This window comes from Rhodococcus erythropolis R138, from assembly GCF_000696675.2.
GTDB classification, from domain to species: domain Bacteria; phylum Actinomycetota; class Actinomycetes; order Mycobacteriales; family Mycobacteriaceae; genus Rhodococcus_F; species Rhodococcus_F erythropolis.
On sequence record NZ_CP007255.1, the window covers coordinates 1,035,244 to 1,150,586 of the forward strand.

101 protein-coding genes (2 of these 101 only partly in view) are annotated in these 115,343 nt (G+C 62.1%); 40 read left to right on the forward strand and 61 right to left on the reverse strand.

The window, feature by feature from the left end; translation table 11 throughout:
- Positions 1-369 carry the start of an ABC transporter substrate-binding protein gene (locus tag H351_RS04745; RefSeq protein ID WP_029256598.1) on the reverse strand. It extends 609 nt beyond the left edge of the window, so only the first 369 of its 978 coding nucleotides appear in the window; it begins with the start codon at positions 367-369; its stop codon lies beyond the left edge, outside the window.
- Between the two features lie 244 nt (positions 370-613).
- Here H351_RS04745 and H351_RS04750 point away from each other — a divergent pair, with 244 nt between their 5' ends.
- The 3 genes from H351_RS04750 to H351_RS04760 are packed head-to-tail and all read left to right on the forward strand — an operon-like array spanning position 614 to position 4,513.
- Positions 614-2,167, forward strand: a complete 1,554-nt coding sequence (locus H351_RS04750; protein WP_003942885.1) for an MBL fold metallo-hydrolase — start codon at positions 614-616, stop codon at positions 2,165-2,167.
- A 14-nt stretch (positions 2,168-2,181) separates the two neighbouring features.
- On the forward strand, positions 2,182-2,847 hold the full coding sequence (locus H351_RS04755; protein ID WP_019745905.1) for a YoaK family protein: 666 nt from the start codon (positions 2,182-2,184) through the stop codon (positions 2,845-2,847).
- A gap of 37 nt (positions 2,848-2,884) precedes the next feature.
- The gene (locus tag H351_RS04760) at positions 2,885-4,513 is read left to right on the forward strand and encodes a cation:proton antiporter (protein ID WP_029256597.1); all 1,629 of its coding nucleotides are present in this window, start codon (positions 2,885-2,887) and stop codon (positions 4,511-4,513) included.
- On the opposite strand, the gene H351_RS04765 is transcribed toward H351_RS04760, so the two are convergent.
- On the reverse strand, positions 4,514-4,951 hold the full coding sequence (locus tag H351_RS04765) for a DUF2867 domain-containing protein (protein ID WP_029256596.1): 438 nt from the start codon (positions 4,949-4,951) through the stop codon (positions 4,514-4,516).
- Positions 4,952-5,004: 53 nt separating this feature from the next.
- Between H351_RS04765 and H351_RS04770 the strand changes: the two genes are divergently transcribed.
- Positions 5,005-5,577, forward strand: coding sequence for a TetR/AcrR family transcriptional regulator (locus H351_RS04770; RefSeq protein ID WP_020971236.1), 573 nt, complete (start codon positions 5,005-5,007; stop codon positions 5,575-5,577).
- A 179-nt stretch (positions 5,578-5,756) separates the two neighbouring features.
- The gene (locus H351_RS32755; protein ID WP_003943237.1) at positions 5,757-5,885 is read left to right on the forward strand and encodes a hypothetical protein; all 129 of its coding nucleotides are present in this window, start codon (positions 5,757-5,759) and stop codon (positions 5,883-5,885) included.
- A 60-nt stretch (positions 5,886-5,945) separates the two neighbouring features.
- Here H351_RS32755 and H351_RS04775 read toward each other — a convergent pair whose 3' ends face one another.
- On the reverse strand, positions 5,946-6,830 hold the full coding sequence (locus H351_RS04775) for an SDR family oxidoreductase (protein ID WP_029256595.1): 885 nt from the start codon (positions 6,828-6,830) through the stop codon (positions 5,946-5,948).
- Positions 6,831-6,886: 56 nt separating this feature from the next.
- Here H351_RS04775 and H351_RS04780 point away from each other — a divergent pair, with 56 nt between their 5' ends.
- The gene (locus H351_RS04780; RefSeq protein ID WP_019745900.1) at positions 6,887-7,213 is read left to right on the forward strand and encodes a winged helix-turn-helix transcriptional regulator; all 327 of its coding nucleotides are present in this window, start codon (positions 6,887-6,889) and stop codon (positions 7,211-7,213) included.
- A 7-nt stretch (positions 7,214-7,220) separates the two neighbouring features.
- Here the strand turns inward: H351_RS04780 and H351_RS04785 are convergent, their stop codons facing one another.
- The 6 genes from H351_RS04785 to H351_RS04810 all read right to left on the reverse strand — a co-directional run bounded on the left by H351_RS04785 (position 7,221) and on the right by H351_RS04810 (position 17,269).
- Entirely contained in the window at positions 7,221-8,282 is a 1,062-nt protein-coding gene (locus H351_RS04785; protein WP_021333328.1) for an alpha/beta hydrolase, read from the reverse strand.
- A gap of 83 nt (positions 8,283-8,365) precedes the next feature.
- Positions 8,366-9,835 (reverse strand): cellulase family glycosylhydrolase, encoded by a 1,470-nt coding sequence (locus H351_RS04790; RefSeq protein WP_029256594.1) that lies wholly within the window; start codon positions 9,833-9,835, stop codon positions 8,366-8,368.
- A gap of 80 nt (positions 9,836-9,915) precedes the next feature.
- Entirely contained in the window at positions 9,916-12,039 is a 2,124-nt protein-coding gene (locus tag H351_RS04795; RefSeq protein WP_029256593.1) for a phosphocholine-specific phospholipase C, read from the reverse strand.
- Positions 12,040-12,143: 104 nt separating this feature from the next.
- Positions 12,144-13,889 carry an Ig-like domain-containing protein gene (locus tag H351_RS04800; protein ID WP_244891441.1) on the reverse strand — a complete coding sequence of 582 codons (1,746 nt, stop codon included), beginning with the start codon at positions 13,887-13,889 and terminating at the stop codon, positions 12,144-12,146.
- Between the two features lie 29 nt (positions 13,890-13,918).
- Positions 13,919-15,061, reverse strand: coding sequence for an Ig-like domain-containing protein (locus tag H351_RS04805; RefSeq protein ID WP_020909591.1), 1,143 nt, complete (start codon positions 15,059-15,061; stop codon positions 13,919-13,921).
- Between the two features lie 270 nt (positions 15,062-15,331).
- Positions 15,332-17,269 (reverse strand): O-acetyl-ADP-ribose deacetylase, encoded by a 1,938-nt coding sequence (locus H351_RS04810; RefSeq protein ID WP_029256591.1) that lies wholly within the window; start codon positions 17,267-17,269, stop codon positions 15,332-15,334.
- 78 nt (positions 17,270-17,347) lie between these two features.
- Between H351_RS04810 and H351_RS04815 the strand changes: the two genes are divergently transcribed.
- From H351_RS04815 to H351_RS04825, 3 genes are all read left to right on the forward strand, one after another.
- On the forward strand, positions 17,348-18,028 hold the full coding sequence (locus H351_RS04815; protein WP_021333334.1) for an NUDIX hydrolase: 681 nt from the start codon (positions 17,348-17,350) through the stop codon (positions 18,026-18,028).
- 61 nt (positions 18,029-18,089) lie between these two features.
- Positions 18,090-19,214: an NAD(P)H-dependent amine dehydrogenase family protein gene (locus tag H351_RS04820; RefSeq protein ID WP_029256590.1), complete on the forward strand. Its 1,125-nt coding sequence runs from the start codon at positions 18,090-18,092 to the stop codon at positions 19,212-19,214.
- On the forward strand, positions 19,211-19,690 hold the full coding sequence (locus tag H351_RS04825; RefSeq protein WP_003943220.1) for a carboxymuconolactone decarboxylase family protein: 480 nt from the start codon (positions 19,211-19,213) through the stop codon (positions 19,688-19,690). Before H351_RS04820 ends, H351_RS04825 begins: the two co-directional genes overlap by 4 nt.
- A 2-nt stretch (positions 19,691-19,692) precedes the next feature.
- On the opposite strand, the gene H351_RS04830 is transcribed toward H351_RS04825, so the two are convergent.
- Genes H351_RS04830 through H351_RS04855 form a run of 6 tightly spaced genes read right to left on the reverse strand, consistent with a single transcriptional unit; the run spans position 19,693 to position 27,470 of the window.
- Positions 19,693-20,481 carry an SDR family NAD(P)-dependent oxidoreductase gene (locus H351_RS04830; RefSeq protein ID WP_029256589.1) on the reverse strand — a complete coding sequence of 263 codons (789 nt, stop codon included), beginning with the start codon at positions 20,479-20,481 and terminating at the stop codon, positions 19,693-19,695.
- The gene (locus H351_RS04835; RefSeq protein ID WP_029256588.1) at positions 20,471-22,216 is read right to left on the reverse strand and encodes an N-acyl-D-amino-acid deacylase family protein; all 1,746 of its coding nucleotides are present in this window, start codon (positions 22,214-22,216) and stop codon (positions 20,471-20,473) included. The genes H351_RS04830 and H351_RS04835 overlap by 11 nt, the downstream gene beginning before the upstream one ends.
- Positions 22,213-23,874, reverse strand: a complete 1,662-nt coding sequence (gene casG / locus H351_RS04840; RefSeq protein WP_029256587.1) for a steroid-24-oyl-CoA synthetase — start codon at positions 23,872-23,874, stop codon at positions 22,213-22,215. Before casG ends, H351_RS04835 begins: the two co-directional genes overlap by 4 nt.
- A gap of 19 nt (positions 23,875-23,893) precedes the next feature.
- A complete protein-coding gene (locus H351_RS04845; RefSeq protein ID WP_020909584.1) occupies positions 23,894-24,934 on the reverse strand; it encodes an NAD(P)-dependent alcohol dehydrogenase in 1,041 nt (346 codons plus the stop codon).
- The gene (locus tag H351_RS04850) at positions 24,931-26,085 is read right to left on the reverse strand and encodes an EstA family serine hydrolase (protein ID WP_029256586.1); all 1,155 of its coding nucleotides are present in this window, start codon (positions 26,083-26,085) and stop codon (positions 24,931-24,933) included. The genes H351_RS04845 and H351_RS04850 overlap by 4 nt, the downstream gene beginning before the upstream one ends.
- Entirely contained in the window at positions 26,082-27,470 is a 1,389-nt protein-coding gene (locus H351_RS04855; protein ID WP_020971222.1) for a flavin-containing monooxygenase, read from the reverse strand. Before H351_RS04855 ends, H351_RS04850 begins: the two co-directional genes overlap by 4 nt.
- A 167-nt stretch (positions 27,471-27,637) precedes the next feature.
- Between H351_RS04855 and H351_RS04860 the strand changes: the two genes are divergently transcribed.
- Positions 27,638-28,294, forward strand: coding sequence for a TetR/AcrR family transcriptional regulator (locus tag H351_RS04860; RefSeq protein WP_019745884.1), 657 nt, complete (start codon positions 27,638-27,640; stop codon positions 28,292-28,294).
- A 19-nt stretch (positions 28,295-28,313) separates the two neighbouring features.
- Here H351_RS04860 and H351_RS04865 read toward each other — a convergent pair whose 3' ends face one another.
- Positions 28,314-29,900: a helix-turn-helix domain-containing protein gene (locus H351_RS04865; RefSeq protein ID WP_029256585.1), complete on the reverse strand. Its 1,587-nt coding sequence runs from the start codon at positions 29,898-29,900 to the stop codon at positions 28,314-28,316.
- A 171-nt stretch (positions 29,901-30,071) separates the two neighbouring features.
- Here H351_RS04865 and H351_RS04870 point away from each other — a divergent pair, with 171 nt between their 5' ends.
- The 3 genes from H351_RS04870 (at position 30,072) to H351_RS04880 (ending at position 32,908) form a co-directional block, all read left to right on the forward strand.
- Entirely contained in the window at positions 30,072-30,902 is an 831-nt protein-coding gene (locus H351_RS04870; RefSeq protein ID WP_029256584.1) for a siderophore-interacting protein, read from the forward strand.
- A gap of 74 nt (positions 30,903-30,976) precedes the next feature.
- Complete coding sequence (locus H351_RS04875; RefSeq protein WP_029256583.1) at positions 30,977-32,062, forward strand: ABC transporter substrate-binding protein; 1,086 nt, start codon at positions 30,977-30,979, stop codon at positions 32,060-32,062.
- Between the two features lie 258 nt (positions 32,063-32,320).
- Positions 32,321-32,908: a sugar O-acetyltransferase gene (locus H351_RS04880; protein WP_037120624.1), complete on the forward strand. Its 588-nt coding sequence runs from the start codon at positions 32,321-32,323 to the stop codon at positions 32,906-32,908.
- A gap of 11 nt (positions 32,909-32,919) precedes the next feature.
- Here H351_RS04880 and H351_RS04885 read toward each other — a convergent pair whose 3' ends face one another.
- The 10 genes from H351_RS04885 to H351_RS04930 form a co-directional block, all read right to left on the reverse strand.
- A complete protein-coding gene (locus tag H351_RS04885) occupies positions 32,920-34,467 on the reverse strand; it encodes an ATP-binding cassette domain-containing protein (RefSeq protein ID WP_029256581.1) in 1,548 nt (515 codons plus the stop codon).
- The gene (locus H351_RS04890; RefSeq protein ID WP_029256580.1) at positions 34,467-36,098 is read right to left on the reverse strand and encodes an ATP-binding cassette domain-containing protein; all 1,632 of its coding nucleotides are present in this window, start codon (positions 36,096-36,098) and stop codon (positions 34,467-34,469) included. The genes H351_RS04885 and H351_RS04890 overlap by 1 nt, the downstream gene beginning before the upstream one ends.
- A gap of 132 nt (positions 36,099-36,230) precedes the next feature.
- Positions 36,231-37,124, reverse strand: a complete 894-nt coding sequence (locus tag H351_RS04895) for a ChuX/HutX family heme-like substrate-binding protein (RefSeq protein WP_029256579.1) — start codon at positions 37,122-37,124, stop codon at positions 36,231-36,233.
- Between the two features lie 46 nt (positions 37,125-37,170).
- On the reverse strand, positions 37,171-38,943 hold the full coding sequence (locus H351_RS04900; protein WP_029256578.1) for a sulfite reductase subunit alpha: 1,773 nt from the start codon (positions 38,941-38,943) through the stop codon (positions 37,171-37,173).
- A gap of 31 nt (positions 38,944-38,974) precedes the next feature.
- Positions 38,975-44,443 (reverse strand): glutamate synthase-related protein, encoded by a 5,469-nt coding sequence (locus tag H351_RS04905; RefSeq protein ID WP_029256577.1) that lies wholly within the window; start codon positions 44,441-44,443, stop codon positions 38,975-38,977.
- 182 nt (positions 44,444-44,625) lie between these two features.
- Entirely contained in the window at positions 44,626-45,669 is a 1,044-nt protein-coding gene (locus H351_RS04910) for a ParB/Srx family N-terminal domain-containing protein (protein ID WP_021345944.1), read from the reverse strand.
- 201 nt (positions 45,670-45,870) lie between these two features.
- Complete coding sequence (locus H351_RS04915; RefSeq protein WP_029256576.1) at positions 45,871-46,731, reverse strand: 3-hydroxyacyl-CoA dehydrogenase; 861 nt, start codon at positions 46,729-46,731, stop codon at positions 45,871-45,873.
- Between the two features lie 9 nt (positions 46,732-46,740).
- Positions 46,741-47,361: a TetR/AcrR family transcriptional regulator gene (locus tag H351_RS04920; RefSeq protein ID WP_029256575.1), complete on the reverse strand. Its 621-nt coding sequence runs from the start codon at positions 47,359-47,361 to the stop codon at positions 46,741-46,743.
- 84 nt (positions 47,362-47,445) lie between these two features.
- The gene (locus H351_RS04925; protein ID WP_020909569.1) at positions 47,446-48,042 is read right to left on the reverse strand and encodes a hypothetical protein; all 597 of its coding nucleotides are present in this window, start codon (positions 48,040-48,042) and stop codon (positions 47,446-47,448) included.
- Positions 48,043-48,046: 4 nt separating this feature from the next.
- Positions 48,047-48,505 (reverse strand): hypothetical protein, encoded by a 459-nt coding sequence (locus tag H351_RS04930; RefSeq protein WP_029256574.1) that lies wholly within the window; start codon positions 48,503-48,505, stop codon positions 48,047-48,049.
- A 100-nt stretch (positions 48,506-48,605) separates the two neighbouring features.
- On the opposite strand from H351_RS04930, the gene pip reads away from it, so the two are divergent.
- Complete coding sequence (pip, locus tag H351_RS04935) at positions 48,606-49,565, forward strand: prolyl aminopeptidase (RefSeq protein ID WP_029256573.1); 960 nt, start codon at positions 48,606-48,608, stop codon at positions 49,563-49,565.
- On the opposite strand, the gene H351_RS04940 is transcribed toward pip, so the two are convergent.
- The gene (locus H351_RS04940; RefSeq protein ID WP_020971207.1) at positions 49,553-50,155 is read right to left on the reverse strand and encodes a TetR/AcrR family transcriptional regulator; all 603 of its coding nucleotides are present in this window, start codon (positions 50,153-50,155) and stop codon (positions 49,553-49,555) included. The two genes, pip and H351_RS04940, sit on opposite strands and share 13 nt — an antisense overlap.
- A gap of 105 nt (positions 50,156-50,260) precedes the next feature.
- On the opposite strand from H351_RS04940, the gene H351_RS04945 reads away from it, so the two are divergent.
- Positions 50,261-51,340 (forward strand): alpha/beta fold hydrolase, encoded by a 1,080-nt coding sequence (locus H351_RS04945; protein ID WP_029256572.1) that lies wholly within the window; start codon positions 50,261-50,263, stop codon positions 51,338-51,340.
- Here H351_RS04945 and H351_RS04950 read toward each other — a convergent pair.
- Positions 51,311-52,432, reverse strand: a complete 1,122-nt coding sequence (locus H351_RS04950; RefSeq protein ID WP_029256571.1) for an endonuclease/exonuclease/phosphatase family protein — start codon at positions 52,430-52,432, stop codon at positions 51,311-51,313. The two genes, H351_RS04945 and H351_RS04950, sit on opposite strands and share 30 nt — an antisense overlap.
- 132 nt (positions 52,433-52,564) lie before the next feature.
- Here H351_RS04950 and H351_RS04955 point away from each other — a divergent pair, with 132 nt between their 5' ends.
- Positions 52,565-53,857, forward strand: a complete 1,293-nt coding sequence (locus H351_RS04955; RefSeq protein ID WP_020971204.1) for an MFS transporter — start codon at positions 52,565-52,567, stop codon at positions 53,855-53,857.
- On the opposite strand, the gene H351_RS04960 is transcribed toward H351_RS04955, so the two are convergent.
- Positions 53,832-54,845 carry an ABC transporter substrate-binding protein gene (locus H351_RS04960; RefSeq protein ID WP_244891442.1) on the reverse strand — a complete coding sequence of 338 codons (1,014 nt, stop codon included), beginning with the start codon at positions 54,843-54,845 and terminating at the stop codon, positions 53,832-53,834. The two genes, H351_RS04955 and H351_RS04960, sit on opposite strands and share 26 nt — an antisense overlap.
- Positions 54,846-54,933: 88 nt before the next feature.
- Here H351_RS04960 and H351_RS04965 point away from each other — a divergent pair, with 88 nt between their 5' ends.
- Both H351_RS04965 and H351_RS04970 read left to right on the forward strand, forming a co-directional pair.
- Positions 54,934-55,761 (forward strand): transglutaminase domain-containing protein, encoded by an 828-nt coding sequence (locus H351_RS04965; RefSeq protein ID WP_029256569.1) that lies wholly within the window; start codon positions 54,934-54,936, stop codon positions 55,759-55,761.
- A gap of 12 nt (positions 55,762-55,773) precedes the next feature.
- A complete protein-coding gene (locus tag H351_RS04970) occupies positions 55,774-56,568 on the forward strand; it encodes a 2-phosphosulfolactate phosphatase (protein WP_020909562.1) in 795 nt (264 codons plus the stop codon).
- Here the strand turns inward: H351_RS04970 and H351_RS04975 are convergent.
- The 4 genes from H351_RS04975 to H351_RS04990 all read right to left on the reverse strand — a co-directional run bounded on the left by H351_RS04975 (position 56,523) and on the right by H351_RS04990 (position 59,723).
- On the reverse strand, positions 56,523-57,314 hold the full coding sequence (locus H351_RS04975; protein ID WP_029256568.1) for an ABC transporter permease: 792 nt from the start codon (positions 57,312-57,314) through the stop codon (positions 56,523-56,525). The genes H351_RS04970 and H351_RS04975 overlap by 46 nt on opposite strands.
- The gene (locus H351_RS04980; RefSeq protein WP_021333361.1) at positions 57,311-58,252 is read right to left on the reverse strand and encodes a daunorubicin resistance protein DrrA family ABC transporter ATP-binding protein; all 942 of its coding nucleotides are present in this window, start codon (positions 58,250-58,252) and stop codon (positions 57,311-57,313) included. Before H351_RS04980 ends, H351_RS04975 begins: the two co-directional genes overlap by 4 nt.
- 14 nt (positions 58,253-58,266) lie before the next feature.
- The gene (locus H351_RS04985; RefSeq protein ID WP_029256567.1) at positions 58,267-59,142 is read right to left on the reverse strand and encodes a DUF4097 family beta strand repeat-containing protein; all 876 of its coding nucleotides are present in this window, start codon (positions 59,140-59,142) and stop codon (positions 58,267-58,269) included.
- Positions 59,143-59,207: 65 nt separating this feature from the next.
- Complete coding sequence (locus tag H351_RS04990) at positions 59,208-59,723, reverse strand: toxin-antitoxin system HicB family antitoxin (protein WP_029256566.1); 516 nt, start codon at positions 59,721-59,723, stop codon at positions 59,208-59,210.
- Between the two features lie 131 nt (positions 59,724-59,854).
- On the opposite strand from H351_RS04990, the gene H351_RS04995 reads away from it, so the two are divergent.
- Complete coding sequence (locus tag H351_RS04995) at positions 59,855-60,451, forward strand: CHAP domain-containing protein (RefSeq protein WP_021345932.1); 597 nt, start codon at positions 59,855-59,857, stop codon at positions 60,449-60,451.
- Here the strand turns inward: H351_RS04995 and H351_RS05000 are convergent.
- Positions 60,442-61,206, reverse strand: coding sequence for an acyl-[acyl-carrier-protein] thioesterase (locus H351_RS05000; RefSeq protein ID WP_029256565.1), 765 nt, complete (start codon positions 61,204-61,206; stop codon positions 60,442-60,444). The two genes, H351_RS04995 and H351_RS05000, sit on opposite strands and share 10 nt — an antisense overlap.
- A 128-nt stretch (positions 61,207-61,334) precedes the next feature.
- On the opposite strand from H351_RS05000, the gene H351_RS05005 reads away from it, so the two are divergent.
- From H351_RS05005 to H351_RS05015, 3 genes are all read left to right on the forward strand, one after another.
- Positions 61,335-61,679, forward strand: a complete 345-nt coding sequence (locus H351_RS05005; RefSeq protein ID WP_029256564.1) for an ArsR/SmtB family transcription factor — start codon at positions 61,335-61,337, stop codon at positions 61,677-61,679.
- Positions 61,670-62,350, forward strand: a complete 681-nt coding sequence (locus tag H351_RS05010) for a cation efflux transmembrane domain-containing protein (RefSeq protein WP_021333365.1) — start codon at positions 61,670-61,672, stop codon at positions 62,348-62,350. The genes H351_RS05005 and H351_RS05010 overlap by 10 nt, the downstream gene beginning before the upstream one ends.
- A gap of 206 nt (positions 62,351-62,556) precedes the next feature.
- A complete protein-coding gene (locus H351_RS05015) occupies positions 62,557-62,973 on the forward strand; it encodes a DUF7144 family membrane protein (protein WP_020909554.1) in 417 nt (138 codons plus the stop codon).
- 112 nt (positions 62,974-63,085) lie between these two features.
- Here H351_RS05015 and H351_RS05020 read toward each other — a convergent pair whose 3' ends face one another.
- Positions 63,086-63,298 carry a hypothetical protein gene (locus H351_RS05020; protein ID WP_078377385.1) on the reverse strand — a complete coding sequence of 71 codons (213 nt, stop codon included), beginning with the start codon at positions 63,296-63,298 and terminating at the stop codon, positions 63,086-63,088.
- Positions 63,299-63,555: 257 nt separating this feature from the next.
- On the opposite strand from H351_RS05020, the gene H351_RS05025 reads away from it, so the two are divergent.
- From H351_RS05025 to H351_RS05035, 3 genes are read left to right on the forward strand one after another with little or no spacing between them, the layout of a single operon-like run.
- Positions 63,556-64,215 (forward strand): GAP family protein, encoded by a 660-nt coding sequence (locus H351_RS05025; protein WP_019745852.1) that lies wholly within the window; start codon positions 63,556-63,558, stop codon positions 64,213-64,215.
- A gap of 15 nt (positions 64,216-64,230) precedes the next feature.
- The gene (locus tag H351_RS05030; protein WP_019745851.1) at positions 64,231-64,944 is read left to right on the forward strand and encodes a GAP family protein; all 714 of its coding nucleotides are present in this window, start codon (positions 64,231-64,233) and stop codon (positions 64,942-64,944) included.
- Entirely contained in the window at positions 64,941-66,641 is a 1,701-nt protein-coding gene (locus H351_RS05035; protein ID WP_019745850.1) for a SulP family inorganic anion transporter, read from the forward strand. The genes H351_RS05030 and H351_RS05035 overlap by 4 nt, the downstream gene beginning before the upstream one ends.
- On the opposite strand, the gene H351_RS05040 is transcribed toward H351_RS05035, so the two are convergent.
- The 5 genes from H351_RS05040 to H351_RS05060 all read right to left on the reverse strand — a co-directional run bounded on the left by H351_RS05040 (position 66,633) and on the right by H351_RS05060 (position 74,223).
- A complete protein-coding gene (locus H351_RS05040) occupies positions 66,633-67,454 on the reverse strand; it encodes a hypothetical protein (RefSeq protein WP_020909552.1) in 822 nt (273 codons plus the stop codon). The two genes, H351_RS05035 and H351_RS05040, sit on opposite strands and share 9 nt — an antisense overlap.
- Positions 67,455-67,468: 14 nt before the next feature.
- Positions 67,469-70,183, reverse strand: a complete 2,715-nt coding sequence (locus H351_RS05045) for a winged helix-turn-helix domain-containing protein (RefSeq protein ID WP_029256563.1) — start codon at positions 70,181-70,183, stop codon at positions 67,469-67,471.
- Between the two features lie 177 nt (positions 70,184-70,360).
- Positions 70,361-71,323, reverse strand: a complete 963-nt coding sequence (locus H351_RS05050) for an asparaginase (RefSeq protein ID WP_029256562.1) — start codon at positions 71,321-71,323, stop codon at positions 70,361-70,363.
- Positions 71,324-71,338: 15 nt separating this feature from the next.
- Positions 71,339-72,784 carry an amino acid permease gene (locus tag H351_RS05055; protein ID WP_029256561.1) on the reverse strand — a complete coding sequence of 482 codons (1,446 nt, stop codon included), beginning with the start codon at positions 72,782-72,784 and terminating at the stop codon, positions 71,339-71,341.
- Positions 72,784-74,223, reverse strand: a complete 1,440-nt coding sequence (locus tag H351_RS05060; RefSeq protein ID WP_020971190.1) for an aspartate ammonia-lyase — start codon at positions 74,221-74,223, stop codon at positions 72,784-72,786. The genes H351_RS05055 and H351_RS05060 overlap by 1 nt, the downstream gene beginning before the upstream one ends.
- Before the next feature lie 216 nt (positions 74,224-74,439).
- Here H351_RS05060 and H351_RS05065 point away from each other — a divergent pair, with 216 nt between their 5' ends.
- Positions 74,440-75,150 (forward strand): FadR/GntR family transcriptional regulator, encoded by a 711-nt coding sequence (locus H351_RS05065; RefSeq protein ID WP_019745844.1) that lies wholly within the window; start codon positions 74,440-74,442, stop codon positions 75,148-75,150.
- Positions 75,147-75,908 (forward strand): ankyrin repeat domain-containing protein, encoded by a 762-nt coding sequence (locus H351_RS05070; RefSeq protein ID WP_029256560.1) that lies wholly within the window; start codon positions 75,147-75,149, stop codon positions 75,906-75,908. Before H351_RS05065 ends, H351_RS05070 begins: the two co-directional genes overlap by 4 nt.
- On the opposite strand, the gene H351_RS05075 is transcribed toward H351_RS05070, so the two are convergent.
- A complete protein-coding gene (locus H351_RS05075) occupies positions 75,869-76,840 on the reverse strand; it encodes a helix-turn-helix domain-containing protein (protein ID WP_037119924.1) in 972 nt (323 codons plus the stop codon). The genes H351_RS05070 and H351_RS05075 overlap by 40 nt on opposite strands.
- Before the next feature lie 168 nt (positions 76,841-77,008).
- Between H351_RS05075 and H351_RS05080 the strand changes: the two genes are divergently transcribed.
- Positions 77,009-77,815, forward strand: a complete 807-nt coding sequence (locus tag H351_RS05080) for an alpha/beta fold hydrolase (protein WP_029256558.1) — start codon at positions 77,009-77,011, stop codon at positions 77,813-77,815.
- A 30-nt stretch (positions 77,816-77,845) separates the two neighbouring features.
- Here H351_RS05080 and H351_RS05085 read toward each other — a convergent pair whose 3' ends face one another.
- From H351_RS05085 to H351_RS05100, 4 genes are all read right to left on the reverse strand, one after another.
- Positions 77,846-79,036 (reverse strand): lipid-transfer protein, encoded by a 1,191-nt coding sequence (locus H351_RS05085; RefSeq protein ID WP_020909545.1) that lies wholly within the window; start codon positions 79,034-79,036, stop codon positions 77,846-77,848.
- The gene (locus H351_RS05090) at positions 79,033-79,509 is read right to left on the reverse strand and encodes a Zn-ribbon domain-containing OB-fold protein (RefSeq protein ID WP_019745839.1); all 477 of its coding nucleotides are present in this window, start codon (positions 79,507-79,509) and stop codon (positions 79,033-79,035) included. Before H351_RS05090 ends, H351_RS05085 begins: the two co-directional genes overlap by 4 nt.
- A gap of 212 nt (positions 79,510-79,721) precedes the next feature.
- Positions 79,722-81,449: an FAD-dependent oxidoreductase gene (locus H351_RS05095; protein WP_029256557.1), complete on the reverse strand. Its 1,728-nt coding sequence runs from the start codon at positions 81,447-81,449 to the stop codon at positions 79,722-79,724.
- Between the two features lie 33 nt (positions 81,450-81,482).
- Complete coding sequence (locus H351_RS05100; RefSeq protein ID WP_003943163.1) at positions 81,483-82,490, reverse strand: AurF N-oxygenase family protein; 1,008 nt, start codon at positions 82,488-82,490, stop codon at positions 81,483-81,485.
- Between the two features lie 232 nt (positions 82,491-82,722).
- Between H351_RS05100 and H351_RS05105 the strand changes: the two genes are divergently transcribed.
- Positions 82,723-83,610: an SDR family oxidoreductase gene (locus tag H351_RS05105; protein ID WP_081051137.1), complete on the forward strand. Its 888-nt coding sequence runs from the start codon at positions 82,723-82,725 to the stop codon at positions 83,608-83,610.
- Between the two features lie 81 nt (positions 83,611-83,691).
- Here H351_RS05105 and H351_RS05110 read toward each other — a convergent pair whose 3' ends face one another.
- Positions 83,692-84,930, reverse strand: coding sequence for an HNH endonuclease signature motif containing protein (locus H351_RS05110; RefSeq protein WP_029256555.1), 1,239 nt, complete (start codon positions 84,928-84,930; stop codon positions 83,692-83,694).
- A gap of 1,102 nt (positions 84,931-86,032) precedes the next feature.
- Here H351_RS05110 and H351_RS05115 point away from each other — a divergent pair.
- Positions 86,033-86,656 carry a hypothetical protein gene (locus tag H351_RS05115; RefSeq protein ID WP_029256554.1) on the forward strand — a complete coding sequence of 208 codons (624 nt, stop codon included), beginning with the start codon at positions 86,033-86,035 and terminating at the stop codon, positions 86,654-86,656.
- A 628-nt stretch (positions 86,657-87,284) separates the two neighbouring features.
- On the opposite strand, the gene lanKC is transcribed toward H351_RS05115, so the two are convergent.
- Positions 87,285-89,867 carry a class III lanthionine synthetase LanKC gene (lanKC, locus tag H351_RS05125; RefSeq protein ID WP_029256553.1) on the reverse strand — a complete coding sequence of 861 codons (2,583 nt, stop codon included), beginning with the start codon at positions 89,865-89,867 and terminating at the stop codon, positions 87,285-87,287.
- A 366-nt stretch (positions 89,868-90,233) separates the two neighbouring features.
- Between lanKC and H351_RS05130 the strand changes: the two genes are divergently transcribed.
- Genes H351_RS05130 through H351_RS05140 form a run of 3 tightly spaced genes read left to right on the forward strand, consistent with a single transcriptional unit; the run spans position 90,234 to position 92,856 of the window.
- Entirely contained in the window at positions 90,234-91,427 is a 1,194-nt protein-coding gene (locus H351_RS05130; protein WP_029256552.1) for a thiolase family protein, read from the forward strand.
- Positions 91,428-91,455: 28 nt separating this feature from the next.
- Positions 91,456-92,217, forward strand: coding sequence for a 3-hydroxyacyl-CoA dehydrogenase (locus tag H351_RS05135; RefSeq protein WP_003942978.1), 762 nt, complete (start codon positions 91,456-91,458; stop codon positions 92,215-92,217).
- A gap of 12 nt (positions 92,218-92,229) precedes the next feature.
- Positions 92,230-92,856 carry a TetR/AcrR family transcriptional regulator gene (locus H351_RS05140; protein WP_029256551.1) on the forward strand — a complete coding sequence of 209 codons (627 nt, stop codon included), beginning with the start codon at positions 92,230-92,232 and terminating at the stop codon, positions 92,854-92,856.
- 87 nt (positions 92,857-92,943) lie between these two features.
- Here H351_RS05140 and H351_RS05145 read toward each other — a convergent pair whose 3' ends face one another.
- Positions 92,944-94,566 carry a long-chain fatty acid--CoA ligase gene (locus H351_RS05145; RefSeq protein ID WP_019745828.1) on the reverse strand — a complete coding sequence of 541 codons (1,623 nt, stop codon included), beginning with the start codon at positions 94,564-94,566 and terminating at the stop codon, positions 92,944-92,946.
- Positions 94,567-94,667: 101 nt separating this feature from the next.
- Positions 94,668-96,353 carry a dihydroxyacetone kinase family protein gene (locus H351_RS05150; RefSeq protein WP_021345909.1) on the reverse strand — a complete coding sequence of 562 codons (1,686 nt, stop codon included), beginning with the start codon at positions 96,351-96,353 and terminating at the stop codon, positions 94,668-94,670.
- 54 nt (positions 96,354-96,407) lie between these two features.
- On the opposite strand from H351_RS05150, the gene H351_RS05155 reads away from it, so the two are divergent.
- Both H351_RS05155 and H351_RS05160 read left to right on the forward strand, forming a co-directional pair.
- Positions 96,408-97,271: a patatin-like phospholipase family protein gene (locus H351_RS05155; protein WP_021345908.1), complete on the forward strand. Its 864-nt coding sequence runs from the start codon at positions 96,408-96,410 to the stop codon at positions 97,269-97,271.
- On the forward strand, positions 97,268-98,122 hold the full coding sequence (locus H351_RS05160; protein WP_020971177.1) for an LLM class flavin-dependent oxidoreductase: 855 nt from the start codon (positions 97,268-97,270) through the stop codon (positions 98,120-98,122). The genes H351_RS05155 and H351_RS05160 overlap by 4 nt, the downstream gene beginning before the upstream one ends.
- A gap of 1 nt (position 98,123) precedes the next feature.
- On the opposite strand, the gene H351_RS05165 is transcribed toward H351_RS05160, so the two are convergent.
- A complete protein-coding gene (locus H351_RS05165) occupies positions 98,124-99,134 on the reverse strand; it encodes a threonine aldolase family protein (protein WP_019745824.1) in 1,011 nt (336 codons plus the stop codon).
- 334 nt (positions 99,135-99,468) lie between these two features.
- Between H351_RS05165 and H351_RS05170 the strand changes: the two genes are divergently transcribed.
- Positions 99,469-100,008 (forward strand): HNH endonuclease, encoded by a 540-nt coding sequence (locus H351_RS05170; RefSeq protein WP_029256550.1) that lies wholly within the window; start codon positions 99,469-99,471, stop codon positions 100,006-100,008.
- Positions 100,009-100,027: 19 nt separating this feature from the next.
- Positions 100,028-100,285, forward strand: a complete 258-nt coding sequence (locus H351_RS05175) for a WhiB family transcriptional regulator (protein ID WP_029256549.1) — start codon at positions 100,028-100,030, stop codon at positions 100,283-100,285.
- A 4-nt stretch (positions 100,286-100,289) separates the two neighbouring features.
- On the opposite strand, the gene H351_RS05180 is transcribed toward H351_RS05175, so the two are convergent.
- The 7 genes from H351_RS05180 to H351_RS05210 form a co-directional block, all read right to left on the reverse strand.
- Complete coding sequence (locus tag H351_RS05180; RefSeq protein WP_029256548.1) at positions 100,290-101,711, reverse strand: DUF2252 domain-containing protein; 1,422 nt, start codon at positions 101,709-101,711, stop codon at positions 100,290-100,292.
- 80 nt (positions 101,712-101,791) lie between these two features.
- Positions 101,792-102,115, reverse strand: coding sequence for a DUF6292 family protein (locus H351_RS05185; RefSeq protein ID WP_019745820.1), 324 nt, complete (start codon positions 102,113-102,115; stop codon positions 101,792-101,794).
- Positions 102,116-102,184: 69 nt separating this feature from the next.
- The gene (locus H351_RS05190; protein ID WP_029256547.1) at positions 102,185-103,465 is read right to left on the reverse strand and encodes an NAD(P)/FAD-dependent oxidoreductase; all 1,281 of its coding nucleotides are present in this window, start codon (positions 103,463-103,465) and stop codon (positions 102,185-102,187) included.
- Positions 103,466-103,510: 45 nt separating this feature from the next.
- Positions 103,511-104,062, reverse strand: coding sequence for an acyl-CoA thioesterase (locus H351_RS05195; protein ID WP_020909529.1), 552 nt, complete (start codon positions 104,060-104,062; stop codon positions 103,511-103,513).
- Positions 104,063-104,118: 56 nt separating this feature from the next.
- Complete coding sequence (locus H351_RS05200; protein ID WP_029256545.1) at positions 104,119-104,922, reverse strand: class I SAM-dependent methyltransferase; 804 nt, start codon at positions 104,920-104,922, stop codon at positions 104,119-104,121.
- Positions 104,919-105,575, reverse strand: a complete 657-nt coding sequence (locus H351_RS05205; protein WP_029256544.1) for a FadR/GntR family transcriptional regulator — start codon at positions 105,573-105,575, stop codon at positions 104,919-104,921. Before H351_RS05205 ends, H351_RS05200 begins: the two co-directional genes overlap by 4 nt.
- A gap of 79 nt (positions 105,576-105,654) precedes the next feature.
- A complete protein-coding gene (locus H351_RS05210; protein ID WP_029256543.1) occupies positions 105,655-106,557 on the reverse strand; it encodes an Lrp/AsnC family transcriptional regulator in 903 nt (300 codons plus the stop codon).
- A 224-nt stretch (positions 106,558-106,781) separates the two neighbouring features.
- Here H351_RS05210 and H351_RS05215 point away from each other — a divergent pair, with 224 nt between their 5' ends.
- Positions 106,782-108,497, forward strand: coding sequence for an amidohydrolase (locus tag H351_RS05215; RefSeq protein ID WP_029256542.1), 1,716 nt, complete (start codon positions 106,782-106,784; stop codon positions 108,495-108,497).
- Positions 108,497-109,831: an MFS transporter gene (locus H351_RS05220; protein ID WP_020971169.1), complete on the forward strand. Its 1,335-nt coding sequence runs from the start codon at positions 108,497-108,499 to the stop codon at positions 109,829-109,831. The genes H351_RS05215 and H351_RS05220 overlap by 1 nt, the downstream gene beginning before the upstream one ends.
- 136 nt (positions 109,832-109,967) lie before the next feature.
- Here H351_RS05220 and H351_RS05225 read toward each other — a convergent pair whose 3' ends face one another.
- The 3 genes from H351_RS05225 to H351_RS05235 all read right to left on the reverse strand — a co-directional run bounded on the left by H351_RS05225 (position 109,968) and on the right by H351_RS05235 (position 112,673).
- Positions 109,968-110,333: an ANTAR domain-containing protein gene (locus H351_RS05225; protein ID WP_024487573.1), complete on the reverse strand. Its 366-nt coding sequence runs from the start codon at positions 110,331-110,333 to the stop codon at positions 109,968-109,970.
- A gap of 336 nt (positions 110,334-110,669) precedes the next feature.
- Positions 110,670-111,536: an alpha/beta hydrolase family protein gene (locus tag H351_RS05230; RefSeq protein WP_020971167.1), complete on the reverse strand. Its 867-nt coding sequence runs from the start codon at positions 111,534-111,536 to the stop codon at positions 110,670-110,672.
- Positions 111,537-111,626: 90 nt separating this feature from the next.
- A complete protein-coding gene (locus tag H351_RS05235; RefSeq protein WP_029256541.1) occupies positions 111,627-112,673 on the reverse strand; it encodes a LacI family DNA-binding transcriptional regulator in 1,047 nt (348 codons plus the stop codon).
- Between the two features lie 254 nt (positions 112,674-112,927).
- Here H351_RS05235 and H351_RS05240 point away from each other — a divergent pair, with 254 nt between their 5' ends.
- The gene (locus H351_RS05240) at positions 112,928-114,562 is read left to right on the forward strand and encodes a N,N-dimethylformamidase beta subunit family domain-containing protein (protein WP_051636518.1); all 1,635 of its coding nucleotides are present in this window, start codon (positions 112,928-112,930) and stop codon (positions 114,560-114,562) included.
- Between the two features lie 177 nt (positions 114,563-114,739).
- On the opposite strand, the gene H351_RS05245 is transcribed toward H351_RS05240, so the two are convergent.
- A protein-coding gene (locus H351_RS05245) for a nucleoside/nucleotide kinase family protein (RefSeq protein WP_021345896.1) crosses the window boundary here: on the reverse strand, positions 114,740-115,343 show its 3' portion. The gene runs 38 nt beyond the window's last position; 604 of the gene's 642 nt are visible here — the last part of the coding sequence; its start codon lies beyond the right edge, outside the window — the gene reads right to left on this strand; it ends in the stop codon at positions 114,740-114,742.

Genomic DNA, 115,343 nt, shown 5'->3' on the forward strand with positions numbered 1-115,343 from the left:
ATCCGAAGCACCTTCGGCGAAGATCTCGACACCGGTGGCATCCGGGACCTCGCGGCGCAGGTGTTCGGCGGCGCCGGTCGGGTAGGCGGTCACCGGGTACCCCGCAAGGATCGACAATTCGAGGCCGTCCCGCGGATCGAGCGCAACGACGTTCTGGGGGTCCGTCGGAATGATCAGCTTCTCGTCGCCGCGTGTGAACTCGAAGGTCTCCGCGTTATCGGGCGTCGAACTTTCCGTGCTGCTGCAGGCGGCGAGAAACGCGGCCGCAGCGACGCCCGCGCCGACGCCGAAGAAACCGCGCCGCGTCAGGTTGTCCACGATCGCCCAGTAGTCGCGATCGGTCGTGGAGGGAGAAAGAAGTCGAGTCATGCTTGTTAGGTTAGCCTTAGAGGTTTCCTCGAGGAATGGCGAAACAGCTCCCACGAGCGCCAAGAAATACGGCGAACACGCCAGCGTGCCGAGTGTTGTCGGCGTCACCGGCCCACCTGAATCACAACCCACTTTCGACCTTTGACGTGCATGACGTCACAACCGGCCGCCTCCTCGATCGCGATTTGGCCCTGATGGCGCCGACTATGCTGGGTGCACCAGCAGTACGATTTCGGAGGTTGCAATGCAGATCACCAGCGTCGGCCACGCAGGATTTCACATCCAGACCGAGGCCGGATCCATCCTGTGTGATCCATGGGTGACCCCGACGTATTTCGCGTCCTGGGTGCCGTTCCCCGACAACACCGAGCTGGACTGGGACGCGCTGGGCAACTGCGACTACCTCTACGTTTCGCACCTGCACAAGGATCACTTCGATCCGAAGAACCTGATCGCGCACGTCAACAAGGACGCCACCGTCCTGCTCCCCGATTACCCGGTGCCGGACCTCAAGCGTGAGCTCGAGAAGCTCGGCTTCCACAAGTTCTTCGAGACGGAAGACTCCGTCAAGCACACCGTCAGCGGTCCCAAGGGCGATCTCGACATCATGATCATCGCTTTGCGCGCTCCGGCGGACGGTCCGATCGGTGACTCAGGCCTGGTCGTCTCAGACGGGGAGACCACCTGTTTCAACATGAACGACGCCAGGCCCGTCGACCTCGACCCGCTGACCGACGCCTTCGGGAAGGTCGACATCCATCTGCTGCAGTACTCGGGCGCGATCTGGTACCCGATGGTCTACGACATCCCGAAGGGCACCAAGCGCAACTTCGGCAAGCAGAAGCGTCAGCGCGGCATGGACCGCTGCCGCAACTACATCTCCCAGGTCGACGCTGCCTGGGTTGTACCGTCGGCCGGCCCGCCGGTCTTCCTCGACGACGACCTGCGTTACCTCAACGACGATCACGGCGACGAGGGAAACATCTTCCCCGACCAGATCACGTTCCTCGAGCAGATGCGCATCAACGGCAACGATCGTGGTCTGCTGATGATCCCCGGCTCGGCCGTCGAACTTCGGGGAAGCGAGAAGGTCGCCCTGACGCATCCCATCCCGGACGCGGACGTCGACAAGATCTTCTCGAACAAGGCCGAGTACATCGAGAAGATGGCGCAGAAGATGGCACCGGTCATCGCCGCGCAGAAGGCTACGTGGGCTCCGGCCGAAGGCGAGCCGCTGCTCGACGGTCTGAAGGCCAAGTTCGAGCCGATCATGGCGCAGTCCGATCTGATCTGCGACGGTATCGGCTACCCCGTCGGACTCGTGATGGGAGAGGAGACGGTCGTCCTCGACTTCCCGAAGCGGATCGTTCGCGAGCCCATCGACGGAGAAGGTAAGTACCGCTACGGCTTCCGCATTGCTCCCGAACTGGTTCGCACCGTTCTGCGTGACGACGAGCCAGACTGGGTCAACACCATTTTCCTGTCGACACGCTTCACGGCGTGGCGCATCGGTGGGTACAACGAGTTCCTCTACACGTTCTTCAAGTGCCTCACCGACGAACGCATCGCATACGCCGACGGCTGGTTCGCCGAGGCGCACGACGACAGCGCGTCTATCGAGTTGGGTGGCTACGAGATTCAGCGTCGTTGCCCCCACCTCAAGGCTGACCTGTCGAAGTTCGGTGTCGTCGACGGCACCAACCTCACCTGCGATCTGCACGGCTGGCAGTGGGATCTCGAGACCGGCCGCTGCAAGACGTCCAAGGGCCACGAGCTGCGCACCAGCAAGCTGAGCTGAACCGAGCTCGTCGGGTGACGGGATACAGCAGGTCGCTGATCGGCCTGGCGACAGCGCTCGCCGGGTTGGCCGGTTACGTCGACGCGCTCGGATTCATCACGCTCGGTGGGCCTTTCGTTTCGTTCATGAGCGGCAACATGACGCAGGCGAGCGTCGCATTTGCCGACGGGGTGTGGTCGACCGCGCGGGTGGCAGGCGGCATCATCGTGCTCTTCCTCCTGGGAATCGCGCTGGGAACCGTCGTCACCCACTTCACGGAGCGGTACTCCGTCCGGACGCGCAAGGTCACAGTGCTTGCGGTTGTGGCTGGACTGCTGGCCATCGGTTCGGTGATGAGCAGCCTCGACGTCACCCCAGGCGCGATCTCGGCGATGGCCCTGGCGATGGGAGCCGTCAACTCGGTGTTCCAACGCGACGGTGAGGTGACGATCGGTGTCACGTACATGACCGGTGCGCTGGTCAAGATGGGCCAGCGTCTCACCGGAGCCTTTCTGGGCGGCCCGAAGTGGGCGTGGCTGCAGCACTTCGGGATGTGCGCGGGGTTGATCGCGGGCGCGGTAGTCGGTGCGCTCGTTCATCGGTGGATCGGCCTTCACGCTCTGTGGCCTGCTTCGGCATTCACGGTTCTTCTGATCGCCGTCGCGTGGCGGGTCTCGCCCCCGGCGCCGGCACAGGTGTAAAAAGAGCGGGGTACACAAGCCGGAGTGCGGGGGAACTGTGGATGCTCTGATCATCGTTGTGCTGGGACTACTCGGAATCGTCGCCGCCTCGACGCTGGGGGCGCGGATCGGAGTCGCGGCGCCGCTGATTCTGGTGATGGCCGGGATCGTTGTCAGCCTCCTCCCCTTTGTCCCAGCAGTGGACATCGATCCGGAATGGATTCTCGCGGGTGTGCTTCCGCCGCTGCTGTACTCAGCTTCGGTCTCGATGCCGTCGATGGAGTTTCGGCGTGAATTCGGTGCTATCGGTGGGCTCTCAGTTCTCCTCGTCGTGGTGAGTGCGCTTGTTCTGGGTGTGTTCTTCTCCTGGGTGATACCAGGACTCGGCATCTGGTGGGGCATTGCACTCGGCGCGATTGTGAGCCCGACGGATGCCGTCGCGACGTCCATCGTCAAGAAACTCCCGGTCTCGCCGCGGGTGGTGTCGATCCTCGAAGGCGAAAGCCTGCTCAACGACGCTACCGCTCTGGTCCTGTTGCGTACTGCCATCGCCGGAGCGGCCGCGTCGGTATCGCTGTGGAGTGTGTTGGGCAAGTTCGCTTTTGCCGTCGTCGTGGCCGCGGTCATCGGTGTTGTCGTCGGCAAGGTCAACCTGATGGTTCGTGCCCGTGTCACCGACTCGACGGTCAACACGGTCATCTCGTTCACGGTGCCGTTTCTGGCCGCGATCCCCGCCGAAGAGTTGGGTGCATCGGGGTTGGTTGCTGCCGTCGTGGCCGGGCTCGTCACCGGCTACGACGCTCCTCGGAAGCTTTCGCCGCGTCATCGGCTGTCGGACTCCCAGAACTGGCGCACAGTCGAACTGGTCCTCGAAGGTGCGATCTTCCTGGTGATGGGCCTCGAACTCTCGTCGATAGTCGACGATGTCCGGGTCGACCACGAGGGAATAACCACCGCAGTCTTCGTCGCTGCGGGTGCACTGTTCCTCACGATCTTGGTTCGGGCTCTGTACGTCGCGCCGCTACTGCGAGCACTCCAAGCGCGGGCAAACTTTCGCGAACGCATGAAACCCAGACTCTCCGACATCGCGAATCGTCTCGACAATCCGGAGGATTACCCACCGGACGAAGGGCGGCGTAGCAGGCGCCGGGCGCCTTCGGCGAATCAGATGGAACGGTTCAAGATTCGGGTGCGGCGGACGGTTGCCGATATCGATTACTACCTTGCCGCGCCGTTGGGATGGCGTGAAGGGACGATCGTCATCTGGGCCGGTATGCGCGGAGCGGTCACTCTGGCTGCCGCGCAGACTCTTCCGGAAGACACTCCGAGTCGATCGCTTCTGATCTTGGTGGCGTTCCTGGTCGCAGCCGGCTCGTTGATCCTTCAGGGTGGGACGTTGAAGCGCGTCGTAGTGGCGGTCGGTCCGGCAGCGCAGGACCTCACCGATTCCGAACTCGACGAACATCGACGTTTGCTCGCTCTACTCGAGGATGCTTCTGCGAGTTTCGTTCCACCCGAGGGGCAGTCGAAGAAGAAGACCCGGCTCGACGTGATCGACGCGCAGCGTCGAGCGCTACTCGACGCGCGGGACGACGGCCTGTTCGACGCACGGATGCTCGGATCGGCACTGGCCGCGCTGGATGCCGATCAGATCAGCCTCGAACTCAAGGGCGGTCCGGACGGTTGATCACGTGCACAGTCTCTTTCGAGCAGACGTCATCATTGCCCGCGTGATCACGCCGTGCAGTACCTGAACGGGTGCGAAGTAGATTCGGCCCGCGCGGTTCTTCAGCTCCACGGCAGTGAGGACGTGCAGGAGACCGGCGTCGTTGTCGGCCCGAACCGAGGCGACGAATCGTAGGTGTTTCTCGTCCGCCTCGATGAGAGCCTCGCCGTCGGCGATCTTGTCGACGGCAAAGGTGTCCGGGCGTCCCTTGGCGATGCCGAGCAGTCCGACTACCCGCTCCCTGAGCCAGAACATCGCGAGGACTGGTGCGGGGACATTCCTGACGTCGAAGACGGCCTGCGCCCACTCCTCGGAAGTATGGGTCGGAACAGACGGGATGGTGATCGTGGTGGCTTCAGCCCAGTCCGGTGCAGGCATTGCCTTGAATGCGAGTGTCATTTCATCCTCCGTACGGTGCCGTATGGAACTTACCCATACGGTACCGTACGGAGGTGACGAATGCCCGCGCCCGACTCTCCCGTGATCAGTGGATCGATGCTGCTTTCGAGGCTCTGACCAGCCACGGGCCAGGTTCCGTCGCTGTGGAGAAGGTGGCACGCACGCTGGGATCGACCAAGGGTTCCTTCTATTGGCATTTTGCGAACCGTGACGAATTGCTGCAGGCTGCGCTCGATCGATGGGAAGTTCTGGCAACCGAGCGACTGATCTCTTCCGTCGAGGCCTCCGGCGAACCGGCAGAGGTGAGGTTGCGTCGCCTGGTCGACGCGGTCACAACCGGACTGGCCGGTCGCCGTGCGGAGTTGGAACTGCTTGCCGGGATCGACCATCCTGTGGTTTCGGCGGCGGTTCGACGTGTCACCGAGCGTCGAGTCGCCTACATCGTGACGTTGTTGGTCGATCTGGGGATGGACAGGCAGAAAGCGGAACATCGTGGCGTACTTGCCTATTCGATGTACCTGGGGCAGATGCAATTGGTGCACAGTGCGCCAGATGTGGTTCCTGGCAGCGGTGCGGACGCTCACGCGCTCGCCGACGAGTTCGTGAGCATGGTTCTGGCCGGGTAAGTCCGCCATCGAATGCAGCGTGATCTGCGCATCACCCTGCGCTTTCAGGTGAGGGACCACACATTGCGCGTAACCCATAGTTACAGATACTTTGAGGTCAGCTGAAGTGGGGTGCCGGATATGTCGGCATTTCCCGGAGGCGCAAAACCGTTTCACGACAGGAAGAAAGGTGACTCACCATGAGCGTTGTGCTTATTTCGTTGCTGGTCGCCGCTGGACTCACCGTGCTGGCCACCAGTGACGGTGCCGGTCTGGACTTCGGGAGTCGGCAGCTGAACCGCCAGTTGAAGACCCGCACGCACCGGTAACCCCGGAAATCGGCCGGCTCCACGCGATACTTCGCGGAGCCGGCCTTTTGCGTTGTCCGGTCAGTTCACCCCGAGATCTGCCAGCCAGGCCCGCGTGCTGCGGGCAGTGATACCCAAGGCAGCAGTAGAACCCGTCGCGGAGTCGAACGCGACGCTGTCGGCAGATTCGAGTCCCGTGTAGAGCTGGGAAACCCCGGCTGCTGCACCCGCTCCGATGATCGGCGCAATCGATGCACCGAAGGCATCGGGTGTCACGGCTTCGAAAGTTACCGCGCGCGAGAAGTGTTCGGCGAATGCCTCGGCCAATTCGATACCGGTGATCGCCGGAATCTGTCCGATGTCGACCGCGTCCGGTGCTACGTCGAGAGTCAGGGCCGCGACGGCTGCATCAGCGACGTCGAGATGTGAACTCCATGCGACCGCGAGATCGGCACGCAGTGGGTAACGCAGGACGCCTTCGTCTTTCACTCCCGACAGCACAGTGGGCAGAAGAAGATTCTCGAGGAACAAACGTGGGGTCAGAACGGTCACCGCGATGCCTTCGGCGCGAAGTCCGTCGACGAGCTCGGAGAGAACGGGTGTGTTGGGACCGGCAAGCGGCGAAGCAGCGTCGCCGATCACCGTGCCGCTGGTAGAGATCACGAACCGCGAAGGGCGCGCCGCTCTCGCTGCAGCCAGAACATTGTGGGCATAACCAGCTAGCGTCTCGGTGTCTCCGGCGAGTGGCAGGTGAAAGAACACCCCGTCCGCCCCGCGATAAGCGTCGGCGAGAGAGTCGACTGACGCATTGTCCGCGACGACGGTGTTCGCACCCTCGAACGTCTGGTCAGGGTTACGGGTAATTGCTCGGACTTCGGCCCCTGCCGATCCGGCGAGAGCCGCGACCAATCCTGCGAGAACGGGAGAGCCCTGTGCGCCGGTGGCGCCATGCACTGTGTAAGTCATGACGCCTATAGTTCACATCGGGAACCAGTTACTTCAAGTGAACTAATGGGGAATCGATGAGTGAATCAGGTCACGTGCTTCCGGAGTGCGGCGTCGCGCGCTTCCTGCTGGTCCTGGACGGGCCGTGGGCAACGCTGATCGTTCGTGAGCTCACGCACGGCCCCATGCGCTTCACGGAACTACGACGCGCTTTGCCCGGCATCAGTCCAAGGACACTGTCGGCCAGGCTCAAACGTTTCGAGGAGTTCGATCTGGTGACCCGGACTGCTTACGCCGAGGTGCCGCCGCGAGTGGAGTACGAACTCACCGCGACGGGGATGGAACTGCGCTCCGTGCTCGAAGCGATGGTCGAGTGGGCGGATCTGGCACTCCCCGTTTCCTGACGCGCCCTCAGCGCGGGCCCGAAAGTCCAACTCGCAGAGCGCCACAGGCCTCGAACATCGCGTCTTGTCCGGTGTGGCCGACGCCGGTGGTGTTGACGAAGGCATGGATCAGACCGCTGTGGCGCCTCAGTGCGACCGGGACTCCGGCCTCTCGCAGCCGGTTCGCATACGCCTCGCCCTCGTCGCGTAGTGGGTCGAAACCGGCGACCGCAACGTACGCGGGCGGTAGGCCGGCCAGGTCAGGAGTGAGCAGCGGTGAGACTCGCGGGTCGAGAGCCGAAGTGCCGCCCGACAGGTAATGGGCTGCATACCAGTCGAGTTGGGCGTCGGTGAGAAAGAAGTCGGTGCCGAACATCTTGTGCGACGGGCGCTTCGACGAAAGGTCCACCCAGGGAAAGAAGAGCAGTTGGAATGCGGGTTTGACGTCGTCTTCGGTCGTGGACTGCGCGACGACGGCAGCCAGGTTCCCGCCGGCGCTGTCTCCGCCCACTGCAATGGATTTCGGATCGGCGCCCAGTTCTGCGGCATGTTCGACGCAGTACCGGAATGCGGCGACGGCGTCGTCGATCCCGGCGGGAAAGGGGAACTCCGGTGCCAGTCGGTAGTCCACCGACAGCACACTGACTTCGCCGTGGCGGGCCAGGAAGCGGCACACACTGTCGCCGCTCTCGAGGCTGCCGAGGACGAACCCGCCGCCGTGGAAGTACACCAAAAGTGGAGCGGGCGTGGAGACCCCGGCCGGGCGATACAGCCGAGCGGAAATCGCGTGGTCTCCGGCCGGGATCTCGAGGTCGCGAACCGTTTCGATGTCGATGGGCGTACCGCCGAACAGTCGCGATTCGGCGTCGATCTGAGCTCGTCCCTCTTCGACCGGAAGATGCTCGAAGCTCGTACCTTCCACTGCCGAGAGCAATCGCAGTGCAAGCTGGATCTCGGGGTGCAGAGTCTGTCCGTCGATCTCCTTCGGCTTGCCACCGAGAATGCGCTGCGCGCCGGTCGGTAAGGCGCCAACGACATCGAGCACCACCCGCGCAACACGATCTTGGACAGACATCTTCTCCGTGGACATACTCGCCTTCCGTCGGCTGATCACCCGTCGCTTGTACGTTACGAAAGAACTGGACAAATATCCAGGAACTGCGACGCTCGCGATCAGCTTGCCGGCGTCACCGTGACTGTGACGGGGCCCGCGTCGTCCGCGGTTTCCACTGTGAGAAGCCGACTTTGGGGATTCCAGTTCACGATGTCGGCGCCTGCGACGTCGACGCCGCCGGGAAAGCCGCTCTCGGGTAGGTAGATCTCGGTCGGTGCCGTCACCGCGGGGTTCGGGGTGAACGTCAACTGAAGGCGGTCAACGCTCGAGGACCATTCGGTGGGTGTGCCAGCGACGGCACGCGGATACGGCTTGTTCAGGGTGTCGACGAGGAGTGTCTGTGTTCCGTCCGGCAGGTACGGGCCCCAAGGCCCGGGATCACTGGACCAGTACGAGACGCCCGCGCCGAGTTCTCGGGCGGTCGTGTAGACGCGGTCGACGTAGTCGGTTGCGCCGGGCAGTGTTGTGTCGAGCCCGAATTCGCCGAGAATGACCGGGACGCCGCCGAGTACGTTTCCGGCGATGTGTTCGACGCTGTCGCGCCAGGTGTCGATGGTCGCGTCGGTGAGTGTGCGTGAGAGGCCGGAGTATCCGTCACCGAGGTCGAGGGGCAGTGGGTACAGGTGTGGGCAGTAGGCGATTCGCTGTTCGCCGGCTCGCGGGTCGTTGATCTTCGTGAGTCCGCTGGGGACACCTTGGTTGACGCCGACGGCCTGCGGGGCCACACACACCCAGCTGTCCTGATCAACTTCCCTGATGGCGTTGGTGGTTCGCTGATACAGGGCAGCGAGGGGCCCACCTTCGAACGCGGGGCCTTGGAGGGAACCGCCCCACGGCTCGTTCATCAGGTCGTATGCCACGACGGTGTCATTGCCTGCAAAACGTTCGGCCACCGCCTGCCATGCGTTCGCGTAGTGCTCGACCAGTTCGGGGTGTTGGCCGGTGGTGTTCCAGAAGTTGTCGAATGCGCGCATCACGCCGGGTTGGATGTAGTACAGCTCCCAGCGGTCTTGAGGGCTGACCGGAAGGCCGTCCATGTATGTCGCCCAGGCCGGTGCGCCGTTGCCGATGTTGCCTGCGCCGTTGCCGCTGTTGCCCTCTGGTGTGATCGCGCCGGAGTAGACGTCTTGATGCATGTCGAGCATGACCTTGTAGCCGCGCTCGGCGTACCAGCTGACCCGGTCCTCGACGCGGTCGAGATACGCCTGGTCGTACTGTCCTGGTTCCGGTTCGACCGAACGCCAGGAGATCAGGAACCGCACGAAATTTGTTCCCATGTCGGCATGTTCGCGTTCGAGGTCGGCTTCGGTGAACTTCGGCATGCCGTCGGGTGCGCTTTTTGCGCTCGACGCCGTGTTGAACCCTCGCAGGATCAAGGAGCGGCCGGCGTCGTCGGTCAGGTACGACGGCGGCACGTCCGTGCCGCCGGCGCTCCCTGACGTGGGCAGGCTGCCCTGAGCCGCGGCAATACCGCCGCCCAGTATCAGTGAGCCCGCGACTATCAGTGCTGAGAGCGGGATACGGCGCACGGAAACTCCTCCTGGATGTGTGGATGGATTGACTTGTCCGACTGGGGATTCAGACCTGGTCTTGATCACTCGATGTCGATTCACGTCGGTTGGCTTACGCTGGTACGCCCGTTTTCGATGTGTCCGACGAGCACCCGCTTGAATTCAGGATCTTCGTCGACCGTCACGGTGGCCTGATACCAGCTGTCCACCGACGCCACCGCCCACCGGCCGCGTGCGCCGGCAGCGAGCTTCCGTCGGTCTCCGTCGACGTCGACGGAGAGTGCACGACTTCCGGAATTGTTCGCGGTCAGTACAAGCGCGCGCGACCCTGCGTCGATGGTTGTCGAGACGTCGAGCGAAGCTGCCGCACTGTCTGTCGCTCCACTGAACTCGCGCCTGAAACCATTGGGACCCAACAGGGTCAGGCTGTAGACGCGATCACTGAGCGCAACGATGTCATCGACCTCGCCCAGGAGGTCGTAATGCCGTGGCTCGTCGAACTCACCTGCGTACGGGTACAAGGCCAGGTGAGTTGATGCGGCACCGGCATTGACCAGATGGACCGTCAACGAGCCGGTTTCCGGGTTCACCGTCGTGTAGGCGTCGGGCTGATAGGGAAGGGCCCGTGCTGGTCGAGTGCCGCTTTCCTGCAGGGGCATTCTCTGTTCGGTGGGTGGGGTCGGTGTCCACCGCGGTTCCAGAGGCGGAGTGGGCTGCGGGCGCGCCAAAGTCGGTCGGCTACGCGGGTTGGCGAAGTCGAACGCCGACGTCAGGTCGCCACTCACCGTGCGTCGCCACCGGTCGATTTCCGGCTGCGTGATTCCGAACCGCTTCTCCAGGAATTGCGTGACGGACGTGTGGTCGAACACTTGTGAACAAACGAAACCGCCGACAGTCCACGGCGAGATGATCGTCATCGGCACCCTCGGGCCGAGGCCGAGCGGCTGATTGCCGACCCATTCGGTTTCGACCGAGCGCGGCGGTCGAGGTGGCGGTACATGGTCGAAGTACCCGTCGTTCTCGTCGAAGTTGACGATCACGGCCGTCTTCGCCCACAGATCGGGATCGGAGGCGACGGCGTCGAGCACTTGATAGAGCAGTGTTGCGCTCGCCGCAGGTGACGATCCCGATGGGTGCTCCGAATCCACCTCGGACGGAACGAGATAACTGACTTGCGGCAGTCGGCCCGACTCGACGTCTTTCCTGAACTCGGCGGCCAGTGTGCCGGGCCGGGATCGGTACAGTGCGCGATCGTAGAGTTGGCGATCAGCAGGCGACAGTTGGTCTGCAGCATTCTCGAGGGCCAGTACCGCTGCGTCCTGGACCGGCGCCGGCATCGACGGCAGGGCGAGATAAAACCCGGCCAAGGTCTGCAGTTCGTAAGGGAGCAGGCTTGGCCGGCCAAGCAGCCCTGCCGCCACTTTCTTGAAGGCAGTGAAGTATTCGAGGTTGTTGTCTCCGAAGTTGTCCCACTCTTGGTAGGTCTTCCAGGAAATGCCGGCGGACTGCAACCGCTCGGGAACCGTCGTCCATCCGTAGCCGGCGTGCCAGGGGTTGTAGGCCGCATTGGTTACAGCTCTTCCCTCGGGGCCGGGCGGATCCGAAGGCAGGACCGATTCGGTCGGATTAGGCGAAAGTGGCTCGTATCCGGTGTATCCAGAGACCCAATAGTTCCGGTTGGGGCTCGTCGACGTCGGAACGGAGCAGTGGTAGGCGTCGCAGATTGTGAACGAGTCCGCCAGTTCGTAATGAAAGGGAATGTCTTGCCGGTCGTAGTACGCCATCGTCGTACCGGTCTTTGCCGCAATCCAACCGTCGTGCCAGCCGTCGGCGAGTGCGGCATGTCCGCCCGCCCAGCTGTGATCCAGCCCGGTGACGTTCTGGGTGTCCATGCGTTGTGCTGCAGCGGAATCGCGGATGGGAAAGGGGAGCACAGGACCGGTAGGTCCGGGTTGTTCGAAGACGCTTTGGCCGCTGCGTAGACGCAACGCATTCGGATCCCCGAAGCCGCGAACACCCCTCAGAGCGCCGTAGTAGTGGTCGAAAGATCTGTTCTCCTGCATGACGAGGACAACATGCTCGATCGAATCGAGCCCGCCGGAGTTTGCGGGTGTCGCCAGTGCACGTTGAAGCGACGGCGGCAGAAGGGAAGCGGCGGCGACTGCAGTCGCGCCGACCCCGGCGGCGAGAAACGACCGTCGAGAAAAGGAATTCCTGGACACTTGTGCTCCATCGATCAATCAATCAGTGCTATGACTACGGCCGCGACATGCTGTTGCCGCTGCTCCGAATCGGTGCAGCGGCAACAGTGTCGAGAGAAATGCGATCAGGAACCGAAGAGACCGCCCAGCGAACCGAGGCTGCCCGAGCCGCCGTTTCCGCCATCATCAGGCGCAGCAGAAACCTTTACGACGGATTCGTCCGACGCAGACTGCGTGAATCCGCTTCGCCCGGCGTATGCCGCCTTGATCGGATGATCGCCCGTCGATGCGAAAGTGTGCGTCAGTCGCGCCACACCATCGACTCCGACGACAACGGGTTGTCCGATGGGTTGGTCACCGTCGAAGAACTGAACCGAACCCCCGCCCGGATTAGGACTGACCGTTGCGGAAAGTTCTGCCGCGACATTCTGCTTGGCCGTCGCGGGAGCTGCCAGTGAGGTCGAGGTGGTGACATCGGACGGCGCGGGATCAGACACGGTGACCGTTTGGGCCGATGCCATCGACGGCATGAATCCTGTTGCGCCGGAGTAGTAGGCCGACACTGCGTGAGATCCAGCCGAGGTGAATGCGTGTTCCAGAGTGGCTTTTCCGTCAGCGCCCACCGGGATCGGGGCACCGATATTTGCAGCGCCATCCTTGAACTGGAGAGTGCCACCAGTGGGGGTCGGCGTGACCTGCGCCCTCAGCGACACCGATACGCCCGTCTTTGCATCGGTAGGAACGTTCACGGCAGTGTCGGTCTGCTTGACGACAGGTGCGGCAGTCACCGTGACCATCGTCTCTGTCGAGTTGGAACTCTGGAATCCGTTGACTCCCTGGAACGTTGCGGAGACCCGCGCGGTTCCGGCGGTGAAGAAGGTATGCGGTAGCCGGGCAGTGCCGTCGGCACCGGGCGTGACAGGTGTACCGACGTCAGCGCCGTCCACCCTGAACTGCACGTTTCCGTTGACCGGAGCCGGATCCACCTTTGCGACAAGCTCTGTCGGTGTGCTGGCTTGGATCGAGTCGGGGATCTGGATTGTGGTGGTTGTCGGTTGGCTGACGTAGATGGTGGTCAGGGCCTGCCCACCGGCGTTGAGGCCGGAGTTCCTGTTGTCCCGCGGGGAGCAGTTGTAGCGCTCCCAGTAGTTGACTGTGAAGACATCCTTCTCGCGCTGGACGAATGTGAGCGCATTTCGGTCGTCGTCGTAGTTGGCGGAGCCGGGATCGGAAACTCGCAGCGAAGGCTTGATCTCGCTACCAGCCGCACCGGCTTTGACTGTGACGTCGACTGCGGGGAGTCGGAACTTGGTGTTGGCACCGACGATGATGCCGTCACTCGATCGAACCGCGGAGGACGGACCGTTTCCGATGGTCCGATTCGATCCGGAGATACGCAGGTGCGTACCGGATGCCGATGGATTACCGCCGTCGTCGATCTGTGTGACTGTTGGAGTGGCACTGTCGGATCCGAGGCCGTACGCACTGTCCGCCACAAGCTGGGAACTCACGAATTCGACGCCCGACGGGATGTCGAAGTCGTACTTGATCCGGGCCCAATGCACGACTCCACGGCTGGCATGGCCGCCGCCGTTTGCCTTCATCTCGTTCGGCTGCACCCGGTAGGTGATGGTCTCACCTGGTGCCGCGGTGGTCGGCGCGGTGATGGTGACCCCCGAGCCGAGCGTCTCGTTGAACGTGATCGGGCTTGCCGCACCGTCCATCTCGCGCACATGGCATGCAGTTGTGAAGGCCACGCTCTTGGTCTCGGGGGCAGCAGAGGCGGTCCCGCCGCCGGCGATCGCGAACAATCCGCCGGCCAGTACCGAGACGGTTGCAATCGCAGAGCCGCGTAACAGTTTCGAGTTCATCGACGAATCCTGGTTTCTGTTCACAGTTTTCACGACCCGAATCCGGGGGTTCCAAGGCTGCCGAGGCTACCGGTGCCAGGCTCGGGCTCGGACGGTTCGACCACGTTGATCGTCACGGCGCCCGACATCGATTCCATGAAACCGGCAGATCCCGTGTAGTACGCCGTGATGTTGTGGTCGCCCGCTGTTGTCATCGTGCGGTTGGCCTTTGCGACACCGTTGACGACGGCCACCGGAGCGCCGAGGTCGACCCCTCCGTCACGGAACTGCACTGTTCCTCCCGACGGCCAAGGAGTGACCGTTGCCGTCAGCTCCACGGAGTCACCGACGACAGCTTTACCGGGTGCGTCGATTCGCGTCTGTGTCTGAGCGAGGCTGGAGTCGACATTGATCACGGCGAGCGGCTGGCCGCCTGCGTTCAATCCGGCCGAACGATTGTCGCGTGGTGAGCAATTGGTGGTCAGCCAGTATTTGACGCCACCGAGCAGTGTCTCCTGTTGCAGGAAGGTCAGGTAGTTGGCGGCACTGTCGTAGGAACCGGAGTTGGTGTCGGAAACGCGGAGCATGGGCTTGATCTGGGTTCCCACAGCCCCTGACGTGACGGTGACGTCGACTGCCGGGAGCTGGAACGTCTTTCCTCCACCGACCTCGATTCCGCCGCCGCCGTTGTCGTCGGTGTTGGGTCCGTTGCCCGCCGTGATGTTGTTGCCGGAGATACGAAGATGCGTCCCATTCGGATCGGGTGAACCGGCATCGTTCACCCGCGTGATCGTCGGGGCGACCCCACCCAGATTCGAGCTGGTGCCGGCCACGATCTGCGCCCCCACGTAGGAGGTGCCTGCAGGGATGTCGAAATCGAACTTGAGACGCGTCCAGTTCACGACGGACCTGAGGTCGTAGCCGTCATTGGGGACCGTCATCGGCTTGGGGGCGAGTCGGTAGGTGAATGTCGAGTTCGGCGGAACCACGGTCGGGGCACTGATCGTGACGCCGGAATCACGCGTCTCGTTGTGTGTGATCGGACCGGGGAACTGCCACCCGTGACACGATGCCGTGAACGGAAGGTTCACATCAGCGGCGGATGAAACTCCCGCTCCGCCGACGACCAGGGCAACGCATCCGGTCAAGGATGCGGCCACCCCTACTCCTCGGCGCATCAACGTCGACACCATTCACATTCTCCTTGAGTAGCGCTCGAAACGATCGAGCTCTCGGCTTGAAGCCGGGTCCGGGAACCGGCCTCGAGCTGACAGAGAAGCGAATACGTCTTCGTCGTTTGCTCACCACCAGCTCAAACCCTGGAGAGGAGTAGAACACAGAGCGAGCCGCGAGATATGCGATTCGGACAAATTGTTGGACAAACGTCCAACCGGCGAAATTTCTCCACTTCACTGACCGCTCTGCACTGCTTTGACGTGGCGTGAAGTGGGCCCGGTAAACGGTCAGGCGATCGCGCGGCGCATCAGTTCTGCCGTCTCCTTGTTGAATGCGACCAGTGTGACCGTCTCGACCTCGGTCTTCGCCGCGCGAATCGCTGAAACGGCCTGTCGGACCGCATCTTCCTTCGGCCAGCCGTAGACCCCTGCCGACATCAACGGAAAGGCGACGGTTCGTGCGCCGATCGAGTCGGCAACGGCGAGACTGCGGGTGTACGCCGACCGAAGCAATCCGGATCGGTCCTCGGAGCGCGAATACCTCGGGCCGACGGTGTGAATCACGGCCTTGGCGTGGAGCTTTCCCGCGGTGGTGGCCACGGCCGCACCCACCGGGAGGCCGTCGGGAAGGCTGGTGTTGCGCAATACCTCGCAGGCCTTCAGGATCTCCGGTCCTCCGGCTCGGTGGATCGCGCCGTCGACACCGCCACCGCCGAGGAGCCTGGAGTTGGCCGCGTTGACGATGGCGTCGACGGTCAGCGTCGTGATGTCACCTTCGACGACTGTAATAGCGGGCATGGATCCTCCTGGGTACCCGACGGCTGTGTGTCCGACGGCTGTGTGTCCGACTGCTGTGTTCCAGAGTTCACGCTTCGGGCGAGCCCACGGCATAGCCGAGCGTACGTCGTAGGGATCACGTCCGATCAACATCGAGTATCGCGCCGCAACCGACGGTGTGCGACTGTGCGCCTGAACGCAATGAAGGAGTACGCGCTTTCCCTCGGCCCGCAACGCCTGGACGGTACGCGCTGCGTCGTCGAGAACGAACTCGAGGTTGGCGTTGGAATCGTGACCGTCATCGACCAACCAGAACTCGACGTGATCAGGGGCGACCTGTCGTGTTCCCATGCGGCACAGGCTGACCACGGCGTCGTAGTCCGCAGTGGACACCGCATCGACGCCGCCGAGCGTGACGCCGTCGTCATGCGGATGTGTGGTCAGGTGGTGGGTTCCGCGGAATTTCGAGTAATCGAGTTCTGCGGTCGACGGCCATCCGTTCTTGTCGTCGGTACCGCCGCGAGCAGTCTTGATCGCCAGGCGAACCAGATCGGAGGAACGGTATCCCGGCCAGCCGTGCATGATTCGGCGCCAGCGGGCGGGAACCGCCGACGCTCCCCAACGGGCGCCGAGGAGGCCACCCGCGATGGCCGCAGTCGTGTCGGTGTCCCCGCCGGCTCGTACGGCTGCTTCCAATGCGTACTGGAGGTGGCGAGCGTCGGCATTGTCCGTCGAAGTGATGGCCCACCAAGCAGTCTGAAGTGCATGCACCACCCAACCGTTCTTGGAGAAGTCCTGCGGGTTCCCGGTTTCGGCCTGATCGAGCAGCGGGCCCCAGTATTCGGCTACCTCCTGATCGGCAACGGAGAGGAAGCCTCGAACGCCGTCGAAGTTGCCGGCGACAACGGCATGGCGGATGGCATGGGTCCACAACTCACACGCCTGTCCGGCACGCGGGTCGTCGTGCGTGAGTGAACTGATCCGGTGCGCGGCCGACATGGCACCTTCTGCATCGTCCAAGTAGGAGAGGGCGACGGGAGCAGTCCGCATGAGCGAGCCGTTGCCGGCCTTGCGGCCGCTGATCGCCCGCGCACGATCCGCCATCGCCGCTGCGCTTTCGGAGCGGGCAGACAACACTGCTCGCGTCTGGTTGCCGATGTCCGCGGGCTTCGAGTCGTACCACCGGATGAACTGTGCTGCAATGGCATCAAGACCGCCAGAGCTTCCGATGTCGATTCCGGTAGCGGCCACCTCGGCGATCGCAACTGCCATCGAGGTGTCGTCGGTCCATTCTCCCGGCGCCCAGTTGAACGGGCCGCCACCGATCATGTCGATCGTGACCTCGGCCTTCGGGTAGGTGAATTCGTAGCCGGCGCCGAGTGCGTCTCCTGCTGCGGTGCCGAGCAGAACGCCGGCCGCTCGATCGGACTGCTGTGCGGTGAGTTTCATAGCCACCTCTTCGGTTCGCGATGATCGTTTGATCAACTTTGCGCTAACCATAGATCATATTTGAGATAACATGCAAGGGTGAATAAATGGACAGACACGAGCGGCAAGGGATTGACGGACTATCCGCGTCCGTCTGTGGCAGTGGACGTCGCGGTGCTGACGTACAGCGGTGGATCTCTGAAAGTTCTGGTGGTTCGGCACCGTCTCGGTGCGCTGGCGCTACCGGGAACTTTTCTGCACGAACGCGAATTGCTCACGGCCGCAGCCGATCGCGCCCTGTCGGTCAAGGCAGAGTTGGCCCAGACGAGCTTTCACCAGTTGGCGATCTTCGACCGATCGGACCGCGACGACCGTGGATGGGTTTTGTCGGTCGCGCATACGGCGGGCCTACCGGAATCGGCACTGCCCGATTCGGCGCTTCTCGTCGATGTGTACGACGACGAGGCAGTGAGCGGACTCGCGTTCGACCACGCCGACATGGTGCGACTCGCGGTCACGGACCTACGCACGAGGTATGCGTCGTACGTGGATCCGGACGGATTGTCGGGCGGGACGTTCACCGTCGCCGAACTTCGGGGACTGTACGAGGTGATCTTCGATCGTCCGTTCCAGAAGGACAGCTTCCGCCGGCAGGTGTTCGACGCGCTCGAAAGTACCGGCGAGATGAGCAGACCAGGTAACGGCCGGCCCGCCGAGACGTACCGGAGGCGGGGTGACGGCGCACTGACTGCGCAGGCAATGGCATTTTTGACCGGATGAAGTGAAACGAATTCTTGCAGTTCTGCTGACCTGACGCGCTGAGCTGGGTAATGTCCGATTGATGGGTGCAGTTTCGAATGAAGCCGAGTCCAAGATTCCGACTGTCGTGTGGGGTACCGGCAACGTCGGGCGTGCATCGATTCGCGCTGTGACAGCCAATCCGGCCCTCGAACTTGTCGGCGTCATCGTTGCCAACCCTGCAAAGGTCGGGCGAGACGCCGGTGACCTCGCGGATCTGGGAGTGCACCTGGGTGTCGCGGCTACCGACGACGCCGATGCCGTGCTCGCAGCGTCTCCCGGCGCGGTGGTCTACGCGGCGTCCGGCGACATTCGGCCCGATGACGCGGTTGCCGACATCACGCGGGCGCTGGCCGCCGGAGCTGTAGTGGTCACGCCGTCGGTGTATGCGCTGTACGACCCGAAATCTGCGCCTCCCGAACTTCGTGATCCCGTCGAAGCTGCAGCCAAGGCGGGCGGCGGCGCTCTGTTCGTCTCCGGTATCGACCCAGGCTGGGGCAACGACGTCCTGCCGATTCTCGTCAGCGGGCTCGCGGGGACAATCGACCAGATCCGGTGTCAGGAAATCTTCGACTACACGACCTACGAACAGCCGGATTCTGTCCGCTACCTGATCGGGATGGGTCAGCCGATGGACTACGAACCTCCGATGGTCGCGCCCAGTGTTCCCACCATGGTCTGGGGCGGGCAGATTCGGCTCATCGCCCGAGCGCTCGGGGTGGAACTCGACGAGATCCGCGAGACCTTGCTGCGCCGCCCGCTCGAGGAAACCGTGTCGACCGAACATATGGGGGAGTTCGCGGCTGGCACCCAAGGCGCACTGCGATTCGAGGTTCAGGGAATCGTCGGCGGGGAACCCCTGATCGTGATCGAACACGTCACGCGTATTCATCCGTCCTGTGCCCGCGACTGGCCGCTCCCGCCCGACGGAGGTGACGGCGCGCACAAGGTGATCGTCGAAGGACGACCACGAATCGAGATCAACGTCGAAGCCACCGATGAAGGTGGAAACCGCGCGGCCGGTGGAAATGCCACGGCCGTAGGACGTCTCGTCAACGCAATTCCGTGGCTACGTCAGGCTGAACCCGGCCTCTACGACGCGCTGGACGTTCCGCTCACACCCGGCGTCGGCAAGCTCGGTGCCCGAAACTCGGAGGTACTCACATGAATATCGACATACCCGAAGGTAAGAACCCGATCGGCTACGTGTGGGGCGAGATGGTTCCCGGCATCGGGCCCGCGGCCGCCGGTTTCTCCCAAAAGGTCTACACGGACGGCACTCTCGGACTCCGTGAGTTCGAGGCGGCCAGGCTTCGGATCGCTCAGATCAACGGGTGCATCTTCTGTCAGGACTGGCGCACCGAGCGTGACGGCGAGACTGTGGAGTCGACGTTCGATCAGTCTGTCACCGACTGGCGCACCACAGATGCCTTCGACGACAGGACACGCCTCGCTGCCGAATACGCCGAGAGATACGCCCTCGACCACCACGGGCTCGACGACGAGTTCTGGGAACGCATGACAGCTCACTACTCCCAGCGAGAAATCGTCGAGTTGAGCATGTGCCTCGGATCGTGGTTGGCTTTCGGCCGGCTCAACCACGTCCTCGGCCTCGACACTCAATGTGTGTTGCCCGGCAACTGAACCTAGTTGCCCAGCGTCGTCAGATCCGGGTAGTTCGAGACCTCCCAGCCGCCGTCGACGACCAGACTGGTTCCGGTGATGTACGAGGCGTCGTCGCTGGCGAGATAGAGGCAGGGGCCCGCGATCTCGTCGGGAGTTGCCGCTCGGGACATGGGGATTCGGCTGAGAAACATGTCGCGGGCGGGTTCGTAGTTCATGACCGGCGCGACCAGTGGCGTGTCGACCAGGCCGGGTAGAACGGCATTGACCCGGATCCCCGACGCAGCGAGTTCGATCGCGGCATTCTTGCTGAACATCTCGACCCCGGCTTTGCCTGTCGCGTACGCGCTCCCGTAGGGGCTCGGCACGTGCGCGTTCAATGAGGACACGTTGACTATCGCACCACCGCGACCATGCTCTCGGATATGCCGCGCTTCATGTTTGGTGCAGAGGAAGACGCCCTTCTGCACCAGGTCGATGGTGAAGTCCCAGTCGGCCTCGTCGAGGTCGACGATCTGCCCCACCCTCGACGCCCCGGCAACGTTGAAAGCCAGATCGATACCGCCGAATTCCGCAGCCGCAGCGGCAATAGCCTCGGCAACATCGGATTCCTTGGTGACGTCAGCGGGAACGGCGAGGAAAGACGCGCCGTGCTGGGAGGCTATCTCCTTCAAACCCTCTGCATCGATGTCTATTCCGGCTACCTGTGCGCCTTCGCCGATAAGTCGTAGTGCGATGGCTGCACCGATACCTGATGCTGCGCCGGTGACAACCGCGGTTTTGCCGGCAAATCTGGACGTGTTAATGGGCACCTGCTTTCAAGAACTTTCCGGTTCGGCGGTTGCCGAGAACGGGTGCTGCTTCTCCGTCGCCGAAGACGTACTCGCCGCCGACGAACACTGCGGTGACGGTCTGATCGTTGCGATTGACCATGCGGGAGAGGTTGTCGTACTCCGCGACCGGATTTTCGGCGTACGCCTCGAGTGAATCGTCGAGATGGGCGGGATCGATCACAACCAGGTCGGCGCGGTCACCTAATCGAAGGTGCCCGGCATCGACGTCGTACCACTCGGCCAGTTCGCCGGTGAGGCGATGCACCGCTGCCTCGACGGTCATGAAGGGACGGCCGACCTTTTGGGCATCGTAGACACGTCGTAGCAGTCGTAAGCCGAAGTTGTAGAACGCCATGTTGCGCAAATGCGCTCCGGCGTCGGAGAACCCGAGTTGGACGCCGTTGTCCTGGGCGAACTTGTCCAGAATCTCCGGTCGGTGGTTCGAGATGGTTGTGCGCCAACGCACTTTCGTGCCGTGTTCGAGGACCAGATCCAGGAATGCATCGACAGGGTGGAGGCCGCCTCGTTCGACGCCGACCTGCCCGAAGCTCTTGCCGACAAGGGATTCGTCGGGGCAGGAGACGATTTCGGCGTCGAAGAAGTCGCGGTGCCAGACTTTGACGCCGAATTTTTGATCGTAGTCCTTGCGGAATTGCCGACGGTACTTCTCGCTCTGCATCAGAACGTTGCGTTCCATCTCGTCGGTCAGATGCAGTGCTGCAGCGCCGGATCCGAACTCCTCGAAGACAACCAGGTCGATGCCGTCGGCATATACCTCGAAGGGAACTGGCAGGTGCTGCCAGCGCAGGTCGCCGCCGAGTCGATTGACCAAGTGTGCCAGTGGGCCGAGGATCACCACGGCCAACTTGTTGGACTTGATGTCGGCCGCCGAAAGCATGCTCGTCTTGAGTCGCTTACGCCAGATACCCGCGCTGGAGAACGCCATCGCTCCGGTACTCATCGGGTTGGAGAGGTCAGGTCCGGCCTGAAATACCCGTCCTCGGCGGCGCAGGATCGCATTGAGTCGGCGTCGTTCTTTCGTGGTTGCATACGTCGACGGCAGCGTGCGTGAGCGGCAGGTCTCACCGTCGAGTTTGTCGAACAACAATTGCTGACTGGACATCCCGACGAATCCTGCGTCGAGAGCTTCGGTCAACTGTGCTTCCATCGACGCGAGTTCGGTGTCGGTGGGGTGCACGTCCTTCCTGGTAGCACGATCCAGTCCCATCTCGGCGGCTCGCATGTCGGAGTGTCCGATGAAGGCTGCAATGTTGGGACCTAGCGGAAGCGCCTCGAGCGCAGCAACATACTCTCTCGCGGAGTTCCAGGTCTTGGCCCGCGTGAGTGCTTCGACGACGTGCTTGCGTGGGATAGCTTCGACGCGGCCGAAAAGGTCGCCGGCGTCCGACGGGCTGGCGTGAATGGTGGACAGGGAACACGATCCGACAAAGATCGACGTGACCCCGTGTCTGAGAGATTCGCTCAGCGCCGGGCCTTCGAGGATCTCGACGTCGTAGTGAGTGTGGATGTCCACAATGCCCGGGATCACCCACTTGCGCCGCGCGTCGATGACACGGGGACAGTCGGTTTCGTCGAGTGGATCGAGGGAGATGGCAGTGACCAGCCCGCCGCTGATACCCAGATTGCGGACAGCTGGTTTCGCCCCGGTGCCGTCGAACCACAGACCGTTGTTGATCACGGCGTCGTAGGTCATGAGATAGCCACCTTTGCGCGTATCGTCTTCCCGGTTGCATTGCGAGGCAGAGGAGTTGTGCTCAGTTTCCACTTCACCGGCACCTTGAAGTAGGCCAGTCGTTCGGCGACATAGTCGCGTAGTTCTTCTTCGGTCGCCGCTCGCTCGCTGCGAAGAACGACAACGGCCGCCACTTCTTGACCGAGGTCTGCCGAATCAATGCCGATCACAGCGCATTCGAGTACCGCGGGATGCTCGTCGATGCACTGCTCGATTTCGAGAGGGTAGACGTTCTCGCCGCCGCGCAGGATCAGATCGGACCGGCGGCCCGTCAGGCGGAGTCGGCCGTCTTCGAGAACTCCGAAGTCGCCGGTTCGGAGCCATCGGTCGGGACCGATGGCGGCAGCAGTCGCAGTCTCGTCGTTCCAGTATCCCGACATCACATATGGACTGCGAGCGCAGATTTCGCCCTCCTCGCCGTCGGGAACCGCAACACCGAATGGATCACGGACCTCCACACTCACACCGATGATGGGTCGTCCGAGAGTTCCGGGGAACGCGGCGAGTTCTGGTGGCGTGGCAACCGAAATGCCGGTGGAGGATTCGGTGAGCCCGTAGCTGTCGACCAAGGTGTGCTGCGCAAAAGGCAGTCGTGCGCGCAGGCGGTCCTGCAAGGCCGGAGATGACGGCGCAGACGCGAGTGCAAAGGCGCTCAGTGAGGTCAGGTCGTACTTCTCGAGACTGCCATGTTCGAGGAGACGGGTTGCCATGGTGGGGACCACCGCCCAGTTGGTGACCTTCTCGCGTTCGACAAGGGAAAGGACTTCGTCGACGTCGAAGGCGCCCTGGTGGATGACCACCGCTCCGCCCGTTGCGAGTCGTGGGATCGCCAGGTTATGCAGGCTTGCAATGTGAAACAGCGGCGCGGTCAGCAGATACCGCAAGTCACTGGGTCGGCCGTCACTGGGTCGGCCGGTGAACGCCGCAGCGAGGCGATCGCTGTAGCGGTGGTAGTCGATGACGGCCAACACGTTTCGATGAGTGTGAACAGCTCCCTTGGGGCGGCCGCTGGTTCCGCTCGTGTAAAGAATGACGGCCGGATCGTCCTCGTCGACGGACGTGCGGGGCAGTGCCGAACCCGAATACTTCTCCATCAAGGCCGGTAGATCTTCTTCCATCGTGAGCACGGGAACATCGGTGTTCACTTCGGAAAGAACTTGTGCGCGTTTGGCGTCGGCGATCACCACGGTGGGAGTGGTGTGATCGATGCCGTACTGCACTTCACGGGCCACCCACCACGAGTTGAACCCGACGGCGATGGCGCCAAGCGACTGAGCCGCCCAGAAGGTCATCACCCATTCCGGCGTATTGGCGGCGAGGATGCCCACCCGATCGCCCTTGCGAACGCCGTAACGCTCGCGCAGCGCAGTGGCCAATGCTGCTACGGCCTCGCCGTGCTCGAGGTAGCTGTAGCGTCGGTCCTTGGTCACCAGGTAGTCGCGTGATCCGTAATCGAAGGATGCAGCGAGCACGTCGCCGAGTGCCTTGTCACGGTTCTTCATGACGGGCATCGAGCTGCCGAGTACATCCTCGACTTGCATCTCGAAAGGACCACCAGGGCCGGTCAGCCCAGCCATGACGGACGCGATGAATGCTTGTGTATCAGCGGAAGTAGTCACGTGAAGTGCCTTTCGAAGATTAGGGTACGAGCACTGCGCGTCCGGTGACCTTGCCGTGTTCGAGACGGTCGAGTGCGTCGCGGGCATCAGCGAGGTCGAAGCGGGCTACTTCTACCGTTACCAGACCGGCCTGTGCCAGGGCGATGGAATCGACGAGGTCGTTTCTGGTGCCGCCATAGGACTTCCGGATCGATGCGCCCCACGGCCAGCCCGGTCCGCCGGCAGCTTCGGCTGTGATTCCCGGGTTTCCGCCTCCGAGACCCACCATGCGATACGCGCCGTTCGGCGCAACCGCTTGAACGGACATCTGTGCAGTTGCGTCGATACCGACGAAGTCGAAGATGACTTCTGCGCCTCTGGCCGACGTGAGGTCGAGGATGTGCTGCGCGGTGTCCGGTCCCGATTCGAGCGTGATGTCGGCGCCGCAACGTTTGGCGAGATCGAGTTGATCCTGTCCGACATCGACGGCGATGATGCGCACGGCACTGATTGCGCGAAGTATCTGTACTGCAACGTGACCGAGTCCGCCGACGCCGATCACGACGGCGGTGGCACCGGGCTGGAGATGTTCGCGTGCGCCGCGAATGGCGTGGTAGCTCGTCAGTGCTGCATCGGCGAGCGGTGCGGCCTGCAGGAAGTCGAGGTCTCCGATGGGTACGAATGAGCGAGCCGGGATCTTCACGTACTCGGCCATTCCGCCTTCGGGACCGAGCCCGGGGCAGGGCGGCATCGCGGTGCGTCCAGCGGCGAGGCACATGTTCTCGTTGCCGCTCATGCATTCTCGGCACTGTCCACAGGACCAGCACAGGTAGACGACGCCACGCTCTCCGACGGAACGGCCGTCGACGCCACTCCCGACGGCTTCGATCGTTCCGGCAATTTCGTGGCCGATGGTCAGCGGTTCTTCGCGCATCTTGTACGGAAAGTGCAGGAGATGCAGATCGGAGTGGCAGATTCCCGCTGCGCCCACCCGAATCAGCAGTTCCGATGGACTGATCTCGGGGATCGGCACGTCGTTGATCTCGAGGAGACCAGGCCCCATGAGCTGAGCTGCCTTCATGAACTGACCTCGCTGATCTCGGAGTTGTACGCAGCGCTCAGATAGGCGTTGCTGCGGTCGGACCCGATCAGACCGGGTGCCATCTTGTTCATGACGTAGGCGAAAGTCATCCGACGGTCCAAATCGTTGACCAGCATCGAGCCGCCGATACCGGCCCACCAGCAGGCGCGTCCGTCGGGAACCAGGGGTGCGGTATCCGGGTGCGGCAGTCCGTATCCGATGCCGAACTTGAGCGGAGTCATGATCCCGAGGTCGATACCGTCGGCTTGGATCTCGAAGATCAGGTCGATGGTGCTCTGCGAGAGCAGCTTCTGGCCGTCGAGCACACCACCGTTCGAGATCACGGATTGGATCCGAGCGATAGAACGTGCGTTGCCGTGGCCGTTGACTGCGCCGATCTCGGCCTCCCGCCAGGGCGCGGTGTTGACCTCGGGGTAGTCGAGCAGTGGGCAGGTCAGGGTCTTGATGAAGATGCTGTCCTGGTCGAGCGTGGACAGGTCGAACTCCAACGCGGGCGGCGGAACCATGGTGGCTATTCGACCGAAATGCTCTCCGGACGTGCCGATGTGGAAGTCGGCTCCCAGTGGACCGGCAAGCTCTTCGGCAAAGAACCTGCCGAGGGTCCGACCGTCGATGCGACGAATGACCTCACTGACGAGATGGCCGTAGTTGATCGCGTGATAGCCCGACGCCGTACCCGGGGTCCACCAAGGCTTCTGGGTAGCGAGGCGAGCGGTGGACGTCTCGAGGTCGTAGATGTCCTTCAGCTCGATCGGGCGCTCCCAACCGGAGACGCCAGACGTATGCGACAGAAGGTGGCGAACTTCGATGTCTTCCTTGCCGTTTACCGCAAAGTCGGGCCAGTAGTGAGCAACCTTCTGGTACACGTCCAATTGGCCGCGTTCGACCAGCAGGAGCGCACACAGAGCCGTCATGGTCTTGGTGATGGAGAAGGTGTTGACGATGGTGTCCGGGCCCCAAGGAGTGGTACGGGATTCGTCGGCGTATCCGCCCCAGATGTCTACTACGGCTTCTCCGTCGACGGTGATGGCGATGGAGCCACCCAACTCCTCACCGGATTCGAGTTGCGCCTCGAAGGCGGTGCGGACGGCTTCGAACTCGTTGTTGCAGTGACCGTTCACCGTGCTCATGCGCGATCCGCCTTCTCGAGTTCGTGTGCTGCTGCACGCGCCGCAACAGGTAGTTTGTTCCCCGAGGCCGCGGCACGCTTGGTGCCCTTGGCAATTTCCTTGTTCATGTTGCGGACGTACGGGTCGAACTCGAGCTGAATGGTGTGGCGCGGTGACTTGTAATAGGGGGCGAGGAAGTATGCCTCGTCGGCCTTGGTGATCTCCTGCATCTCGTTCGCGGACGGCAGTTGGTATTTACCGGTGAGGTAGGCCGCGACGAGCTTGCTCTGCTGCTCGGCGAAGTTTACGAGCGTCGGCATGGGCTGAGCGAGTCCCATGAAGAAGAGGTTGTCGATTCCGGGCTTCATCATGCGTTTGAAGAGCGGGAATCGGTTGTCTTTGTCCGGCAGCAGGTTCGGGTCGTCGAAGAAGGGGAAGCTGATGTTGTAGCCGGTGGCGCAGACGACCACGTCGACGTCCTCGGCGGTGCCGTCAGCGAAATGAACCTGCTTTCCGTCGAGTTTGGTGATCGCCGGCTTGAAGGTGATGTCGCCGGACCCGGCGCGTCCCAAGAACTCGCCACTGGCTGACGGATGTGCCTCGAAGGGGCGGTGGTCTGGCTTGGGTAGTCCGTAGCCCTCCATGGTTCCCAGGTTCTTGCCGAGGAATCGACGACTCAGGAACAGGCGCAGCCCCCGAGGCATCCAGGGCGGGGTGATCAGTTTGTCTCCCGGCACGCCGCCCAGGTATTTCGGCAACACCCACACGCCGCGGCGCGCCGAGACGATGAGCTTGTCGGCGAGGTATCTCTGCCCCAGTTCGGAAGCAATGTCCAAGCCTGAGTTCCCCATTCCGACCACGACAACTTTCTTGCCGCGCATGTCGATCGGATCGAACGGGTCGTTGTAGCTGTGGCTGTGCATGAGGACGCCGTCGAACTCACCCGGGTAATCCGGGATATTGGGATCCCAGTGGTGACCATTGCAGACCATCAGGACGTCGTAGGTACGGACTTCGCCGTCCGAGCGCGTGACGGTCCACAGTCCGTTTGCATCACGCTCTGCAGCAACAACACTGGTGTTGAAGATGATCGACTCACGCAGGCCGAAATGCTCGACGTAGTCCTTGAAGTACTGGAAGAGTTCGGAATGGTGGGGGAAATCGGGAAGGTCGGCAGAGACCGGGAAGTCCTCGAATGCCAAGCGCCACTTCGACGTGTCGATATGCAGGCTCTGGTAGCAGGCCGACATTCCGTTGGGGTTCTTGTAGTACCAGTTTCCGCCGACCTCGTCGGACGCTTCGTAGCAGTCGAAGGGTATTCCGAATTCCTTCATTCGCTTGGCCGTGGTGATTCCGGTAGGCCCGGCGCCGATGATGCAGACGCTCGGCAAGGGGGAGGGGCTCATTCGCCATCGCTTTCTGTTCTGTCTCGGGCGTGCGCGAAGAAGAATCGAAGCCCGAGAAGTGACTTGAGTCATAGTGCGCCATTCGCTGACGATGTGTCAATGAATGACGCAATGTTTTTTGATGACGGTGAGTCGGTGATTTGCCAGGAAGTCGAAATGCGAGCAAGGTGGGCGACGTGAGCACGACTACCGATGGCCCGAAGAACAGGCGGGGAACCCTTCGCGACGAGCAGAAACGCGCGACGCGGGCCAAACTCGTGGACGCCGCACGCACTCTGTTCGAGGAACGGGGATACGCGGCTGTCACGGTCGACGACATCTCCTCGGTCGTCGGATGCAGTAGAGCCACGTTCTACGTGCATTTCGCCAGCAAGGTGGAGATGCTCAAGACGATCGGCGCGGCCGGGATGGCGGCGAGTGCGTTCGCTTTCTACATCGATCTCGATCGGGTCCTCGACACGAACTCTCGCGTGGAGTTCACTGCGTGGCTGGAGCGTGCCTTCGACTGGTTCGACGAGAACAAGCGCCTGCTGCCGGCGTGGGACGAGGCCGTGGCACTCGAACCGGAGTTCCGCGAGACAGCGCGAGACGGTATGACCGAACTACCGAATGCCATGCCCAAGTATCTGGGTCGGTGGCCGGTGGAACAGCATGACGAGGCGAGGTTGCGCGTCGAATTGCTCGTGAGCCAGCTGGAGCGATTCTTCACACGCTGGGCCGTGCAGGGGACGATCGACGTGACTCGGGTGCAGGCGGCCGAGGTTCTGACCGACATCTGGTTCCCGGCCCTGTCGCCGGAATCCAAGGGCGGCGACGAGCGGTAGATGTGAATCCGACGGAGGTTCACGGGTCGATGAGTCCTTCGGAAGCGCCCCGCCAACCGCGGCGTTGGTAATCCCGCGGCGACATGCCGTGAGCCGCGATGAAGACCTTGGTGAATCCGGACGCGTGCGCGTAGCCGAGTCGACGGGCAGCCTCCCCGGCCGCGAGGCCCTCCTCGAGATAAGCGCGGGCGAGGGTCATCCGCAACTGACCGCGCCAGCGCGGGAAGCTCTGGCCGGTGGCCGCTACGAAGTCTTTGAGGAGCATGTCCTCGTCGACGCCGAGCCGAGCGCTCCAATCCGGCAGCGTGCGCGAATCGGCGGGGTTCTTCCGGAGTGCGGCAAGGATCGTTTCGACTGGATCGGCCTGATCGCCGCTGGGTAGGGGCGCTGCCGCGGCACTTCGAATCAGCCTCGCGATCCGGGCGGGGTCGTGGATCTCGGGGCGCAGGTGGGTGTAATTCGCGACCACCGTGTGCAGCAGATACGCCTGCGCTTCGCGCGCGAAGTGCAGCACACGTGGGGGCGGTGCGGTGACGGGAGAGGCGCCCGGCTGGGATCCGAGGGGAAGTAACAAAGAGCCTTCGGCGATCTCGACGCTGTTGCGCACTCCAGCGGGAAGCCACATCGCGTCACCCCGTCGCAGATTCCAGGTTCGGTCGCCGAAAGTGACCCGGGCGGAGCCTCGGTAGATCCAGACAACGACGTGAAAGTCGTTGACCCGTGCCCACGTTCCACTTGCGGGGATCATCGGGGGTGCTGGTGCCGATCCTGACCGGGCGCCTTCTTCGGACAACAATGCAACGCCCTGTGCCAGGGTCTCGTCTTCACGGGGCGGCGTCGGGCGCCGGTTGGCGCGTGCGTAGTCGGTGGGTGTCATGCCGGTGTGTTCTCGGAAGGCGCGGGTGAAGCCCGCGGGTGTCGCGAATCCGACCTGGCTACCCGTCCAGCCGATTTCGCGGCCGGCGGCCAGATATGAGGTCGCTGCCGCGATCCGGGCCGAAGTACGCCAGCGCACGAATGACAATCCCGTTTCCTCGGTGAATCGGCGCTGCAGGGTGCGGACACCGATCTTGAGTTGCTGGGCGAACCGGGAAAGTTCGGTGTCGTCGGATGGCGTCCGCAGCAGCGTGCGTGCGATCTCGAGGGTTTCGGCCGAGCGTGGCAAGCGCGGTGGCGAGTATGACGGGGAGTTGTCGTCCCCGTCGGAGTGAACACCCGCGACAAGCTCGATCAGTCCGGCTCCCGCTGCCGTCTCACCCCGAAGAAATCCCAAGTTGTGCGCGAATTGGTGGACGAGCCAGTCCTGCCAGTCTGCTGGGATCTCGAAGTCGATGACCCGGTTCAACGCGGGCGGCAGGTCGGCCGCGGGCAGTGGGATGGGAAATGCGACCGCGCCCGGATCGACCCGGATGCTGTACGCGATTCCCGCCGGTACCCAGATTGCCGACCCCGCAGTCACACTGCGGGTACGGCCGCTGATCTGCAATTCTGCGCGCCCGGTATGTACCCAGAACAGCAGTGGCTCGCGTTCATTCGCGGTCGAGGCGAGCCGAGCAGCGGGGATCTCGGGGACTTCGCCTGCGGGGAACACCAACCGTGGTCCCACGATGCCCTCCCGACGTCGATGCATTCTCTTCCAGCCGACCGATGAGTGTAAGAAGTCGGCACGCACGGATAACACTAACTGATTAGGGCAGGCTAGCTTTATTTATTGGCCCTCCCGTCGTGATCGAACGTGGGCCGGACCCCCGTCTGTGCGCTTCCGAGGAGACTTTCCGTGCCCCGAAACACCCGTCCGACAACGGCGTACCCCGTTACCTTGCGTGAACTCGAGGTACATCGGGTGACAGAGGTGACGCCGGGCATGCGGAGAGTGACGCTCACCGGAGCCCAACTCGACACCTTCACCAACGCCGACGGAATTGCCGAACCCGCCTTCGCGAGTACGGGCTTCGACGACGACATCCGGTTGCTGTTCACCTACCCCGGCGAAACCGACCCGGTCCTGCCGGTAATGGTCGACGGCAGTGTGACTTTCGCTGCGGGGCGCCGTCCGCTTGCCCGCGCATACACCGTGCGCCGCTACGATCCGCAAACAAGGGAACTCGACGTCGATTTCGTCGTTCACGGCGACGGAGTGGCTACCACCTGGGCGCGGGACGCCAGCCCGGGCGACCGAATGCACATCGCGGGCCCCTCTGTATCGCAGGGACTCCCGGAAGATCACGAGTATCTGCTGGCCGTCGGTGACGAGACCGCGTTGCCGGCGATCGCACGTCTGCTCGAGGAATTGCCCGCCGATGCCAGGGGGCATGTGTTCGTCGAAATTGCGGACTCGGCTCACATCCAATCGGTGCGCGAGTTGTCCGGGGTGAGTGTCACGTGGTTGCCGCGCGAGGGGGCCGAGCCCGGCGCCACTACTTTGTTGCTCGACGCGGTCAGTGCTGTCGAATGGTCTGACGGACGCGTATTCGCGTGGCTTGCAGGCGAACAGGCGACGGTTCGCTCGCTTCGTCGTCATTTGATTCGTGATCGAGGAATTGTGAAGACCGACATCGATTTCACCGGCTACTGGAAACGCGGCGGGGCCGTGCGCGCAGATTCCTGACCTGGCTCCATCGCTCACCCAACACCCTTCACCTCAGCAACACCGAAAGTGCTCGATAACACCGAAAGGCAGAAATGACAGTCCTGCGCACCAGACGATCACGGATCACCGGACTGATCGGGGCCGCGCTCGCCGCAGCGCTCCTCGTGACCGGGTGCTCGGCCTCGGCCGAAGACTCGAAAACGGCATCCTCTCCCGGTTCGGAGGGGAACGCCCTGCCCGCTGCGGAAGGAACGACCACCTACCCGCTGACCCTGGAATCGCCATACGGTACAAGTATTCTCGAGAAGCGACCGGAGCGGATCGCCGCCATCGTGCCCAACGCCGTCGACACGGAAATGCTCCTCGCGCTCGGCGTCAAACCTGTCCTCTCCTCGTCGATGGTGAAGGAATCGGCTTCCCAGTCGTACTTGTTGCCTTACGACGCAGAGAATCTCGACACCTTCGAGTTCGCGATGGGCGGAACACTTCCCGTCGAAGCGATCGCCGCGAGCGAACCGGACCTCATCGTCGCCGTCGGCTGGGCTGACGGCCTGGGTGGTTTGTCCATGGGTGATTACTACGAGCGTTTGTCCTCCATCGCACCGGTGGTGACGAGCCCCGACACAAAGTCGCGGATGCTCGTGCCGTGGAAGGAGTCGATCCGTGTTCTGGGCGAGACCCTCGATCTCTCGAATGCGGCTGAAAAGGTTGTGGCAGAGCATGATCAGTACTTCGCCAAAGTGCGTGAGGAAAACCCGCAACTCGCGGGTCTGACTGCGACTTGGGCGATCTTCTACGGCACGGGCAATGGGTTGCAGTATCTTTCAGCGCCAGGTTCGGCGCCGGCAACATTCCTGGGTGAGCTTGGTTTCGCCGAGAATTCGCGTGCGAAGGAGTTCGTCACCCAGAGCACGGTCGGAGAGGAACTTCTCGAGAACATCGATGCGGATTTCCTGCTGATCGGTCGCAGTGCCGCCGGCAGCGAAGAGGATTTCGACAAGCTGACCGGCGGGAAGCTCTTCCAAGCTCTCGGCGCTGTGTCCTCCGGTCATTGGGTTGGCCTGCCTCCTCGCACCGCCGACGGCGGGGATGTTCTGTGGGCAATCACGAGCGGTGGCCCGATCGGAACGACGTGGGCGGCTGAACATATCGTGCCGCTCATCAGCGCGAAGCTGTAGGCGTACAACTGGAGAACGGAAAGCACTCACCCGTCGCCACATGATTGTGTGGCGACGGGTTGTTCGTACAGCAGGTGTCCGGGGTTGGGGCCACCGATGGAACAAAAAAGTCGCGCTACCCGGGGTGATCGGTCCGGCGGTAAAGGTGTGCGATCCCGTTCGCCGTCCGGGCTGCATTGGAGCCGCCCCGTTGTAGCGCTCGGTGGGGTGCGGTGTGCCCAGTCGGAGTGCGGTGGCGCGGTGTGCGACGATCCGCGGGTGGGAGAACAGGCGGATCGTCTTGCTCGTGGCGAGTGGTATCTCGATGATGAAGAGCTGCGGCAGCGGCGGCTGGAGTGTTGGCGTCGACTCGACTCGTTCAATGGGGCTGCGGCGGACGACGATGCTGTCCGCTCACGGGCTCTCGCTAGCCTTTTTGGTGAGGTAGGTGACGGAGCTTTGGTGGTGCCGCGGTTCCAATGCAGCTACGGACACAACATTCGGCTCGGAGCCAACGCATTCGTCAACGCGAACGGGTTCTTCATGGATGATGCGCTGATCACGATCGGTGCGGACGTGAGGATCGGGCCTGGAGCCCAGCTGATGACAGCGTTGCACCCTGTCGATGATCATCGACGGCGCCGCGAGGGATGGGAGCGAGCGGCTCCGATCGTCATCGGCGAGAACACGTGGCTCGGTGCCTCCGTCACCGTCGGTGCAGGAGTTTCGATCGGTCATAACGCCGTGATCGGTGCCGGAAGTGTGGTGTTGCATGACATTCCCGATCACGTCGTTGCTGCTGGATCGCCTGCAAGGGTTGTCCGTCGTACACCTGCCGAAGTAGAAGGACTGCAACGCGAGCACTAGGGCTTGCGATGTCAGAGCGTGATCGTGCGGGTGGGCTCCCAGATGGCGGGGTCGCGGTGGGTGACGACGAAGACGGTAGCCGCCAATTCCCGCACGGCGCCGGCGATGCGGCGCTCGGTGCCCTCGTCGAGAGCCGAAGTAGCCTCGTCGAGCACCAGGACGGGAGCGTCTTTGAGGAAGGCACGAGCGATCGCCACCCGCTGACGTTCGCCACCGGAGAGAGCGGATCCTTGGTGACCGATGTCCTGATGAATGCCGAGCGTCGAGCGGTCGAGAACGGCGCCGAGGGCAGCGCGCCTGGCGGCTTCCTCGATCTGGGTTTCGGTAGCGCCCGGTCTTCCCAGTCCGATGTTCTCGCCGAGCGTGCCCGAGAACACGAGTGGATCCTGCGGCACGTAGCCGATGTGAGCAGCCAGGTCGTCGTATGGCAAGTCGCGCAATGAAACTCCGCCGAGAGTGACGCTGCCTTCGTCCGGGTCGTCGAAGCGCATGAGCAGCCCGAGAAGGGTGCTCTTCCCCGTACCCGAGCGCCCTGCGACGAGAACACGCTCCCCGGCGGGGATCTCCGCGTTGATGCCGCGCAGAACCGGAGCGTGGTCCACTCCGACGACCTTGATGTCAGTTCCAACAAGGAGCGCGGCGTCCTGGGACGCGGGCTCGGGTAGTGCGGGAGCCGAAGTCGCGGCGCGGTAATCGCGAACCGTTGCACGCAGTTCATTGACTCCGATTCCGGCCAGAGCGAGTTCGTCGAGCGGGGCAGCGGCGCGGGCGGTGAGGATGACGAGCGCTAGAGCGGCTGCGGGATCGTCGAATCCGGTGGCGGCGAGGAAGATCACTGCGCCTGCCAGCGGCACAATAGTGGCGATCGCCGAGATGAATGTCGCTGGTGCCGCGGCGAGATTGGTCCGTGCAAGCGCGGTTTCCTGATCCCGCCAACTTCGCTCGATACGTTCGACGGAACGTGTGGGACCGGCTGCCGTGCGCAGTAATTCGAGATGATCGGTGAGCTCGAGAGTCGACTGCGTTGCTGCGAGTTCGGCCTCGTGCCGGCGCGCGTCCGCTCGGCTGAGAGCGCGTTGGGCGAGCGTCTGAGCCGCGAGCGATACTGCGAGCAGTCCGCCGACCAGCAGCATGACGTCTAGCCCCGCGACGACCGCGATCCCAGGAAGCAGGAGCAGCGGAATCAGCGGCGTAACGAGGAAGGTCTGAAGTTGGTGCGCGGGAACGCTCATCAGTGACGGGATTCCGCGCCCGGCGACGGTGGCGAGCAGCGCCCGGTTGTCGTCGGTGAACCACGACAGCTTGGTGCGGGCGAAGGCGTCGCCGAGCGCATCGTAGAGATCGCCGACGAGTCGAGCCCCGGTGAAGTAACCACCCCGCGAGACCAGGACGGTCACGAAGAGAGCGATTGCGGCCGTGGCCAGCACGAGAACCGGCGACCGGTGATCAGCGATCGAGAGGGCGAGGGTGGTGTACGCGATCGCCTCGAGGACAGCAACGGACACCCAACCGAATCCGATGGTGATCAAGCGGCGACGGGCTGCATTGGCGCTGTTCATTATTCGGCTCCAGTCAGGGCGGCACTGCGCGAGGCGGCGTTGTGCGAGTTGGGACTGTCGAGGTCGAGTCGATCGTCGGCGTCGTCTGCAAGAGCAGGGTCGTGGGTGACGATCACGATCGTCTTTCCTTCGTCGTGCGCGAAGTGGCGCAGTTCCTTCAGCAGTTCGGCCGCTGTCCGATCGTCGAGCGCACTGGTCGGCTCGTCGAGCAGCAGTACTGCTGCGGGCGAGAGGAATACCCGAGCGAGCCCGACTCGTTGACGTTCTCCGCCGGAGAGTGAAGTGGCGTCGGTGTCGAGGCTGATGTCGATCTGTGCCCGGCGTAGTGCGGCGGTGTATTCCGCGTCCGTTGCATCGGGGGCGGCCAGTGCGATGTTCTCGCGCACCGTGGCCGGCAACACGTCTGCGCCCTGGGGTGTGAGCAGAATGGACTGTGGCCGCAGGTTCTCGTCGATCGTGACGACGCTCTGGCCCGCGTAGCGAACGGTACCGAGTTCCGGGATCTCGAAGCCGGCCAGTGCTTTCAGGAGCGTCGACTTGCCCGCTCCACTCGGTCCCGTGATCGCAGTGATCGCGGCTGGGCGGAATGCATGCGTGACGCCGTCGACGACTCTGCGGTCCGCGATCATGACAGTCAGGTCGACGATCTCCAGGCGGTCGGAGGGACTCGACGCCGGAACGGTGAGTGCTTCACCGGCAGGGAGGGTGGGTTCGTCCAGGGCAGCGGCGAGCCGGCCTGCAGCAGCGCGTCCAGCCGCGACGTAGTCGAGGCCGTGCCCGAGCCGCAGGGCCGGTGTCACGATTGCGAGGCTGAAGAGAATAGTGGCGGCCAACGTCGTTGCATCCCAGCGGTATCCGACGGCATAGGCGATCGCGAAAGTCGCCGTCGCCTGCATGAGGGCAACCGCGACGGCCGCGGGGGTAGCCACGAGTCGAACGCGCTCCTGCATTCCCCGGGTGAACCGTGCTGTCGATTCTGCATAGTCGGCGGCAGCGCCGGTCTGAGCGCCGTAGATCCGGCAGACGTGGATACCGCGGGCATAGTCGTCGACAGCGGTCACGATGTCGCCCATGACATCCGCACTTTCGGCGCTGTGCCGAGCGGCCATTCTGGGGATCACGAACAAGTAGAACAGTGCTGCCACGATGCCGGGAGCCAGAGCGAGTAGCGCCACGGGGCCGGCTGAGGCAACCAGCACCGCGATCGTGACCGCCGGGACCACGATCAGTGTGGCGAACTCGGCCGGTAGGTGCGCAGTCATATGGTGCAGCGCCGAGATGTCGTCCGAAACGAGCTTCCTCAGTGCGTCTCCGCTGTAGCGGGACAGCGTGCTTGCGGGCAGTCGAACGAGATGAGCTGCGAGCTGGCGCCTGAGCCTGGCCTCGAAGAGCGACTCGGCGTGATGCGAGAGCCACGACGACGTGGCCGCGAGCGTTACCCCGGTGAGCCACAGCCCACATGCCCACCCGGCCCAAGTCATCGACGGTTCACCGATGAGTTGCACGACGCTCCAGAGCGCACCGAGCATCGCGACCCCCGACGCTGCCGCCGCGAGCACCCCGGCGGCCAATGCAGGCAGCGCCGGGCGCAAAGCCGGGACCAGCGACGGTTCGACGAGAGGGCGGGGCATGGATAACTCCTTGAATCAGCGTCCGGGTGCAGACACGACAAATGACCGAAACCCAAGGCTAGGCTTCGGTCGTCACGTCCAGTTATCGCGATGCGCCGATTTCTTACACCCGAATGGGTCGTACTTCGGTCTTCAGGATGCGGCCGAAATGGAACTCATGACGTCTTCCCATACGCTCATGACCGCGGATTCGGTTGGGCCAGTCTGAGTGAACACGGCTACGCACTTGCGGCGGAAGTCGTACACCTCGACAGACGTCGTCAAACCGTGCACTCCGTGGGTGCGGGTCAGCCAACACTCCGAGACGCCGTTCAGATCGATCATCGTTCGGCAGGTGTCCGAGGCTAGAGTCAATGTCCCGCCGAACATGGCTGCGGCGTCGAGGTGACCGCGGTGAATCTGCAGGCAGCCGTTGCCGGCGACGACTGTCGTGACGGGTAGTTGATGGTAGGACAGGTGCTCCATCCCGGCAGCCATGAGGTGAGGATCGATTCTCCGGTAGCCGAGGGCACCCAGAGCGACCAAGCCGCTACGACGTTCGCTGCCGCTGTCCGCGAGGATGAAGTCGAGCTGTGTCAGCTGATCGGCCTCGGCCCAAAAGGCGGGAGTATTCGATGTCTGGGCGGGAGGGCTTGTTTCCCTCACAGTGCTCGGTGCAGTTCGCATCGCTTCGAAGGCGAGACGATCCGAGGTCGGGGTCAAATACGTAGTGTGTGAACTCGATCCGTGGGTATCGAACATCCGAAGCGTCGGGGGCAGGTGCTGTTCTGCGTCAGTGGTCACCACCGAACCGAGGGTAGAAGGGTTCAAACGTAGAGAGACGAGTCCGGGCGTGCAGACCAGCGGATCGCCGGGAACTGTTGGAACGGCGTACTTGCCCGAGTCGTTGACAGCCACCGGACCTGCAACGGTGATCGCTACGGCGTCGTCCAAGAGCGGCAACATTTTGCCGACTACCTCAGGTGCGGTGTCGATCAGTCCGCCGCGGAAACCCGGACGCGCAAGCAGTGCATCCAGGTCCGACATGCGCGCCAAAGCCGCGCAACGGCATTCGCCACGGTGCGGGCACATCTCAGTAGACATCTCGTAGATACCGCTTCGATCGTTTGAGGTTGTTGACGTAATCCTCGGCGGCGTCCGCATCCAACCCACCGTGCTCGGCGACCACCTCGTGCAACGCGTCGTCGACGTCCTTTGCCATCCGGGTCGCGTCGCCGCAGACGTACACGTGCGCACCGTTTTCGAGCCAGTCGAACAAGTCTCGGCCCTGTTCACGCATACGAGTCTGGACGTAGATCTTCTCGGACTGATCACGCGAGAATGCGAGATCGAGACGCGTCAGGACACCGTCACGGGTCAGACCGTTCAACTCGTCCTCGTAGATGAAGTCACTCGACTGATGCTGATCGCCGAAGAAAAGCCAATTCTGCCCCGACGCGTTGCGTGCGCGACGCTCGTGCAGGAAAGCGCGGAAGGGTGCGATACCGGTGCCGGGTCCGATCATCACGACGGGAGCAGTGTCATCGGCAGGTAGGCGGAACGAATTGTTCTTGGAGACAAAAACTCCGACCCGATCTCCCTCGCCGACGCGGTCCGCCAGGTACGTCGAGCAGACGCCGCCGCGGTCCCGCTCGCCCGAGCGGTAGCGCACACTCGCTACCGTCAGATGCACGGTGCCGTCGTGGGCCAGCGGGCTGGAGGAGATCGAATAGACCCGATGTTGCAGCGGGCGCAGAAGTGCAAGCAGATCTTCGGGATTCAAGCGAATGCTGTTGTCCAACTGCAGGAGATCGAGAACGTCCTTGCCCCACAGCCACGCATCGAGCGCTTCCCGATCTTCCGTGTCGAGAATGTGCTGCAGTTCGGCGTCGCCACTGCGTCGGGCGATGTCTTCGATCAAATCGCGCGAGGGAATCGAGATCTCGTAGTCGCTGGTCAACACCTGGTCCAACGGTGCGGACGAGCCGTCCTTCGCGGTGACGACGTAGTCACTGCTCGCACCGATCTGAAGGATGATCGCCTCGACGAGAGCGGGGTCGTTGATCGGGCGGATGCCCAATCCATCTCCGGCCTCGTAGTCCAGACCGTCCTCGCCGAGCGCAAAGGTGAAGTGGCGGACTTCCTTGGCGGAGTCCTCGCCGGACAACAGTCGGTTGGCGAGGACGGTTGCAGGATAAGGGTTCTTGCGAGTCCACTGGGACTTGGTCTTCGTCGGAGTGGACGCAACCGGCGAGGCAGCGGCCCCCGCATCACCGTCGACACCGGCTACCGCAGCGACCGCCCGAACGATCCACTCGGCCGCCGGATCCTCGTAGTCGACGTCGCAATCGGTGCGGTCGACAACCCGGGACCCGCCGAGTGCTTCGAATCGGGCGTCGATGTTCTTTCCCGACTGGCAGAACCCGTCGTAGCTGGTGTCACCGAGTGCGAGTACTCCGAAGTAGAGACCCTCCAGCCTGGGCGCACTCTCGGATTCGACTGCATCCCAGAACAGCTGCGCGTTGTCAGGCATCTCGCCCTCGCCGTAGGTGGAGGTGATGACGAGCACCCGGCGCATGGCGGAAAGTGCATTGATATCCACGGTGTCCAGACCCGCGACAAGTGGTTCGAGACCGTGGGCACGAGCAGCTGCGGCCGCGTCTTCGGCCACGGACTCCGCGTTGCCGGTCTGGCTTCCGTAGAGGATGTGCACTGCTGCGCCGGCAGTTCTCTCCACTGTCGCTGTTGCAGCACCGGTTTGACCGGGCATGACAGTTCGTGAGTGTAGACCGGCCAGGAATCCGGAAAGCCACGCGCGTTGGTCGCCGTTGAACGGTGCGTATTCGGGGATGTACGGGATTTCCATTTTGAAGCTCACCTACGTTCGGGGGAGGAGGTCAGGACACCAGGTCGGGGATCGTGCGCGAAGCGAACAGTTCGTCGAAGTTCGGCAGTGATCCGAGCTTGTCCCGATTCTTGTTGTCTTGAAACAGAATCCAGCCGTACGTCGCCGGGCTGTCCATGGCCAACACGTTGCGCAGGCTCAGCGCCTGTTTGTAGTCGTCGACGCGCTTGGCTGCAATCAACGCAGCCAACTGTTCGTCGTCGTAGCCGGCGAGAATCTCTTTCGAGTACTTGACCAAGTGCTGGACGAGGGCGAAGTCCTCGGTCAGCACCAGGTTTCGGGCCGCCTTCTGCACTGCTGGATCGTCGGGCCCGGACGCACCCGGCGTGCGGGCGGCGGCGAGTTGTTGTGCGAAGTGAAGCACGGTGTACGCACTGAGCAGCGCATACATTGTCGCGGTATCGGTCTCGCCATAGGCGGGGACTGCTCCGTTCAGTGCGGGGCGCCCATCGCGCACTGCGAGTTTGAACGTGCGGACCTGACGTGCTGCGATGGCGGACGCCAATTCTTCGAGAAGCTCTTTGTGCGACTTCGCAGCCAGGATTGCATCGCTGTCCTGGTAAAGCATCAATGCCTTGGGCATGGCGTAGACGAACGAGTGCTGTTCGACTTCCCAGTTCTCGAGCAGTCGGGTTCCGAGTGCGGATCCCGTTGCTTCCACATGCAGTTCGAGTAGGAGTTGTACCGCGTGGTTGTGGACGGCGGCCAGAGGATCGGTCGCAGCGGTGATCGAACCGAGCAGTACGGAATCGGTACTTGCTCGCAGTGCCAGTTCGCCGCGAGGGTCGTACTGGTAGAAGAACCCGCCGCTCATGCCGTTGCCGACACCCTTGCCGAACTCGCCGAGATTCACGACAGCACCGTTGGTCATGTACTCGCCGGCGAAGTCGCCGACACCTTCGACGACAGCACTGGCGCCGGAGTTGCGAACTGCAAAGCGATCGCCTGCTTCACCTTCGACGAACACTCGTCCGCCGGTGGCGCCGAAGAGCGCGAAGTTGCCGATCAACACGTTTCCGCCGGCGTCACTGGAGCCGCCGCCTGGGCTGCGCACGGCAATCACGCCGCCGCTCATGCTCTTTCCCACACCGTCGTTACATGTCCCGGTGTGTTCCAGGTGCATGCCGTCGTTGCAGAATGCGCCGAACGACAGGCCAGCAGATCCGGTCGTCAGGACGCGCACGCTGCCCGGAGCCAGATATCGTCGCCCACGCTCGTCAGTCAGTACCCCCGGAGCGAGAAGGCCGGCCGCTCCGTAGTTGAGTTCGCGTTCGAGGTCGATCGCCAACTGCCCACCGACGCTCTTGTTCCGGTTACCCAGGTGCAGTGCACCTTCGGCGAATTCAGGTCCGGACACGGCGACCGAGGCCTCGCCACGGTTGAAGAGCACCGTGCGAACCTCGTCCATGATCTTCTCGTCGAGCGCGTACTCACGCTCGAGGTACACGGGATTGTCGACGGTGATGTTCGGGGCGGACTCGAACATCGCGTCCAGTTTCAGATTGCCGACGATGGACGGGTGATCGAGCAGATGCAGGAGATCAGTTCGACCCCGCGCTTCCTGAAGGGATCGCATTCCCAGATTCGCGAGCAGTTCCCGAGTTTCGTGAGCGATGTTGAGAAGGTACTGCGCCATGGCGCGGGGATCGCCGTCGAACAGTTCCGGGTTGGTGGTCAGACCGGCCGGACACTTGATGTTGCAGTTCTTGGCCATGACGCAGCCCATCATCATCAGCGCAGACGTACCGAACTCGAAGCTGTCTGCGCCCAGTAGCGCGGAAGTGATGATGTCGCTGCCGGTCTGATGCGCGCCCGAGCATCGCAGAACGACTTTCTGGCGAAGCCCGTTGGCACACAAAGCTTGATGGACCTCCGCGATACCGACCTCGGCCGCACGACCCGCGTACTTGAGGCTGGTCACCGAAGCGGCGCCGGTGCCACCGGTGTTTCCGGCGACGTTGATGACGTCGGCGCCGGCCTTGGCGACACCGACGGCGATGGTGCCGATTCCTTCCGAGGACACCAACTTCACGATCACCCGGATGCGCGCTGCCTTGCAGTCGTGGATGAGCTGAGCGAGGTCCTCGATGGAGTAGGTGTCGTGGTGCGGCGGCGGCGATACCAGTTCGACGCCGGGCGTTCCGCCGCGGGCAGCAGCAATGTCGACGGTGACCTTGGCGGCCGGAAGCTGCCCGCCCTCACCGGGTTTTGCGCCCTGGCCGAGTTTGATCTCGATCTCTTCGAGCATCGGGTCGGCGAGGTATCCCGCCCAGATTCCGAAGCGTCCGGATGCAAACTGCTTGATGCGCGACGCACGAATCGTGTTGTAGCGCGAAAGGTGTTCGCCGCCTTCGCCGCTGTTGGACATCGCGCCGACCATGTTCGTGCCGTGTGCGACGGCTTCGTGCGCCGGAGCGTTCAGTGCGCCATGACTCATGGCACCCGACGCCAACTTCGGGGTGATGTCGCTGGCGCTCTGTACCGCGGAGAGAGGAACACCTGCCGGTGCGACCCTCAGCTTGGACAGGAACTCTGCCCCGATGCCGGTTGCCCTCAGCGCAAGATCCGGTGTGATGGCTTCAATGGTGATATCGGCGGCAAAGGTGGCGCAGAGAGCGTCGCCGAGCGCTTTTGCTCGCGCGCTGTCACCGGCCAGTGGACCGTCCAGGCTAAGCGTGTACCGGTCGTCTGCGGCGGATTCACACTGGACTCCGCGCATCACGATCGTTGTGTTGCCGTGCACCGAGAATCGGCTGATCTGCTCGGCGAACTCGGCTGTCGTGACCGCAAACGTGACGTCGCCGGGAACAGAGATGACGTCGCGCAACGCTGCGGGCCGACGCGATCGTTCCGCGGCCATCACAGTCGAAAAATCACGGTACCCGGCAGTGATGTCGAAGTCGTCGATCTGTTCGGTGGTCAACCGGTCGAAACTCGTTGCCCGGTAGGCCCCGGCATCGAGGCGGAATGCATCGTCGAGTCGCCCGAGCGGAAGCAGGCGTAGAGCATCGAATTGTTCGGTACCTGAGGGACTGTCGAACGCGATCTTCTCTTCGGTGAGTTCGACGTACTTGCGGACTGCGGTGGTACCGAACGAATGCCCCGCGCCGTCTGCGCGCTCCTTGAACAGGCCGAGCAGTGGCAGGTCCTTTTCACCCTCGACTTCACTTGCACGCTCGTGCCACTGCTTCGAGGTCACCGCGACGGTGTCGAAACCGACGCCACCCACCGGTGACTTCATGTTGGGGAACCACTGGCGCAGAACAGGGTCGGACGTATCGAGGAAGTTGGGTTCGAAGAATTCTCCGCCGATGTAGCTCTCGACAGTGCACAGGCCGACGCGTCCCATCGTCTTCATGAGGGACTTCTCGGCAGCCTTCGCGAAGCGTCGGAAGGCGGCATCCGGGTCGGCAGCGAACTTCTCCTCGGCTCGCAACTGAACGGACAAGGGGTAGACAGCGGAAGCACCGAATCCGAGCGCAGCGGCAACGTGGTGCGAGGACTCGATCTGGCCACTCTCCACGATGAGAGAGACACTCAATCGCAGGCCTGCGTCGATGAGGCGTTGGTTCAGTGCTCCGACGACCATGATCGCGGGAAGCGTTGCGCGCTCATGAGATACGTGCCGGTCGGTCAGGACTGCGATTCCGCCCTGTTCGGCCGCGAAGGCGACAACCGCGTCGCCGAGCGCGGTCATCGCGTCAACCATCGCCTGCGCGTCACCCGCGGCGGGGTAGAGCATTTCGAATCGGCGATGCGGGGTGTGCTTCTGTTCGCGGATCTTGAGCATGTCCAGATGCCCGAGGATCGGCGACGAGATGACGATCTGCTTGGACTGTCCGGCGGTCATCTTCGCGCCCAATGCAACCCGGAGGGTCATGCCGTCCGCTTCCCGGATGCTGTCCAGCGGAGGGTTGGTGACCTGGGCGAATCGCTGCGAGAAGTAGCGTGCCACACCGCCTTCACGATCGGAAAACGCGTTGATGGCGTTGCCGTAACCCATGGCCGATACCTTCTCGGCTCCGTGCGTGAGCATCGGATCCATCAGGAATTTGAAGCTCTCCTGATCCAGGGAGTACGCCATGTAGCGCTGATGAACCTCGAACGTTCCGTTGTAGCGCGTCGGTGAGCTGACCTTCTCCGCAGGTACGGCGGGAATGTCTTCGATCAGGATTCGCGATTGCTCCAGCAGAGACCGGTAGTCGCGTTGTGCGGCAATCTTTTCCAGGGCTTCGCGGGCGGTATAGGTATGGCGATCTCGATGATCGAAGTACAGCATTCCGCCGGCCTCGACGCGGCCACGGTGGATCACCGTCTCGGGTGCGAACGCGATCTGTCCGGCTTCGGAGAATGCGCACACGTAGTCGTGTGTCTCGATCGTGCGAAGTGGACGCAGGCCGAGGCGGTCCAGGCGGGCGCCGATGATGGTGCCGTCGCCGAACACCAGCGCTGCCGGTCCGTCGTTCTTCTCCTCGTACAGCGAGAAGTACTCGAACATCGCACGCACTGCGGGGGAGAGAGTGGTGTCGTTTTCCCAGGCAGGGGGCATCATCGAGACGACAGCTGTCACCAAATCGACGCTGTCCTCGATGACGCGTGCTTCCAGAGTCTGATCGAGTCGGCAACTGTCGGACTGACCGGGCGGACGGACGATCGCACGTCGTTTTGCGCTTGCCACCGCTGCTTCGGAGAGCCGATTCTTCTTGTCGGTGTTCAGTTCTCCGTTGTGAGCCATGAATCGGAACGGCTGCGCCATCGTGGGATGCGGGTCCGTGTTGGTCGAGAACCGCGTGTGGAAGTACATCGTGTGGACAGCGTGATCGGGGTCGACCAGGTCGCGGAAGTACGGGATCACTTCGTCGGAGTTCAAGCGGCCCTTGAGAACCTGAGTCCTCGCGCTGAGGGACAGTGGGTACAAACCGCGTAGTGCAGGCGTGTTGTACGCGATTGCCTCGATGGCGAGCAGGGCCTCGTGTACGAGGCGATCGACTACCGCAGGCTCGGGACGCGGAGTGGGGACCTCGAAAATCCACTGCCTGACCGGAAGTTGATGCGCGATCGCGGCCGGCCGAATCGCCGAGTTGTCGACCGGGACGTCGCGCACTGCGAGAGTGGTGAAACCGCGATCGAGAAGTTCACGTTCGACCAGGGCGGCAGCGCGTGCATGCTGGGCGTCGTCGTCCGGAAGGAAGAAGTTGCCGACGCAGAAGCGTCCGGCGCGAAGGTCGGGGCGCCCGGTTACCTTGCGGAAGAACCGGAGGGAGAGGTCCACCGAGACGCCGCCGCCGTCGCCGACGCCCTCGGAGGACATACCGCCGCGGTGCGGAACCGAGCAGAGCGCTTCGCTGCCCTTGATCAGGACATCGTGGGTCTGCACGCCGTCCTTGCGCGTGATGAACCCGACCCCGCAACTGCTCTTGTCATCTGCGGGGTCGTACAAACCGACGATGGACGTGCTCACTGCAGCAACCTTCTCCCTGTCCTGGTTGCCCGGAGATTGATCGACCGGGCAGATACGACGGCATGGTTTCCGTCAGGGCAGGGCGTCGCTGCTTCGATGAAGCGGCACCCGAATGGGATCAGACTACTGAGTAGAGGCTTACCTTAGTCAAGTTTGCTGGGTGTGACTTGGATCCGAGCAGGTCAGAGGGTTGCTTTGTAGGCAAGTGCGTAGGCGATCTTGCCCGGCTTGTCGTCTGTGTACGGCTTCGACAGCTTTGCGAACTCGCCCTTGGACTCCGCTTTGCCGTCGTTCCAGGCCGGCAGGACTCCGAGATCGGCGGCCGTGAACCCGCTGTCGACGACGGCATCACCCGCCAACGCGGTCTGTGCTTTGGTCACCGACTTCACGGTGGCCAGGTAGCTGGAGAGGTCGTCGCGATTCCAGTTGGTGAGGTCGACGGGCGCGGCGTCGCGGACCCACGCACCCCAGTAGAACTCCTGGAACGGAATCGTGCCGGCGGCGAATCCGATGTCGCGGGAGAAGTACATCAGGCTGCGGTACTTGTCGTCGGCGAAGTTGGCCAGGCCGACGCTCTTCGGCAGGGACTGGACCGGTACCTGGTTTCCGTCCACGTCACGCGACCAGACCCACTTGTTCTTTTCCATCTCGGTCCAGAAGGCGCCTTCACTCAGGCCGCTGAGGTTGCCGAGAACCCGCAGTCGCACGTGCAGGTCGGGGCCTCCGTCGGCCGTCTCGATGAAGGACGTGAGGGTGTGGTGACCGTCGGTCAGGTAGAGATCGCCGCGGGGTCCGACGACCACGGTCTTCATGGGCGCGATGCTCTCGGCGGTTTCCTGACCCACTGGAAGCTGGCAGGTGAAGGACGACGGGTCCTTCAGCGTCGAGGCAGGAGTAGCGGTCGCAGCCTGGATCTGGCCGTTCGCCTCGCACCAGTCGTCGAACTTCTTGTTGATCGTGTCTTTTCCGAGCGTGTATCGCCCGAGCTTGTAGTACACCTCGTCGTAGCCGAGGGAAGGCTGCGTCGCATGAACGTCGCCGATGCGCACGTCCAGAAGGTCACCTTCTTTGGCGCACAGGTACTCCGAGCCGCCGGCGGAGCCTGAGAACGAACCGGTGGAGATTCCGCCACACGCGAGGGGAGCGGCGACAGCGGGTGTGCTGACCAGTGTTCCGGCGCCGAGCAGTACCAGTGTTGTGAGTGCCGAGATGGCGGAACGACGCATGTGGGGATCTCTCCTGAGGATGGGTTCGCACGTGAAGAAGCTTGCGTCACAATCGCTCAGGGTGGTTTCGGACTTACTGACAACAGACGTCCGCGCGGTGGCTACCACGTGAATTCACGTCGTAGCCACCGCGCGGTGAGCCTGTTGGTTGATCAGCTCTGTTGGTTGATCAGCCCTGCAGTTGATCAGCCCGGCTTTTGATCAGCCTTTGTAGTTGTAGAAGCCCTCGCCGACAGCGACGCCGAGCTTGCCTTCGTCGATGTAGTTCTTCTTGATGTAGTCGGCGAACGCGCGCTGCTTCTCGCCGCCCTGGGAGGAGATGTTGTAGACGGTGGTCAACCCGACGACATCCATGATCTGGAAGGGGCCGAACGGGGCTCCGGTGCCGATACGCCACGTCTTGTCGACCATGTCGGGATCGGCGATGCCGTCGATCAGCAGGTCGGATGCTGCATTGAGGAGCGGGACCAGGAGTGAGTTGAGTACGTAACCCGCCTTCTCCTTCTTGAGTTCGATCGGCACCATGCCGATGTTCTTCGCGAATTCGACGACCTCGCGGTACACGGCGGGGTCGGTGGACTCGGTGCCCATGACCTCGGCAGTGTTGTTGACCCACACGTGATTTGCGAAGTGCAGTGCGAGGAACTTCTCGGGGCGGCCGGTGAACTCCTTGAGGTCGCTCGGCAGAAGCGTCGAGGAGTTGGTTGCGAACACCGTGTGCTCAGGAGCTACTGCGGCGAGCTTCTCGTAGGTGTCGCGCTTGATGGCGATGTCCTCGGGAATTGCCTCGATGACAAGATCGGCCTTGGTCACGGCTTCGGCGAGATCGTACGAGTACGTAATACGTTGTAGCGCTTCGTCGGCCTTGCCTTCCTTGGCGCCCTCGACGTTTTCGGCCTTGTAGGCCGCGGCCAACGAGTCGAACCGAGCCTTGGCCCTTTCGATGACCTCGGCGTTGATGTCGTACGCGACGACGTCGAATCCGTGATAGGCGGTCTGATAGACGATCTGCGAGCCGAGAACTCCGGTACCCAGAACGGTGATCTGCTTCAGTTCAGTCATTTTCGATCCTCAATCCTTTTCGGTGGGTAGTCCGGCAAGCGTCAATCGAACTTGTGCGGCAACGATGTTCGTGAGTTCGTCAGCCGTGATCCGGTCCAATGCCGCGCGGGCTATTTCGAAGTGCAGCACGTTGGAAATCGTTCGCGCTGCAGTGATGGTTCGGGTGGTGTGGTTGGGGTGCCCCTCGAGCAAGATTTGCGCAATCCGCGTTTGCAGGCGCTGCGAGAGTTCCAGACCTTCGGCCCGGAAACACTCGCTGGGCTCGCCGAACAACACTTCGCGTTGGTAGATGCCGGTGTTCTCGTCGTTTCGGCGACTCGCGATCAGCAGGGGTGAAACCAGCTCGAGCACACGATCTTCTGTGCCCGTCGATTTGGCCTCACGCTCTTCTCCCAGTTCGATCTGCTTGCGGTACTCCGCGTTGTACACCATGAGCAGTAGCTCGGCTTTGCTTGCGGCGTAACGAAAGAGGGTGCCACCGGCTACATCGGCGCGATCGGCAATTTCTTGAGTTGTGACTGCGCTGTAGCCCTTTTCCGCGAACAGTTCGGCCGCGGCGTCGAAGATGCGTGTCTGCTTCTCGAGTTTGTTGCGTTCACGACGACCCAACTCTTGGTTCGATTTCGTCATCCCGCTCACCTCGTCTCATTTCGGATCACGCTCATAAATGAGTCTACTCCGAAATATTGAGAGGGTGGGGTCTCCTCCGTCACATCACCGCAGTCCGCTGACCCAACCGGCGAACACGTCGGAGAACACGTCTGCTTCGCACGCATGCGCCGATTCGGGGTAGGCACATTCGGGGTATCCGGCGACGACGGCGGCAAGTTCGGCATTACAACACTGCGCCAAGAGGCCGCGCAGGAGATCCGCGGCCGACCAGCCGGCGATGGATGCTGCTGGGATCCCCTCTTCCTCGTACACCTTCACCAGATCGTCATGCCTCCAGGACAATTCCTCGGCCACCAGTGCATCGGGATTGAAAGACATGGCGCGGTCGAGTGATCCGCGCAGAAGCGAGTGTGGATCGTCCTCACCGCGCAGCCTGGTCGCGAGGTCGGCCGGTGCCTTCTGCATGACGAACATCCAGGGTTTGCCGTCGGGAAAGACTCCGCCGAAGCCTGCCACGTTGAAGGGGAGGTGGCTACTGAGAAAATCTGTCTCCACGTCGACGTGCTGATCGTCTCCGAGGTGAATGAAGTGGCCGGACGCGATCTCCTCTCCGGTTGCCGGCTCGGCCCACGTGTTGTTCCACAGGTCGGTCATCCGACTGCCGTCGGGAAAATCGAGAACCTCGAAGAGGAAACCCATGTCGTCACCACTCTCCGTCGAAGTGGGTGGTTACTCCACCGGTGAGTCGAGAAACCGTTTGAGCCGAGGTCGCGAGGACGACTCGGCTTGTCTCGAAGGTCATCTCGTCGCGTTCGGTGTCCTCCGATTCGGGATCCTCGGCGAGTGAGAAGTCGAGTTCCACCTCTCGATCGGTGCTGGAACAGACCGAGATCATCAGCCCGAGTCGTTCGTCGGTGAACGCCGGAAGCGATTTCTCGGGATGAAAGTCTGCGGCCGCGTGAAAGAAGAACGCCGCCAGCCGTTCGACAAATCCTTCGTCGGTGTGTCTGCTGAGATACTGATTGAACCGATCGGGGCTGAGCAGGCCTACGTCGAAAACGAGTGTGGGTACGTCGGATTCGAAGACAGCGGCGGGTGCCGCATGACTGCGAAGGAATACCGCGGCGCCGCCGTACCCCGGCAACCTGAACCCATCACGCATCTGGTGTACTCCCGTCGCAGAGGTGTCCTGTCCACGCTAGGCCATAGCCCGGACGCGTGCTGCTTACCGGACACGTCGGTTGATGGAAGAATTACCGCCCATGAGCGCTGTCCTGTACCCGCCCGTCGAACCGTACGAGTCGGGACTGTTGGAAGTGCCCGATGGTCAGAGCCTCTACTGGGAGACCGTCGGTAACCCGGCCGGTGTCCCGGTTCTCTATCTCCACGGCGGTCCCGGTGCGGGATGCACTGTCGGCGCCAGGCGTTTTTTCGATCCCGAAACCTTTCGCGCAGTTCTGTTCGATCAACGAGGCTGTGGGCGCAGCCTTCCTCTCGCGAGTAGCCCGGACGTCGATCTCACCGTGAACACGACGGCGCACATCCTCGACGACATCGAGCGTCTTCGTGAACATCTCGGTATCGAACGATGGATCGTTTCCGGCCTTTCTTGGGGCGTCAGTTTGGGTCTGGTGTACGCCCAAGCGTTTCCCGAGCGGGTGATCGCGATGGCTTTGGGCGCGATCACCGGCGGGACGAGAGTGGAAATCGAATGGATCACCCGTGCCATGGGCAGGATATTTCCGCGTGAATGGGAAGAGTTCGTCGCGCCGCTGCCGGTGGAAGAGCGTGACGGGAACGTCCCCGCGGCATACGCGCGACTGCTCGCCGATCCGGATCCTGTTGTGCGGGAAAATGCTGCGGTGCAGTGGTGCCGCTGGGAAGACGTACATGTGTCGCTGATGCCGGGGTGGACTCCGAGTATTCGATACCAGAATCCGGACTTCCGTCGGGTGATGACCAGGCTGGTCACGCACTACTGGGCCAACGATTGCTTCCTCGCGCCGAATCAGATCCTGGACGGAATGGACCGTCTCGCCGAGATTCCCGCGATTCTCGTGCACGGCCGGTATGACATTTCCGGACCACTCGACACTGCCTGGGCGATCCACCAGCGCTGGCCGGGCAGTGAGTTGGTGGTGCTCGACGACGCCGGGCATGGCGGGGGTGGATTCAACGAGGCAATCGTGGAAGCGCTGAATTCACTGGCTCATTCGGTCTGATCGAGTGCTCCGGCGTGCGCCGCAGCGAGCGCGCCGGCAGCAGCGCGATCGGCAACCGACTGGTCGACAGGTAGATCGGCGACCAACAGGCGATAGTAGATGGGCGCGGCGACGGCCGCCAGAAGATCAGCAGCTGAGACCTTCTCGGAGATTTCCCCGCGTTCGACTGCTCGGCGGACCACTATGTCGGCCAGTTCGTAACGTGCGGAATAGAACTCGCGCTTGAGTCTCGCCACTTCTGGCGTACGAACCGCGTCCGAGAACAGTGCAGCCACCAACGCGCCGCCCGACTCGCTTGTCACCAGTGCGACTATCGATCTGGCCATCTCGCGCAGGTCGGATTCGATGGAACCGGTATCCGGGATGGGGACGGTAGTTGCCGATACCTCGACGGCCGCGTCGGCCACCAGTTGGGACAGCGTGCTCCATCGCCGGTAGATCGTGGTCTTGTGGACTCCGGAACGGGCGGCTATGTCCTCGATGGTCATCGCTGCAAATCCGCGTTCGGACAGTTCGGCCGCGGTGGCCGCCAGGACGGCCTCGCGCACCCTGGCGCTACGCCCTCCGGGCCGTTGTGGTGTCGAGGTCATGGGTCAACCTTATCGCAACAAGGTGTTGTGTTAGCTGGAGACACATGGTTCACTGAGCTAATGCAACTGATCGTTGCGTTAGAGATGAATTGAGGGGTGTTTCCCATGTCATACGAATTTCCTGTCGATCACCGAGGCCTCTTCGAAGAGCGCACAGGACAGTTTCTGAGCTTCGGGCTCCCCGTCTCGGATCTCGAGGAACTGCGCGCGTCCATCAACTCGACCTGGGCCGACGCGCCCGGTGGTTGGTCGTACGAGTGGTCGGCGCTGGCGGCGAAGTACTCCGCGGCCGGCAATCATTCCCTGGCAGCGATGATCTACGGAATCGCCAAGTTCCCGGTGCTGGCCAACGAATCCCGTCGACGGGCTCTGCGCAATCAGGTGGACGAATACGTCAAGGCAGCAACAGGATTCGGGCTCGAGTTCGAGCGTCGAATCCTCTCCCTGCCCTACCGAAACGGCGAGATCGAGCTACCGGTACACATCCTCTCGGCGGACGGACGGTACGAAGACGCACCCGTCCTGTTGCTCAGCGGCGGCGTCGACGGCTGGAAGATGGACATGCATCCGTTGGCCAGTGCGTTCGCGACGAACGCCGGGGTGACGGTTGTTGCTTTCGATCAGCCGGGAACTGGTGAATCACCCGTTCCTCTCGATGCTTTCGGTGACGAGGTGATCGACGGGCTCGTATCGACGGCTCGCGCTCTCGGCAACGGGCAGGTGGCGCACCTGGGAGTCTCCTTCGGCGGCAACTTCGCCGTGCGCTCGGGGTTGACCGGCGCCGTCGATGCGGTGATCAACATCGGCGCCCCGGTCAAGGGTGCGTTCGAGACCGTGAATGCCGAGCGCCTGGTCTACGGCATGGGCGACATCGTCGGAAACGCACTGGGTTTCGATGCCCCGGCAACCAAAGAGGCGCTGGTACAGGGTCTCCGTGCGTTCGATCGCAGTGTCTTGATGACCGCCGACGACGGCCGGACCCCGATGCTTGTGGTCAACGGGGCCGACGACGTTCACATCCCGCTCTCGGACACAACACTCTTCGAAGAGCGCCCGAACACGCAGGTACACGTCATCCCGGATGCGGGGCACTGCGCAGTGACCAAGCTGCCCGAGTTGACGCCGATGATGATCGACTGGCTACGAGATGCCCTGTCAGGAACCGCTCCACGAACCGGTAGATGATCCGCCGCCGAAGCTGGCAAAACGATACGTCGCAAGAACGGCCTTGTGATCGGTCGGCCACGGCGTCGGTGAAGCGATGAAGTTGTCCTGGGAGTTCTCCTCCACTCTTTTGTTGTGCACGATCGTCTTTCGGGGTCCGATGATTCCTACAGATCCCAACTTCAGCTCGGAAGCGCGGTCGGCGAAGATGTAGTCGATCCGATCGCGTTCGTCTGCCTCGGGTGCCCAGGTGAGCTGTGAGGTGTCGACGTCGGGATTGTCGGACGGCCAGGTGAAGCCCGGGTGTGTAGCCGGGTTCGGGTACTTGCTGCGGTATGCATCGACAAATCCGGCTTCGTCGAGCAGACGGGTGGATTCCCACGGAATGACGACACCGTTGTGGTCGAGCAGATTTCGCGTGCCGTCGGTCCAGTCCAGGGCCGACGGTTCGTTGAAATCGCCGCCGAGGATGACGGACCTGCCCCTCGCCCGTTCTGCGGCCGCATCGTCGATGAACGTCGAAATTGCCAGGGGTCGTCCCGAATTGACGTTCACACGCTGAACCGTCTCGGGGTCCGTGACCGGACCGGACGGCATCTTGTTCCAGCCGAACTCGGAGAACTCTCCAGGCGTGGGAACACCCGCGCCGTATCCGCGCGGTAGATAGGTTGCGTAGGACGTGTAGGCCAGATGTGCCGAGTAAGCAGCGATTTGTTTGCCGTCGACCGTCACGACTGCCTTGATCATCGAGTTCAGGTTGGCTGTTTCCTCGATCGGAAACTTGGAGAGAATCCCCACGTCGGAGGACGCTGCTCCGTAGAAGGTGGTTCCTGATTTGGTCAGCATGTCGGCCAATACAGTTGTCGCAGTGCCGGCTTCCGACAGGAGAACTATCGACGCCTGGGTCGAGATGATCATGTCGGCGATCAGCTGCAGGCCACCGTTGATCTTGGTTCCGCCGTGCCAGGTATTGAGGGAGAGCACTTTGATCTCCTGCGCGGGGTTCGCCCCCGCGACGGAGGTATTGGCACCCAAGGTAAATGCGCTTGCGGTGACTGTCCCTGCGGCTACCGCCATCGCCTTGACCATCTGACGGCGCGTCAATCCATTCATCAAATCCCGGCTCTCGTTGTCGTGTGCTCGAACCCCCGGAAGATGATTACCATCGCTACCTAAACGGACAGTTAACCAATTGCAAAATGGCAGATTTCCACAGAACACCGCGCGGGCAATAGTCTTCTGGTCGTGGTACTCAGTGAGCGTTTCCCCGGTAACAAGACCTTCGCGAAGGTTCGTGTCCTGCCGCCGGTGGTGAAGTTGCTCCTTCTTTCGATGGTGCTGTTCAACATCGGGTTCTATCTGGTTGTCCCCTTTCTCGCGGTGCACCTTTCGGAGGACCTCGGATTCGCGGCCTGGATTGTCGGCCTGGTCCTCGGACTCCGGATGTTCAGTCAGCAGGGCATGTTCTTCATCGGTGGAAGCCTCGCCGACAGGTTCGGCAAGCGTCCGATCATTCTGCTGGGCATCGCAGTTCGCGTGGTCGGTTTCCTGATGCTCGGATTGGCCGAGAGTATGGCGGCGGTGATCGTCGGTGTGCTTCTGGTCGGGTTCGCCGCGGCTCTGTTCGCACCCGCAGTGGAGTCGGCCAACGCCGAATACGGACGCGAACTCGAAACCTCAGGAGTCATGCGTCGTACGGATCTGTTTGCAGTGGAACAGATGTGCAGTCGTCTGGGAACCGTGATCGGTCCGGCATTGGGTGCTGCTCTGTTGATGTTTCCGTTCTCGTGGACGGCGTCGAGCGCGGCGTTGCTGTTCGCGATCATGTGGGTCGGGTTCTTCATCTGGTTCCCGCGGCCGGGCGATGCCCACGACGGCCCGGTGTCGACCTATACGCTGCGCGACGTCTGGCGAAGCGTGCTGACCAACAACAACTTTCTGCTCTTCGCGACGCTCTGCAGTTTTCAGCTGGTTGCGTACAGCCAGCTGTACCTGATGCTGCCGGAACAGCTCGAGCGCGGTATCGGTTCGCAGTCGGCGCTGGGATGGTTCTACGTGGGCGCAGCGGTGTTGGTGATCGTCGGGCAGGGACCGACGGTCGCGGTTGCCCACCGCATCGGGCATCGACGCGCGATCACCTTCGGGCTTGTGCTCATTTCGGTGTCGTTCCTGGTTCCGCTGGTCACCGGCGTCGACTCCGCAGTTTCGGCGTCGACGCAGATAGTCGGTCTGGCGGTGTGGATCGGGCTGCTGCACCTGGGACAGATGTTGATGGTGCCGCCGATGCGAGACACCATTGCCATCCTCGGTCGTGAAAGCAACCTCGGAGCGCACTTCGGCATGCTCAACACGATCGGCGGTCTGCTCGCGCTCCTGGGAACCGTGGGAGTCGGATTCGTGTACGACCTAGTCGACAACGGCCACGCAGCGCCGGCGTCACCATGGGTGATCGTTTCGGTCTGCGTGGCCGTGTCGGCTGTGGTGTTGTGGGTGTGGTCCGGTCGAACGAAGGTTATCGACCCGCGATCGTCTGATTGATCTTTGCTACAAAATCTTCCAGCACAAACGGAATGGTGAGCGGGTTCGGCATGGACACCGCGTCACTGACGATGGGGTCCAAGCTGATCAGGCCGCCGGTCTTGACCACGTTCAGATTGGTGAACGCCGGCTGCGTCTCCATCTCGGGGCGAGCCTTTTCGTAGTTGTCGAAGAGCAGGTAGTCGCACTCAAGGAGGTCGTAGTTTTCGGCGGAGATCTCGTAGTTCAGCTTGCCCGCGAACCGATCCTTCAGTGCGGCAGGAGCCGTGAATCCCAATTGCGTGAGCAACTGAGCGCGCGCTGCCTCAGGGCTGAACGCCCGCAGATTTCCGTCGCTCCAGCGAATGACGAGAGCTGCTGTCTTGCCTTCGAACTGGGGGTTCTCCGCGCGGGTGCGAACGATGAGGTCTTCGACTTCCTGGACCTCCTGCTTTGCCTGCGCGGGAACGCCCACAGCCGTACCGATGCGGGTCGTGACTTCCTGCCAGGGCAGCACCCAATCCGTCTGATCGGCGGCGTGAAGCACAGTCGGCGCGATGGCGCTGAGCTGCTTGTACAGATCCTCGTCGATCGCGTTGTTGACGGCGATGATCAGGTCAGGCGCTGCTGCCACGATCGTTTCGATGTCGAAATCGGTGGTGGCGTTGGCCAGTGGTGTCGGCTCGGCGCCCTGGACTGCCGAGTCGGCCCAGACTCCGATTCCGTCGTCGGTCGATCCCTTCCACACCGGGACCAGGACGGGCGTGAGCCCGAGGGAAAGCAGAACGTCTGCGTCGCCGATGCCGACCGCTGCGATGCGGCTGGGCGCCTGCCCGATGGTGGTGGAGCCGAACTTGTGGTCGATCGTCACCGGGAAGGCGTTGGCCTCGGCGTGAGCACCTTCGGTGCCGGGAGTGGATTCGTCCTTCGCGCTGTCGCCGCAGGCAGCAAGGGCAGAACCTGCTGCTGTGGCGAAGGTGACGGACAGCATGGCACGGCGGCTCAACATTGGGTTCACAGCAACCTCGGGTTTCATGGTTATGGGACCCTAACCATAGTGGAGCGGCAGTGTCGGCAGTGTTTGTTAGTCTCCGCCCATGACGGCGGTTCTCGACTACACATCAGCAGGACCGTTCACCCGCATCGACGGAGTGGACCCGCTCGCCCTCGAGTCGCTCCCCACCGACCCCGTGCAAATATGCCGGGTAGTGCCATACCTGGTGGTCCAACCCACCGATGCGCGGTCGCTGAATCTGCCTGCCGACCGATTCGACGAAAACCGGATCCGGCCGGCAAGCGTTCTGCTCCAACGCCTGCTTGCGCTCGATCCGGCACCGGTGACCTCCGCCCGAGAACCCGACAAGCGGCTCGTCGGAACCTGTCGGCACTTTGCTGTTTTGAGTTGTGCGTTTCTGCGCCACCGCGGAATTGCCGCTCGCGTCCGCTGTGGTTTTGCCACCTACTTTCAACCGGAACAGGGCGTGGACCACTGGATCACCGAGTACTGGGACGACGCCGGCAAGCGGTGGATCCGCATCGACTCGGAGATCCTCGGACAGAACGTCCTTCCTCACGCCCATAACCTGCAGCCGGGAGAATTCCTCAGTGGTGGTGAGGCGTGGCTGGCGTATCGACGCGGCGAGATCGACGCGTCCCAGTTCGGGGTGTACGGCACCCAGAACTGGGGGCCGGCCGAGATCCGAGGCAACGCAGTGAAGGATCTTGCCGCGATGAACAAGGTCGAAACCCTGCCGTGGGACGAGTGGGGTCGTATGACTGACGCCTACGACGGAAAGACCGGCGCCGACTACGACCTACTGCTCGACGATATAGCCGAGGTGTGCGCCGGCGACGATCCAGTTGCCGTGCGAGCGCTGTACGAGCACGAGGATTTGTGCGTGCCGGACAACCTGATTCGTTTCTGAGATGCTGGCGCGATGAATCCGGAGCATCGCCAACTCGAGTACGGACTTCGATTCGACTGGGGCCTGCGCGGCGCCGAAGCAATTGCTGTCGGCGTCGATGTGGCAGTGGTGGTAGACGTTCTCTCGTTCACGACGACGCTGAGCGTCGCCGCCGACGCGGGAATCGACGTACTTCCCTATTCCTGGAACGACGAGAGTGCGGTCGATTACGCGCGTGATGCCGATGCGGTTCTTGCAGTACGACGAAGTGTGGCCAGGGAGGGGCAGATCAGTCTGTCTCCCAGGACGATTCGCGAGTCCGAGGTGCCGAGTCGGCTGGTACTGCCGTCGCCGAACGGGTCGACCATCGCGTTTGCGTTGGCGTCCCAGGTTGCGGTGTGTGTCGGCGCTTCATTGAGGAACGCTTCCGCCGTCGCTGATTGGATTGTGCACGAACATGGTCCGGGATCGCGGGTTGCGATAGTCGCATCCGGGGAGAAGTGGCCCGGTGGAGAGTTGCGCCCGGCAGTGGAGGATCTGTGGGGCGCCGGCGGGGTTGTCACGGCGTTGACCGCGGCTGGTTGGGAAGGTTCCCTGTCGCCCGAGGCACAGATGGCGGCGGATGCCTGGACAGCGGTGTCGGATTCGTACGAGGACCGCCTGCGGGACTGTGCCTCAGGGCGCGAGTTGATCGTCATGGGGTTTCCACACGACGTCGCCATCGCCTCGGAACTCGACGACAGCGACACCGTACCTGTTCTCGAAGATCGTGTGTTTCGAGGTCAGCGCACCGGGCGTCGATTGAACAAACTCCGCGCCCAGAGGTAGGAGAGGAAGGTGATTGCGACGCACCATCCGATCGCGAGTATGGCGTTGTTCCCGATCGCTTCGCCGAGAAGAAGTCCTCGAAGAGTCTCGATGATCGGAGTGAACGGCTGATACTCGGCAAACCATCGCAACACGGTCGGCATCGAATCGGTGGGGACAAATCCGCTTCCCAGGAAAGGTAAGAGGATCAACACCATTGGAAGATTACTGGCCGTCTCGACGCTCTTGCTGACGAGGCCGAAGGCAACGGACAACCAGATCATCGCGATGGAGACCAGGATGAGTAGAGCAAACGCGGCGACCCACTCCACGAAGCCTGCAGTAGGCCGGAAGCCGACGGCTATCGCCACAGCGATGACTACAACGAGGCTCACGATCGTCTGAAGGAGACTTCCGAGAACGTGACCGGTCAGGACGGACGTGCGCGTGATCGCCATCGTGCGGAATCGTGCAATGACCCCCGCGGTCATATCGGTTGCGACGGAGATGGCAGTACCTTGTGCCGCTGATGCCACAGTCATCAGAATAATCGCCGGTGCAACGTAATTGACATACTCGGCTCGGCCGCCACCGCCTGGGCCGAGGCCGTTCCCGAGCGTTCCGCCGAGCACGTAGACGAACAGCAGTAGGAAGACGACTGGCATCCCGACAAGCATCACCGTCATCGACGGATATCGAAGGATGTGTCGAATGCTGCGACGCAGCATGGTTTTCGAGTCCTGATAGGCAAGCGTCATGGTGGTCATCGCGCGTCGGTCCTTTCGGTGGCGGTCAGAGTCAGGAACACGTCGTCCAGGTCCGGTGTGTGCACGGAGAGTTCCTTGACGTCGATCGAGTGAGCGTCGAGTTGGTCGAGAAGAGAGCGCAGCGAGCGGACACCGCCGTCGCTGGGAACCTGCAGGACATACGCGGCATCGTCACGGGTAGACTCGTCGAAAACAGCAGCAGCAGAGTCGAGTTGGTCTCGATCGATGAAGTGAAGACGAATGTGGCCGCCGGGGATGCGTCGTTTGAGTTCCGCTGCCGTACCTTGGGCGACTATCCGTCCCTGATCGAGGACGGCGATGTGGTCGGCCAGTTGATCGGCTTCCTCGAGGTACTGCGTCGTGAGGAAGATGGTGACACCGCCCTTGACCAACTCCCGGATGATCTGCCACATGGTGCGTCGACTCCGGGGATCGAGGCCGGTGGTGGGCTCGTCCAGGAAGATGATCTCCGGTCGTCCGATCAACGTCATTGCCAGGTCGAGCCGTCGGCGCATTCCGCCCGAGTACGTCGACGCGAGTTTGTCCGCGGAGCCCTGCAGATCGAACTTCTCCAGGAGTTCGTCAGTGCGAGTGCGGCGTTCGTCCTTGCCGAGGTGGTGAAGATCGGCCATGAGGAGAAGGTTTTCCTCGCCGGACAGGTAGTCGTCTACCGCCGAGAACTGTCCGGTGACACCGATGCGCGAACGCACCGCATCAGGATCGTCGGAAGGGTTGTACCCGGCGATGCGGATGTCGCCGCCGTCTGCGGGAACGAGGGTCGAGAGGATTTCCACGATGGTGGTCTTGCCGGCGCCGTTGGGGCCCAGCAGTGCAAAGACGGTTCCGCGGTCGACGGAGATGTCGATTCCGTCCAGTACCGTCTTGTCGTCGTAGGCCTTCTTCAGACCCGTCGCGGTGATGGCTGGTTTACGGGACATCAGCGTTCCTTTCGCTAGATCTTCTTGTTGGATTCTTCTCGGGGCTCCGAACGTCGAATGACGATGTCGCCGTAGCTGGTTTGCGCCCGGACGTCTACCCGGCGTTCGGTGGAAGCCGGACCGTGCGTGGCATTCATCTGGTTGTCGACACGGCCGAAGGACGTATGCGCGTCGAATCGTGCGGCGGTTCCGGATCGAACGCCGATATGGATTCGCCCGGCGGCCGTCTTGGCGGATACGACTCCACTCTCGATGGTCTCGAAACGGATGTCGCCGTTGGCGGTTGCGGCGCTCGCGTCGGATTCGGCGTGCTCGACGGCGACGCTTCCGTTGGCGGTCTTCGCCTTCAGTGCGCCGGTGATCGTGCCGATGTTGATGTCGCCGTTGGAATTCTTGACCTCCGCGTTGCCGTCGATGCGGCCGATGCGGATGCTTCCGGACCCGGTGCTCGTGTCGATGTCGCCGGCCACACGCTCGACGGTGATCGCTCCGGCCCCGGTGCTGACGTTGAGCGGTCCGGTCGTGTCCAGTGTGCAATCTCCGGCCGAGACCTTCACGCGTGAGCGTCCGAGAGTGCCTTCGGCGCGCAGGCTGGCAACTGCTGCAGTGCCTTCGAGTTCCGAGCCGGAGGGAAGCTGAACGGCAATGTCGACAGATCCTGTCTTCCCGAAAATGCCGAGACCGCGCTGTTTCGGAGTCTTGATCTGTAGCCGGCCACCTGCGAATTCGACGCGCGTTTGTTCGGCGACTCGAACGTCTACCTCGCGAGACGAGTTGCTGGGCAACACTTCCACGACAGTGTCGTTGCGGCTGCTCGCAGCGATCCGGATGTGTCCGACTGCCACGTCGAAGTTCAAGATGATGGGGTCAGGTGTGCTGAATGTAGGCATGGTGATACTCCCGATGAGGTTGTCTCGGTTGGTGATAGAGGGTCGTGCGAAAGGTGAAGCCGGTGTCAGTGCACCCAGCCGCTGAAGCTTTCGGAGCCTTGGGACGTGCGCTGTCTCGGAGTGCTTCTGCTCATGCCGCCTTCCAGCGCAGTTGCAGCCGAGCGAACCAGCCACGCGTTCACGGAGATCCCGGCTTCCTTGGCCGCCGCCTCGATCCGGTCTTTGAGGTCTTGCCCCAGCCTCAGGTTGATTCGAGTCATCGAGGCGTCGTCGGACTCCGTGACGGGGCGCGGAGCCGGAGTCGGTTCCTCTTCGGCGGGGGCCGGAGCCGGTTCGCTGATGGCTGGTGCCACCACGAATTCGGGTTCGCGTCCCCGTAGGCGCAGGTCCACCGAGCCTGGGGCGAGGTCACGCGTGATCTCGGCGGCTGCCGCAGACAATGCGTCGAGAAGGGTGAGTCGCACTGCTGATTCCAGCGGTGCGGTCAAACGATCGGCGAGGGCCTTTGCGTCTTCTCCGCCTGCTTCGGCCGCCACCGCGAGTTCGTGGCGAAGGTTGTCTACGTACGGTGTCAAGTCCATGGCATCACTATGGCACCACTTTGGTGCCATAGCAATAGTTTGGTGGCACATTCATGTGAGTTTGATGAGAAGCGCCAGGTCATCGGGGTGGTTAGCGTTTCGATTCTCGGCAGGCTGGCACACTCGTAAGGGTGAGTCCTGCCGAACCCAACCGTCGCCGCCGTATCTTGCTCTGGATTGCCGGGGTGCTCGGCGTCGTGATCGTGGTCGGGGCGGTTGTCGTCGCGGTCGCGCCTTCGCGGTATCTGCCCTGGGACACTGCCGAGTTCCCGACGGTCGATGCCAGTTCGGTGACTGCGGACCAGGCTCGAGTGCTCGAACTGCTGCAATCCGAGCACGAGCGGGACCGTCCGGGCACTTTCTATTCCGACGGTATCGACGAAGAATGGTGCGCCGATTTTGTCAGCTGGATCATGAGGGAAGCGGGTAGACCGTTGTCGAACCCGAACTCCGGAAGCTGGCGTATCCCGGGGGTGTACACCCTGCAGGAGTACTACCAGGGGATCGGCGCTTACGCCGAGAACGGCAGCGGGTACACCCCGAGCGTGGGTGATGTGGTGATCTACGACAGTTCGAGATGGGTAGGTCAGCACACCAACATCGTTGTGGCAGTGGACGGTGACTCGGCGATCACGGTCGGCGGCAACGAGTTCGGCAAGGTGCGGGTCCATGATCTTCACTGGCAATCCGACTCCGCCGTCGTGGGGTTCGGAAAACTTCACCCCTGATCGCTGTGGTTCGAGGTCAGGGCAAACCATCGAGCGGATGCACGTGCCTCGCCGCCGGCGTCGATGTGCAGCGTGTTCGTGCCGGTTCGCACGCTCACCTGCTCACCTCTCTTGACGGGCTGGGTGTACTCGAGGATCGCGCGAAAGGGTTCGCTTCGTAATTTTTCAGGCAGTGCATCTTCCACGGGTTGCCAGTAGATCGCGTTGTTCACGTGATCGAAAGGGTCGAAATCGCTCGAGCGCAACGGGAATGGAGAATCCGCGTAATCGTCGGTGTCGGGGTCGATCCACCGACGCCAGTGAAGATGCTCGTCCACGGCCGTCGATGCCAGGGCAGCGGTGAACTTTTCACTGATGGTTGCCGGCATTCCGGTTTTCGGGTCGATGTTGATCCAGAATGCCTCGGTCTCGATCAATCCACCGCTGTCGGACCTGATCCGAACCCGCATCGAACACCACTTGCTGGAGAGTCCGGAACACCAGCGCTGCAGATGAACTCGATCCGGCCAGACGACGGGTTCGAGTACGTCGATCACCGTCCTTCGCACCATCCACAGCGGGTGTGTATCCATGGCGCCGCGGTCGACGAGATTGTCGAAGCCCGCGTCTTGGAGGTAGCGCGCGATCGCGTCGAGGCGCAGTTGCTTGTCGGTGTGGATGTCGCCCGTACGCACCGGCCAGGAGACCTGGAAGATGCTTCCGGTTGTCGGTAGTTCGGCCATCGCTACGTGATCGTCGACTTTTGTACGGTTCATCGGATGTGGACTCCCGGTGTTCGCTTATCCGGTCGGGTGGCTTCACGCTTGCGTTACCCGATGGAGGGATCTTGAACCATCTGAGTTCACTGTTTTCTGAATACAGATTTCGATGTACTGTTCTACGTATGGATGTCGAGGGCGTAGATGTGGTGACCAACGTGGCGGTGCTTGCGAGGTTCGGGCATGCCTTGTCCGACGAGACTCGGACACGGATACTGCTCGAACTGAAAACCGGCCCTCGGTATCCGTCCGACCTCGCTGAAACACTGGCTGTGACCAGGCAGAAGCTGTCCAATCATCTGGCTTGTCTGCGCGGTTGTGGCTTGGTAGTGGCCGTCCCGGAAGGGCGCCGGACCAGATACGAACTCGCCGACGCACATATCGGTCAGGCCCTCGACGACCTGCTCGGGGTCGTACTCGCGGTGGATCCGTCGTACTGCCCGGACAGTGAATCAGAAGGATGCTGCTGATGGTTGCGCCCGTTGACGGTGGCGGCCTCTCGACTGCCCGGCGTGCGCTCTTGTCGAGACGAATTCGCATCTTCGTGGCGATCACGATCAGCTACAACGTCGTCGAAGCGATCATTGCGCTGGCGGAGGGCACGCGGGTGTCGTCCGCAGCACTGTTCGGTTTCGGCCTCGATTCGGTGATCGAAGTGTCCTCGGCGGCAGCGGTTGCCTGGCAGTTCTCGGCTCCGGATCCGACGAGCCGTGAGAAGACGGCACTGCGAGTGATCGCATTCTCGTTCTTCGGGCTCGCTGCGTACGTCTCGTTCGACGCGATTCGGTCGCTGTTCGGTCTGGGTGAAGCGCAGCACACGAGCGTCGGAATAGTATTGGCTGCAGTGAGTTTGGCGATCATGCCGGCTCTGTCCTATGCGCAACGCCGAGCAGGTAGGGAGTTGGGGTCGCTTTCGGCGGTCGCGGATTCGAAGCAGACGCTGCTCTGCACCTACCTTTCTGCGGTCTTGCTGGTCGGTTTGCTGCTCAACTCGGTGCTCGGCTGGTCGTGGGCGGACCCGATTGCGGCACTGGTGATCGCCGTCATCGCCGTGAAGGAAGGCATCAACGCGTGGAAGGGTGATCCGTGCTGCCCGGTTGTGACGGTGCCCGAGAGCGGTGACGAGTGCGACTGCTGCTGAGTGAGCACAGGTTCAGTTGAGTGAACACCGTCTGCAGCGCGTCGGAGAGGGTGCTCACTCGGTGAAAGGGGTGCTCGGTTAGGTTTGCGACGCCGACAAGCGGGTACGGGTCGGTGACCTGCGGTTCATCCGCGACGGGTGATGTTTTCGCTTCCCAGCCCCTCGAGACTGAGTATGGGAAGTGCATTCTGTCGAAAGGAACGCTGATGACTGCTCCACCGCGGGAACCCGCGAATCACCCTGTCCGGCAGGGTTTCGCGGTAGGTACGACGTTTGCAGCAGCAATTCTGCTGCTCACCGCAGGCATTGTCGCTCTGCTTCAGGGCATTGCGGCGGTCGCCGACAACAATCTGTTTGTCGTGGGTATCAACTACACGTACAAGTTCGACATCACGACGTGGGGCTGGATCCACATCATCTTGGGCATCATCGGAATCGTGGTGGCTCTCGGCCTCTTCACCGGTGCAGTGTGGGCCAGGGCGGCGGCGATAGTCATTGCGTCGCTCTCGATCATCGCCAACTTCTTGTGGATGCCGTACTACCCGCTGTGGTCGATCCTGGTCATCGCGCTCGACGTCGTTGTGATCTGGGCCGTCGCGACCTGGGACACAGACAGAGTCTAGGCGCCGAACAACTCGAGAGCAGTTGGTCCCGACCGAATCGACTCGGTCGGGACCATCGCTCGTGCGCGGGGGACGATCCGACGGAGGGCCGGCTCGGATCAGTCGGCTCGGATCAGTCTGGGAGCCTTCGTAGTTCGGCTACGGTCAAGCCGAGGGAGTCGAGGCGGGCCATGATGCTTCGCATAGCAGTGTGATCCGCGACGGGCCCGTACAAACTGGTGAATCCGCCGGCTGCACTGGCAACGCTGAGTTCGGGAAACGCCGCTTTGACGCGGTCCGACACTTCGCCGTCGATGAGGAATTGATACCGAGTGGGAGCATTCATCAGTGTCCGCTCCATTTCGTAGGGCCATGAGGTTCGGTCAGTACCGCGTCGAGCCTCGAAATCACGTGTCGTCAGGGGCAATCGGCGTCGCCGCTCGATCCAGGACTCCGTATCCGTGAGATCCAGTCTTGCTCCCACACGCTCCCGAGGCGTCATCCCCAACGGGTGAATGTCATCGCGGCTCCGTTCATCCCTTTTGTGTGAGGCTGCGAAGGAACGTCACCCCTAGTGTCGACCGGGAGAGAGAAGAGGTCGGCATGGGATCTGTCATCGGGGATCTTCTACCCTTAGCGGTCGGTGTTGCGGTATCGCCCATCCCGATCATCGCGGCGATCTTGATGTTGTTGTCCAAGCGAGCCGGTAGCACCAGCGTCGGATTCGCCCTGGGCTGGATACTCGGAATAGTTGTCGCCACTGTGATCTTCGTGCTCCTGTCCAGCAAGCTCGGCGACTCCGAAGGCGATCCCTCTGCGACGGTGTCGTGGATCAAGCTGGCGTTGGGTGTGTTGCTGCTTGCGTTCGGAGTGAAGCAATGGCGTGGGCGCGGTGGCGAGCATGAAACCCCGAAGTGGATGCAAGCTATCGACGACATGACCGCTGCCAAGGGCCTCGGCTTGGGCTTCGCGCTGGCAGCGATCAATCCGAAGAATCTGATGATGTGTATCGCGGCTGGAATCTCGATCGGCTCTGCGTCATTGGGCTCCGGCGAAGTAGTCGTCGCGGTTCTGGTTTTCACCATCATCGCTGCCTCGACAGTGTGCGTGCCCGTGATCGGTTACCTCGTTGCCGCGGAGCGACTGCGCGGTCCGCTGGCCAAGCTGAAGGTGTGGTTGCAGGACAACAATGCCACTGTGATGAGTGTGTTGATCCTGGTTATCGGTGTTGTTCTCATCGGTAAGGGCATCGGCGGTCTCTGACAACGGGAGGTAGTTATGGGATCGCTGCTACTGCAACAGATCCCGCTGGCACTCGGTATCATCATGAGCCCGCTGGCGGTTGTCGCCGTTGTCGCCGTGCTCTTTTCCGAACGAGCGCGTCTCAACAGCATCGCGTATCTGATCGGGTGGTATCTCGGAATAGTTGTCGCCCTGGCCGGGTCGTACATCATCTTGACCGCACTCCAAGTTCATCAGAGAACACACCCACCGCTGTGGGTGCCCATCCTCCACCTCGTTCTCGGCGTGACGTTGCTCGCGGGTGCCTGGTTCGTCTACACGCGTAGTCGGCGCGGAGTGCAGGCGATGGCGGCTGCAGTGGCTCCGGGAGATGTTGTCGCGGCGGCCCCTCAACTGCCGAAAATGCTCCAGTCGGTAGAACACTTCCAGCCGATGCGATCGGGTGTGCTCGGGTTCGCGCTGTTCGTTCTCAATCCCATCGACATGTCCTGTGCGATTGCCGCTGCCATGAACTTTCGCCTCAGCACCGTGGCGCCGACGTCGCAGATCGTCTCGGCCGTGATCTTTTCTCTGGTGTCCGTGACCTCGGTCGCCGTGCCTGTCGCCCTTCTCCTGATCAAGAAGGAGGAGGCCACCGAACCGCTGCAGAAGATCCGCACCTGGATAGCCACCAACACGCACTTGCTGAACGTCGGGCTCCTCGTCCTGATCGCGGCGATGCAGATCAGTAAAGGGGTGCAAGGGCTATGAGTGCTCCGCACACACGGACGTGGTGGGTCTTCGGATCACTGTCCGACTATCAGCGAGGCTGGCTTCGCCCAGACATCATCGCGGGCCTCACGGTGTGGGCTGTCCTTGTCCCGGAAGCGCTCGCGTACGCCACCATCGCCGGAGTTCCGCCGGTGGTCGGGCTCTATGCTGCAGTTCCGTCACTGATTCTGTATGCAGCAGCTGGTAGTTCGCGGCATCTGATCGTCGGACCGATGTCGGCCACTGCCGCGTTGTCCGCGGCGATGATCGCGCCACTGGCGTCGGGAGACGACACCAGATTTGTCGCGTTGTCGGTCGGGCTCGCGATCGTGACCGGACTCGTCGGATTGCTCGCAGGATTCATGCGCCTCGGATTCATCGCATCCTTCATCTCCGAGCCGGTTCTCAAGGGATTCATAGTCGGTTTGGCGCTCACGATCATCATCGGTCAAGTACCCAAACTCCTGGGCGTGGACAAGGGCGAGGGGAACTTCTTCGTCCAGGCGTGGACGGTGATCAAGGAACTTGGCGAGGTCGACGGTCCGACGGTGGTCATCGGATTGCTCAGCTTGGCAATGGTTCTGGGAGTCAAGCGATGGCTCCCGCTCGTGCCAGGTTCGCTTCTGGTTGTGTTACTGGGGATTACCGCAGTGGCGCTGTTCGGACTCGACGACCGTGGCATCGACATCGTCGGACACATCGATTCGGGCTTGCCGACTATGGGCCTGCCGAGTGGAGTAGGAGCCGAGGACTACCTCGACCTAGTGGGGCCGGCCGTCGGTGTTCTACTCATCGGTTTCGCCGAAGGTCTCGGCGCTGCAAAGACATACGCGGCGAAGGCCGGATACACGATCGACGCCAATCGGGAACTGGTAGGACTGGGGGCCGCCAATCTCGGATCGGGCATCTGCTCGGGAATGGTGGTCAACGGCAGCCTCTCGAAGACGGCTGTCAACGGGGGAGCGGGTGCCAAATCACAGGTCAGCGGTTTGGTGGTCGCCGCATTGACGCTGCTGACACTGCTGTTCCTGACTGGGTTGTTCGAGAAACTACCGGAAGCGACACTATCGGCGGTGGTGATCGCCGCAGTGATCGAACTAGTGGATTTCTCTTCTCTCGCAGCGCTGTACCGGGTCTGGACGAAGCGATTGGGCAGCATCTACGGGCACGCCGCTCGGGCCGATTTCGCCGCCGCTGTCGCGGCGATGTTCGGAGTTCTCCTGTTCGATACCTTGCCCGGTCTGATCATCGGAATTGTCGTCTCGATGCTGCTGCTCCTGTATCGAGTCTCCAAACCGCACGTGGCCGCTCTGGCCAAGGACGGCACGCGCTGGGTCGACACCAGCAGCCATCCTGATCTGAGGACACTCGACGGCGTCGTGGTGGTCAGGGTCGAATCCGGACTCTTCTTCGCGAATGCCGATCACGTGCGTGATCAGATCACCGGCATGGTGACTACCGGGACCACGACGGTCATTCTCGACGCCGAGACTTCACCGTTCATCGACGTCAGCGCGGCCCAGATGTTGGCTCAGCTTCGAGATTCGTTGGCTCGCAAGAATGTGAGCTTCCGGGTGGCCCGCGACATCGGTCAGTTCCGCGATGTCTTGTCCGGGGCCGACGAGGGTGCGCTGAAGGTCGACGTCTATCCGACCGTCTCGCAGGCACTCGAGGGCCGGGACAACACTTCAGCGTGAGGTCCGCAGCCAGATTCCCAGTGGCCCCGCATCTTTTGCGACCGATCCGACGATCGACGACGCGACCACCACGATGGCAGAGAAGATGAACAGCCACCCGATCACGGTGAACATCACGCCGAGAAGGCCGAACTCGTCCTGAGACGTCTTGGTCATCCGCGGCAGGAAAAGAGTGCCGGCCACGTGCAGTCCGGTCAGACCCGTCGCAGTGAGCAAGCCGGACCCGACACACATACGAGTGGTCATGCGATTGGCGGTCAACAGCATGGGCACGGCAGTCCAGACCAGTGCCCACACTGCGTAGACCGCAACAAATTCCAAGAGACTGCCCACTCTCGGAACGGCATTCAGTTCGCGGCACAGCGCAGCACCGACCACTGACGCGGCGACGACGAACACGACCGCGATCCACCGCCATGCCTGGCGAAGTGTCGCTGTCGGCACACTCCAGATTCGTCCGTACATCCGGCCAAGGGCGCGAGCGTAGGACGTGGAACTGATCAACAGCATGAGCAGGCCGACAATGCCGAACGCGGCCGCAGTGGAGGTGTCGGTCATCACGGCGTCGGGAAGCTGCACCCCGAGGTCGTCTCTGGCGACATCGGCCAAGGGCTTCAGCTTTTCCAGGGTGGACGCTGCGATCATCACCGGCAGCAAGGACGTGAACGCCTGGGCTGCCAAAGTCATGGCGCTGTCGACGAGTCCGACTTCGAAGACGTCGATCGTCGCGTCGGTAGCCAACCGTCGGCTCGGCGTGCGTCTCGCCCAGACGGTCATTCGATCGCGCGTATCGGAGTACAACTTCGGGGGCATGGAAGCAGTCTTGCTCAGATGAGTCCGCCGCGACGCGCAGCCTTGAGTGCGTCGCGTCGGTTACTTACTTCCAACTTCCGATAGATCCCGCGTAGATGCGTCTTGATGGTGTTGACGGACAGGAACAGCGTGTCGGCGATCGACTCGGTGGTGTCTCCCGAGGCCAGTTCGCGCAGCACGGTGTATTCGCCCGGTGTGAGGATCGGTGCACTCACCAGCTCTTGTGGACGAATGCGGTTGCGTACCTGTTCGGCAAAAGCTTCCTGATCGCCGAAGTGCCCACTGAACTCGTCGAAGATCGGACGCAGTGACGCGCCGTAGTCGAGGAAAGGTCGCAACAGCCCACCGGTTTCTGCGGCTCGCAGGGCTTTGTGCAGCGAACGAAACGACTTGCGCTCGTGACCGGTGGCAGCGTGGATCCCAGCCTCGAGTGTCCAGGCGTAGACGGTGTGGGCGAGCACAGGCTCTTCGGTGGATCCGAGGGCTTCGGAAACCTCGACGAGTGCTTCTGCGAACTTGTTGGACGAGAAAGCCACGGCAGCTCGCGCCAGGTGTATCTCGGAAGTCTCGCCGAACTGATCAGCCGCATCGCGCACGAGTCGGCCCGCCCATTCCACTTCGCCGACCGACAGGCATGCGTTCACGACCGGTGGGAGTAGGGCAAGAGTCGCCAATGAGAAGGTGCGCAGTGCGATCGCGCTGAGCATCGCATCGCGGACGTCGGCAGCGGTCGACCGTCGATCGGCCGCGTCGCCGAGACTGTGGAGCCCGAACGTGACGACGGTGTGCCACCCGAATGCCGGGACGCTGGCGCCGAGAACATCTGTGCTCCGGTAGTTTCCGATAGTCGGTATGCGGTACGGAAGTTCGCTGGTGGCGCAGAGATATGCAGCGAAGGCCACCACGGACGCGGACAACTCGTACTCCGCCGTCGTTGTGATTCGGTGTTCGACCGCGTAGTCGATGGCGTAGGTGGAGTGTGCCCTCATCGCCTCGATGTCCCCGCTGAGTGAGGCGACAAATCCTAGCCCGGTCAGTGCCTTCAGTACGAATCGCGACCTGCCACGTAGTGTTCCGAGCGCGACCGCCTGGGTGTATTCGACAGTTGCCCTGTCGAACTCGCGTTTGAGTAAGAGGGCCGTCGCTACCTCGAGGTGAGCGTAGGCCTCGACGTCCGAGTGAGTGCTGTTCTGACGCCGCACCAGGCGCGAAACCAATGGATTGTTGTCGGAAGTTGTTGAAGCACAGGATATTTCCAGACTCATGGCCAGGAACAGTGGCTCGTCCGCAATAGGCGGATGAGTTGCCTCGAGGAGATCGAGGCACGTTGTCGCAGAGGTCATGTCACCGGAATGGAGGGCGGCCGCAGCCAGGACCAGGCGGGTGATCGGAGATTCGGAGACCTGCGTCGGTGCGGATTCGAGCACTCGGACGACGTCTCCGCTGTGCCCGTCGAGTACGAGGCCCAGTCCGCAGCGCTCGAGAAAAGCGAGGATGCGGCACGGGTCGCCGATCGACACCTCGAGTTCGAGCGCCTCGAGTTCGAAGTGATGACTCTCGAACCAGGTTGCTGCTCGAAGGTGCGCGCGATTTCTCTCCTCGCGATCGACCCGGCGGAACTCTGCGCGGAGGTGTTCGAGGAGAAGGGGGTGGTAGCTGAACCACGTGGTGTGGTCAGCGGAGTCGGTCCGCGTCACGGGGAAGTTGTATTGAATCAGAGCGTCGATCTCGGACCGCGCATTCGAATCGGTCAACGTTTCTGCGAGTTGAGCAGAGAACGAATCGACGACGGATGTCCGCAACATGAATGTCGTGACATGCTCGGGCAAGGATGTCAGGACCTCGTCGACGAGGAAGTCGGCGATCGGGCGGGGCGTATGGGTGAACTCGTTCAATGCATTACCGATGTCGCTCCGGCCTGCCAGGAACGCTGCGGTCAGGCGAACAACAGCGCCCCACCCCTTGGTGAAGTTCTCGACGATTGCGAGCTCGTCGTCGCCGAGGGCGATGTCGTATTCGCCGAACATCGCAGTGATCTCGGTGCGGTCGAAGGCGAGATCGGTGGATGCGAAGCGAGTGAGTCGGCCATCGAGCGCGAGACGATGCCAGGTGAGCGGAGGTTCGTATCGAGCAGCGACGATGATCGACAGATTGTCCGGGGTGTGCGTGAGTATCTGGTCGAGAAGACCGATCGACATCGGATCGTGGAGTGTGTGAACGTCGTCGAGGATCAGCGTCGTTCGGCGATCGTGAGCTTCGACGGTTTCCGCGAAGTGCGCGAGCCACTGTTCGACGGGTCGTCTCGATCCCGCCTGTGCCGGGAACCCTTGCCCGGTGGGCGCGCGACCGGCCGGGTCGAGAGGCGTCGAGATGGCCTCGGCGAGGGATTCGCACAGCACCGACACGTTGTTGTCGCGCTCGGCCAACGTCAGCCAGGCGAGGTCCACGTCAGGGGACGCCCGCGAATACTCACGAGCCCAATTCGCCAGCAGCAGGGTCTTTCCCGCTCCGGCCGGTGCAGAAAGCAGCCCGACGGACCCGGGCCCCGAGCCCTCGGTAGTGGTGGACGCGGTGAGTTTCTGGTGCAACCGGGGACGTGGAACCAGTCCCTTGATTGCAGAGGGTGGGTGAAAGCGCCCGCTGACAGGCGCGTCCGACGCGTGAGTGTGCCCGACGCGGTGAGACGCGTCGAGCGTCACTGCAGCGGCATCACGAAATGGGCTGCTCATCCGACTCCTGTTCGACTGGCTGCACTGGACGTGACCGCTGGATCGACATACGTAACGAGTTAGATGATGTGAAACTACCCAATTCGGACACTTGTTAAGCGTCCGAATCAAAAGATTCGGACCAAAGTCCCTGATTTAGCGAGGGGTGCATTCGAACTACGAACGGCGTCGCCAGTGCTACCGCCTGAACGGCGGGGTGCGAGCAAACCTCGAATATCGGTCGAATGCCTTTTCCAGGCCCACGAGATCCGGATCTGACAACAAGGCCGCCAGAAGTACACGTGCTTGCCCGGCCCGAAGATCGGTGGAAAATACAGCGCCTGCGGCGATCAAGTCGTGGCCGCCGCCACCACCTCCGTAAACCGGGGAGATTGGCCCCGAGGGCACACGAGTTGTCACGACCACCGGAATGTGAGCGCCTACGCAGTCTCGGACGGCCTCGACGATCGTCGGATTGGCATTTCCCGAACCGAGTCCGTCGAGAACGAGTCCATTTGCCCCGGCGCTCACGCAAGCGTCGATCTGTACGCGGTCTGCCCCGGGATACACGGCGATGATGTCGACGCGGGTGTTCGAAATCGGATGCCACGGCAATGGTTCGGGAGTGCGCAGCAGGGCCGGATCGATGCGCAAGGAGTGGAAGGCATCAAGTGCCGTCGTGTCGGCCTTTCGCGTACCTGCTGCCGGGTGGACCGAACCGCCGAAGGCGATGAGGACACCACGTCCCTGCGACGAGATGTCGAGTCCGGCCGCGATCGCCGCGGCCAGATTCGAACGAGCGTCGGACTCGGGATGGTCGAAAGTGCGCTGCGCCCCGGTGAAGACCACCGGACGTCGGTCGTCGTGATGCAGGTCCAACAAGAACGCAGTTTCCTCCATCGTGTCGGTGCCGTGAAGCACGACCACCGCGTCGAGTCCAGGATCCTTCAATTCGTCGGCTACGGCGTCGCGAACACGATCCATGTCCGCGAAGGTCATGCTCGAACTGTCCTTCGACATCACGTCCACGACTCGAAGATCGATGTCGGTCTGCTCATTGCCGAGCAGATCTGCACCGGTGATTGCGGGCCGACTGATTCCGTGCGCATCTCGGGTGCTGGCGATGGTGCCACCAGTGGTGACGACTGCGACTTTCGACACTGAGGTCCTTTCACGTCAAGCTGCGGGTCGATGGATGGCCAACTCGCGAATGCGATTCCTGGCGCCGTACCAACCAATCATCAACAGCGGTGCGATGATCGCGATGGAGCCGACGGTCCATGTTCCAACAGGGTTGTCGAATGCCATCAATACGATAACGACCGCAAGAAAAACCAGTGTCGCGATCCCGGTGTACGGTGCGCCGAATATGCGGAAGGGAGGGCGGGTGACTTTGCCTTGTTTCGCAAGTTGCCAGAGCTTCAACTGGCACAACACTATGACTGCCCACGCACTGATGATGCCGAGGGCTGCAAGATTGAGGACTATTTCGAAGGCTTGCGCTGGGACAACAGCATTGAGCCCGACGCCGAACAGGATGACCACGCCGGTGAGTGCGATTCCCCCGTACGGCACTCCGGCTTTGTTCATTTTGGCAGCGAAGGCAGGCGCCGAGCCTGCCATCGCCATCGAATGGAGTATTCGTCCGGTCGAATACAATCCGGCGTTGAGGGAAGACAAGGCTGCCGTGAGAACGACCAGATTCATGATCGCATCCGCGCCTTGGATGTTGATCGAACCGAAGAATGTGACGAATGGACTTTCACCGGCGTGGTACTCCGTGTACGGGAGCAACAGCGAGAGCAGTAGTACCGATCCCACGTAGAAGACGAGGATCCGAATGATCACTGTGTTGATTGCCTTGGGTATCACCTTCCGGGGATTTTCGGTCTCTCCGGCCGTGGTTCCCACGAGTTCAATTGAAGCGTAAGCGAACACGACGCCTTGAATCACCACGACTGCCGGCAGTATTCCGTTGGGGAACAGCCCGCCATTGTCGGTGATCAGGCTGAATCCGGAGGAATGCCCTTCGATGGGCGTGCCGAAGAGTACGAAATAGACACCGAACCCGAGGAATGCGGTCAACGCAACGACCTTGATCAACGCGAACCAGAACTCCAGCTCTCCGAAGACTTTCACGGACACCAGATTCAGTCCGAGAACCAACACCACCGCGATCAGAGCGAACATCCACTGATCGATGTGCCCCAGCGGCGCCCAGTACTTCTTGAAGAAGTTCATGTACAACGCCACAGCCGTGACATCGACCACGGCAGTCATTGCCCAGTTCATCCAGTACAGCCAACCCGCAGCGAAAGCCATCTTCTCGCCGAAGAATTCGCGTGCGTAGGAAACGAAGGATCCCGAAGTCGGTCGGTGCATCACCAGTTCGCCGAGTGCCCTCAGGATCAGGAACGCGAAGAACCCGCACAGCGCGTAAACGAGAACCAAGGCCGGGCCCGCCTGTTGGAGTCGCCCTCCCGCACCCATGAAAAGGCCTGTTCCGATCGCACCACCGATCGCGATCATCTGAATCTGTCTGGGGCCGAGTGCCTTCTGATATCCGAGATCCTCTTCGGCGGCAACCTCGGCGTGGGGTGTCTCTTCCCGTTCGACGGTCATCAAACCTCCTCCACAACGGCGGTAGCATGAGGCTTCTCGCCCGCAACGCGGAGATTGGCGAGATGTTCGGGGCTTAGCAACCGATCGAGTTCCTCGCGGTCGAGCAGGCCCGCTTCGATCACGAGATCGGCGACGCGACGCCCGGAAATCAACGCCTCCTGGGCAATCCGTGTGGACGCGGTATATCCGATGTAGGGATTGAGCGCAGTGACGAGGCCGATGGAGTCTTCGACTCGCGCGCGCAACAGTTCGGTGTTGGCCGTGATACCGAGTACGCACCGGTCCGCCAGAATGCGGCAAGCCGCACCGAGGTGTCGCATTCCTTCGGACAGTGAGTGCACGATGATCGGCTCGAAAGCGTTGAGTTGGAGTTGCCCGGATTCCGCAGCCATCGTAATCGTCACGTCATTGCCGATGACTTCGTACGCGACCTGATTGAGGACCTCGGGAATTACCGGATTGACCTTGCCCGGCATGATCGACGAACCTGCCTGCACCGGAGGCAGATTGATCTCGTTCAATCCGGCTCGCGGACCAGAAGAGAGCAGCCGAAGATCGTTGCACACCTTGGACAACTTCACAGCGACCCGCTTGAGTACGCCGGAGAGGTGGACGAACTGGCCCACGTCTTGGGTCGCTTCGACCAGATCCGTTGCCAACACCAGCGGCAGCCCGGTTAGTGCGCCCAGGTCGGAACAGGCCACCTCGGCGTAGCCGGCAGGTGCGTTGAGACCGGTGCCGATAGCAGTGGCGCCGAGGTTGATCTCGTGAACGAGAAGAGCAGCCTCAGCCAGGCGCGCTCGATCCTCCTCGATCATGACCGCGTAGGTGCCGAACTCCTGACCCAGAGTCATCGGCACGGCGTCCTGCAGTTGGGTGCGTCCCATCTTCACTGTGTCGGCGAACTCGAGAGATTTGGTCGTGAACGCATTCTGGAGTACACGAAGTGCATCCAGCAGGTCCTCGATCGCGAAGATCGTCGAGATGTTGACGGCCGTGGGGTAGACGTCGTTGGTCGATTGGCTCAGGTTCACGTGCTCATTGGGGTGAAGTCGTTCGTAGTCGCCGCGCCGGTGGCCGAGGATTTCCAATGCGCGATTGGCGATTACCTCGTTGGCATTCATGTTCGTCGACGTTCCGGCACCACCCTGGATGACGTCCACTACGAACTGTTCGTGCCACCGGCCGTCCACGATTTCCTTGCATGCCTGTGAGATGGCCTCGGCTCGCGGGCCATCGAGGATGCCCAGCTTCTCGTTTGCGCTGGCTGCGGCCCATTTGACGTAAGCGATGCCGCGGATCAGATGCGGGTTCGTGGCAATTGTTCGACCAGTGATCGGGAAGTTCTCCATCGCGCGCAAGGTGTGGATTCCCCAGTACGAATCGGCTGGAACTTCGCGATCGCCGAGCAGATCGTGTTCTGTTCGCGTTTCGAGCACTTGATCAATTCCTCGTGTCTCTTCGCGCAAGCATCACTCTGCGCGGTGGGTGTATTTCGGGATCGCAGCGCTGACGGACAAGTAGTAGACCCGCCCAGCTATCGGGCTATCAGGCTGTCTGACAGGTCTAATTGTTACCTCGCTCACTCCTGCACGTCAACCCGTCACCAGGTGCGATGTTTGACGCGGGACTTCGGCAGTCGCAACAATGACGGCATGAACCTGTCAGACAGCTGGGCCACCAGGCGACCAGTCGCCGCGCGGGTGAGTGCTGCCGAGGCAGTCCTCGCAGACCTTCGTGCCGCAATAGCCTCCGGCGATCTGGCAGTCGGAGAGCGTCTCCCGTCCGAAGCGTCCCTGGCCGAAAGGCACGGGGTCAGTCGATCGGTTATCCGCGAAGCCCTGCGCTCGTGCCACGCTCTCGGGCTCACCGAGACAAAATCCGGGCTCGGCACGTTCGTCGTCAGTGATTCGATAGCGCGAGACCTCGATTTCGGCAGCTATGCGGCCAACGAATTGGTCGAAGCACGGCCTCATGTCGAAATTCCGGCCGCAGGATGGGCTGCGCAACGGCACACCGCGGAGGAACTGGCAGCACTCCGCGGACTGGTACAGCAGATGCGTGACGAGGACGATCCGCTCGTATGGGTTGCACTCGACGCCCAATTTCACGGACTGATTGCAAAAGCCAGTAGGAATCGTGTCTTCGAGTCGGTAATCGTCGATATCCGTGAAGCGCTGACAAGGCAATCCGAGACACTCAATCTTGTTGCAGGTCGCCAGGAAAAGTCGAACGAGGAACACGAACGAATAGTCGAAGGAATTGCATCCGGGAGTTACGACCACGCCTCCAGGGCGATGGCCGAACACCTGGACGCCGTCAGGGTGACGCTCGAAACACTTGTCCAAGAAAGTGATTCGCTGTGACGGCGCGGACGCGCAGGTCTGTCCTCGCCTGCGCAATCTTCGCGGCATCGGTGACCGGAGCGTTGGCGGGTTGCAGTTCGTCCGACACCCCGCTGACGCCGACCACCGCGGCGTCAGCGACAACAACGGCAGCTGTACCGCCTACGGGTGTAAAGCCAGCATCGACGCCGGAATCCGAACGCACGCTCTTCGATGCTGTGGACCGCAATGATCCCGCAGCTGTTACCGCTGCCCTGACTGCCGGCGCGAACATCGAAGCGCGCGGCGAGGGCGAACGGACTCCACTCGTCGAGGCCACCAAGAACAACGCCGTCGCTGCGGCTTCTACGTTGATTCTTGCCGGAGCTGACGTGAACGCGAAGGATTCCATGCAGGATTCGGCCTTCCTGTATTCCGGAGCCGAGGGATTGAACGAGATTCTGGCATTGACACTCAGCTATGGCGCGGATGTCGACAGCGTGAACCGTTACGGCGGTACGGCTCTGATTCCCGCGAGTGAACACGCGCATGTCGAGACCGTCCGGATGCTGATTGCTGCCGGGGTACCGGTCAATCACGTCAATGATCCGGGGTGGACGGCGCTTCTCGAGGCCGTTGTGTACGGCGACGGCTCGGCGCGCTACGTCGACGTGATCACTCAGCTTCTCGACGCCGGGGCAGATCCCTCGATCCGGGATGCGTCGGGAAAGACCGCATTGGACAATGCCGAAAGCCGTGGTCAGTCAGACGTTGTGGCGTTGCTGCAATCGCGGAGCTGACGCCAACGAGTCGGGCTCAGCCCGTAGGCCTGTCGAAAGCGTCGGCTGAAGTGTCCGGCGTCGACAAATCCCGCACGGCGCGCAATGGTCGCGATGGGCAGGTCGACGGTAGCGGGTCGAGCGAGTTCGGCCCGAGCTTTCTGCAAGCGCTGGGTGATGATCCACTGCTCGAGCCGGAATTCGTTGTCCGAACAGATCTTGTACAGCTGACGCAGTGAGATGCTGTGGGCGTGGGCAATTCGTGCAGGATGCAGCGCCGGATCGTGAAGGTGTTCGCGGATGTATCGGCGGACCGATGTCAACGTGAGTGCCGATCTCGGAGCGGAGGCGTCGGGATTTGCATGCGTGATCGATGCGACCAAAGCGCGCGCCAGTTCGATCGAGGCCTCGCCCAACTGTTCGGCGGCAGGATCGGTCTCCAACTGATCGGCGCTGCGGAACAATTCACGAACGTGCGCGATCATCAAGGGGTACAGGTTGCTGTGGTGAGGTCGCGTGGCAGCGTCTCGCACGGTGTCGATCGGTAGTCCCAGCCGATCCATCGGAACGTAGAGGCACTGGGAAGCGCCCGTTCCCGTCCAGGAGAAATCGTAGGTCGACGTCAGGTCCGTCATGAGTAGTTCACCGGCCGGGACTCTGCGTTGCTCATCGCGCTGATCAAGATGGCCGATTCCGCTCTCCTGCAGGGCAATCGCGAGAACCGGCATCGACGCTGATCGCACGTGCCGCGGTGTTCTGGTCAATCGCATCCCCGTCGACTCGGAGCGGAACAGTGATGCTGCGCCCAGATTGAACACGTTCATCCGGGCGCTCACGCCCGCCGGATCCTCCAAGTGGATCGCACAGGGAACCGATGCGCGTCCCATCGCGTCGACGAAGGCGTCCGTGCGTTGGTCAGGCTCCAGCACGGAAGTATCCAGGAGCAAAGCCATGCAGCCTTGATACCCCGGGATGTGGACGCTCAACCAGAATTTGTGCACGGTGAGCCCAGAAGTCTGCACGGACAGTCACGTCCGTCGCAGCAGGTATTTCTAGGATCGAAACGGGCGTGTCCCGGCCTACCGCAGTTTCTCGCTTGCCTACGAGAGTGAAGGAAACGCATGAAGATCTCACGTGTATTCACAGCAGTTCTGGCAATGCTCATGACAGTCGCGGCCGGACTGATATTCGGTTCCGGTGCTGCGGTGGCAGGCCCCAAGCCAACTGTCGTTCTGGTTCACGGCGCCTTTGCCGACGCCACCAGTTGGGACGGCGTTGCCGCCGACCTACGCTCGCGTGGCTATCGCGTCGTGGTGCCGGACAATCCTCTGCGCGGGCCGGCTTACGACGCGTCCGTGATCGAGAAGACGGTTGCGGACATCGACGGCCCCGTCGTTCTCGTCGGGCACTCGTACGGCGGCGCGGTGATCACCAATGTCCACGATCCGAAAGTCCAGTCGCTGGTCTACATCGCGGCGTTCGGTCCGGTGGAGGGTGAGCCGGTACAGATCACGATCGACCCGATTCGATTCCCTGGCAGCCAATTGCTTCCTCCCGCTCTGGGATTGAGGATCGTCGACGATCCTCACGCGATCGGCGGGAAGAACGTCGACGGCTACGTCACGGACGAGTATTTCCATTCCGTCTTCGCTCAGGACGTTTCCGACGAGACGGCGGCAACGATGTTGGCTCATCAGAAGTCCGCCGCTTTGTGGGCGAACCTCGAACTCGGCGGGCCACCGTCGTGGGCGAACACACCGAGCTGGTATCTGGTCGCCGGTGAGGATCGCGTGATCCCAGCTTCGGCGCAGCGGTTCATGGCAAACCGGATGGGCGCGAACACCAGCGAACTCCCGACCTCCCATGCCTCGCTGGTCTCACAGCCAGGGGCAGTGGCAGACGTGATCGTGGCGGCCGCTCACGGGTGAGTGTGCGACCGCCACGAAACTAGAACAGGGTCAGGCGGAAACGATCACCGAGGAGCCGTGTCCGAACAGGCCTTGGTTGGCGGTGATACCGATGCGAGCTCCTTCGACCTGACGGCCTTCGGCTTGTCCGCGCAGCTGCCAGGTGAGCTCGCACACCTGCGCAAGTGCCTGTGCGGGAACGGCTTCGCCGAAGCACGCGAGACCACCGGACGGATTGACCGGGATGCGGCCTCCGATACTGGTGTCACCCGCACGCAGAAGGTGCTCGGCCTCGCCCCGCTTGCACAGCGCGAGGTCTTCGATCCAGTCCAGTTCCACCGAGGTAGCGAGGTCGTAGACCTCGGCGACGTCGACGTCTTCGGGAGAGATTCCGGCTTCCTCGTACGCGGCGTAGCCGATGGATTCCTTGAACGTGCGCTCCGGAGCCGGGACGGCGGAGCTGGAATCGGTGGAGAAGTTCGGCATATCCATGATCGTCTGCGGGAACGTCGGCGTGACCGTCGAAATAGCCTTGATGCGAACAGGTTCCGCGATGCCCATCTTGCGGGCGTATTCCATCGACGTCAGCAAGATTGCGGCGCCGCCGTCGGACGTCGCGCAGATGTCGAGCAAATGCAGGGGATTGGACACCACGGGGGATGCCAACACGTTCTCGACGGTGACTTCCTTGCGGTAGCGCGCATTCGGATTATTGAGCCCGTGCTTGGCGTTCTTGACCTTCACGTTGGCGAAGTCCTCCGCGGTGGCGCCGTAGAGGTCGATGCGACGACGCGCGTTGAGCGCGAAGTACGCCGGGTTGGTCATACCCATGAGGCGGAAGCGCAACCAGTCCGGGTCGTCCCAACGCTCACCGGCGACGGGAGCGAGGAAACCCTTGGGGGTGGTGTCGGCGCCGACGACCAGGGCAACTTCGCTGAGGCCGGCCAGAATTCGTGCGCGAGCGGTGTCGAGTGCCTGGGCTCCCGTCGCGCACGCTGCGTACGACGTGGCGACGCGAGCGCCGTTCCAGCCGAGTGCCTGTGCGAAGGTGGCTCCGGCGACGTATCCGCCGTAACCGTTGCGGACTGTCTCGCCGCCGACGATGAAGTCGACGTCCTGCCAATTCACACCCGAATCGGCGAGCGCGGCGCGAGCGGCGGCAACGCCGTATTTCACGAACGACTGGCCCCACTTGCCCCAGGGGTGCATACCGACACCGAGTACTGCGACGTCCTTGCTCATGACTGCGACTCCTGATCAGCTGCGGCGACAGGCTTCCAGCGCCACGTCGTACGTACTCCGGTTTCGTCGGTGTACAGCGGCTCGACAACCAATTCGACGGTATTGCCGACCTTGAGATCGTCGACGCCGAATCCGTCGGCCACCTGGCCGAGGATGACGATCCCCTCGGGCAGCTCGACTGCTGCGAGAGCAAAAGGCTCGTACGGATCCGAGCGCGGGATGTACGGCGGCGGGGGCTGGTACTGCGCGTCGGTGTACGACCAGACAGTGCCGCGGCGGGAGAGTTCCACGTCGTCGAACTCCTCGCTGAAGCAGCTCGGGTTCTTGCAGAACGTCGCCTCACGAGGGAAGGAAATGGTGCCGCAGGATTGGCACTTCGTGCCGATCAGAGCAGGTTCGTCGCCGGTGGTGAACCAACCCTCTACTGCAGGTGTCACACTCCCGTTCGGCGCCGGCGTTGCAGTCTCGCTCATGCAATCCTCATCTGGTTGGCGAGCCTGATCCGGGGGATCGTGGGCCCGCTGTGCCGCTTACTGGAACAGGTTGCAGTATTACACGATTTTGGCCGCTGACGGGCACAAATTTTCGCTGAGTGGGACGCTGCCGGAACGCAGACGGCCCCGCCGGGCAGACGAGTCTGCAGGCGGGGCCGTGTGCGTGAAAGTAGCTGTTTACCTGTAGCGGATCAGCGAGCGCGAACGGGTCGACCGAATCGACGCGCCGGTTTCACCCGGGCCGCAGCGTCGAGGATGGAGGTGATCTCGACCTGATCCAGAACCTTTTCGCGGACACGGTCGTGCGCAGCGCCGCGTTCCAGTTCCGCCTTGTCGATGGCGTGCCAGCCCTCGCGGTCGACTACGTCGGACTGTCGCGCCCGAACCAGACGATCGACTGCGGAGTCGTCGGCGACCGGGTTGGTCAGGCGTCCGTCGTTGAAGTCGTCGACGAGCATCCTGATCGTTTCCTGCGCGCAGGACTTGTTGGTGCCGATGAACCCACTCGGTCCGCGCTTGATCCAACCGGTCGCGTAGACGCCGGTTGCGGGATCGCCGTTCGGAGCTTCGAGGACGCGGCCGTTCTCATTCGGAATGACCGAAGCACGCTCGTCGAACGGGACGCCGGTGATGGGCACTCCGCGGTAGCCGATCGAGGTGAGGACCAAGCCGGTATCGATGGTCTCGGTATCGCCCGTCGCCTCGATCTGCACGGTTCCGTTGGCGTCGACCAGGGCGTTGCGAGCGAACTCGATTCCACTGACCTGATCGTCGCCGGTGATCGACGTCGGCGTGAGCAGGTAGCGCAACGTGATGCGCTTGTTGCCGACGTCGACGTGATCGCGGTTCTTCAGGGCTTCGAGTAGACGCAACTTCTGCTCGACGGCATGCGGAAGCTCGCCGCGTTTTGCCAGTTCTTCGGTGGCCGAGTCGAGAACCATGTCGTCGGGTCCGACAGAGAGTTCGATGTCCGGCAGTGCCATCAGGCCGGTGAACTCGGGGACTGTGAACGCGGACTGCGCGATTCCGCGTCGACCCACGATGACAACTTCTTCGACGCGACTCTTCCGCAGAGCGGCGAGTGCGTGAGCGGAGATGTCAGTGCCCGCCAACTTCTCGGGATCGGCCGTGAGAATGCGAGCGACGTCGAGCGCGACGTTTCCGTTTCCGATGATGACCGCGCGGCGATGCGAGAGATCGAAGACGTCGTCGGCGTGATCGGGGTGGCCGTTGTACCAGGCCACGAAGTCGGTGGCCGATGCCGTGCCAGGCAGATCAGCACCCGGAATGCCGAGACCACGGTCGGACGAAGCGCCGACTGCGTAGAGCACCGCATGGTGATTTTCGAGCAGTTCGCTGTGCGAGATGTGCTTGCCGATCTCGACGTTGAGGTAGAACTCGAAACCCTTTTGTGCGGCGATCTTGTCGAACAAGCGAGTGACCTGCTTGGTCTTCTGATGGTCCGGAGCAACGCCGGCGCGAACCAGGCCGTAAGGCACAGGAAGGCGATCGAAGACGTTGACCTGCACGTCAGGCTGGGTCAGCAACTCGTCCGCGGCGTACATCGCCGACGGTCCGGAACCGACGATCGCAACGCGCAACGGCGGTCGGCCCTTGTCGACGTGGGCTGCCGGGATGACCTTGGCGAGAAGCGGCCTGGGCCGCTCTTCCTTGTAGAAGTCCGCATTGATGGACAGGAAGACTCGCTGCGGGTCGGTCAGCTTCGACTCGGGGACGATGGCGTCGACCGGGCAGGCCGAGACACATGCGCCGCAGTCGACGCAGGCCTGCGGATCGATGTGCAGCATCTCGGCGGTGAGGAAGTCCGGCTCGTCCGGCGTCGGATGGATGCAGTTGACCGGGCAGGCGTAGACGCACGAGGCGTCGCTGCAACAGGACTGCGTGACTACGTGTGGCATGGCGCTATGAGTCCGATCTCGACTGTCCGGGAGCTACGCGGCGGCGTTGTGCGAGCTGCGGTGAGGTTCGCTACGGAAACGTGATGCGCGGCCGTCCATCTTGCAGGCCTTCCAGACCAGGCGCGAGGCACGGTTCATCAGGCCGGTGTCGGTGGCCAGCATGCGGACGTCACCGAAGTAGTTGCGCAGGGTCTGGCGCGACTCGGGCAGATCCCAGAACAGGTCCTTCTTCACGGACTTCGGGATGTCGAACTGCTTCCAGAAGGACTTCGGCGGGATGACGATGGCGTCACAGAGAATGCGCATGACGATCGGGAACAGCAGCGAGAGGACGAACCGGTTCGGGCGTGACATCAGCGGGATGCGACGGCTCAGAAGCTTGTGCGCGAACGAGATGTGACGCGCTTCCTCGGCTACGTGGATGGCCATGACCGACTGCATGATCGGGTGGATCTGGCCGCCGGCGCGCAGGATGCTCTTCTGAATGTGGTCGATCGGCTCTTCACCGGCGAGGACACCGACGAAGAACAGTTCGGGGAACGGACCCGCAGCGAGGGGGATGAAGGGTGCAAGCATCTTCATCGGACGGCTCATGCCGGGAGCGTCGGCACCGATGCGGTTGACCATCTCCTGGAACATCATCGTGTGGTTGCACTCTTCGACCGACTCGTGCGTGCAGTAGCGCGCCTCGGCCGAATCGTTGGGCAGCGAGAAGACGTACTGCATCATGCCGCGGATCAGAATGTTCTCGAACTGGAGACCGACCTTCGCGACATTGGCCTGGCGCCACATGCCGATTTCGATCTGCCTGGCCTCGGACTGCGACTGGTACCAGGGGTGAGCACCCAGCGGGTCTGTCTCGGCCGGGAGGATCCAGCGGCGATCGTTCGGGACGACGGCAAACTCGGGGGAGTCCCAGTCGATGTCGAGGTACGGGTCGAAGTGCTTGTGCACCGAGCCCTCGGACAGGAGTCGAAGCGTCTCGTTGTACGAGTCGTCGGATGCTTCTCCGCGCTTGTCGAGCGGCGATGTGAGCGTCATGGCGTCTCCTCTTCGTTTCGGTCACCGCTGGTATTTCTCGCGGTGTTCGGTGGAATCGAGGGCCGGTTGTGTGATCGCTGGCACTCGGTCTGGGTTTAATGTAACCCGAGGTATCAGGAAAAGCTAGTGGCAGATACTCCTGGATCTCGACGAATTCTTGACACGGTCGAAACGGCGCCATAACTTACTTTTGAGTAATTTCCGCGGTGCGCTCGAAGTTGGCTGTTCAGGGATGGGTTCGCACCGAAACGCACGCGAAGATCGAACCGAGGCCGATGTGATCAGAACGCTGCTCAGCAATATTGCCTTGAGTCCGCCGACGCGTCTGCGCTCTCTTGTTCCGTCACGCGGTGTCACGCTCTCCGACAAGACGATCGTTCTGACAGGAGCTTCCTCGGGGATCGGCGAGGCCACTGCTCATCTCTTGGCTCGTCGGGGAGCCGAGATGATCCTGGTCGCGCGCGGTGAGGAAAACCTCGAACACGTACGGGACGAGATCCACCGCAGGGGAGGGTGGGCGCACATCATGCCTGCGGACCTCTCCCGCGGTGAAGCCGTCGACGAACTCGCGGAGACGATCGCGGATCGATTCGGGTCGGTCGACATCCTCGTCAACAATGCGGGTCGCTCGATCCGGCGTACCGCGTTGGATTCGGTCGACCGATTCCACGACTACGAGCGCACCATGGCACTCAACTACTTCGGACCTACACGACTGACGTTGCGTCTGCTGCCCGCGATGCTCGAGGCGAAGTCCGGACACATCATCAACGTCGGAACCTGGGGAGTCACTGCCGGCGTGATGCCGAGGTTCAGTGCCTACCACGCGTCGAAGTCTGCTCTCAGTGCCTTCGGCCGAAGCCTCGGCGCGGAATGTCACGGCACCGGTGTCGATGTCACCACAGTGCAATTCCCACTCATACGAACACCGATGATCGCGCCGACGGCGGATTACGTGAGCCAGCCGGCGCTGACGGCCGATCAAGCTGCATCGTGGATCTTGCGGGCGATCAATACGCGTCCCGTCGAGCTGTATCCGCGGTACGCGGGGCTGTTACGAGCGATTGACGTTGTATCCCCTTCTGCCACTGACGCTCTCGTGCGAAGGGCCGGGATCTGAGGGGTTGGGATCTGACCAGAAACGTGCACCAGCACCGGGGCATGGTTCGTCCCCGGTGCTGATGTATTCGATTGTCGCGATTCACGCCGCTGTGGGTGGGCTGTTCCCGCCGATCGGCTGTTGATACGGATCAACCGACATCGGCGGATAGAACACCGTCTTTCGATCCGGGCCGATCTCCACCCGCCACTCCGTGTGATGCATCGTCCGATGATGATGACCGCACAACAAGATCAGGTTGTCGAGATCTGTTGGGCCACCATCGTTCCAGTGAACGATATGATGGGCATCGCACCACCCCGACGGAGTCCCGCACCCCGGAAACGCACACCCACCATCACGAACTGCCAACGCCCGCCTCTGCGGCACCGTTGCCGTTCTCGCTTCCTTGCCGCAGTCGAGCGGAACATCATTCTCATCCAACAAGATTCGGGTGACGGTGCAGTCGCAGGCGAGCATCCGTGCAGTGTCGATGCTGATCGGGCCCACCCAATCCGTCCACGCGAATCCCAGCTCCTCGGTGGACGGCAACAGGTCTTTCAACGCCTGCAGGTCCGTCATGTCTTTCGCGGACGCGGTGACCGTGATGTGTGGTTTCACGCCGCCTTCGATCGGACCCAACCCCGCCCGCTCGTACCGGCGCAACAATTCGCAAAACCCGTCCGCCCGTCGTAATGCCGGCGTGCGGGTGTCCTTGACACCGTCCTTCTCCGGCGTCGGAGCGGACAGGCTCGACAGCAGCGTGATCAGACGGGCCCCGTTGACCGCATCCAGATCACCCTTCACAGTTACTCTGCCGTACAGGCCTTTCGAGGCGTAGAACTCGTTACGTTCGGAATCCTCGCCGACCGGGACCCCGTCCTCACGCTTGCCGTACTGCTTCTCGATTCGGCGGATCGCTGCCCGCACCGCATCACAATCCGCGATGTTCTTCGACGCCAACCCCAACAGAATCCTGCGGGCCTTGTCCACATCCGCCAGGGTCATGTTCTTCGGTGGATGCTGACAAAACGACGCCACCTGCCGGGCTTTCAACGCATCCACGTCACCCCGATGAAACGCATCGCCGACCACAGGTTCGAGCATCAGCAACCGCGCCAAACCGACCAGCAGACTGCACTCGCCGATCTCCAGATTCGTCGAACCGTGCAACCACTGCGCGATCGCCCGAAAACCCTTCCCCCCGAGAACCTCACGGGAAAACATTTCCACGATCAGCAACACCATCCGCGACTGCAACTCGTGCCGGACACGCACCAGATCCAGAACCTCACCCTTGAGGCCCTCACCATCCAGTTGCCATGCTTCCCGACTGTCCATGCCGAAAGTTTAATCGAACAAAGTTTCGAACACAAGAGGTTGTTGATCGAAAATTGCTGCTATCAAATCGATTTCGACAATTCGGACATTCGGGTATAGGGGGTCGTCGACGTAGTCCACGTGCGCCGACGAGTGCGAGCGCCACCATCAACCCGGAGCGCAACAGCATCACGTCGGAATTGTCTGAGCCCCAGCACATTGTGTAATCGGCGTCGATCATGTTGCCGCCTGTCCCCGGCAAGCGTATGGGTCCAGTCGAGCACCAGGCCCAGGAGTGTCATCGCCAGCGTGATGGGAACGAAGACCACCAGGACCCGCAAGAAATACCCTCGAACACGGCCGGTGGATTCGCGAAGATCGACGAGTAGTGGAAGCGCCGGACACGACGGACACCGATTTGTTACTCATCGGTCTGGTGTCGAGTGCGCATCTGCAGTCCCGAGTCAGAACCAATCTTCAGCGCTTCCGGCGGCCGAACAATACGCCGACAGCCGAGATCATGATCAGCGCCACAAGAACGACGACGATGTACGACCTGTCCGCGGCCGGTGCCACCGTTTCGCTTTCTTTGGTCACTGCATCAGTGAATGTACAGCTTATGCCTGGAGGGAACCATCCCCAGAAGTCTGTAATTCCTGCCGCTACCCTCTCCGCCCGGTCGGGAAGGAGATTATTGAATCGTGATGGGATTCCATAGTGATCAATGCACCAGCTGGGCTGATGTTGGAGGCGCAGAGAAAATGCGTCCAACAAATAGACCAAGGTTAGTGCGATCAGCGATATTGCTAAAGACGCTTGGCTTGCTCGTAATAATCGAATCTTCACGACTCGCCCGCAACAGTCACGTCATCATGAGGTGACGATGGTATTGGTTGCTGCGATCCACCGAATCCAGCCGTGCTCAAAATTGACCTGTCGACTTTGGGAGTCGCCGAACTCTCCTGACATCGGTAGTCCAAATCGACCATTCTCGCAGCCCTGCCTCCCATACTCAGCAAAGATAGCACCGTGGACACTTTCTCCGTGCCGAGAAACAATCGATCGTGAGATCGGGGAAGTGGTTACTGCTAGTCCGCGACAAACAGCTCGCTATTCTCATCGAATGGATCAGGCAGTGTCGAACTCGCAGGCAACGAGAAGGTCCGGTGCTCTTCGTTGGGTTGCTTTGGTAAACGCACTTATCGCAGTGTCAGCGTCGGCGATGTATGTCGCAGCGAAATGCCATCTCACCTGGCCCGAACCTGCGGATAGTGCACTCTCGATCGCCGGTGCGGTCGTTCTCTGGGTCCTCACGGCGAGTGTTGCAATCGTGCTGCTCGGAGTGTGCTGGTGGCAGCGACGCCGATGGTTGTGGTCCGATGTCGCTGTTCCGGTTCTCGTGGTGATCGCACTCGGGATCGCGGCCGCGGGGCAGCCACATTTCGATCAGTATCGGGCAGACTTCGAAACCGTTGCACAGCAACTACTTCAAGAACCTGACGATCCCTATTCCGATGGGTATCATCGTGATCTACGAATCGGCAGATTCGATATCTCCTATGCCAACGTCAGCAGTGAAGGCCACGTCTATTTCTATGACGCACGAGATGGATTGGACATCTTGGACAATCCAGGCTGGGTGTACGCACCCGATGGCGTGTCCGACAAGACCTTCAATCAGCTCCAGTTGGAAGACATCGGGGGCGGATGGTACCGATTCCCTCATCTTGTCGTTGACAGCTATTGAAACTCAAACCACCCGACCAGCATTCCGGAGGCGAAGGGAAGTAGGAGTACGAAAAGCGTCGTGAAGGTCAAGGCGGTGTCGGTGCGGCAACTGCCACCTCCGTCGTACCAGCGTGAGCAGATGTCCCCGAAGTCCCAACTCTCGCCGAACGCTGAACGAACCAACCTGAAAACGCGGCTGTCAGGATCAGGAGGAATATCACCGCCGCTGGCCGCCCGATCTGCCCTCGGCATTGCCGCCAGGTCGCGCACATCATCGGCAAATACAGCTCGGTGAAGTGCGGATGCGTCTCATGATGAAACAATACTGTTCGTCTGGTGATCCGCACGGATTCCGAAAGCCGATACCCCGGACCTTCTCCGAGGTATCGGCCTGAGGTCAGAGGCAGAAGAAACTGAGCGAACTGATTGCCGCGTTCTGCTCGAGCTGGCCTGCGTCTCCGACGTTGCCGGCGGCGACTGACAGATCTTGAAGGGAGAGAATAGCGTCCATTGTCATTTCCTTTGTTGATCGGCGTTCTTGCCGATGGATTGATCGATCGAGTTTGCTTGCGGTGTTGATTCAATTCCAGGTTTTTCGCCTGGTACTTCTGTGCTCCAATCTGCCGTGGGTGATAACTTCCGAACAATTAGGCGATGTGGCAGTTCGACGCGCACATCAGTGGAAACGACTGTCGGGCAGTTGCCGATCCGGTATGTCGGAGCGACGCCAGTATTCCTGCAGATCCGGTTGCCCAGTCTGTCGAGAGTCTCAGGTTCTGTTCACCTGGAAAGTGCAGTCCTCCTGCGTGATTGAGGCTGTGTAAGCCCAGAAGCTGCAACTGCTGGGCAAGCGTCTGCTCACAATCGGCGCCGGCATATGGACTCTTGGAGAGTTCGCCGAGGAAGAGAATCAGCCCGGCTCGCCCGTTTAGTAGTCCGGCTTGGGCAGTGAATTCGACGGCGGCAGCGCGGGATATGGCAAGTAGCGCAGACGCGTAGCGCGGCTCGTCGACATGTCGAACAAGTTGAAGAAGTACCAGGCCCACGCCGACGGATCCCGATCCGAGGTACGGCATTGTCCGGCGCTCCTCTCTCAGCTGCATCGAACCGTCAGGGCACATCTGCATCACGGACAGGTCGATGTCGACAAGCTGTCGCGCGTGTTCCAGCGATCGAGGATCACCGGTCCGTTCGTAGTGGCGAGTCCAGAACAGCGCTTGCCCGCTCGGCCCTCTCATCAAGCCTCCGTGACCCGTTGTCGCCCAAGATGTTCCGTCGGTGAAGCGGACGTGTGCGCGAGCAGCCGGAAGGCGATCCCGCAGAGTTTCGGTGACGAGAGCGAGAGTTGACGATGCCGCCGGACATGACTCCGATTCCTCGAGTAGAAGGCACCCGATTCCGGAAAGGCCGCCGAAGAGGCTGGAGTCGAGATCGTCGAGTGGGACTCCACGCAAAGTCTCGACCCATCTGTCGGCAGTCGAGTGTCGTCCTAGCTGCCGAAAGGTATGCACCGCACCTGCGAGCCCGTCGAAGAAACCGAACCGTGGTTGCGTATCCGAATCAACTTGATGTTCAGTCCATTCCAGAACTGTCTCCAAGGTGTCGGTGGGAAGATCATCGGCGAGTAGGTTTCCGCACGAGCCGTGAGCAATGCCGTAACCGTTCACTTCGAACTGGGCGATGTCACCGGGAAAGAGTCGATCAGCGCGGGAGAGATCAAGTGTGGTGAGGATGCCGCAGCGCAATCGAGCGTCCATACGTTGCAAGGTTTCCCTCGACGACGTGTCCCAACGATGCGGGTGATCCGCCGGTTCCGGCGGCTGTGCGTCGAGCATCGAATAGAGCGAGGCACAGAAGGCACGAGGAAGATCGAATCGAGACACCGCGTAGCCGATGAGTTCGGGAATCTTGTTGCGGTCGAGGGGGAGCAATGTAGTAAGTGGGACAAAGAGTCCCAGCTCGATGCATCCCAAGGAGTATCGATCTGCCTCGATTCCTGTCAACTGTTGCGGTGCGGTGTACCCGGGAGCCCCGGTGGACCGGGGCGGTTGCTCGTCGATGCTGTGGGCCATCTCGAAATCGATGATCCGAATACCCGACGGTGAGCACATCACGTTGCCGGGGTGAAGATCGGCATGAACGATTCCGGCGTTGTGGAAGCTCTCGACTGCGGTAGTCAGCTGTTGTGCAATACCGAGCGCCCAGGTTCTGTATTCCGTTCGGGAGCTGAGTGTCTGATCCGCGCGTATCAGCGGATAGCGGAGCGCAATCTCCTGATTCAGGGGAGCGCCGGGAGCGCGCTCGGTGACAAGAAAGTGGTGTCCTTCGCGCTCGAACAAGTTGAGCGCGGAAGGTGAGTACGGGTTGTCGGCAAGGTGAGTCAGCGTGTCGTACTCGTTGCGGATGCGGTCGATTGCGTACCGGCCGTTGGCGTCCGGGGCGGTGAAGGGCCGACCCTCTTTGATGACCAGGTCGATGCCGGCGTCGTCCAGCGCGGAGTAGATCCCCCCGCTGTTGCTGAAGTGCAGGGCTTCAGTGATCGAATAGGGGAAGGCGTCGCGTGATTTCAGCTTGTCTTGCTGCGCGCGAACGAAGTCCGGGATTTGTACCCAGTCTGGAGTTCTGAAGGAAGTGCCGCGCAGATCGGGTTCGAGCGATCCGTCAGGGCGCCGTATTGCCGGGACGCGATCGCCGAATGAATCGTTGGTGTGTATGGGCAGGTACGCGCCGTACCGTAAGTACAGTGGTCCCCGGTTCCATCGCACATCGCTGAGGATGTATGGCCCGTCGGCAGCCGTGACAAGCTCGTCCAGTTCGGTGATGACACGTTGTGTGGCAACGCTATCCGCCGGATAGATCGTGATGAATTTTCCGCTGGATGTTCGATTGGCCTGCTTGCTGTTGGAGAACATGAGGTCTGCTGCCGTCCGAAGAAATTTGAAAGGCACCAGATTGTGGCCGCAATACGCGGAGACGGTATCGAGCAGCTCCTGCGCGTTGGCTTGGGTAGCGGAGCAGTGAATCTTCCATCCCTGTTCTGGCAGCACGCTGTCAGGCGGTTGGAAGTAGTTCCACGGTCCGCTTTGGGGACCGCGTCGCCAGAGTGACCAGTCCACCGACTTTGCAGGCTTAAAGTGCTGGTCAGTCGGTGCGTCAGGTCGAGTGGCCGTTCTGATTCGGTCGTAGAAATGCGAGTCGGCACGTGTGAATGCAACGTATCGCAGGTCCACGCTCTACCTCCGGGTCGGTCCCCCTGCGGTTTGTCATCGATTGGTGCCACGCCCCGAATCCCCTGTGGCTTGGATTGCTTGTGGCGGAAGGTTATCCGATTCCGGACATTTCGGGCGAAGATTGAAAACCTATCATTCGAAAGTACTAATGAAGGGCGTGGGTCAGGGGTTCCTGATCGCCCAACTTTTCATCTGCCCACATCGGCCTCGAGTTCGGTAGCCCTCTCTTGACGGACGGTCCGACTCGGTGGTAATTGTTTAGCGAGCGCTAAGTCAGGGTGCTCTCACGATCTCGGTTCGGCATCCGGTGCCACGAACTCGGGTGCCGGACCGCCCCAGCAATGCACGTCCTCGAAGGGAACGAAGATGACCAAGGCAGTGATCGTCGATGTAGTCCGGATCGCGTCTGGCAAGGGAAAGCCGGGCGGAGCACTGTCCGGGACGCACCCTGTCGAACTGATGGCGCACGTTCTACGTTCCATCGTCGATCGAAACGGCCTCGACCCCGCCCTGGTGGACGATGTGATCGGCGGTTGCGTCGGCCAGGCCGGTGAGCAGGCGCTCAACATCACCCGCAGCGCGGTCCTGTCGGCAGGGTTCCCCGAGTCGGTACCCGCCACCACGATCGATCGCCAGTGCGGATCAAGTCAGCAAGCTGCGCACTTTGCGGCTCAAGGCGTGATCGCCGGGGCCTACGACATCGTGATCGCGGCAGGCGTCGAATCCATGAGTCGTGTCCCGATGGGTACCGCGACGATGGGGAAGGATGCTTCCGGTCCGGGCATCGCGGCTCGCTACCCCGAAGGCCTGGTCAATCAGGGCATCTCCGCGGAGTTGATCACCGCGAAGTGGAAGCTTGACCGCGAGGCTCTCGACGCATTCGCTGCGCAGTCCCACCAGCGGGCAGCAGAGGCTGCGGCGCAGGGGCTCTTCGACAAGGAGATTCTGCCGATCTCGGTGACCAACGCCGCCGGTGAGACCGTCTCGCATACCGTCGACGAGACGGTTCGCGCGTCTACTACCGCCGAGGGACTCGCCGGCTTGAAGCCGTCGTTCTACTCGGAGAAGTACGCGCAGCGCTTCCCCGAAGCGCAGTGGTCGATCACTCCCGGTAACTCGTCGCCGCTCACCGCTGGCGCGTCCGCAGCACTGATCATGAGCGAAGAAATGGCGTCGAAGCTGGGGCTGACCCCGCGAGCTCGTTTCCATTCCTTCTCCGTTGCGGGCGACGACCCGATCTTCATGCTCACCGCACCCATCCCAGCCACCCACAAGGTGCTCGCTCGCGCGGGTTTGAGCATCGACGACATCGACACCTACGAGGTCAACGAAGCCTTCGCTCCCGTTCCACTCGCCTGGGCTCACGAGTTCGGCGCCGATCCGGCAAAGCTCAACCCGTGGGGCGGCGCGATTGCACTCGGCCATGCCCTGGGGTCCTCGGGTACTCGACTGTTGACCACGATGGTCAACCACCTCGAGGCCACCGGCGGACGCTACGGATTGCAGACCATGTGCGAGGGCGTCGGCATGGCCAACGCCACCATCATCGAACGCATCTGAAACACATAACCTTTCGAAAGGAACTCTCATGATCGTCAACGACAGCGTCGCCGTCGTCACCGGTGGAGCATCCGGCCTCGGCCTGGCTACGACCAAAGCCCTTCTTGCCGACGGTGCCAGCGTCGTCATCATCGACCTTCCGTCGTCCAACGGTGAAGCCATCGCCAAGGAACTTGGCGACCGGGTCCGCTTCGCGGCTGCAGACGTCACCGACGAGGCTGCGGTCACCGCGGCACTCGACGTGGCCGAGTCCCTAGGACCCCTGCGCGTGGCAGTCAACTGCGCCGGAATCGGCAACGCAGTCAAGACGGTCAGCAAGAAGGGTGCTTTCCCGCTCGACGCATTCAAGAAGGTCATCGACGTCAACCTGATCGGCACCTTCAACGTTCTTCGTCTTGCTGCGGAACGTATTTCGAAGACCGAACCCATCGACGGTGAACGCGGCGTCATCATCAACACCGCCTCCGTCGCAGCCTATGACGGTCAGATCGGGCAGGCTGCGTACTCCGCGTCGAAGGGTGGCGTCGTCGGTATGACGCTCCCCATCGCCCGTGACCTCGCGTCGCTGCTGATCCGCGTCAACACCATCGCTCCCGGCCTGTTCAAGACCCCGTTGCTGGCCGGACTGCCTGAAGCAGCTCAGGCGTCGCTGGGTCAGCAGGTGCCTCACCCCTCTCGCCTGGGCGATCCCAGCGAGTACGGTGCGCTTGCTGCGCATATCGTCTCCAACCCTATGCTCAACGGTGAGACGATCCGCCTCGACGGTGCAATCCGTATGGCACCGCGGTAATTTCGGCTATTCATGACTGGCGAGGTGGAGCCCGTGAATTCGGTGGCAGTGGACTGGAGGACTTTCCCGCCGCTGGTGATGACCGACATCCTGATGGCTTCGCTCGAGCTGTTCGACGAGAACGGTTACCACGGCACGACGGTGCGGCAGATTGCCAACCGTGTCGGGGTAACCGTTCCCGCGCTCTACTATCACCACGCGAACAAAGAGGCAGTCCTCGTCGCTCTGTTCGAGATCTCGATGAGTGAGCTGAATACCAGAACCGAAGCGGCAGAGGTGGAAGCCGGCGAAGATCCGGTACGACGCTTCGCCTTGGTGGTGGAGGCGATTGTTCTCTACATGACCCACCGGTCGCGGCATGCTGCGTTGGACACCGAGATTCGGCATGTCTCACCGGAAAGCCGAAGTCGATACGCCGCCAGTCGTAAGCGGCTCGAGTTGCTCATGCGCAGGATCGTCGACGACGGTGTGGCATCGGGAGATTTCGCGGTCACCGACACCGAAGAGACCGTCCGGGCCATACTCGGTATGGCGCAGTCACTGCCGCGTTGGTTCCAGACCGGCGGGCCGATGTCGCCGACGCAATTGGCGCAGAAGTACGTCGACATCGCTTTTCACACGGTCGGTTATCGTCCGTAAAGTGCATTGCTCGTTAAACGAAGGTGGGCAACAGAGTGAAAACCTGTTGCCCACCTTCAGTATTCATGCTTCAGCATTCACTCCGTGTCAGAGGCGAGTGACTTCGAGTCCGCCTTCGTGGTAGTCGGCCCTCAGGCGCTTCTTGTCGAACTTGCCGACGCTCGTCTTCGGAACTTCCTGAACCACAGCCCAGTTCTCGGGGAGCTGCCACTTGGCGACCTTGTCCGAAAGATATTGCTGGAGTTCGGACATCGTGGTCTCGGAACCGGCGCGCAGAACAACCGCGACCAACGGGCGCTCGTCCCACTTCTCGTCCGGCACGCCGATGACGGCAGCTTCGGTGACGTCGGGGTGACCCATGACGGCATTCTCGAGGTCGACCGATGAGATCCATTCGCCGCCGGACTTGATGATGTCCTTGGAGCGGTCGGACAGGCTCAGGAAGCCGTCGGCGGTGATGGATCCGACGTCACCGGTCTTGAGCCAGCCGTCGTTGAACTTGTCTTCCGCATCGACGCCGTAGTACGACCCGGTGATCCAGGGGCCGCGCACTTCGAGCTCGCCGACGGAAACGCCGTCGTGTGCAACAACTTTGCCGTCATCGTCGATTAGACGTGCCTCGACGGATGCCGGGAAGCGGCCCTGAGAGTAGCGGTACTTCCACATCGCGTCGCCGGTGACACCGGCCGGCGGGCGGGCAACGGATCCGAGTGGGGAGGTTTCGGTCATGCCCCAGGCGTGCAGGACGGAGACGTTGTGGTCGGCTTCGAATGCGTGCATGAGGGCAGGCGGTACAGCGGAGCCGCCGATCAGAACCTCACGCATCGAGGAGATGTCCTGTGGGTTCTGCTCGAGGTAGAGGTGCAGGCCCTGCCAGATGGTGGGTACGGCCGCGGCGAACGTCGGCTTCTCGCTGGCGATGATCGCAGCCAACGGAGCAGGCTGGAGGAAGCGATCGGGCATGATCAGCGAGGCGCCGATCATGAACGCAGCGTAGGGAAGTCCCCACGACATGGCGTGGAACTGAGGCACCACGGCGAGTGCACGATCGCCCTGCGCGAGGTTGGGGCCGTCGCTCATGCAGACCTGCATGGAGTGCAGGTAGATCGAGCGGTGGGAGTAGACGACGCCCTTGGGGTCGCCCGTGGTGCCGGACGTGTAACACATTGCGGCAGCACTGAGTTCGTCGACCTCGGGCCAGTCGAACTCGGTCGGCTGATCGGCGATCAAGCCCTCGTATGTGTGAACCTGCACGCCCTCGGGAGCTTCGAGTCCCGCAGTGGAGGAACCGGTGACGATGATGTGCTTGACGGTTGTCAGCGACGGAAGCTGCGGAGAGAGAAGCGGAATCAGGGACGGATCGACGATGATCACGCGGTCCTCGGCGTGATTGGCGACGTGGATCAACTGCTCGGGGAACAGGCGAATGTTCAGCGTGTGGAGCACAGCACCCATCGAGGGGATCGTCAGGTACGCCTCGAGGTGCTCGGAGTTGTTCCACATGAACGTGGCGACTCGCTCGTCACCCTCGACACCGAGTCCGCGCAGGGCGTGCGCAAGCTGTGCGCAGCGCTTGCCGACGTCTGCGTATGACACACGGCGCGGGCCGGACTCGGTCCACGTGACAACCTCGGAAGCGCCGTGAACGGAGGCACCGTGGCGGAGAAGTTGAGCAATGGAGAGGGGGGCGTCTTGCATGGTGCTCAGCATGGGCTGCTCCTGTGTGGTGTGTGAGACCGGTGCTTTTGCCCACGGGCCCTCACAAACGATGTGCTGTGGCTGCCAGATTAGTCACAGCTGCGAAGTGCTCGCTAGTGACCCACTGCACTAGCGAAGAACCACGCTATGAGTAGCGCTCCCGGATCGACCACTCCGCGAGCGGCTTCGCCCACATAACTTGCACGTCCGCGGTTCGCGAGCATGGTTTCGGTCGACTCCGCGCCGGCCGCCGCCGCTGCCGCTGCGCTGGCCAGAGCGGCGTCCCGATCGGCTCCCGAGTTCACGGATTGCTCCAACGACTCGACCGCCGGAACTATCGCGTCGACCATCGTCTTGTCGCCGACGCGTGCGCCGCCGAGTGAGGTGATGTTGTCGAGCCCCGCCCGTGCTGCAGTCGCGATCGCACCGAGGTCGAGTTCGGAGTCCGCTGATTCTGCGGCGACGCGGAAGAAATGCCGGAACCAGATGCCGAACAACGCGCCGGACGTACCGCCGGCGTGACCGAGGTACGCCTGGGAGACTGCATCGAATATCGTTGCAGTGGAATAGGTGTCACGGATCGCCGAGATGTCGAGCTGATCCAGTGCGGCCACCATGTTGGTCCCGAAGTCGCCGTCTCCTGCTCGTCGGTCGAGATCGGTCAGGGCAGGTTCCTGCTCCAGTACCTTCGCGGCCCAGTCCGCAATCCAGCCGCCGACGAAGCTGCTTTCGGCAGTGCGTGAGGTGTCGGGTGTGAATGTGGGACCGAATGATTCACGCTTGCCCATGCCGCTGTACTCACGTGCCATAGCATTCGGCCAGGCGGGCGCTTTTGTTGGCGCGTCCCATAATTCGAGGATTTCTTTGTTTGTGCGAACAAGGGTGATGGATGCTCCGGCCATGTTCAATGCAGTGACGAACGTTCCGATCAGCGTCCGCTCGATGTGAATTCCCTGGTCGGCCAGATAATCTCCGAGTTCGGCGAACAGTAGTTGCAGCTCCATTGGGTGGGTGGCTCCCAGCCCGTTGACGACCGCAATGACGTGATCACCTTCGGCGAGACTCAGGGACTCGATGATCGGATCCGTCAGCCGTCGCACCAATTCCGGTGCGGGCAGGGCGTCCACGCGTTCTGTGCCGCGTTCGCCGTGGATTCCGATACCAAGTTCCATCTGCCCGTCCGGTAGGTCGAACGACGGCTCGTCAGCCCCCGGCAAGGTGCATGGGCGAAGAGCGACGGCCATGCTGCGAGCCGAGTGCGCGACGTGTTGTCCGATCCGGGTCACCTCGGCCAGGTCGTCACCGCGGGCGGCCGACGCGCCGCAGACCTTCTCCACCACGATCGTTGCCGCAGTGCCGCGTCGCCCCGGGCCGCTACCGTCTGCGCGTTCGGTCGCGACGTCGTCGTCGACCAAGACGACGTCCGTGTCGATCTTGTCCTCGCGGAGTAGTTCCCGTGCGATACCGAAATTCATCACGTCGCCGGTGTAGTTCTTCACGATGTGCAGGACGCCGCCACCGGCGTCGGCAGCTTTGGATCCTTCATGGATCTGCAGTGCGTTGGGTGAGCTGAAGATCAACCCGGGACAGACGGCCGTGAGCATTCCTTCGCCGATGAATCCGGCGTGCATGGGTTCGTGACCCGAGCCGCCGCCGGAGACGAGCGCGACTCGCCCGCGCGGAAGGGGCTGTGCACGAGTGAGGTATCCGGGATCGGGGTTCCACGCGATGTCGTCGGTGGATGCGATCAACCCGCGGAGTGCGTCGGGAACAAATGTCTTTGCGCTGCGCATGAACATCACTTCAGAGTAGGTCTAACGTCGAGTTCGGGCACGGATCGTGATCGACGAGAGGTGGACGGCGTGAAATTGGGGTTGGTACTTGCCGGTGGCGGTGTTGCGGGGATCGCCTGGGAAACCGGTTTTCTGTTGGGCGTTCAGGACAAATCGCCGGACGCTGCCGCAGCGCTGCTGGCAGCGGACGTATTGATCGGCACTTCTGCAGGTTCCACCGTGACTGCTCAGATTGCGGGCGGCGCGACACTTCAGGAGCTTTTCGACGCACAAACGGCCGCTGCGACCGGTGAGATCGATCCGGAGGTAGATGTCGAGGTCCTCGGTCAGATGTTCGTCGACGCGATCGCGGGCTCCGCGGATCGGTCCGAACAACTTCGTGCGCTCGGCGAGGCAGCGATGGCCGCCGACACCGTCGAACCCGCCGTGCGTCGTGCGGTCATCGAGGCAAGGCTGCCCAATCGGTTGTGGCCCGAGCGGGTGTTGCGCATCCCGGCGATCAACGCACAGACCGGTGAGTTGAGGGTGTTCGGCAGTGCTGACGGCGTAGACCTGATCGACGCAGTTGGAGCGAGTTGCGCCGTACCAGGGGTGTGGCCGGTGGTCACGATCGACGGCGACCGGTACATGGACGGCGGAATGGCAAGTGGCTCGAATGTTCATTTGGCTGCCGACTGCGATGTGGTCGTGGTTCTTTCACCTGCTGCCGATCCCGCCTCGAATCTGCTTGGCGGCAGCCTACGAGAGGAAATCGACGCGATGACGCAGTCACGGGTACTGGCGATCTTCGCCGACGACGCCGTCGTGGAAGCGATCGGAACCAACTCTCTCTCGCCGGCGACAAGACGCCCGGCAGCCGAACTGGGACGCGAACAGGGTCGCCGAACAGCTGACGAGATCGCTGCGTTTCTGGTGACGGCATGAGCGCCGCACGGATTGCCGTCGTCCTGCGCCCGGAGCAATCCCCGGAAGATCTGGTTCGGCATGCGGGGTATGCCGACGAAGTCGGTATCGACGAGGTCTGGCTGTGGGAGGACTGCTTCTTCGGCGGAGGAATAGCCACTGCTGCAACTGTATTGGCCGAAACCACGCGCCTGGGAGTAGCGATCGGTGTGCTGCCGACTCCGATGCGCAACACCGCGATCACGGCGATGGAGATTTCGGCGCTGGCCAGAGTTCATCCGGATCGACTGCGGGTTGGCTTCGGTCACGGCGTTCAGAGTTGGATGCGGCAGATCGGCGCCAAGGTCGAATCGCCGTTGACCCTCCTCCGGGAGCAGTTCGGAGCACTCGAGCGATTACTGCGCGGTGAGTCGGTGACGGTATCCGGTCGATACGTGAATCTCACGGACGTCAAGCTGGCGTGGCCGCCCGAGAAGGTGCCGCAGTTGCTCGTCGGTGCCACGGGGCCAAAGACTTTGGCGCTCAGTGGTGAGTTGGCGCAGGGCACCGTGCTCTCGGGTGGGACGACCCCGGAAGGCGTTCGCCGGGCGATCGCTCATATCGGAGCGCAGGATCTCGAGGTGGTCGTTTACGTCATCTGTGCATTTGGTTCCAGCGGTCGTGAGCGCGCCCTTGCCGAGGCCGCAGCGTCAGGGTGCGAATCGCCGGAGGAAGCGATTGCCGTGGGGACCGCGGCCGACGTTGCGGCCGCAGCAGTGCGATGGGTGGACGCGGGTGCAACCACCGTGGTACTCCAGCCGACCGTTGACGAGCCGGACGTCCGCGAGTTCATTCGCCTTGTCGCGCAGGAGGTTCAACCGCTGATGGTGTAGCTCAGGCGGCTAGTCGGGACAGAACCTCGTCGATGTCGGCAGTGCTCACGTCTCGATGTGTCACGAACCGAACCTTCCCGGCGACGGTGACTGCACCGACGTCGACAGCGGCGAGCTGAGCAACGGTGGCCGACGGATCGGCTGTGGCGGCGAGAACGATGTTGGTTGCGGGTTCGTCGACAGCCCAACCGCGTTCACGAAGGCCCGACGCCAGGCGTTGCGCATTGTCGTGATCGTCGGACAGGCGAGCTTGTGAGCGAAGCGCGACGATGCCGGCTGCGGCAAGCACCCCGCCCTGACGAACGCCGCCGCCGAGCATCTTGCGGATCCTTCGGGCTTCGGTGATCAATTCAGGTGATGCGGCCAGAATCGAGCCGACCGGCGCACCGAGTCCCTTGCTCAGGCACACCTGGACGGTATCGGCGCCGGAAGTAAGTTCGGTGGGCGAAACATCGAGTGCAGCAGCGGCATTCCAGAGGCGGGCGCCGTCGAGGTGAATCTTCAAGCCGCGTGATCGCGCTGCGTCGACCAGTTTCGTCCACTCCGTCGGATTCATGACAGCGCCGCCGGCGAAATTGTGGGTGTTCTCGAGACAGAGCAGCGTGGTGTTCAACGTGAAGTACGGGCCGGGGGAGCCCGCCGCCTTCACGACGGTCTCGGGACTGGGACGTCCGGGTCCGCCGTCGTGCGGCAGCGCCATCGGCATTCCCTGTGCGAGCCAAGCAGCGGTGCCCAACTCTGACCCCAAGACGTGAGAGTGTTCCGGTGCGAGGAACTGATCGCCGCGGCGAAGGTGCAGCATCAGCGCAATCAGGTTGCCCATCGATCCGCTCGGTACCCACAAGGCCGCCGGAAAGCCCAGAGTATGTGCGACCTCTTCCTCGAGCGCCGCCATGGTCGGGTCGTGATCGAGGACGTCGTCACCGACCTCGGCGTCAGCCATCGCCTTCCGCATCTCCGCATCAGGCTTGGTGACGGTGTCCGAGCGTAGGTCGATGTACGACGAAGTCATGGCTCATTCGATCAAGCCGCGTGTTCCGGCGTCAAACCGCGGCCTTTGCTGGACGGCTATTCCGGCCTGATAAATCAATATCGCTGAGGATGCCTTCCGTGTGATGATGGGCGCCGGCAATCGTCGGTGAAGAGAACAAGAAGTGGAAGGGACAGGCATGCGCGACTCGAAGCAAGCGTTGCACCTGCGCGGGCACTCACCCCGCGGCATTTCCCTTCCTGCATTCGGGGAACAGAGTGGCGCTGGATATATGCCGTTCCCCGTTTCTTGCATTTGCTCCTGACCCGTCTTCACGTCCAGGAGTTCCACTCCTCGACATGAACTGAGACGTCTCATGCGGAACCCGAACCGCGCATCTACCGCCGCTTCTCACAGTTGGATGAACCGGTCCGTCCGGGTACTCAACGCAACGTACGAGTACCTCGGTGAAGTGAGCGCCGATCGTGCGATCGTCCTGATCGCCACCGGTTCCGCGCAGTCCACCGAAGACGTGATCCCGATACTTCCGGTGCGCTCCAAGCACGTCGAGATACCACTGCCTCGGACGATCCTGCTTGCCGAGTACGTGTATGTCGCCCACCGGGTTACGGTCACCGATTCCAGCCGAGCGACCTTCGCCGGCATCTTCGACCGGGACGGTCGTCAATGTGCGTACTGCGCCGCCAGAGCAACGACCATCGACCACGTCCAGCCGCGAAGCCGCAACGGGCTCAACACGTGGGGGAATCTGGTGGCGTGCTGCAGTTCCTGCAATCAGCGCAAAGCGGATCGCACACCGGCGGAGGCCGGCATGCGGTTGCTGTGGGAACCGAAGGCGCCTCGACGCATCGAGAAAGTGCAGCAGAAGATCTGGCGTGAATTGAGTCGGACGTGACGGTCGGAAGGAGTAAGTGATGTGCGCTGACGAAATCTCGAATCTGGCTGAGCTTCTGCCGATCTCGGACGACCGAACCTGGTGTCAGGCGGAATGTCGAGGAGACCCCGAGCCGGACCGCTGGTTTCCCTTTCCGTCCGAGGGATACGACTACGCGACCGACGTGTGCAACAGGTGCCCGATTGCGGAATCGTGTCGCGAATTCGCTTCTGCCACTGGCCAGACCGGAATCTGGGGTGGAGTGAAGTTCGAGCAGGGCAGGATCGTCGCGGCGTGAGGGATCAGATTCCCGGCTCCGCGGCGATCGTACCGGCCGATACCGCCCGGCACAGAGCGTCGTGGTCACGTTCGGTTTGATCGGCATAGAGCCGAGCAAACCGGGTGAGGGCGGTGTCGACCGTGTCCGAGGTTCCCAGGTAACCGGAAATCAGTGACGCGCCACTGGTTCGTGCATGTCCCTTGGCCAGTAGGCGACCGCAGATCGCGACATAATCGGTCAAGGCTGCTGCATCGATATTGTTCAGGTCCACAGAACCTTTCATGTTCCGGAACTGACGGACGTAGTACTGGCGGTCGTCCACGGTGCACCACCCGAGCAGTGGATCGCTGACTGTCTGGAGAGCCTGCTGGTATTCCGCGACGCGTCGTCCTTGATGGTCGTGCCAGGCCGAGTCGCCGTGCACGAAGGGTGCAACGACGGATCGGCGAGCCTGCTTGAGCTGCAAGAAGATGACGTCGTCCGGGATGCTCCCTTCGCACAAGGCGACGTATGCACGCAGAGCGACGCTTCCGACTCCGACAACCCGGTGCGCAACGTCGATGACGTTGTATCCCGAGACGACTCGGCGCCAGTGTGGTGCAAGGGTTTCGAGATACTCGTCCAGACCCTCCAGGAGGAAGTCGGTGTCCTGCGGCGTGAGTCGTGTTGTGAGCGGCGGGTTTTCGACCAACTGGCGCCGTCCGTGATCCTCGACAGTGAACCGAGGAACCGCGTGATCGCTCGTACGCCGTCGTGCCCGCTCCGCGGCGCGGCGGATCTCGGCCAGCAACCCGGGATCAGTGACGTGGTCGGTCAGTCCGTCGAGATCGACCCGGTCGAAGGAGCGATCGAACAGTGGACGCTCGGAAAGCTTTGCCAAGTGGAGGCGATATGCGGACACACACGAGGTTGTCGCTGTTTCGCATTCAGCTTCGGTGAGACCGTTCTGCCGCCCGGCCACCCAGATGCTCGCAGCCAACCTTCTCAGGTCCCATTCCCAGGGGCCCGGATGTGCTTCGTCGAAATCGTTGAGGTCTATGACAAGTTCACGTTCCGGGGACCCGTAGAACCCGAAGTTTCCGACGTGCGCATCCCCGCAGATGACGGGAGTGATGCCGGTGGACGGGAGCTGCGCCATGTCCTCTGCCATCAAGCCGGCGGTACCGCGCAGGAAACCGTACGGTGAAGCGACCATGCGTCCTACACGAATCGGAACCAACCAGTCGAGTCTTCCCTCGTGTGCCGTGTTGACCTGATCGACCGGATCGCGTCGGTTGGGCGGGGGCGTCCAATCACCAAGCGACGATCGTGCTACTCGCTTGCGCAGGCCCTTCCCGATTTTGCGACGCTCACTGCGGGGCGTCTGACGCGCTCGCAAAGTCGCCCTGCCGTCCGGTTCGTTCTCGAGAGCCAGCTGGCCGGCAGGCCTGTTCACCGGGTCCATGTCGGGCTCTCTTTCGTCGGGCGTGCGAAACTCGCGCTCGATCCTATGCCCGCTGGATTGCGCGCCGCGCGACGAGTTCCTTAACTACCCGCCTGGGCAATCAACTCGACAGCGCGGTCGGCGCACAGTTCCGGGTCCGGCATTCTCCCGATACCGAGGCATTCGACAACGGCGAACGACGTATCCGGTGTCGTTTCCACGCCGAGCGCCCACCCGAAGTAGTGATTCCAGGCGAGTACGGCTCGGTGGCCACTGTGCTGCGGAATCTCGCTGCCCAGAACGAGTACTGCGTCGAACGCGGGGCCGTCGCACCAGATGACCGATTCGGCGAAGGTGGAGCTGGCGACGGCGACTACGTACCTGTGACAAGTCGATTCACTCGGAATGGCGATGTGTGCACGCATGGTCGCTCCTCCGGCTCGGTTGCGATCGGAGGGTTCCCCGTTGCCGGCGCCGAAAAAACGCTTGGCAGATTACGTCCCGGCCACAGATCTACGACGCAGACGGTGTCTGAGATGTTTTTGTGCTGCCCGCGCGACCGAGCGAGTCGAGAGATACTGCTCGGCGGGTATCAACCGGGAACCGAACAAGTAGAACCTTTGGGCTTCGTCGTGGTCATGGGTGGCCGCGGAGATGAGCAGACGTTCGATCGCGGTGAACTTTCGCCCACCGGCGTAACCGCTCATGTAATCGATGTGTTTCGTCATACTCGCTCTGGCACTGCGGTATTCGGCCAAGGCAGCGTTCACGTTCCGATGCGAGTCGAGTGTGTGTGACGTCGTCTCCGTCAGCATTTGGGCGGTCGCGTCGACCAGCATCTGAGCGGTCTCCAGTGCCCACGAGCATCCGATGCCCCATAACGGGTCGTTGGTTGCCGCGGCGTCGCCGATGAGTGCGAACCCGTTACCTACCGGGTCGGTGAGGGTTGTGGAGAAGTGTTTGGTACCAACGATCTTCCCGACGATGTGCTCTCGGCGAACGGGCGGAGCGCCGGGTAATGCGTTGGCGTACGCGAGGAAAGCAGTAGACAGGTCGTCAGCGAACGGGCCGAGCTTGTCGAGGGCAGGGAAGACGACCAGCACGCTGATCCCGCCGTCGTTGGGGAGCAGGTAGGCGACGTCGGGATCCATGAACCACGACAATGAAGATTCTCCGTCGGGTCGTTCGAGTCCGGAGAGTTGAGCGAAGTAGCTGAAGCGCCCGTTGGACGCAGTCACCGAGTCGCAACGCGCGGATCGTGCGACGGTCGAATCCTTGCCGTCTGCTCCGACGGTCAATCGTGCTTCGACAGTGAAGGCCGAACCCTGTTCGGTGCCGTAGACGCCTGCAGTAGTGCCGTTCTTGGTCAGTAGTCCGGAAACACGATGTCCGAGAAGAAGGTCGACGTTCTGGTAGTCGTTCGCGAGTTGGCGCAGGAGGGGGTCGAGAGTTTCCCTTCGGACGTTGAATCCAGGCGGCGGTGAGTTCTCTGCAGCATCAGGGGTGATCATTCCCCACGGGGTCCAGAATTTCGGAACGGTTTCCACCATTCCCAGGGCGAGCAGTTTTTCCGTGGCGCCGAGTCGTTGCAAGATCGGGGCACCGCAGGGTTGTAGGTGGTGAGTGCACAGGACTTTGTGCGCCCGGATGTCGGAGCGAGCGTCGAGAAGCGCTATCCGCAGACCTTGCTGGGCGTACATGATTGCGGCCGCGCATCCCGCGATGCTCGCGCCGACAATCACAACGTCATAGTTTTCCCGTGCCTTCGAAGTCACTCGATCAGTTTAATGCATAAGGTTATAACTTAAATTTTACTGGATTTAGTCATCGTGTTCGGGCGTTAAGTCCCGAACCGCGGCCCGGATGGACTGTTCACGAAGCTCGTTCTCTCTGCGCAGTTCACGACGCCGACGACCGGCCTCGAATCGCTGCCTCGCGATTGTTCCGGTCGGCCGGAGTTGGGGTACCTCGGCCGGTTTTCCGTCGCTGCCCATTGCGACCATCGTGAAGTAGCAACTATTGGTGTGTCGAGATTTTCCGAGAAGAATGTCTTCGGTTTCGACGCGTATTCCGATTTCCATCGAGGTGCGCCCGGTGTAATTGACGGAAGCGCTGAACGTGACGAGTTCTCCGACATGCACCGGTTCGCGGAACACCACGCGATCCACCGACAGGGTCACGACGTACGTCTGGGCGTATCGACTCGCGCACGCATAGGCGACCTGGTCGAGAAACTTCAGAATCGTTCCGCCGTGAACGTTGCCCGAAAAATTGGACATGTCCGGCGTCATGAGGACGGTCATGGACAACGTTTGTTTCGATGCTTGCTGCGATGCTTGCTTCAATTCGGGCAGGGAGTTCGATTCGGACATCGAGCGGGCCTCTTCGGGTCGGTGGACGGTGAAGAGACCGTATCCGGCAAAGAGGGTTACCCGCGCGTTCGGAAGAACGCGGTGTCAGAGTTCGGGACAGTGCCAACGTGGAGGATGTATTCGCTGGTGGCGACGGGGCCTGTCGCACTCGACCTGAGATAGGGCTCGAGCGTCGAGCGGAGGTGCGCTGACATCGAAGCCCAATTCCCCGTGCTTCGAACGGCCTCGCGAAAGTTCTTCAACGCCGGTGCCTGGTCGCACAGTTCCTCGACGGGATCCGATCCGGCTGGTAGTTCCCACTCGAGCAGGTGGGAGGCCGAGCTCACCGACTCCAATCCGGCTGCCGCCTTCTCGAATTCGCTCGAGCTCGACCATGTCGTCGGTAGTGGTGTGATGCCATTCCACGCCGAGGCGGCCTCCCGGCGGAGTGCTGCTGCCCACCCGTTCTCCGACCACGTTGCGACGCAGATCTTTCCGCCTGGCCGGGTCACCCGCATCATCTCTGCGAGGGCAATCGAGGGGTCGGGGCAGAAGATGATCCCGAAGATGCTGACGCAGGCGTCGGCACTCGAATGCGGCCAGGGTAAAGACTGCGCATCGCCGATCGTGAAGGTGGGTTGGGTAGTGCCGGGGTAGGGAATCCAGCGTTTGCGTGCGACCTCGAGCTGGCTGGCGGAGAGGTCGAGTGCGTGGACCGTCATGCCTGACTGAGCCGCCGGGAGCGCAAAGTTCCCGGTTCCGGCGCAGACGTCGTACACCGTGCTCACATGCCCGATCGAGCGCAGTGCCTCCGTCGATGCCGGTGAGAGTTGCTCGGCAAGAGGCGAATACGTCGTACCATTCCAGTTTCCCTGATTCACGCCAAGCTCCTTTCGACTGCGTCGATGACCGTATCGAGCGCTGCGCCCGCCGCGCGCGCTGCTTCGTCGGGGTTGCGTTCCTCGATGGCAGCGATCAAGGGTCGGTGCTCGTCGACGTGGAAACCTGGACCGACACTGACGGCGGACAGCGAATCCGTCACGGCGGCAAGGACTCCCCGGTAGACGTCGATCAGTGCGGAATTGTGGGACGCCTCGACGATCGAAAGGTGCAGGGCCATGCCGGCTTCGACAGTGAAGCCGCCGACGTGACCGGGGTGGGCATTCCAGGCTGCATGTATCCGCGCGAGATCTGCGGGGGTGTGGCGCTGCGCTGCAAGTCGCGCGGCTTCGACCTCGAGTCCGCGTCGCAGGCTCAGTACGTCGAGAACGTCACCTCTGGCGAGCCTGCGCCCGAGTAGTCCTTCGACCGGCGACGCCGCCATGACGTACACGCCGCCACCGTGACGAACGGACAGAACTCCGGCGTGTGCAAGCGCCCGTACCGCTTCGCGCATGGTGTTTCGGGCGACTCCCAATTCCTCGACCAGTGCGGTCTCCGGCGGGAGTTTCGATCCGACGGGCCATCGGCCGGTCGATATCGCCTCCTCGATCGCCGCAGCGACGATGTCTACCTTGCGTCCGGAGTCGGACATGTGTGCCACCTCGGGTAAGTGAGTCAATGACTTTGTCCGAGGTTAGCGTGCTCTGACGAGTGGGTCAATGACTTGGGAATTATCCGCGTACGTCCAGGCTGCGGGCGTAGTGCTCCTTGAAAACCTCGAGATGCGCCCACGATTCCAAGCCGCTGACACCGTCGATGCCCCGGATTCGCTCGGACAGGGCATGGAGGTCGTTGGACGAGTTGGCGGCGACCGTCGCGATCACGTCGTACCGTCCGAGGGTCCGCGCGAGGAATTCGATTCCGGGCAGGGACTCGATCTCCGATACCGCGTTGTCGTCGCGTGAGCCCAGATTGACGCCGATGCCCATCGCCAGCGTCCGGCCACCACCTCGCCGCTTGACGACAGCGCCGACGCGCAGTGCCGTGCTCGCGATCAGGTGATTGACGCGATTGCGCACAGCGCTCGGCGACAGGCCGGTGTGTTCGGCCAGCTCGAGAAATGACATGCGCCCGTTGCGTTCGAGCAGTTCGATCAAGGTGACGTCCGTCGAATCGAGTCGGATGTCGGCTTGTAAAGCGGTCTCGGGCATGAAGATTCCCTTGATGACGTCGACGTAGACCAGCGTGCTCACGGATCTGACGCCACGCTGTGAGCGGAGTTCGGCGATGGCGCGGTACAGATCGTCGTGGCTGGGCACCCGAAGTTCTGCGATCACGTTGTACTGCCCGCTGACTGCCGAGATGTAGACGGCAGCCTCGGATTCGATCAACGCGTCCAGTACCGGGGTCATCGGTCCGGACACGGCGATCGACACGTGTGCGAGTGCCTTCAGGCCGAGAAGTTCGGGGTGTGCGACGGCAACCACGGACACCGTTCCCGAGTCGAGTAGTGCCTGCACCCTGGTGGACACTGCCGCGCGTGGGGCATCGACCGCCACGGACAGTTCGCGGTACGTCGCTCGCCCATTGCGTTGAAGAGCAGCTATGAGCTTGGAATCGAGATCGACCGTCATGGATGCCCCAACTTTTCCAGAGATTTTTCTGTATGAGCTTTCTATTAGAACAGTCGCATGTGGGCATAGATGATGTGGATAAGTGCAGAAATGCTAGAAAACTTGTACAAAAAAGTTGTGTACCACCTGGTCTGAAACTTTGATGCATTGCATAGCTCCAGGTCAGGGCGTAGTTTTCGCTCAACACGCAGTGACCTGCACCACCATCTCGACGAAGGACCACCATGCGCAAGTTGCACACGCACGAAGCCTCGCCGCTCGACGCCACCGCCACGATCTTCACCGGCGCCAAGATCCACACCGTTGACGACAGCACGGCGGGAGCCGAAGCGTTCCTGGTGTTCGGAAACCGCTTTGCCGCGGTGGGGACACTCGAGGAATGCCGCACGGAGGCGCGACGCCTGAGCACTCGCACGACCGCGGTGGTCGAACTCGACGGCGCCACCGTCGTCCCCGGATTCGTCGATCCGCACGCGCACCCGTTGATGTACGGACAGATGCTCAGCTGGGTGGACTGCGGGCCGGAGAAGGCGCACTCGATTCCCGGAATCATTGCCCTGCTTCAGGAAGCGGCACTCACAGCTCCTGCAGGTGTCCCGATTCGCGGATACGGCTATGAGCACCGCAACCTGATCGAAGGGCGTCATCCGCTCAAGGAAGAGCTCGATCAGGTGGCCACCGATCGCGAGGTCTACCTCATGAACGCGAGCGGTCACGGCGGCGTCGTCAACTCCTTCACTTTCGACAAGCACGGCATCGATGCGAGCACTGAGAACCCGGCCGGTGGCGAGTTCTTCCGAGACGCAGACGGCGAGTTGACGGGCGAGCTGTCCGACGCCGCGTGCAACATCCTCACCGGTGTCAACGGTGTGAAGGTCGGCCATCACGGACCCAACTTCCATCTCGAGGACGAGCCGGAAGAGCACCTTCGCCAGCTGTCGGTCGCTCAGGACAAGTTCCTGGCCGGCGGCGTCACCACCATCGGCGACTGCCAGGTGACGCGTCGTGAATTCGACATGTACCTGCGTCTGGCCGAGCAGGATCAGCTCAAGACGCGTGTCAGCATGTACATGCTCAGCCATCTCCTCGATCACGTCATCGACACGGGAATGCATGGCGCCTTCGGCAATTCGCGGCTCGCGTTCGGCGGCATCAAGTTCTACGCCGACGGCACTCTCGGCGGCTGGACCGCATACTTCCCCGACGGTTACGTGGGCGACCCGTGCCGCACCGGGCAGCTCTACCATGAGCCGGCGGACTACTCGGAGCTGATTGCCAAGGCGCACTCCGTGGGTCTGCAGACTGCCACGCACGCTCAGTCACCGACGGCCATCGACATGGTGCTCGACGCCATCGAAGCTGCGCAGAAGGCTCACCCCGACGCCGACGCGCGTCACCGCATCGAGCACTGCGGGCTCCCGACGGCCGAGCAGATCGCCCGGATGAACCTGGCCGGTGTGTACCCGGTGAACCAGCCGCAGCACTACTACAACTGGGGCGAGGGCGTCACCGCTGCGATCGGCACTCCGGGTGAGCGGTTCAACCCGCTCGGGGAGTTCATCGCTGCCGAGGTTCCCGTGACCATCAGCTCCGACGCCCCGGTCGCAGAGCCCAAGCCGCTCGAGGCAATTCAAGCAGCCGTCACTCGTGTGACGCGTCAAGGCCATCAGCTCGGCTCCGATGCACTCCGCATCACCGCCGACCAGGCACTGCAGGCTCACACGCTCAACGGTGCACGTGCGTTGGGCCGTGAAGCAGAACTTGGCAGCATCTCGGTCGGCAAGCGGGCCGACTTCGTCATTCTGGGCGCGGACCCCCTCGAGGTTCCGGCCGACGCGATTGCGCAGATCGAGGTGCGGGAGACCTGGATCGACGGCGAACTCGCACATTCAGGTCATAACCACCTATTGTCGAGCACTTCGACCACCGAGGAAAAGTAATGAACCGAGAGCAACAGATCGTGAAGGCCCGCAAGGCGGGATTTGCAGCCTTCGTCGGTACAACCATCGAGTGGTACGACTTCTACGTATATGCCACGGCAGCCGCCCTGGTCTTCGGTGACATCTTCTTCCCGCCCGGAACCGATCGCCTGACCGGCGTTGCGGCGGCGTTCGCGACGTACGCCGTCGGATTCTTCGCTCGCCCGCTCGGCGGAATCGTGTTCGGACATGTCGGTGACAAGATGGGCAGACGCACCGCACTTGTCGTCACACTGACGCTGATGGGTGCAGGCACCTTCCTCATCGGCATGTTGCCCACTTACGCGTCGATCGGGTTCTGGGCGCCGTTGCTGCTGGTTCTGCTCCGGTTCGTCCAAGGCTTCGCCGTCGGCGGTGAATGGGGTGGCGCGGTCCTGATGGCCGTCGAGCATGCTCCCGAGGACAAGAAGACTTTCTACGGCGGATTCGCTCAGCTGGGCAACCCGGCCGGCGCCCTTCTGGCCACCGGGTTCTTCAGCATTCTCTCCACCTTCGGCGACGACGCTCTGCGCGAGTGGGCTTGGCGTCTGCCGTTCCTCTGCTCGGCACTGCTGATTCTGGTCGGCTTGGTCGTTCGCCTGAAGGTCGAGGAGTCCCCGGTCTTCGAGTCCGAGGTGAAGTCCGCGGACGTTCCGGAGATGCTGCCGCTCAAGTACGCGCTGGTGACCAACTGGCGTCCGATCATCCTCGGTATCGGCATTCTGCCGGTCGCAGTCGGCGGCTACTACCTCGTGACGACCTTCATCACGGCATACGCAACCGACCCCGACGTCGGCTTGTCGGAGACGCTGATTCTCAACGCGCTCAGTGTCGCTGCAGTGGTCGAGTTGATCGCGACCCTGGGAGTGGCGTGGCTCGGCGACAAGGTGGGGCGCGTCCGCGTGGTCATCTGGGGTCTTGCTGCGGTCGCAATACTCGCAGCGCCGCAGTTCCTGGTGCTGAAGTCCGGATCCGTGTTCCTGATCTTCCTGACGTTTGCGGTCATGCGACTGGTGCTTGCTGCCACGTATGGTCCGATCGCCGCCGTTCTCTCACAGATGTTCAAGCCGCAGGCTCGTTACACAAGTATCTCGTTGGCGTACCAGGGTGCCGGCGCGATCTTCGGCGGATTGTCTCCGCTGGTCTCGACGCTGATGTACAAGGCAACCGGCAGCATCTGGCCGGTCATCGCACTGCTGATCGGCATGTGCATCCTGAGCATCGTCTGCCTGCTCTTCGCTCCGCAGCATGTGGACGAGGCGACCGACACCGACGGTGTGCGGCAGGACCTGAACAAGGAATCGGCCTCGGCCTGACTGCCGAGAATCGGCTTCCGCCTGACTGCCGAGAATCGGCCTCCGCCTGACAACTGAAAACACGAAGCTGGGGCAGTACACGATTTCCGTGTACTGCCCCAGCTGTCGTTTCAGGTCAGTTGTCGTTCAGCGACTGTTACGCGCCGACGAGATGGCGGTGAAAGTGATCGCTGCGTCGGTGGGCCTGGCTGAGATTCCTGATCTCGCGAAGCCAGAAGTGAGACGCCAGCGCGTTGTTGCTTCCGTAGCCCGTGCCGGAGGTGTCCTCGTCGATCAAGGCGACAAGCGCCTTGATCAGGCTGGTGACCTTGAGGTTGTTGGTCTGAGAATGTCGTACCAGCAGGTCGGCGGCTTCGTCGGTGCTGCAGCGGTAGAGCGTGCAGACAATTTCGAGAGCCCGTTCGCGGAGACGGCCCGAAGTAGTCGGGATCCGTAGTCCGTTTGTCGGGACACTGTTCGTCTGGTTGTTCGTGTCGTCGGGGTGAATCATGGTGTTGTACAAGGTATTCCTTTGAACCGCATGGGTTTTGGGCCCGTGCGGTGTGTAGCGCATGTTGATACTGGTGCAGTCGGTACGCGATTGGCGGCGGACTCTGTCGGAGCCTTCGGCCTGGTCAACAATCTGCGGGACTGATGAAAGTGCGTAGTGATCAAAGGCGCGGATTTGCACCGAACTGGAAGTCTGCCCCTGGAACGAATATTGGAACTGTCGTTCCGGGCGAAGCGACCGGCTGCCTGACTGACGGCTGCCCTCTGATAACCCCACCGTACGTCATGGAGTTGGTTTCAGCTAATCCTTTTGCGGGCGATCATGCTCACAGTAGGCAGTTTCACCTGCTCAAGGAGTGTTTACGTGATCGATTATTGCTTGCTTGGTGATAGCCCAGGCGTTGGTTGTCGGGTTGCCGAATTCGCCGTGGCCGACGCCGGGTAGTTCGATCAGATCGACCACGTCGCCTGCTGCTCGTGCGGCACGGGCATAGCGCCGGCTCTGTTCGACCGACACGACCTTGTCGCCGAGTCCGTGGATCGCCGTGACGGGGAGCCCGGTGGGGAGATGTTCGATCGGTGACGCGATGCGGTAACGGTCAGGGTGATCGACCGGCATGCCGCCCAGAAGATTTCGAACAAATCGATCTTTGCCCGCGGTTGCGGCGAGTGTCATGTCGAAGACGCCGGCCATGATCGTCGCCGAACGAATCGGCACGGTGAGGTCAGGCGCGGGAGCATCCGTGTCCTGTTGTGGTCGCGACGCGACCCATGCGGCCAGTTGTCCGCCCGCGGAGTATCCGGCGATGTGCACGCGACCCAAATCCAGTCGCCCGGAGGCCTTTTCCTGAACGATGCCGGCAAGCGCGTTGGTCGCCGCAACGGTATCGGAGAGAGTAGTCGGCCAACCGCCCTGCCCACCTATACGTCTGTATTCGATGTTCCAGACCGCAATTCCGTAGGGGGTCAGCGTTTTTGCCCACGCACCCGCGTACTCCAGATTGCTCTTCTGTGCCCAGCCGCCGCCGTGGATCAATACGACGACTGGCAGGTCGCCGTCCGATCCGGGTGGAAGATACAGATCGCCGAAAGTATCTGCGGCAGCAGCGTAAGCGATGCGTACCGCAGGGACATCGCGGTCGAGACCGGAGGCGCTGGCGACCGAGATCACGAGCGTGAAGATGCAGACGAGCGCTACGGCGAGGTACCTGGCCAAGCGGTCGCGGGAGCGGTGCGCGATGGCTTGATTCCTCTCGGTCTGCGACGGACGATTGTCAGGAAATCAGTCTATCGGTGCCGAGTGAATTCATGGGGTGAGCGAATGCGCCGTGCTTGCTCGTATGCGTAGTTCGCTACGCGTGTGGGTCGGCGCAGAGGGTTCGTCACCGTCGATCAGGGCGAGCAGTGCATCCACCGCCAAAGCTGCTTGTTCTTCGGGGAAGAAGTTGACGGCGGTGATCGGGGGATCGGAGATCAGTAGAGCGGGCTCGTCACTGTCCTGGGCGATCAAGATACTTCCGGGAATTGACAGGCCGAGATCGAGCGCCGCTCGTGCAGCGGCGGGGGCGCAACCGAGGATGACCGAGAGAATCGCGTCAGGGGGATTCTCGGATGTCAGTGCTTTGTGAGTTGCCGCGTATGCCGCGGAGACGAGTTGTTCGACGGAATTGACGCCCTCGAACGACGCCAGGTCGTCGGTGGCTCGGGGCGACACGCCGTGGATGCGGCACCATTCGAGGTAAGCGACGGTCGTTGCGCGAGTCCATGCCGAATCCATTCCGGGATTGAGGACAAGGATATCCGTTGCGCCCTGTTCGGTGAGGTGGTTCAAGAGCGTTTCGGTCGTGGCGAAGAGATCCGGCGAAATACTCCATCCGAATTGCTCAGGGTTGCCGGGACCCACTACGACAGAAGGTATTCCGAGTTTCTTCAAGATGTCGACGCGAGGGTCGTGCATCATCGGGTCGACGACGATCACACCGTCCATCTCGATGCGACGCAGTCCGTTCGGGTCTTTCATCGACGGCAACAACAGGAGTGAGTGATCGGCGTGGAACGCTGCCTGTGTGGCGGCGGTCGCCACACGGCCGTACCAGTCGAAGTTGAGGCACTCGGCCGAGGAAGGCTCGTCCGGGGCCGGGAGCATCAACCCGAGGGTGGCGGTTCGACCCGAGCGAAGGTTTTGTGCCGACCGATTGGCTCGGTAACCCAAGCGATCCGCAACCTCTTGAACACGCGCCCGGGTGGCAGAGTCGACTCTGCCCTTGCCGTTGAGTGCGTAGGAAACTGTGGACACGGCGACGCCGGCGGCTGTCGCGACATCGCGAAGCGTCGGGACGTTCGGCGTGATCATCGGGGTCGCGTCCTCTAGTTGCTGGGCGGTTTCTACTCAAGAGTAACGCCCAATCGTTTCGGCAGGGGGAACCTGGCGGACGATTGTTCAGTCGAAGAAATTGCGCCGAATCGTTTCATCAAAGCTATTGACTATGCCGAAACGTTTCGGCACTCTCGTAGAACACCGGGACAACTTCGAGTGAAATTCGGTCGACCTCGGGCACCCTCATTCCCAGTCCCTGCGCCTAAATACGACGATCCACGGAGTTACCCATGAGAGAGAAAACCCGTCCACGTCGCGCGGGTGCTGCTGCCGCGTGGTCGGCCACTGGTGGTTTGGTCGAACGGCCGGGAATGATTCCGGGAGCACCCGAGATCTGGGTCTACGCAGACAAGTTCTCCTACTTCGCCGGCGATACCGTCTCGGTGCGCGTGCACACCACCGCTGACGAATACGACATCGAGGTGGTCCGTGACGGCGCGCGCCCACAGAGCATCGTCAAGTACATCGGGCTACCAGGCAAACAACAGTCGACGCCCGACGACGCCTATGCGACCGGGTGTGATTGGTCGGAATCCGTTGCCTTCACCGTTGCACCGAATTGGGCTTCGGGGATGTACCTGATCCTGGTTCGAATGCGTCACGAAGGTGGGGTCGTCGAAGGTGAGGGATTCTTCATTGTCAAGGCACGTGAACCCGAGCACGCTGACATGGTCCTCATCCACACCACGAGCACGATGTTGGCCTACAACGACTGGGGCGGAGCCAACAATTTCCGTGGTGCCCCGGACGGTTTCGGCGACGTGGCGACACCGATTTCGTCGACGCAGCGTCCCATCGCGCGCGGGATGTTGCGCAAACCCGAAGGTGCAGCGCGAAACATTCACACCGATATGCCGGGAATCGGATGGGTTCCGCGGCACCCGCCGTACGAATGGGCCTGGGTGAACGGATACTCGCGCCATCACGCCGACGCATTCTGGGCGACGTACGAACGCCCGTTCACGGTGTGGGCGGAGGAGCAAGCGTTTCTCGTACACCACATCACCCAGCACGACCTACATGAGGATCCCTCAGCGCTGCGCGGATATTCGTGTGCAGTCGTCGTCGGTCACGACGAGTACTGGTCGTGGGAAATGCGTGATCGTCTCGACGCATTTGTCGAAGGAGGAGGCGGCCTGGCGCGATTCGGCGGGAACTTCCTGTGGCAGGTACGCATCGAAGGTGACGCGCAGATTTGTTACAAGAACCCCTTCGACGATCCCATACGAGAAGTAGACCCCACCCGCATCACCACGGCATGGGATTCCCCCGAGATTGATCGGCCGGGCGCGTGGACGATGGGTTTGACCGCGATGGCGGGGGTGTACAACCGTTACGGCGCAACAACTCCGAGGTCATCCGGCGGCTTTACCGTATACCGGCCCGACCATTGGGCATTGAACGGAACCGACCTGTATTACGGTGACAACTTCGGAATAGCGCCGGTCTGTATTGCCGCCTTCGCAATGGACGGTGCGGACTACACGTTCAGGAAGGGTCTGCCGTACGCCACCGGTGTCGACGGTGCACCAGAGGATCTGGAAATCATCGCAATGGCGCCGGCAGTTTCGGGGTCACGGGACAACTGGAACGGCACCGTTCCGATTGGTGCGCCCTTCGCCGAGTTGTCGGGAATCTTCGAAAGTGCCTATGGGAGAGAACTCCCCGAGCATCTGCGCGAGTTCGAATACGGTTCGGGAATGGTGGCGACACATCAGCGCGGTCTCGGAACCGTTTTCAATGCCGGGACGACCGAGTGGGTCAGTGGACTGATTCACCGGGATCCTTTCACCGAACGAATAACCGCAAACGTACTGAATCTGTTTGCTGCGCAACTGTCGAGTTTCACTGAGAAGACAAACTGACGGCGGCGACCAGCGGTAGAGTTTGTTGCCCCGAGGATGATGGCGAAAGAGGATCAATACGTACGTATGTATGGAGATCTGAAATCGACTTGACCAGGGTTTTTAATCCAAACTACCGTAGTCTTCGCCGTTCAGTTGGATGACGGGTGAGTGTGGGGAGCTGCCGAACTTTGGCAGTCACGTGCGGATCTCCACGATCAGATCCGCACGTGACCTGGCCGCTGCGATTACGTCGGCGTTCGGTTGATCCACCCGTCTCACCCAGTCCGCGGCCGCTTCGGAACTCCTCCCGAAGCGGCTGTGGCGTTTCACCAACCGCTGTGTGCGTGTCGCCTCCGGAACCTCGAGGTACCAGACGGTGTCGATCGCCGCTCGTACTTGTGGCCAGCTGCCGTTTGGTAGGAGGAGGTAGTTTCCCTCGGTGACGATCAACGGCGTTCGAGGCTCGACAGCGGTTGCGCTGCCGATTGATTCGTCGATCTCGCGATCGAAGACGGGCGCGTACACAATGGAGTCTTCGGATCGGAGGCGGTGTAGAAGCGCCGCGTATCCGTCGGCGTCGAAAGTTTCCGGAGCGCCTTTTTGTCCACGCCTGCCGAGTCGGTCGAGTTCCCGATTGGCAAGGTGAAAGCCGTCCATCTCGACGACGGTGCAGAGTGAGTCCAGTTTCTGCGCAATTGCCTGTGAAGCCGTCGATTTCCCGGCTCCAGGGGCTCCCGTGATGCCGAGAATGTATCGGCCGTTGTCGGTGATCAGTGAAGCGGCGCGTGAGGCAAGTTGA

Bases quoted from the DNA above. Each gene is read 5' to 3' on its own strand.
- H351_RS04750 (WP_003942885.1), top strand. From the start codon at position 614: ATGCAGATCACCAGCGTCGGCCACGCAGGATTTCACATCCAGACCGAG.
- H351_RS05075 (WP_037119924.1), bottom strand. From the start codon at position 76,840: ATGGCTTTGCTCCTGGATACTTCCGTGCTGGAGCCTGACCAACGCACG.
- H351_RS05185 (WP_019745820.1), bottom strand. From the start codon at position 102,115: ATGCGTGCACACATCGCCATTCCGAGTGAATCGACTTGTCACAGGTAC.
- H351_RS05240 (WP_051636518.1), top strand. From the start codon at position 112,928: ATGAGAGAGAAAACCCGTCCACGTCGCGCGGGTGCTGCTGCCGCGTGG.
- H351_RS05020 (WP_078377385.1), bottom strand. From the start codon at position 63,298: ATGAATGCTCCCACTCGGTATCAATTCCTCATCGACGGCGAAGTGTCG.
- H351_RS05215 (WP_029256542.1), top strand. From the start codon at position 106,782: ATGCGCAAGTTGCACACGCACGAAGCCTCGCCGCTCGACGCCACCGCC.
- H351_RS04890 (WP_029256580.1), bottom strand. From the start codon at position 36,098: ATGCCCCGCCCTCTCGTCGAACCGTCGCTGGTCCCGGCTTTGCGCCCG.
- H351_RS05180 (WP_029256548.1), bottom strand. From the start codon at position 101,711: ATGGACCCGGTGAACAGGCCTGCCGGCCAGCTGGCTCTCGAGAACGAA.
- H351_RS05065 (WP_019745844.1), top strand. From the start codon at position 74,440: ATGAACCTGTCAGACAGCTGGGCCACCAGGCGACCAGTCGCCGCGCGG.
- H351_RS04915 (WP_029256576.1), bottom strand. From the start codon at position 46,731: ATGACTGAACTGAAGCAGATCACCGTTCTGGGTACCGGAGTTCTCGGC.
- H351_RS05090 (WP_019745839.1), bottom strand. From the start codon at position 79,509: ATGAGCGAGACTGCAACGCCGGCGCCGAACGGGAGTGTGACACCTGCA.
- H351_RS05140 (WP_029256551.1), top strand. From the start codon at position 92,230: ATGACTGGCGAGGTGGAGCCCGTGAATTCGGTGGCAGTGGACTGGAGG.
- H351_RS04835 (WP_029256588.1), bottom strand. From the start codon at position 22,216: ATGACCTACGACGCCGTGATCAACAACGGTCTGTGGTTCGACGGCACC.
- H351_RS04895 (WP_029256579.1), bottom strand. From the start codon at position 37,124: ATGTCGGACCTGGATGCACTGCTTGCGCGTCCGGGTTTCCGCGGCGGA.
- H351_RS05105 (WP_081051137.1), top strand. From the start codon at position 82,723: ATGGGTTCGCACCGAAACGCACGCGAAGATCGAACCGAGGCCGATGTG.
- H351_RS04800 (WP_244891441.1), bottom strand. From the start codon at position 13,889: ATGAACTCGAAACTGTTACGCGGCTCTGCGATTGCAACCGTCTCGGTA.
- H351_RS05080 (WP_029256558.1), top strand. From the start codon at position 77,009: ATGAAGATCTCACGTGTATTCACAGCAGTTCTGGCAATGCTCATGACA.
- H351_RS04990 (WP_029256566.1), bottom strand. From the start codon at position 59,723: ATGGACTTGACACCGTACGTAGACAACCTTCGCCACGAACTCGCGGTG.
- H351_RS04765 (WP_029256596.1), bottom strand. From the start codon at position 4,951: ATGACACTCGCATTCAAGGCAATGCCTGCACCGGACTGGGCTGAAGCC.
- H351_RS05030 (WP_019745851.1), top strand. From the start codon at position 64,231: ATGGGATCGCTGCTACTGCAACAGATCCCGCTGGCACTCGGTATCATC.
- H351_RS05145 (WP_019745828.1), bottom strand. From the start codon at position 94,566: ATGCTGAGCACCATGCAAGACGCCCCCCTCTCCATTGCTCAACTTCTC.
- H351_RS04900 (WP_029256578.1), bottom strand. From the start codon at position 38,943: ATGGAAATCCCGTACATCCCCGAATACGCACCGTTCAACGGCGACCAA.
- H351_RS05085 (WP_020909545.1), bottom strand. From the start codon at position 79,036: ATGAGCAAGGACGTCGCAGTACTCGGTGTCGGTATGCACCCCTGGGGC.
- H351_RS05040 (WP_020909552.1), bottom strand. From the start codon at position 67,454: ATGCCCCCGAAGTTGTACTCCGATACGCGCGATCGAATGACCGTCTGG.
- H351_RS05210 (WP_029256543.1), bottom strand. From the start codon at position 106,557: ATGACGGTCGATCTCGATTCCAAGCTCATAGCTGCTCTTCAACGCAAT.
- H351_RS04810 (WP_029256591.1), bottom strand. From the start codon at position 17,269: ATGAAACTCACCGCACAGCAGTCCGATCGAGCGGCCGGCGTTCTGCTC.
- H351_RS04775 (WP_029256595.1), bottom strand. From the start codon at position 6,830: ATGACTTACACAGTGCATGGCGCCACCGGCGCACAGGGCTCTCCCGTT.
- H351_RS05115 (WP_029256554.1), top strand. From the start codon at position 86,033: ATGGATCAGGCAGTGTCGAACTCGCAGGCAACGAGAAGGTCCGGTGCT.
- H351_RS32755 (WP_003943237.1), top strand. From the start codon at position 5,757: ATGAGCGTTGTGCTTATTTCGTTGCTGGTCGCCGCTGGACTCACCGTG.
- pip (WP_029256573.1), top strand. From the start codon at position 48,606: ATGAGCGCTGTCCTGTACCCGCCCGTCGAACCGTACGAGTCGGGACTG.
- H351_RS04780 (WP_019745900.1), top strand. From the start codon at position 6,887: ATGAGTGAATCAGGTCACGTGCTTCCGGAGTGCGGCGTCGCGCGCTTC.
- H351_RS05160 (WP_020971177.1), top strand. From the start codon at position 97,268: ATGAGCGCCGCACGGATTGCCGTCGTCCTGCGCCCGGAGCAATCCCCG.
- H351_RS04910 (WP_021345944.1), bottom strand. From the start codon at position 45,669: ATGCGTCGTTCCGCCATCTCGGCACTCACAACACTGGTACTGCTCGGC.
- H351_RS05005 (WP_029256564.1), top strand. From the start codon at position 61,335: ATGGATGTCGAGGGCGTAGATGTGGTGACCAACGTGGCGGTGCTTGCG.
- H351_RS04885 (WP_029256581.1), bottom strand. From the start codon at position 34,467: ATGAACAGCGCCAATGCAGCCCGTCGCCGCTTGATCACCATCGGATTC.
- H351_RS04820 (WP_029256590.1), top strand. From the start codon at position 18,090: ATGGGTGCAGTTTCGAATGAAGCCGAGTCCAAGATTCCGACTGTCGTG.
- H351_RS04975 (WP_029256568.1), bottom strand. From the start codon at position 57,314: ATGACCACCATGACGCTTGCCTATCAGGACTCGAAAACCATGCTGCGT.
- H351_RS05165 (WP_019745824.1), bottom strand. From the start codon at position 99,134: ATGACTTCGTCGTACATCGACCTACGCTCGGACACCGTCACCAAGCCT.
- H351_RS04945 (WP_029256572.1), top strand. From the start codon at position 50,261: ATGTCATACGAATTTCCTGTCGATCACCGAGGCCTCTTCGAAGAGCGC.
- H351_RS05000 (WP_029256565.1), bottom strand. From the start codon at position 61,206: ATGAACCGTACAAAAGTCGACGATCACGTAGCGATGGCCGAACTACCG.
- H351_RS04805 (WP_020909591.1), bottom strand. From the start codon at position 15,061: ATGGTGTCGACGTTGATGCGCCGAGGAGTAGGGGTGGCCGCATCCTTG.
- H351_RS05130 (WP_029256552.1), top strand. From the start codon at position 90,234: ATGACCAAGGCAGTGATCGTCGATGTAGTCCGGATCGCGTCTGGCAAG.
- H351_RS05095 (WP_029256557.1), bottom strand. From the start codon at position 81,449: ATGCCACACGTAGTCACGCAGTCCTGTTGCAGCGACGCCTCGTGCGTC.
- H351_RS04785 (WP_021333328.1), bottom strand. From the start codon at position 8,282: ATGTCCACGGAGAAGATGTCTGTCCAAGATCGTGTTGCGCGGGTGGTG.
- H351_RS05045 (WP_029256563.1), bottom strand. From the start codon at position 70,183: ATGAGCAGCCCATTTCGTGATGCCGCTGCAGTGACGCTCGACGCGTCT.
- H351_RS05150 (WP_021345909.1), bottom strand. From the start codon at position 96,353: ATGTTCATGCGCAGCGCAAAGACATTTGTTCCCGACGCACTCCGCGGG.
- H351_RS05010 (WP_021333365.1), top strand. From the start codon at position 61,670: ATGCTGCTGATGGTTGCGCCCGTTGACGGTGGCGGCCTCTCGACTGCC.
- H351_RS04960 (WP_244891442.1), bottom strand. From the start codon at position 54,845: ATGTTGAGCCGCCGTGCCATGCTGTCCGTCACCTTCGCCACAGCAGCA.
- H351_RS04980 (WP_021333361.1), bottom strand. From the start codon at position 58,252: ATGTCCCGTAAACCAGCCATCACCGCGACGGGTCTGAAGAAGGCCTAC.
- H351_RS05110 (WP_029256555.1), bottom strand. From the start codon at position 84,930: ATGGACAGTCGGGAAGCATGGCAACTGGATGGTGAGGGCCTCAAGGGT.
- H351_RS04930 (WP_029256574.1), bottom strand. From the start codon at position 48,505: ATGCGTGATGGGTTCAGGTTGCCGGGGTACGGCGGCGCCGCGGTATTC.
- H351_RS04970 (WP_020909562.1), top strand. From the start codon at position 55,774: ATGAATCCGGAGCATCGCCAACTCGAGTACGGACTTCGATTCGACTGG.
- H351_RS04875 (WP_029256583.1), top strand. From the start codon at position 30,977: ATGACAGTCCTGCGCACCAGACGATCACGGATCACCGGACTGATCGGG.
- H351_RS05025 (WP_019745852.1), top strand. From the start codon at position 63,556: ATGGGATCTGTCATCGGGGATCTTCTACCCTTAGCGGTCGGTGTTGCG.
- H351_RS04965 (WP_029256569.1), top strand. From the start codon at position 54,934: ATGACGGCGGTTCTCGACTACACATCAGCAGGACCGTTCACCCGCATC.
- H351_RS05235 (WP_029256541.1), bottom strand. From the start codon at position 112,673: ATGATCACGCCGAACGTCCCGACGCTTCGCGATGTCGCGACAGCCGCC.
- H351_RS05170 (WP_029256550.1), top strand. From the start codon at position 99,469: ATGCGGAACCCGAACCGCGCATCTACCGCCGCTTCTCACAGTTGGATG.
- H351_RS04850 (WP_029256586.1), bottom strand. From the start codon at position 26,085: ATGAGCACGGTGAACGGTCACTGCAACAACGAGTTCGAAGCCGTCCGC.
- H351_RS04940 (WP_020971207.1), bottom strand. From the start codon at position 50,155: ATGACCTCGACACCACAACGGCCCGGAGGGCGTAGCGCCAGGGTGCGC.
- H351_RS05035 (WP_019745850.1), top strand. From the start codon at position 64,941: ATGAGTGCTCCGCACACACGGACGTGGTGGGTCTTCGGATCACTGTCC.
- H351_RS04950 (WP_029256571.1), bottom strand. From the start codon at position 52,432: ATGAATGGATTGACGCGCCGTCAGATGGTCAAGGCGATGGCGGTAGCC.
- H351_RS04925 (WP_020909569.1), bottom strand. From the start codon at position 48,042: ATGGGTTTCCTCTTCGAGGTTCTCGATTTTCCCGACGGCAGTCGGATG.
- H351_RS05175 (WP_029256549.1), top strand. From the start codon at position 100,028: ATGTGCGCTGACGAAATCTCGAATCTGGCTGAGCTTCTGCCGATCTCG.
- H351_RS05015 (WP_020909554.1), top strand. From the start codon at position 62,557: ATGACTGCTCCACCGCGGGAACCCGCGAATCACCCTGTCCGGCAGGGT.
- H351_RS04920 (WP_029256575.1), bottom strand. From the start codon at position 47,361: ATGACGAAATCGAACCAAGAGTTGGGTCGTCGTGAACGCAACAAACTC.
- H351_RS05205 (WP_029256544.1), bottom strand. From the start codon at position 105,575: ATGTCCGACTCCGGACGCAAGGTAGACATCGTCGCTGCGGCGATCGAG.
- H351_RS05055 (WP_029256561.1), bottom strand. From the start codon at position 72,784: ATGACCGTCGAACGGGAAGAGACACCCCACGCCGAGGTTGCCGCCGAA.
- H351_RS05135 (WP_003942978.1), top strand. From the start codon at position 91,456: ATGATCGTCAACGACAGCGTCGCCGTCGTCACCGGTGGAGCATCCGGC.
- H351_RS05220 (WP_020971169.1), top strand. From the start codon at position 108,497: ATGAACCGAGAGCAACAGATCGTGAAGGCCCGCAAGGCGGGATTTGCA.
- H351_RS05195 (WP_020909529.1), bottom strand. From the start codon at position 104,062: ATGTCCGAATCGAACTCCCTGCCCGAATTGAAGCAAGCATCGCAGCAA.
- H351_RS04845 (WP_020909584.1), bottom strand. From the start codon at position 24,934: ATGAAGGCAGCTCAGCTCATGGGGCCTGGTCTCCTCGAGATCAACGAC.
- H351_RS04855 (WP_020971222.1), bottom strand. From the start codon at position 27,470: ATGAGCCCCTCCCCCTTGCCGAGCGTCTGCATCATCGGCGCCGGGCCT.
- H351_RS04985 (WP_029256567.1), bottom strand. From the start codon at position 59,142: ATGCCTACATTCAGCACACCTGACCCCATCATCTTGAACTTCGACGTG.
- H351_RS05100 (WP_003943163.1), bottom strand. From the start codon at position 82,490: ATGACGCTCACATCGCCGCTCGACAAGCGCGGAGAAGCATCCGACGAC.
- H351_RS04825 (WP_003943220.1), top strand. From the start codon at position 19,211: ATGAATATCGACATACCCGAAGGTAAGAACCCGATCGGCTACGTGTGG.